Source organism: Brevundimonas pondensis (assembly GCF_017487345.1).
Lineage (GTDB): Bacteria > Pseudomonadota > Alphaproteobacteria > Caulobacterales > Caulobacteraceae > Brevundimonas > Brevundimonas pondensis.
The window spans coordinates 2,266,263-2,376,495 of sequence record NZ_CP062006.1 but is presented as its reverse complement, the minus strand read 5'-3'; the positions used below and the strand labels follow the sequence as shown (position 1 = coordinate 2,376,495).

The window sequence follows — 110,233 nt, the reverse complement described above, 5'->3', positions numbered from 1 at the left end:
ATTTGCCAGGCGGTGATGATGCCGTCGCGCCCGAACGGGGTCGAGAACCACGGCACCCCGGCATAGGGATAGGGGCCGGTCGGAAGATCAGTGGTCAAAAGGGCCACGTCCGTTCGCGACTGTCTCAGCCAGTCATTGACGCGGGGATTGCGCGCCGCCTGAACGCTGGCTCCCCGCCGCATCCGACGGCGCATGGCCAGACGCGCCTGAATGGAATTCCAGCGCCAGCGCGCCTGATCGGGGGCATCGCAGGCGTCCAGACCGCATTCGATATAGAGATCGAGCTTCTTGCCCTTGGGCAGGCTGAACATGAACTCGGCCCGGTTGGCGCTGAGGCGGGCGGGCGGCTCGGAAAAGGCCAGGCAACTGGTCCGCAGCACCTGATCCAGCCCGGTGTAGCTGAAGCTGACGCGGCGGCCGTCCATGACGGGGGCGTGAATCTCACCGCGCGCCGCCCGCATCGTGCCGCGCACCTGAAAGATGTCGGCGAAGTCGGCGGCGAATTCGAACGACAGCGGCAGCAGGATGTCCTCGATGCCGTGGTTGACCATCCGCACCCGCTCGAACAGCCGCTTGTCCCAGAGAAAGCGCCGCCGCTCCAGATGCAGCACCCCCGCCGGGGCCGAGCGCCCGCCCATCGGCGGCAGGGGGCGGTTGGTCGAATGGCAGGTGAAGAAGACATTGTCCTCGGTCACGCCGGAACTGAGCCGCGAGGGCCGGCACCGTCCCACGGTCAGGACGAAGTGCGACAGCAGGCGCGTGTCCCGGTCGAACAGGCCGTCGGCCCCGCTTTTGACGTCGCCCCAGTGGTCCGCCACCAGAAAGGTGTCGGCGTCCTTCAGCGCCATCAGGGTCTCGAGGCCGTCCTGATCGCTGTTGTCGGCGGCGGTGGTCTGGACCGAATAGGCGTCGTCCATGGTCTGCCTCGCTTCTGACGAAGATCGCTCAGCCGCCCTTCAGGGAAATGGGTGAACCGGCGAAGGGTTCAGCCTATGGCCGCGAAGCTGCGATCCTCGCCGGCGATGCGGACCATGGGTCGCGCTCCGTCCAGCACATGGGCGGCATAGGGGCGCCGGGCCAGCAGGTCGCCGTAGACGTCGAGATAGCGCCGGGCCATGGCCGTGGCCGAGAACCTCAGGTCGAACCGCGCCCGGATCGCCTCGCGGTCCAGCGCCTGCGCTTGCCCGGCGACGGCGACGGCCTGATCCATCGTCTCGACCAGAAAGCCAGTGGCCCCATCCTCGATGATCTCGGGCGTCGAGCCGCAACGGAAGGCGACGACCGGCGTGCCGCAGGCCATGGCCTCGATCATCACCAGGCCGAAGGGCTCCGGCCAGTCGATAGGGAAGAGCAGGGCTTCGGCCCCGCCGAGAAAGGCCGACTTCTGCGCGTCGCCGATCTCGCCGACGAACTCGATCAGGGGATTGCCCTCGACCAGGGGCCTGATGGCCGTCTCCCAATAGGCCTTGTCCGCCGCATCAACCTTGGCCGCCATCTTCAGCGGCTTGCCCAGACGCGTGGCGATCTCGATGGCCCGGTCGGGGCGCTTCTCGGGCGAGATGCGGCCGAGGAAGGCCAGATAACCCTCCGACTTCGGCGAGAAACGATAAAGGTCGCCGGGCATCCCGTGATGCACTGTCGCCTTCCAGTTGGCCTGGGGCAGGGGGCGGCGCTGATCATCGGAGATGGAGACCAGGCCGAACTCTGACCACTGAGCATAGACCTCGGGCAGGTCCTTCAGGTCCAGCCGCCCGTGCAGGGTCGTCACCGTCTTGTCCGCCAGATCGCGGAAGAACGGGAAGTGCACCATGTCGGTATGGAAATGGATGACGTCGAAGTCGTCGGCGCGGTCCAGCACCTGGGCCAGCATGGTCATGTGGGCGGCCAGGTCGGACTTCAGCGGCTCCGGGTCCAGCCGGATGGCCTGATCCCGCACCGGGATCAGCCGCGCCCGCGTCTCGGCCTCGGCGCTGGCGAACAGGGTGACCTCGTGGCCCAGTTCGACCAGGGCGTCGGTCAGGTGGGCGACGACCCGCTCGGTGCCGCCATAAAGGCGCGGCGGCACCGCCTCATAGAGGGGCGTGACCTGGGCGATCTTCATCATCCGACTCCCGCGCCCCCGCAGACGCACTGGAATCGTCAACACGGGTCGGTGACCGGGGTTCCAGCTTGGCTGGAACGATAGTCGCAAGCCTTACAGTGGCTTGTGGCTACTGCATCCCGGCGCGGATCTCGGCGCGCAGGGCGTCGATGGGGCGCAGGCCCGTGTCGGTCTTGAAGCGCCAATAGGTCCAGCCGTTGCAGGCCGGGGCGTTTTCCAGCAGGGCGCCGAGCTTGTGGATCGAGCCGGTCATGGAGCCGGACACCAGCGAGCCGTCGGCGCGCACGCGGGCCTCATGGTCGCCCTTGGGGCAGTAGAGCTTGTCGCCGGGCGCCAGCAGGCCGGCCTCGACCAGGGCCCCGAACGGCACCTTGGGTTCGGCCTTCTTGGAGCCGGTGACGACCAGGTCCTCGGGCGCGGCGGGAATGACCGCCTTGATGCGCTTCTCGGCCAGTTTGGCGTAGGTCTCGTCGCGTTCGATGCCGATGAAATGGCGGCCCAGGCGCTTGGCCGCGGCGCCGGTGGTGCCGGTGCCGAAGAAGGGGTCCAGGATGACGTCGCCGACGCGGCTGGCCGACAGCAGCACGCGGTGCAGCAGGGCCTCGGGCTTCTGGGTCGGATGGGCCTTGTCGCCGTTGTCGTCCTTCAGGCGCTCGTTGCCCGTGCACAGGGCGAGCGTCCAGTCCGAGCGCATCTGGGTGTCTTCGTTGAAGGCCTTCAGCGCGTCGTAGTTGAAGGTGTAGCGCTTCTGCTCGCGCGATTTGGCGGCCCAGATCAGGGTCTCGTGCGCATTGGTGAAGCGCGTGCCCTTGAAGTTCGGCATGGGGTTGGACTTGCGCCAGATGATGTCGTTCAGCACCCAGAAACCCAGGTCCTGCATCGCCGAGCCCAGGCGGAAGATGTTGTGATAGCTGCCGATGACCCAGAGCGAGCCCTCGTCCTTCAGCACCCGGCGGCACTCGGTCAGCCAGGCGCGCGTGAAGGCGTCATAGGCGGCGAAGCTGTCGAACTTGTCCCAGTCGTCATCGACCGCGTCGACTTTGGAATTGTCGGGACGCAGCAGGTCGCCGCCCAGCTGCAGATTATAGGGCGGGTCGGCGAAGACCATGTCCACTGACTTGTCCGGCAGGCCCTTCAGCACCTCGATGCAGTCGCCACGCAGGATGACGTCGGTCTTCAACTCGGACATGGAAAAGCGGCCCCGGACAGATGAGACGCTTATGGTGAATCCTTACGGTTAAGGCGGAGTAACCAAACTTAAGATCCCGACAGATCGAGAGAATCCTTTGGCTGGCAAAGATGGTGCAAATCGCATCCCGTCTGAGCTATGACGCGCATATGATCGCACGCCTTCGCCCCGTTCCGTTCGCCCTCGGGCCTGTCCACTTCGTCGGTATCGGCGGCATCGGCATGAGCGGCATCGCCGAGATCATGCTGAAGATCGGTTATCAGGTGTCCGGCTCGGACGCCAAGTCCAGCGCCAACACCGAGCGGCTCGAGAAGCTGGGCGCCCGCATCTACATCGGCCACGACGCCGCCCATGTGACCGAGGGCGTCTCGGCGGTGGTCTATTCCACGGCGGTCAAGGCGACGAACCCGGAGCTGGTCGTGGCGCGCGAACGCCGCATTCCTCTGGTGCGTCGCGCCGAGATGCTGGCCGAGCTGATGCGTCTGCAATTCTCGGTCGGCGTCGGCGGCACCCACGGCAAGACGACGACGACCTCCATGGTCGCGGCCCTGCTGGACGCCGGTTCGCTGGACCCGACGGTGGTCAACGGCGGCATCATCAACGCCTACGGCACCAACGCCAAGGTGGGCGAGGGCGACTGGATCGTGGTCGAGGCCGACGAGAGCGACGGCTCCTTCCTGCGCCTGAAATGCACGGTTGCGGTCATCACCAATATCGACCCGGAACACCTGGACCACTACGGCGACTTCGACGCGGTCAAGAAGGCCTTCTGCGACTTCATCGAGGACATTCCCTTCTACGGCTTCGGCGTGGTCTGTCTGGACCACCCGGAAGTGCAGAAGCTGGCGGCCCAGATCGATAACCGTCGTCTGGTCACCTATGGCCTGAACCCTCAGGCCATGGTCCGCGCCGAGAACGTGCAGATGTCGCCCGACGGCTCGCGTTTCGACGTGGTCATTCAGGGGCAGGGTCTGGCCGCCCTGGACGAGCCGACGCGGATCGAGGGCCTCTATCTGCCCATGGCCGGCTGGCACAATGTGTCGAACTCTCTGGCCGCCATCGCCGTGGCGCGTGAGCTGGGCGTGGACGACGACTCGATCCGCCAGGGTCTGGCCGGCTTCGGCGGGGTCAAGCGCCGCTTCACCACCACGGGCGTGGTCGGCGGCGTGCGCGTCATCGACGACTACGGCCATCACCCGGTCGAGATCGCCGCCGTGCTGAAGGCCGCCCGTCAGGTGGTCCAGTCCGCCGACAATCCCGGCCGTGTCATCGCCGTGGTCCAGCCGCACCGCTACACCCGCCTGCGCGACCTGATGCAGGACTTCTCGACCTGCTTCGCCGACGCTGACAGCGTTCTGGTCGCCGACGTCTATCCGGCGGGCGAGCAGCCGATCGAGGGCGTCGACAAGCACGCCCTGGCCGAGGGCATTCGCCGCTATGGCCACCGTAACGTCGCCGCCTTGGAAAACGCCGCCGTCCTGCCGCGCGTCATCAAGGATGAAGCCAAGCCCGGCGATCTGGTCGTCCTGCTGGGCGCCGGCGACATCACCAGCTGGGCCTACGCCTTGCCGGCGCAACTCGAAGCCCTGGGCAACTGAACCATCATGGTTCCGTATGCCTCTGAACTAGCCCGCCTCTATGCCGAGATCGATCGGCTAGCGGCTATCGGCGATGTTCGAGAGTTCTGCCCTCGGGTCGAAAACCATCTACGCGAAGATCGCTGCTGGATCGTTGAGAAGTCTGCTGGCTGGTTCGTCGAATATTACATGGAGCGGGGGCAGGCATCCGTCGTCGTTGAAGGTGACTACGATACGGTGCTGTTCGACGTCATGCGTTCGGCTGCCCAGAGCCGCGCGACCCAAATTGAGTTTCAGAAGAGAGTCGCAAACTCGGATTCACGCCGCCAGTGGTATGCCATTCAGCAAGATATCATGGCGCGCATGAAGCCTGAGTGGGCCGACAAGATCGTAGAACATCAGGCTGTGGTTCTGGCCCAGCATCCCTTTCGAGACGACGATGACCTGGACTGACAACCTCCCGACCGTGCGCGGCAAGCTGCTGCTGAACGAGCCGCTGGGGCCCTACACCTGGTTCCGCGTCGGCGGGGCGGCGGACGCCCTGTTCATTCCGGCGGATGCCGAGGATCTGGCCGATTTCCTCAAGGCCCTGCCGGAAACCGTGCCTGTCACCATCATCGGCGTCGGCTCCAACCTGATCGTCCGCGACGGCGGGGTCGAGGGCGTGGTCATCCGCCTGGCCGGACGCGCCTTCGCCGCCATCACGACCGAGGGTCAGACCATCACGGCGGGCGCGGGCGCGCTGGACTCCATGGTGGCCAAGGCGTCTGCGAAAGCGGGCATCGCCGGGCTGGAGTTCTACGCCGGCATCCCCGGCACCATCGGCGGCGCCCTGACCATGAACGCGGGCTGCTATGGCTCTGAGACCAAGGACGTTCTGGTCTCGGCCTGGGGCCTGACCCGTCAGGGCGAGCGGGTCGAGTTGGCCTTGGCCGACTTCGGCTACACCTACCGCCATTCCAACGCCCCGGCGGGCGTCATCTGGATGGAGGCGACCTATCGCGGCGTGGCCGATGCGCCCGAGGCCGTCGCCGCCCGCATCAACGAGATCACCAGCCGCCGCGAGACGACCCAGCCGATCCGCGAAAAGACCGGCGGCTCGACCTTCAAGAACCCCGAGGGTCATTCCTCATGGAAGCTGGTCGACGGGGCGGGCTGGCGCGGCAAGCTGCGCGCGGAAACCGGCGGCGGCGCCAAGTTCAGCGAACTGCACTCCAACTTCATGATCAACCCCGGCGAAGCCACCGCCGCCGACATCGAAGGCCTGGGCGAGGCGGTTCGCGCCGATGTGCTGAAGAAGACCGGCGTTCAGCTGGACTGGGAAATCAAGCGCATCGGCCGGAAGTAGCAGCCCTTCTCCCCTTGAGGGAGAAGGTGGCCCGTCAGGGCCGGATGAGGGGTGTCGGCGCGACATTTCCATCCAATCGACAACCCAGTTTCCGCGCACCCCTCATCCGTCTTGCTCCGCAAGCCACCTTCTCCCTCAAGGGGAGAAGGAAGGCGCTTAAATTCCGTCTCCGACCCGCTATCGTTTCCAACCGGTTAACCGTATTCAGTCCATAGGGGCGGGCTAGTAGTCGGATCGTCCCATGCGCGCGCCCCTGAACACCCTTCACGTCGCTGTCCTGATGGGCGGCCTGTCGTCGGAACGCGAGGTTTCGCTGTCGTCCGGTCGCGGCTGCGCCGACGCCCTGGAGGGGCAGGTCGCCAAGGTCACGCGCGTCGACGCCGGTCGCGATCTGGCCCAGGTGCTGACCGCCCTGAAACCCGACGTCGTCTTCAATGCCCTGCACGGCGAATGGGGCGAGGACGGCTGCGTCCAGGGCATCCTTGAGACCCTGCGCATTCCCTACACCCACTCCGGCGTCCTGGCCTCGGCCCTGGCCATGGACAAGGACAAGTCCAAGGCCGTGCTGCGCGCGGCGGGCGTCGTCGTCCCCGGCGGCGGCCTGTTCGACCGCAAGGCGGTGGCGGCGGACCACGTCATTGCGCCCCCCTATGTCATCAAGCCCAACGCCGAGGGCTCCTCGGTCGGCGTCTATGTCATCCAGCCGGGCGACGCGCCCTGCGCCATCGTCGGCGACGACAGCTGGACCTATGGCGATCTGGTCATGGTCGAGCCCTTCATCGCGGGCAAGGAACTGGCCGTCACGGTGCTGGGCGAGGCCGACGGCCCGCGCGCCCTGACCGTCACCGACATCACCCCGACCAAGGGCTTCTACGACTACGAGGCCAAATACGCGCCGGGCGGCTCCAAGCACGTCCTGCCCGCCGAGTTGCCGGCCCATGTCTTTGACAAGGCTTTACGTCAGTCAGAGCTGGCCCACACGGCCATGGGCTGCCGCGGCGTGTCGCGGGCCGATTTTCGTTATGACGATGTTAACGACGTTCTCGTTCTTCTGGAGGTCAACACCCAGCCCGGCATGACGCCGACCTCGCTCAGTCCCGAGCAGGCCGCCTATGTCGGGATGGCGTATCGTGATCTGGTTCGGTGGATGGTGGAGGACGCCTCATGCCCGCGGTAGTGCGCGGCGGTCGGCGACAGGGCGCGACGAAGGGCAGGGGGCAGGGCTCCCGCAACGCTCCGGCCACGCCGGGCAAGGTCGCCGCCATCGGTCGGCTGGACCTGTCGCCGCGCGCCGTTCTGATCTCCATCGTGGCGGGCGTCGTGGTGCTGGGCGGGGTCCTGGCCACCGGCGCTCGGGCCGAGCGCATCTCCAACTCGGTCTCCAACAAGTTCGACAGCGTGACCTCGGGCATGGGCCTGAAGGTCAAGCAGGTTCACGTTACGGGCGCCTCGCCCGAGGCCAAGGCGGCGATCCAGCAGGCCGTTGGCGTCAGCGCCGACCAGCCCATCGTCAGTCTGGACCTGAACGCCGTGCGCGACCGAGTGCAGGCCGTGGGCTGGGTCAAGGAGGCGCGCGTGGTGCGCCTGCTGCCCGACACCCTGATCGTGGACGTCAAGGAACACGACCGCCTGGCCGTCTGGCAGACCGCCGGCCACGCCTATGTCATCGACAGCGGCGGCAAGGTCATTCCTGGCGCCGACGCGGGCCGCTATCCCAAGCTGCCGCTGGTCGTCGGCAAGGGCGCCGATCAGACTGCGTCCGAAATCCTGCCGCTTCTGGCCCAGCGCCCCCGCCTGATGGCCCGCATCGAGGCTCTGGTTCGGGTGGACGAACGCCGCTGGGACCTGCGCCTCAAGGACGGCAGCCTGATCCAGCTGCCCGCCGTTGATCAGGACAGCGCCCTGATCCGCCTTGATGCGCTGGACCAGCGCGAACGCCTTCTCGATCTGGGCTTCGCCCGGGTCGATCTCCGCACGCCCGAGGAGGTCGCCGTCCGGCCCTCCGAAGGCGCTGTCTGACACGACTATTCAGGATACGACCATCATGGCCGGACGCAGCCGAGACACGAACACGGACCAAGCCAAGGGCGCCCCGCGCGCTCCGGCCGTGGCCGCGCTCGACCTGGGCCAGTCCAAGGTCGCCTGCTTCATCATGAAGCCTGAGGGCGTGCGTCACGCCGACCGCACCATCCGCGTCGCGGGGGCCAGCCACGTCCAGTCGCGCGGCGTGCGCGGCGGGGCGATCGTCAACATGGACGAAGCCGCCCAGGCCATCGGCCACGCCGTTGAGCGCGCCGAGCGCGCGGCGGGCTCGCCCGTCTCCGGCGTCATCGTCACCACGGCCATCGGCCAGATGGCCAGCCACCGCGTTCAGGCCCGCGTTTCGCTCGGCGCCCATCCGATCAGCGACGGCGACCTGGCCCGCGCCATCGGCATGGCCCTGGCCCAGATCCGTCTGCCCAATCGCCGCCCGATCCACGTCCTGCCCATCGCCTGGTCGGTGGACGGGGCGCGCGGCGTCCACGATCCGCGCTCGATGCGCGGCGGCTCGCTCGGCCTCGACCTGCTGGTCGTCTCCATGTCCGAAGGCTCGTTCGGCGCGCTCAGCCACTGTCTCGAACTGGCTCATCTGGACCTTCAAGGCGTCGCGGCCGCCCCCGTCGTCTCCTCGCTCGCCGCGCTGGAAGAGGACGAGATGGAGCTGGGCAGCGTCTGCATCGACATGGGCGGCGGCTCGACCTCGGCGGCCGTTTGGGGCGGGCGCAGTCTGCTGCACATCGAATCGCTGAACGTCGGCGGCGATCACGTCACCGCCGACATCGCGCGCGGCCTGTCGACCTCCAAGGTCGGCGCTGAACGCCTGAAGACCCTGCACGGCTCGGCCATGGCTTCGGCCAACGAAGACCGCGAGATGCTGGAAGCCCCGCCGCGCGGCGAGGACCCATCCGCCGGTCCCGTTATCGTCCCGCGCGCCATGCTCAAGACGGTCATCGCCCCGCGCGTCGAGGAGACGCTGGAGCTGCTGCGCGACCGGCTCAAGCACGCCGGCGTCGGCATGGACCCGGGCGCGGGCATCGTCCTGACCGGCGGCGCCAGCCAGCTGAACGGCGTGCGTGAACTGGCGGTGCGCGTGTTCGACCGCCCGGTCCGCCTGGGCAAGCCGCAACGCGCCCCTCACTTGGCCGACGCCGCCTCCGGCCCGGCCTTCTGCTCGGCCTCGGGCGTCCTGCTGCGCGCCGCATACGGCCCGCGTGAGGCCGTCTCCGCCCGCAAGCTGATGTCGCGTCAGATCACCGCCGCCGACGCCCCCAAGGTGCACCGCGGCGGCATGGTGGCCCGCGCTGCGGGCTGGTTGCGCGACAACCTGTAAGGCGTTTGTCGCAGCCGCCTGGGCGGGCCTGATGCGGCTGCATCTTGTTGCTCGCGCATGCGTGCGCGCCGTACGGCGAACAACAACATTACCGACGTTACATAAATGCATCATTTGGGGCGGAATGGCGCCGCAATCGCCACGAGTGTGGCGGAAATGGGTTTTCCGTAACGGCGGCTTTCGATAACGGTGACGTAGCAATGACACTATAGCCGTCCCGCGTCGGGATCGGCACGGGGGCAAAATATGTTGAAGCGGCGTCATCTTTTCGGCACCACGATTCTGACTGGTCTGCTTGTTGCGGCGTCCGCACAGGCCCAGGCGCAATCGTCGAACGACACTCGGCCTCAGTCGAATGAAGCCACGACCCAGGTGGAAGAGGTTGTCGTCACCGGTTCGCGCATCAAGCGTCCGCAGTACGAAGGTGTCATTCCTGGCGTCCAGGTCAGCTCGCAAGACATTTCGGAGCGCCTGTTCACCAACGCCGGTGACATCCTCAACGATATTCCCCTGGTCGGCGGCGGCGCCAGCCTGTCGGGCACCAACGGCGGCCAGACGGCTTCGCTGGGCGTGACCTATATCGACCTGCTGAACCTGGGTACGGCGCGTACCCTGACGCTGGTCAACGGGCGTCGCTTCGTCTCGAACAACTCGGCCACGATTTTCGTCGCCGGCAACGAAACGGGCTCGCAGGTTGACGCCTCGTCGATCCCGGTGGCCCTGATCGACCGTGTCGACATCCTCACCGTCGGCGGCGCCGCCGCCTACGGCGCTGACGCCGTTTCGGGCGTCGTGAACTATGTCCTCAAGGATGACTACGAAGGCGCCGAGATCACCATCACCGGCGGTCAAACCTTCGAGTACGAAGACGCTGGCCGCGTCGCTGTCAACGGCGTGTGGGGCAAGAACTTCCTCGACGGTCGCCTGAACGTGGCGATTTCGGGCGAATACTCGAAGATCGACGCCCTGCTGGGTTCGGAGCGCGACTTCCGCTCGGACAACCCGGGTCTCATCTCGAACTGGATGAACGGCGGCGTTCGCAACTCGGCCTTCGTGCCGGGCGGTACGGGTGCAGCGGCCACGGCCTTCCTGCCGACCACGGCTGACGGCATCACCCCGTCGCTGTTCCGTCGCAATCTGCGGACCAACAGCACCTGGTTCGGTGGCGCCATCTTCAACCCGGTCCTGTCGAACGGTGCGGCTGAAAACCCCGCCATCGCCAATCTGGCGACGGGCAGCTCGCTCCCGGTCGGCCCGGCCTTCTTCCAGCCGGGCAACGTGTTCCGTAATCCCGGTTACGCACAAATTTCGCCCTTCCAGTACAGCTTCATCAACGGCGGCACGCTGCAGATGGTGCCGGGCGTTCCCTTCGGCGCCTGTATCGCGAGCGCGTCCGACGTCTGCGCCTTTGCGCCCGCCAGCATGACGGCCGCCCAGACGACCGCCGCCCGCACGCGCTTCAACCTGCCGGCCTCCTATACGGCGGCCCAGGTTCTGGCCGTGGTTCAAGCCAATCGTCCGACCGCCCGTGAGTACTTCGCGGCAAACCCGACGATCGACATCAACAACTTCCTCGGCACCTTCCTGCCGGGTCTGCCGGATGTCGCAAACACTGACAGCTATTCGGCTGTCCTGGCGCGCAAAGCCGTGCCGATCCGCTTCGACTCGAACGGCAATATCGTCCGTTGGGACTTCGCGGGCGCTCTGGCCGGTGATCCGAGCCAGCCGGGCACCTTCGCGACTTCGGTCAACGGCGAGGGGCAAAACCGTCAGGACACCGCCGTTCTGCGCATCCAGCAAGAGCGTAGCGTCGGCAATGTTCTGGCCAACTACCAGATCACCGACAACATCCGCTTCTTCACGGAAAACCTGTACTCCGACGCCACCGTCATCAACCCCATCTCGACGGGCGGCCTGTTCAACGGCGTGACCTCCAGCTCGCCGGAGAACGCGGGTATTCTGGTGAACGTCAACCATCCCTTCCTGACGGACGCCAACCGGGCTTCGCTGGCTCAGGCCGGGATCACCGGCAACTTCATCCTGTCTCGTAACAACGAGGACATCGTCAACGACCTGTCGCAACGTTCGACGATGGAGACGTTCCGGACGGTGAACGGCTTCGACGGCACGTTCGACCTGTTCGGTCGCAGCTTCGGCTGGGAACTGTCGCACACCTACGGCAAGGCCGAGACCCACGTCGAGTTCAGCGCGATCAACGACGTCGCCTTCGCGCTGGCCATTGACGCCGTCAACGACAACGGCGTTCTGAAGTGCCGTGTTCAACGTGACGGCCTGGCCAACTACCTGGCCAGCTTCGGTGGTGCGAACAACAAGGCCATTCCGGGCGCGATCCCGCAGCCGATCAGCCAGATTGGCGCCGACGGCGTGCGCGAGCAGGTGATCTTCACCCCGACCGTGACGCAGGACATGGCCAACGCCTGTCAGCCGCTGAACATCTTCGGTGAAGGCCGTGCTTCGCAGGCGGCTCGCGACTTCGTCAGCGTCCGCAACTTCTTCAACAACGAATCCACGCAGAACTTCACCCAGGCGGTGCTGACGGGTGACATCATCACCCTGCCGGCCGGCCCGCTGCAGTTCGCCCTGACCGGTGAACTGCGCAAGGAAGAGCTGTCCTATACGGTTGACGAGATCACCCGCCAGGGTCGTACCCGTTCGGCGCCTTCGGCGACGACCAATGCTGAGGTCGAAACCCGCGAAGGCGGCATCGAGCTGCGCATCCCCGTCTTCGGCGGCGATTACCAACTGCCGTTCGTGAAGTCGCTCGAGTTCAACCCGTCGGTTCGTTACACGCGTCAGAAGGGTTCGGCCGAGAAGTACCGCAACCTCTCGGGCGTTCTGACGGCCCCGACCTACAGCGGTGAAACCGAAGAGGTTTATACCCTGGCTGCGACCTGGGAAGTGAACGATCAGCTGCTGTTCCGCGGCAACATCTCGAAGTCGGTTCGCAATCCGTCGATCGTGGAGCTGTTCCTCGGCAACCAGGCCTTCTTCACCTCGTCGGCCGATCCCTGCTCGCCGGTCAACATCGCTGGCGGTCCCGCCGGCGGCGTGCGTCGCAGCAACTGCCGCGCCGAAGTCCTGCGTGTCGCCGCCGCCAACAGCGGCGTGCTGCTGCAAGCCAACGGCACTGCGGTTCAAGTCACCAACGCGGCTGAAGCAGACGCCTTCCTGGCGCTGTATCAACCCTCGGGCGCGTCGTTCACCGGCGTGATCTCGGGTCGCCAGACGCTGCAGCCGGAGAAGGGCGACTCGTTCACCTTCGGCTTCGTGGCTCGCCCGAAAGTGATCCCGAACCTGATCGTGGCTGCCGACTACCTGGAGATCACGGTCACCGACGCCCTGGGCCCGCTGCTGGCGCAAAGCGCAGCTGTCTACTGCTACGATAGCTCGGCTTACCCGGACAACACGCCGGACATCGGCGTCAACAGCTGCGCCGGCATCCAGCGCGACGGCGCCTTCAACTTCACCAACGGCTTCGAGCTGCCCTTCTTCAACCTGGGTGGAACGCGCGTGAAGGCGATCAACGCTAACATGAGCTACTCGATGGACCTGGCCGACGTGTTCACGGCGGACGCCGATCTGGGCACGCTGGGCTTCCGTGCGAACGCCTACTATCTGCTTGAGTACTCGTCGTCGGGCATCGGTGACTTCTCGGACTCCATCGCGTCTGAAAACTCGCTGGGCAACCCGACCTGGAAGACGCAGTTCAACGTCCTGTACAACCTGGGTCGCTTCAATGCGCGCTGGAGCACCTCGTTCCAGGACGCTTCGATCGTCCGCGGCACGGGCAGCCTGCAAGCGACCTTCGAGCAGACCCCGGTCGTCCGCTACGATGGCTACATGACGCACAGCCTGTCGCTGGGCTATGACGTGACCGATAAGGCTTCGGCCCGTATCGTGATCGACAACGTCACGGACGAGGACACCTTGGGCTACAACGGCCTGCAGAATGGCGTCTATATCGACAACATCGGTCGTCGCTGGACTGCATCGCTGAGCTATCGCTTCTAAGCGGGTCAGCACTGCTCGTTCTTCGAGCATGAGATCGGGGCCGGACGGAAACGTCCGGCCCCTTTTTCATTTCCGGTGGTCTGCTTCAAGAAAACCGCAGCTTGGCCGTGGGTTATGGCTCCCAAACCGACCGACTCAGATTATCGCAGTAACACTCCGTTAACGCAGAAGGGGTTTTCCTTAACGCGCTCATAACCAATGCGATTCGGCGGGGATTTCGTATTGGGGTTAACGGGCAGGGTCGGAAGGTCGGAACAAGAACATGTCTCTCTCGCTGGTGAAGCCGCAACATACGGAACTGAAGCCTCGCATCGTCGTCTTCGGCGTCGGCGGCGCGGGCGGAAACGCCGTCAACAACATGATCGACGCCGGACTTGAAGGGGTCGAGTTCGTCGTCGCCAACACCGACGCTCAGCACCTGAGCTTCGCCAAGACGGATCGTCGTATCCAGTTGGGCGAGACGATCACCCAGGGTCTAGGCGCCGGCGCTCACCCCGAAGTCGGCATGAACGCCGCCGAAGAGAGCGCTGACGAGATCCACGCGCACCTGGACGGCGCGCACATGGTCTTCATCACCTGCGGCATGGGCGGCGGCACCGGCACCGGCGCGGCCCCCGTCATCGCCAAGTGCGCGCGCGATCGCGGCATCCTGACCGTCGGCGTCGTGACCAAGCCCTTCACCTTCGAAGGTCGTCACCGCATGCGTCTGGCGGACTCGGGCGTCGCCGAGCTGCAGCGCTATGTCGACACCCTGATCGTCATTCCGAACCAGAACCTGTTCCGGGTCGCCAACGAGCGCACGACCTTCGCCGACGCCTTCGGCATGGCCGACCAGGTGCTGCACTCGGGCGTCCGTTCGATCACCGACCTGATGATCCTGCCGGGCCTGATCAACCTCGACTTCGCCGACGTCCGCGCCGTCATGTCCGAAATGGGCAAGGCGATGATGGGCACGGGTGAGGCCACGGGCGACGACCGCGCCCTGCTGGCCGCCCAGAACGCCATCGCCAACCCCCTGCTGGACGAAACCAGCCTCAAGGGCGCCAAGGCCGTGCTGGTCAACATCACCGGCGGTCTGGACATGACCCTGCTGGAAGTGGACGAGGCCGCCAACGCCATCGCCGCCGAAGTGGACGGCGACGCCAACATCATCTTCGGCGCCGCCTTCGACCCGGCCCTGGACGGCAAGATCCGCGTCTCGGTTGTGGCCACCGGCATGGACGAGGCCGTCATCCAGAAGATCGAGCCTCAGGGTTCGGCCTTCTCGGACCGTCGCCCGGCCACGGCAGCCGCTGCGCCGCGTCAGCCCGAGGTCCGCATCGAGCCGGTCCGCGAGCCGGTCCGCGCGCCTGAGCCGGCTCCGGTCTATGAGGCCCCGGCCGCTCGCGCTGCGCCCGAGCCGCGCCCGGAACCCGTCATCCACGACGCGCCCCGTAACCTGGAGCCGATCGTCGATCCCTGGGTCGAGGAATACGAATCCGGCGCCGTCCGCGCTCAACCGGCCGCCGCTTCAGCCGAGCAGGGCGATCTCTACTTCGACCGCGGCCAGCAGCAACCGCAAGCCCGTCCGGCCCCGCGCCGCGAAGAGGCTCCGGTCGCTGAAGAGGAATACTACGACGACCGTGATCATCGTCGCAGCGGTTGGAGCCTGTTCGGCAAGAAGCGCCAGCAGCCGCAACAACAGCAGCAGCCGTCCTATGCGCCGCCGCCGTCGTCGAACCGCACGACCCAGCAGCTGCGCCAGTCCCAGTCGGCTCAACCGACCCAGGACTTCCAGGCCGGCCACGCAGAAGACGACGACCTGGAAATCCCTTCCTTTCTTCGCCGCCTCGCGAACTGATCGGAAGAGACCCTGATCAATGCGCCCCGGAGCCTGGCTCCGGGGCGTTTTTCGTTGTCATGGCTGTCGCCAGACCGAAACAATCCGAAACCCATCTTTCATTTCGGGCTTGAGCCGTCGTGGTTAAACGACAGGTGAGGCGAACTCCGCGCGACTGTGCGGACGCGCAAAAGAGAGTTTTCAGCTTGTCGGTCCGCAACGACCATCACGAACAGACCATCGTCGCCCCGGCCATCTGCGCCGGCGTCGGCGTTCATACCGGCCAGCGCGTCAAGCTGGTCGTGCGTCCGGCTGCGCCCGGCGCGGGCATCGTCTTCGTGCGCACCGACATCACCGACCGCGATAACCGCATCCCCGTCTCGGGCGAGGCTGTCGTCGACGCCCGGCTGAACACCATGATCGAGAACGCGGCGGGCGTGCGCCTGTCGACCATCGAGCACCTTATGGCCGCCCTGTGCGCCCTGGGCGTGTCCAACGCCGTGGTCGAGGTCGATGGCCCCGAACTGCCAATTCTGGACGGTTCGGCCCTGCAGTTCGTGCAGCTGCTGGATCGCGCCGGTTTCCGCCGCCAGGAAGCCCCGGTCCGTTACATCGAGATCCTCAAGCCGATCCGGGTGGAGGAGGGCGACAAGTCCGCCGTCCTGCTGCCCTGCGACCGCTATGAGATGCGCTTCGAGATCGACTTCCCGACGCCGGTTATCGGCAATCAGGTGGTGGACTTCGTCGTGGACGAGGCGACCTTCCGCTCGGACATCATGGCTGCCCGCACCTTCGGCTTCGCCCATGAGGTCGAGGCCCTGCGTCAGGCTGGTCTGGCGCGCGGCGGTTCGCTGGAAAACGCCGTGGTCATCGACGGCGACGAGATCCTGAACCCCGGCGGCCTGCGCATGGAACGCGAGTTCGTGCGCCACAAGGCCCTGGACGCCATCGGCGACCTCTACGTCCTCGGCGCGCCCCTGCTGGGCCGCTACGAAGGCGTCAAGGCGGGTCACGCCCTGAACAACAAGCTGGTCCGCGCCCTGCTGGCCCAGCCCGACGCCTGGCGCGAAACCACCCGCGTCCCCGACATGGCGATGGCGGGCTAGTTCAGCCCAGGCTGATCGTCGAGATCAGCCGCCCGAAATCCGGTTCTCCCGCCAGAAAGGCCCGACGGTTCGAGTAGAACCGCGCGGCGTCCGCACGCGTGTCGTCGCCGGTCCAGGCGGCGTCGCCTACGCCGGCCTGTTCCAGTCGCCACAGGACGAAGCCGGGCAGGTCGAACAGGCGTTTGTCCTCGGCCGCGCCGGGGGCGAAGAAGCGCTCGCTGCCAGGGTCGTGGTGGGCGAAGCGCTCCTGATAGTCGGCGCCGACTTCATAGCTGGCCTGCGCGATGCAGGGGCCGACCACGGCGACCATGCGTTCGGGCCGAGCCCCCATGGCCTCCATGGCCGCCACCGTCGAGTGGATGATGCCGCCCAGCGCGCCCTTCCAGCCCGCATGGGCCGCGCCCACCACCCCCGCTTCGGCGTCGGCGAACAGGACCGGCGCGCAGTCGGCGGTCAGGATGGAGGCAATGGGCCCGCGCATCGCGCTGACCACGGCGTCGCCCTCGGGCCGCTCGCCCGCCCAGCCCGCCTCGGCCACGCGGGCCACGGCGGAATGGATCTGATAGCAGCCGCACAGGTCGTCCAGCCCGCCGCCCATCCATTCGGCGACGCGGCGACGGTTCTCGACCACCCGCGCCGGGTCATCCTTCGACCCCACGCCGGCATTCAGCCCGGCGTAGATGCCCTCCGACACGCCGCCCTCGCGGGTAAAGAAGCCGTGGCGCACCCCGGCCTTGTCGAGCAGGGGGTGGGTGATGGGGTTCAGGCTCATGCGGTCTCCAGCGAGCTACGGGCGGCGGCGACAGCGGCTTCGACGGCCTTGCGGGCCTGGGGGCTGTTCTTCCAGCAGGTCGAACCAACACTGACGGCGGCCCCGGCGCAGACGACGGCGGGATCGGCCTGGGCCAGCCGCTCAAAGGCGCCCAGACCCTGTTCCTCTAGACGCTCGACCACCTTGGGGCCGACGCCCTTGACGGCCAGAAGCACGGCCCGTTCCCGGTCGGAAAAACGCATCGTCACACTCCCTGCGGAAACCTTCCGCAGTCCTCAGAAGCCCGGCAGGGCCAGCGAGCGGGGCGAGAAGACCGCCGCCGCCTTGAACAGTTCGCCCATCTGGTCTGGCGCGGTCAGGCGGTCCAACTGGCGTTGGATGACTGGCGCGGCGTCCGGACGGGCCTGCATCAACCGTTGAGCGCGGGCTTCGATCCCCAGGGCCTTGAGGAAGGCGCCCTGACCGACGCAGCCGGTCACATCGGCGCCGCTGCGGACGGCGGCCTCCAGCACCAGCGGAAAGTCGGCCCATTGCGTCAGGTCAGCCTCGCCCGGCGTCGTCAGCGGATCGACCTTCTGGTGCCGTCGCAGGCCCTGCAGGGTGTCGCCCGCACCGGGTTTGGCGCGGCCATAGTCGATCAGCAGGGCGGCGCCCGAAGCCGCCTTGACCAGGGTGGCCAGATCGCGGGCGAAGGCGGCTTGCTGTTCCGAAATCTCGACCACCTGGCCGGGTTCCACCTCATACTCGGGGCGGTCGAAACCGCCAGAGATGGCCACCAGGCCGAAGGTCAGTTCGTTGTCGTCGGTCACGCCGACGCGGCGCTCGGCCCAACCGCCTTCGGTCTTCATGAACTGGCGCGCGGGCATACAGTCCAGCACCTCGTTGCCGATCAGGATGACCGGGGCGTCAGTTTCGATCTGGTGCAGGGCGCTGAGCCAGCGCGGGTGGACGTCGGCGTCGGCCAGCCGCCGCGCCTGCTCGGCCCGCAGAGGCGCGCTGGGCTCGATCAGGATCAGGTCGACGGCTTCAAGGAAGCCGGGAACCAGCCGTGCGGCCCTCAGGGCGTCCGAAATCAGGGTCCCGTCGCCCGGCCCGACCTCGACCAGCCGCACCCGCTCGGGCGCGCCCAGACGGCTCCAGACCTCGACGGCCCACAGGCCGATCAGCTCACCGAACATCTGGCTGACCAGGGGCGCGGTGATGAAGTCGCCGCCTTCGCCGAGCGCCGGACGGGTCGAGTAATAGCCGTCCCTGGGGTCGTGCAGACAGCGCGTGACATAGTCCGCCACCGTCATCGGCCCTGTCAGCACGATCTCGCGGACCAGCCGGTCCTTGAGGGTCTCTGTCATGACCGTCTTACGCCTCCGCGACGACCGGTTTCTTCAGCGCCCGCCAGATCAGCCAGGCGCCGACCAGCATCATCGGGATCGACAGGATCATGCCCATGGTCAGGCCCAGCGGCAGGTTCTCCAGCCCGGCGTCGGGTTGACGCACGTTCTCCAGCGCGGCGCGGCAGACCCCGTAGCCCAGCAAGAACAGGCCGGTGACGAAGCCCGGACGTTTCAGCATCCGCCACTTCCAGATCGCCAGCGACAGGATGACGAACAGCAGCAGCCCTTCCAGACCCGCTTCATACAGCTGGCTGGGGTGGCGCGGCTCGTTGCCGGCGGGGCAGAAGCCATACATCTGTTCTATGCGGGCGTTGCAGAAGCGGATGGCCCACGGAACCGTCGTCTCGCGGCCCCACAGCTCGCCGTTGATGAAGTTGGCGATGCGGCCGAAGAACAGACCCAGCGGCGCGACTGGGGCGATCAGGTCGCCCAGGCTCAGCGGATTGATCTTTTGGCGGTTGGCGTAGATGGCGATGGCGATGACCACGCCCAGGAAGCCGCCGTGGAAGCTCATGCCGCCGGTCCATAGCTGCAGCAGTTCCAGCCGTTCGCCCCAGCTGTCGCCGGTGAACACCTGGGCGAACATGGCGGGCTTGTAGAAGAGGGCGTAGCCGAAGCGGCCGCCCAGGATGACGCCGAGCGTGATCCACAGCACCAGGTCGTCCAGTTGCGGTCCGGTGACGGGCGGCTTGCCCGGCGACCACAGTCGCTCCGTCTTGGCCAGACGCGAGGCGTACCACCAGCCCAGCACGATCCCGGCGACATAGGCCAGGGCGTACCAGCGGATGGGCAGGGGGCCGAGATGGATCAGAACAGGGTCGAATTCGGGGAAGGGCACAGGGCCTCCGTCAGCGCCGTTTGGAACCCGAAATCATCTAGCAAGCGAGACTGCATTCGTCGCGCGCTTTTCCAGCGAAGCAGTTTATAGCGGTTCGGACGGCAAGGTTTCGTTCACCAAATTTACGACGCCATTAACCATATACTGGTGCGGCAAAGACGCGAGATTTGATCATGCAGACGCGCAATCCCCTTCTGGACGAGTTCGCCAAGCTGACCACCGGCGCCATGGGCTTGGCTCAGGCCGCTGGCGACGAGGCCAAGGCCGCATGGCGCGCCCAGACCGACCGTTTCGTCGCCGAGATGGACCTGGTCCGCCGCGACGAGTTCGACGTGCTGAAGGACGAGATCGCCGCCCTGCGCGCCGAGATCGCAGAGCTTAAGGCTCAGAAATCGCCTGCGAAAAAGGCAAATGTCGGAACGTCCACAGCTGCGAAGCCTGACGCTGACACCGCCGGTTGAGCCGAATCTGCGAACACGTTTACCGTTCGTTTGCAGGTCGTGAGTCGCGACCCCTCGAGTGAAGATTGTGAACCCCTGATGGATGCAGCCCGGCCCGAAGAGGTCGACGTTCCCTACGACCCTCTGGATGTCGTGGAGCACGTTCTCAACGCGGAGAACCTGCCGTTCGACCGCACGGACGACGGCGACCTGGCCTTCGCCCTGGCGGGCGACTGGAAGGACTATGAGCTGTGGTTCGCCTGGCGGCCCGAGGGCGACTGCCTTCAGCTGTGCTGCGCGCTGGACCTGCGGGTCATGAAGACGCGCCGCGCCGCCGCTTATGAACTGGTGTCGATGATCAACCAGCGCACCTGGTTGGGTCACTTCGAGATCTGGCCGGACGAGGGCGAGATCGTCTTCCGCCATTCGCTGGCCCTGCCGCACAGCGAGCGTCCGACCCTGGCCCAGGCGGCCTCCATGATCGACGCCGCCATCGAGGCCGCCGACCGCTATTATCCCGCCTTCGACTTCATGGTGCGCGGCTCCAAGAAGGCGCAGGAAGCCATCGACGCCTGCCTGTTCGAAACCGTGGGCACCGCCTGATGACCAAAGGCGGGAAGATGGGGCCTGTCGTCCTGCAAGGCGTGGGACGGCTGGGCTCGGCCATCCTGGAAGGCTGGCTGAAGACCGGCGCGGTCGATCCCGTCGACCTCATCATCCTGACCCCGTCCGAAAAGCCCGCCGCCGAGGCGGCGCGGGCCCTGGGCGCCCGGATCAATCCGCCGCTCGAGGCTCTGGCCGACACGCGCGCCTTCGTCATCGGGGTCAAGCCGGCCAAGTGGTTCGAGGCCTCTCGCTCGCTCCTGCCGCATCTGGCCCCCGACGCCGTGATCGTCTCGGTCATGGCCGGGGTGAGGGGCGAGACGATTTCCAAGGGCTTCAACGGGCGCTCTGTTGTCCGCATCATGCCGACGACCGGGGTGGCCCAGGCCCAGGGCGTGGCGACCATCTGGGCCGCCGCCGCCGCCGCTCGCGCCGTGGGCGAGGCTCTGTTCGCTCCCATCGCCGAGACCGTCCATCTGGACGACGAAGCCGCCATGCACGCCGCGACCGCCGTGTCCGGCTGCGGGCCTGCCTATTATTTCGCCTTCACCCGCGCCCTGGCCCAGGCCGGGATCGAGGAGGGCCTGTCGCCCGAGGCCGCCGTGCGTCTGGCGCGCGCTACCCTGCGCTCCGCCGCGGCGGGCGTTGAGGGGGCCGAGGCTCTGGACGCCCTGATTGACCGCGTGGCCTCGCCCGGGGGCGTGACCCAAGCCGGTCTTCTGGCCCTGAACGCAGACGGCGCCCTCGACCAAGCGGTCGAGAGCGCCGTTCAGGCGGCCGTGGCCAAGTCCACCGAACTCAGCGGCTGACGTAGCGTCCCGCAGCCAGGTTGCGCGCTAGGCGGTCATAGGTCGTGCGGGCGTCTTGCCAGGTGGAATAGCCGCGAACGTCAGCGAGGCTGGGGGAATAATAGTCATACTTGACCGGGTGCACCTCGCCGGAGGCGGTCGTGATCATGCCCTCGATCGCGGCGCCGCCGATCGAGATGCTGCGCATTGGGTCCAGACCCGGCTTGTCGAGCGTCTGCTGCATGGTCGGGCGGTTGGGCTTCAGGTCAGTGATCGTCAACTCGATACGAGCCCCTTCCAGGGCGTGACGATCAGTCAGGACGCGTGTGACCGTGGCGGTCAGGTCTTCGACCTGTTGCCGGACGTCGCGCTGGCCGAGTTCTTCGGCAGTCTTGGCGAAGTCGGGGCTGACGGTGACGATAACGGCGGAGGGTTGGGCGGCAGCGGCGCCGGCGATGGCCAGCGTGGCGGCGAGCGGTGCGAGAAATGCGAAACGACGCATCATGCGGACTCCTGATCCAGGCCCCCCTGGAACGGGATCAAGATGGCGATGATTTTACAGTCACGCCAGAGGGCCGCGACGATTTATCCGGGCAGACGGATCGAGGCCTTAAGGCCGCCCAGATCGCTGCGGCTCAGCGTGATGTCGCCGCCGTGGCCGCGGGCTACGTCGCGGGCGATGGCCAGGCCCAGACCGACGCCCTTGCTGTTCTGGTTGCGCGAGGCGTCCAGCCGGGAAAAGGGCCGGAAGGCCTCCTCGTGCATGTCGTCGGGAATGCCAGGGCCGTCGTCCTCGACGGCGATCTCGAGCCCACCCGAGGGCAGGGGGCGAGCCGAGAGCCGCACGTGCTCGCCGTGAACGGCGGCGTTGCCGGCCAGGTTGTTCAGGGCGCGACGGAAGGCGAGGGGGCGCAACATGGCGTCGAGGTCATCGGGCGTTTCGACCGTGACCTCGGCTCCGGCGCGGCGAGCGTCTTCGGCGGCGCGACGCAGCATTTCGGGGACCGAGACGGCCTGCATGGCCTCGCCTGCCTCGCCGCGGGCAAAGGCCAGGTATTCGTCGATCATGTGCTCCATCTCGTCCAGATCACCCTTCATCGCCTCGGCCCGTTTGAACGGCGGCGCCAGGGCCAGCTCGAGCCGCAGGCGGGTCAGGGGCGTTCGCAGGTCATGGCTGACCGAGGCCAGCAGAGCCGTGCGCTGGTCGATATGACGCTGGATGCGCCCGCGCATGTCGAGGAAGGCGGTGGCGGCGGCTCGCACCTCGCGCGCGCCATGAGGCTTGAAGCGGGGCACGCTCTCGCCCCGACCGAAGGCCTCGGCGGCGTCAGCCAGGCGCTCGATGGCGCGTACCTGATTGCGGATGAACAGCACCGCCACGCCCAGCAGCAGGACCGTCGCGATCGTCAGCCACAGGACGAAGATATGGGCCTGGGTGGCCACCGCCCGTTCACGCGGGGCGATGACGCGCAGCACGCCGCCCGGCTCCTGGACGCGGATGTCGACATAGGCGGGGTAGCGGGTGGTGTCGTACCAGAAGGGTTGATCCAGCCGCGAGGCCAGGGCCCTTTCCAGCGTGCGATCGACAACGCCGAGCGCGCCGCGCCGACGTTCCCTGGGTAGGACCGCGCCTTCCTGGAAGGCGATGGACAGTTGCATCGACCGTTCAGCCCTGTCGGCGATGACGGTCAGGTTCTGCGGCGTCGGCTGGTCCCGGTAGCTTTCCGCGGCCCAGGCCACATCCCCCGCCAACCCCTCGGACAGACGCGCGGTCACGGCTTGCCAGTGGGCGTCGAAGAAGGCCCAGGTTACGGCCCCCTGCATGATCAGCACGGGCAGGACGATGATCAGCAGGGAGCGGCCCCACAACGAGGTCGGCAGGCGGCGCTTGATCATGCGCGCCCAGACGTTGAGAGGCGGCAGCCGCATGTCGGCTCAGTCCGGCGCCAGCATGTAGCCGATTCCGCGCACGGTCTGCAGATAGCGCGGGTTCTTGGGGTCTGACTCCAGCTTGCGGCGCAGGCGCGTCACCTGCACGTCCACCGCGCGGCCGGTGATGTCGGCCGTATCCGGCGACAGGTTCATCCGCTCGACCGGCGAGTGGGCGTGAATGGCCAGGGTTTTCAGCAGCTGCGCCTCGGCTTCGGTCAGGCGCTGCAGCGCTCCGTCCCGAGTCAGCTCCAGCCGCTCCATGTCGAACACGGCCGCTCCCATATGGATTTCGCGCGGCGTCAGCGGCTTGCCGCCGGTACGCCGCAGGATGGCTTCGATTCGCAGCGCCAGTTCGCGCGGATCGAACGGCTTGGACATATAGTCGTCGGCGCCGCGCGACAGCCCCTCGATCCGGTCGTCAGGATCGCCCTTGGCCGTAAGCAGCAGGACCGGGGTTTTCGACAGCGCTGCCTGGCTGCGGATCCAGCTGGTCAGGTCGAAGCCGCTTTCACCCGGCATCATGACGTCCAGGACGATCAGGTCGAACTCGATCAGTTCGACCAGGCGCCGCGCCGCGCCGGCGTGGGCGGCGCCGGTGACGCGATAGCCTTCGCGCGCCAGGAACTCTTTGAGCAGTTCGCGGATTCTGTCGTCGTCGTCGACGATCAGCAGGTGGCGACCCGTGCCGGGGGCTGCGATGGGGCCGGAGCGGCCGTTCGAACGCGTATCAGTCATGTCTTAGGCGATCCTGCCGAACGCAAAGGCGTTGACGGCGGCGGGAGAGAAGAGTGTAACCGGACCACATCCCGAGGAGACGTTATTCAATGGCCTTCGTTCCTTTCGACGATCGTGACGGCTGGATCTGGTTTGACGGCGCGTTCGTGCCTTGGAGGGACGCGAAAACGCACGTTCTGACCCATGGCCTTCACTACGGCTCGTCGGTGTTCGAGGGTGAGCGTATGTACGGCGGCGAAATCTTCAAGCTGACGGCGCACAGCCAACGGCTGAAGCGCTCGGCCGAGCTGCTGGACTTCGACATTCCCTACAGCGTGGCCGAGATCGACGCCGCCTGCAAGGAAACCTGTGAAAAGAACGGCATGACGGACTGCTACATTCGTCCGGTGGCCTATCTGGGCGCCGAGCAGCTGAGCGTCTCGTCGCTGAACAGCAAGGTCCACCTGGCCATCGCCGCCTGGGAGTGGCCCAGCTATTTCGACCCCGAGGTCAAGAAGAAGGGCATCCGTCTGGAGTGGGCCAAGTGGCGCCGCCCCGACCCGGCCACGGCCCCGTCGACGGCCAAGGCCGGCGGCCTCTACATGATCTGCACCATGTCCAAGACGGCGGCCGAGAAACGCGGCTACGCCGACGCCATGATGCTGGACTGGCGCGGCTACATCGCCGAGGCCACCGGCGCCAACGTTTTCTTCGTCCAGAACGGCGCCCTGCACACCCCGCGCGTCGATCACATCCTGGACGGGATCACCCGCCAGACCGTGATCGAGATGGCCCAGGCCAAGGGGATCGAGGTGGTGATCCGCGACATTCTGCCGGAAGAGCTTGCGGACTTCTCGGAATGCTTCCTCACCGGTTCGGCCGCAGAGGTCACGCCGGTCAGCGAGATCGGCGACTACCGCTTCACGCCGGGCGAACTGTCGCTGACCCTGATGGACGACTACGGCAAGCTGGTCCGGGGCCAGCTCTGACCCACCTCCCCATGCAATGGGGAGGAAAGGAAAGTGCGATCAGGCGGAGGGTTCGCCCTCCGCCTTTTTCTTGCGCGCCGCGCGTTTCTGACGCCACCGCCACCCCAGCCACGTCAGAGGCGCGATCACCAGCAACAAGGGCAGGGCCCCGGCCAGCAACATGATCAGCGCCCCCAGCGTCGACATGAAGAGATAGGCGGCCTGGCCCAGGGCGTCGGTCACCGGCCGCAGGGCGCTGTCGGGCGCCAGTTGCCCCGCCGTGCTGTAAGTCACGTCCAGCTTCGAGGTCTGCACCCGCGTCCGCATGACGGCCAGGGCCGAGCGCGTCGCGTCCAACTCGCCCTGAACGCGCGCCAGTTCGCGCTCGACCTGCAGGAGCTGTTCCAGCGTGCCGCTGCGGGTGGTCAGAAGCTGCTGAAGCCGGTCTCGCAGGGTCTCCATCGCCCGCATCCGCGCCTCGGTGTCGACCAGTTGGCGGGTCAGGTCCTCGCTCTCGACGGCCTGCTGAGCCACGCGCCCGCCTGAGTCTCTGGCTTCGCCGTCCAGCGCCGCGCGGAAGCGGGCGACATAGGCGGACGTGGCCCGCATCTCGAGGCTGGCCTGGACGGAATCACGGCCGACGCGGTTGGAGTTCGAGCCGATCACCTGACAGGCCGAGGGACCAGCGGCGATGCAGGCCTGTTCGTGTCGCCCCATGACGGTCGGCACCGCGTCTGCCGGAAGCTCCAGCCCGAAACGATAGGCGTAGGCGATACTGGGCGCGACGATCGGCGCGACGGCGCTGCTTGACGCAGTCGCCGCGGCGCTAGCGGGCGGCGCCGGTTCCATCAAGGCCATGTCCACCGACTCGTCGGCTTGCTGGCGCGACGCGTCCTGACACCCCGCGAGCAGGGCGCACGTCGCCGCCGCCCAGATCAGTTCCCTGCGCATCCGATCTCTCCCCGTTGATGACGTAACGGTGATTGGCGTCTTGCATAACGGCGAAGTTTAGGCTGCGGCGAGGCTTTGGCGCGGCAGGACGCCGCATGCGCTCTTGACCAGAAGGCGCGCGGTAGCGTTCAAGCAGGTTTTAAAGGCGGCCCTCGGCCGTCGGTCGGTCGCGGAGCCGCCTTTTCCCATGTTCAGCCTTCTGAACCTGCAAAGCCTGTTCGGGCTGGTCGTCATCATCGCCGTCTGCTGGGCGATGTCCGAAAACCGCAAGCTCTTCCCGTGGCGTCTGGCCATCGGGGCGGTGCTGGTGCAGGCGGCGCTGGTGCTGGCGACCTTCGCTATTCCCGGCTCGCAGGTGGTGCTGGACGGCGTCAACAACGCTGTGAAGGGGCTGGAGCTGGCCACCGAAGAAGGGACCAAGTTCGTCTTCGGCTATCTGGCGGGCGGGGACCAACCCTATGCCGTCGCCAATGAGGGCGCCCTGTTCACCTTCGCCTTCAAGGTTCTGCCGCTGATCCTGGTCATCTCGGCCCTGTCGGCCCTGTTGTGGCACTGGAAGATCCTGAAGTGGATCACGCTGGGCTTCGGCTTCCTGTTCCAGCGCACCATGGGTCTGGGCGGCGCCTCGGCCCTGGCGGTGGCGGCCAACGTCTTCCTGGGCATGATCGAGAGCCCCATCGTCATCCGCGCCTATCTGGACAAGCTGACCCGCTCGGAAGTTTTCCTGATGATGGTGGTCGGCCTGGCCACCGTCGCGGGTTCGACCATGGTGGCCTACGCCACCATCCTGGCGCCGGTCCTGACCAATGCGGCGGGCCATGTCCTGGTCGCCTCCATTGTCTCGGCCCCGGCGGGTGTTCTTCTGGCCCGCGTCATCATCCCTGAAAAGCCGGGCGAGGGCGGGGCGGTAGCCGACTACAACTCGGCGCTGAAGTACGACAGCGCCGTGGACGCCATCGTCAAGGGTACGTCCGACGGCCTGATGGTGGTGCTGAACATCTCGGCCGTGCTGATCGTCTTCGTGGCCCTGGTGGCCCTGGCCAATGTCATGCTGGGCGCCTTCTGGATCGGCGGTGAACCGCTGAGCGTCGAGCGCATCCTGGGCGTGCTCTTCTCGCCGGTCGCCTGGCTGATCGGGGTGGAATGGGCCGACGCACAGACGGCCGGCTGGCTGCTGGGGGTCAAGCTGACGCTGACCGAGTTCGTCGCCTTCATCAAACTGGGCGCCGTGCCGGACGGCGAGATGACCGAGCGCACGCGGATGCTGATGACCTATGCCCTGTGTGGCTTCGCCAATATCGGCTCGGTCGGCATCACCGTCACCGGCCTGTCTGTGCTGATGCCGGAACGGCGCGAGGAAGTGCTGGGTCTGGTGTGGAAGGCGCTGCTGGCCGGCTTCCTGGCCACGCTGATGACCGCCTGCATTGTCGGGGCCATGCCGGCTTCGGTGTTCGGGCAATAGGGTTTGTCTGCAGGGTTCTGACCGCCATCGGAGGGCTGTGCCATGAAGCTGTATGAAAGCCGCCGCGCCCCCAATCCGCGCCGCGTTCGGTGGGTCATGGCGGAAAAGGGCGTCACCGACGTCGAAGGGGTTGAGATCGACCTGCTGGCGGGGGAGCACCGCACCGCAGCCTATCGCGCCAAGTTCGGCGTGCCGCATGTTCCGGCCTTGGAGTTGGCCGATGGAACCTGCATCTCTGAATCCATCGCCATCTGCCGCTATCTGGAGGCCCTGTATCCCGAGCCGAACCTGTTCGGCCGCGATCCGAAGGAACAGGCGCTGATCGAGATGTGGACGCGTCGGTGCGAAATGTACCTGGCCAATCCCATGATGCTGAACGTTCGCTTCAGCCATCCGGCCCTGGCCGCTCTGGAAGCCCCTCAGCCCCAGGTGGCGGAATACAGCCGCCTCGGCGCCGAGAAGTTCATGCACACCCTGGATCGCCAGCTGGCCGAGCATGAGTTCATCGCCGCCGACCGCTTCACCATCGCCGACATCGTCGCGGCGGTCGGTCTGGACTTCGCCCGACTGGTCAAATACCGGCCTCCCGAGGAACTGACCCATCTGGCCCGTTGGCTGGAGAGCTGCCGCGCGCGTCCAGCGGCTCAGGCGGGGGTCTAAGGCGTCTTTTCGGGCGGTGTCCGTCATGCCAAGCTGTGCGGTATGAACAGAGCTGTCACGATCACCCTCGTCCTCGGTCTTGCCGTATCGGCCGCCGCCTGCACGGAAAGCCGGCGCGCGCGCAATGACGCGACCTTCAGCGATCGCCCCGCCGAGATCACCTGCTGGAGCTATGGCGTTGAAATCTTCAAGGGTCGCTCGACCGGCAAGGTCGAGTACAGCGACGGCGGCCGGGTCGCCTTCGTGGACGCCGCGAACAATCGCTACACCACGGTCGATGGCGATTGCCGCGTGGTCTATTCGCCCGCGAAGTAGGGGTCAGTCGCGCGGCGTGAACTTTCTGATCACGCCCGAGAAGGTCATCAGCAGCCGTTCGCCGGTGGTGATCTGGCCGCGCACGAAGATCAGGCTCTTGCCGGCCTTGGTGACCTGGCCGGTCGCCTCGATCAGTTCGCCGACATAGGCGCCGTCGATGAAGGTGGAATCCAGCTGCACCGTCACGCCGGACGCCCCCTCCATCTCCTGATAGGCGATCTGGAACATGGCGATGTCGGCGAAGGTCATCAGGCAGCCGCCGTGCATCCGGCCGCCTGCGTTCATGTGCTTCTGTTCGGCGCGGAAGGCGCAGCGCATATGGCCGTCGGGGTCCAGCTTGCCGTAGAAGGGGCCGACCACCACGTCGAAGGTGTCGTGCAGATCGTAGGTCTGCCAGCCGGCGAACTCGCCTTCTGTTATGGTGATTTTCGCGACCATGCCGATTACGCCTTCTTTCCGATCTTGCGCTGCAGCATATAGACCCGATGAACGATCCAATCGAAGCGGCCATTTTTGAAAAACTGGCCAAGGCCGATCCCAAGAACGTCGGCGGCAAGAGCATCGAACCTTCGGACGTGGCCAAGGCGCTGCAGCCCGAGCAGTGGCAGCGCATGCTGCCCAAGGTGCGCGCCACGGCGCTCGGCCTGATGCGTCAGGGCAAGCTGACCATCACCAAGAAGGGCAAGGCGGTCGATCCGAACGCCTTCAAGGGCGTGATCCGTCTACGCCTGCCGACCGAGGCCGAGACGGCCGCGGCCCTGGCGGCCTTGCCGCCCGTCGAAAAATCGGATGACGACTTCGACTGAAGCGGACAACGGCCTGGCTGACGTCCTGGCCGAGATCCGCGCCTGCCGGGCGTGTCTGGGGCAGTTGCCCCACACGCCGCGCCCGGTGGTCATGGTCGCGCCCGAAACCCGGCTGCTGATCTGCGGTCAGGCGCCAGGGCGGCGGGTGCATGAGAGCGGCCTGCCCTTCACCGATCCGTCCGGCGATCGTCTGCGCGACTGGCTGGGCGTGGATCAGGCGACCTTCTATGGCGACCCGCGCCTCGGCGTCGCCGCCCAGGCCTTCTGTTTTCCCGGCACGGACCCAAAAGGCGGCGACTATCCCCCGCCGCGTCGTTGCGCCGAGCTGTGGCGGCCTCGTCTGCTCGCCGAACTGCCGAATGTCGAGCTGACCCTGCTGGTCGGCGGCTACGCCCAGGCCTGGGCTCTAGGCGACCGGGCCAAGGCCAGCATGACAGAGACGGTGCGCGCCTGGCGTGATTACGCCCCCGCCGTCATACCCCTGCCGCACCCGTCGTGGCGCAACACGGCCTGGCTGAAGAAAAACCCGTGGTTCGAGGTCGAGGTTCTGCCCTACCTTCGCCAGAGGACAGCGGAGATTCTGGCGTGAGCATTTGGCGGAGCGGACTGACGGCAGGCCTTCTGGCTCTCTCCCTCGCCCTGTCCGCCTGCGCCACGCCGCATCTGCAAGGCGCGCAGACTCCGCCCAACGGCTTCCATGGCTCGCGTATCGAGGCCGGGACGCTGGGACGCGGCGCCTTTGTGGTTCAGGACGGGGCGCGGCTGCCTTATCTGCGCTGGAGCCCCGAGGGGCAGGAGCCGTGGGCGGTCATCGTCGCCCTGCACGGGTTCAACGATCACTACGCCTCCTTCCGGCTGGCCGGGCCGTGGTGGGCGACGCGCGGCATCGAGACCTGGGCCTATGACCAACGCGGTTTCGGCCTGTCGCCCCATCGCGGCGAGTTCGCACAGGAAAGCCTGACCAGCGCCGACCTGCGCACCATCGTCGCGCTGGTGCGCGCCGAGCGCCCCAACGCCTTGATCGTGGTGGCGGGTGAAAGCATGGGCGGCTCCTCGACCATCGCCGCCTTCGGAGGCGAGACCCCGCCCGACGCCGATCGGGTCGTCCTGCTGGCGCCCGGCGTCTGGGGCTGGTCGAGCCAGAGTCCGTTCAATCGGGCGGGTCTTTGGGCCGCCGCGCGCTTGATGGGGGACAGGGCGGTTGAGCCGCCAGCCTTCGCCGTCCGCAACATTCGCGCCTCGGACAATACGCTGGAGCTCATCCGCAACGGCCGCGATCCGCAGAGCATCATCTCCACCCGGTTCGATTCCATGCATGGCCTGGTCGACCTGATGGAGGCGGCGTCGATGCGTCTGGGCGCGGTCGAGAAGCCGACCCTGCTGCTGTACGGCGGTCATGACCAGATCGTGCGCAAGGGGCCGATGCGGCTGGCGCTGGAGCGTGCGGGCGAACGGTCCAACCTGCGTACGGCCTATTATCCGAATGGCTGGCACATCCTGAATCGCGACCTGCAGGGCGAAGTTATCTATCGCGACGTCGAGGCTTGGCTGCGCGACGCCGCCGCGCCCCTGCCGTCCAGGGCCCAACCGGTGCTGCCCATCCTGGAAGCCGACCCCAAGGCACGCTGACCCTTTTCCTGACGCGAAACCGTCATGCTTGCCGTTTAGGCGGGCGCGGCGTATCTCCTCGCGCAATAAAAAATACCCCAGGAAAGGCCTGTCATGGGCAAGACGCTGTTTGATTCCCCCTCTTTCGCGAACCATGAAGGCGTCCACGCCTTCCACGACGAGAAAACCGGCCTGAAGGCCATCGTCGCGGTTCACTCCACCGCGCGCGGCCCCGCCGTCGGCGGCACGCGCATGTGGAATTACGCCACCGCCGCCGAGGCCCTGGAAGACGTCCTGCGCCTGTCCAAGGGCATGAGCTACAAGAACGCCGTAGCCGACCTCGAAATGGGCGGCGGCAAGTCGGTCATCATCGGCGACAGTCGCACCCAGAAGTCGCCGGAGCTGTTCCGCGCCTTCGGTCGCGCCCTGAACGGCCTGGGCGGCCACTACTACGCCGCTGAAGACGTCGGCACCTCGGTCGAGGACATCGCCGAAGCCCGCAAGGTCACCGAATACGTTCTTGGCTTGAAAGACGGCCCGGAAGCCTCGGGCGACCCCAGCCCCGTCACCGCCGAGGGCGTGTTCCGCTCGAACCTGGTGGTGGCTCGCCGTCTGTTCAATCAGAACGACATGACCGGCCTGACCGTGGCCCTGCAGGGCGTGGGCCATGTCGGCGCCTATCTGGCCGAGATGCTGCACAAGGCCGGCGCCAAGCTGATCATCACCGACGTCAACCAGGCCAACCTGGAAGCCGTGGCCGCCAAGACCGGCGCCGAGATCGTGGCTCCGGACGCCATCTATGACGTCGCCGCCGACATCTACGCCCCGTGCGCCCTGGGCGCGACGCTGAACTTGCAGACCCTGGACCGCCTCAAGGTCAAGGCCGTCTGCGGCGCCGCCAACAACCAGCTGGCCACCGCCGACATCGGCGACGAGCTGTTCCGCCGCGGCGTGCTGTACGCCCCTGACTACGTCGTCAACGGCGGCGGCATCATCAACGTCGCCTCGGAAATGAACGCTCGCCAGTCGGGCGGCGCCTATGACGCCTCGTGGGTCGAAGGCAAGCTGTCGCGCCTGATGGAGACCTTCGAGGAAATCCTCGAGCGCTCGGTCGTCGAGAACAAGCCGACCCACCTGATCGCCGACGCCATCGCCGAAGCCCGCATCAAGGCGGCGGCGGACCAGAAGGCCGAGCTGCTGAAGGCGGCCTAAGCGCTCAAGCAGCCGGAAGGCTTTAGAGCGCAAGAATGCGTCCTTCTCCCATTGAGGGAGAAGGTGGGCGCCGAAGGCGCTCGGATGAGGGGTGTGAGCGCTGCCGTTTCCGGCAGAGCCGCACCCCTTTTTCGTGCCTGCTGCGCGCTGGGCGGTCGCTGATCGCGCCGACACCCCTCATCCGTCAGGCTCCGCCTGCCACCTTCTCCCTCAAGGGGAGAAGGGATCGGATTCCCTCAATCTTTAACGCATCTTAACGCGGCGTTTACCATCCACGCGGCACTTTCTGCCTAGCGGGGCAGTTCGCCCCGTCAGTGGATGGGCGGGGACGCGTGGGCGGCTTCACGGCGGCGTTGCAGAAGTTCGGTATCGGCCGTCTGGCCGCGGTGCTTGGCGTGGCCGCCGGCGTGGCCGCGGTGCTGGTCGCCGTCATGCTGCGTGTGGGCCAGGCGCCCGACGCTCTGCTCTATTCCAACCTTGACCTGCGCGAGGCCTCCGAGATCAGCGCCGCCCTGGATCAGGCGGGCATCAAGTACAGCTCCAAGGGCGACGGCTCGACCATCTTCGTCAGCCGCGACGAAGTCGGCACGGCGCGCCTGATGCTGGCGGGCAAGGGTCTCGTGACCTCGGGCAGCGTCGGCTACGAGATCTTCGACAACCAGTCGGTGCTGGGTCAGACCGAGTTCCAGCAGAACCTGAACGAGCAACGCGCCCTGCAGGGCGAGCTGTCGCGCACCATCATGTCGATGCGCGGCATCACCTCGGCCCGCGTCCACATCACCATGCCGCGCCGCGAAATGTTCCAGGCCGCCGCCACCGACCCGACCGCCGCCGTGGTCGTGGGCGTGGGCGGACGCGACCTCAGCGCCGATCAGGTCCGCGCCATCCGCAACGTCGTCGCTTCGTCCGTGCCGAACCTGAAGCCGGACAAGGTCACGGTGACGGACCAGTCGAATCGCACCCTGGCGGCGGGCTCGGAAGACACCGGCTTCACCTCGGCCAATGCCGAGGCGGCCAAGGCCACGACCGAGTCCCAGCTGCAGACCCGCATCAAGGACATCGTCGAGGGCGTCGTCGGCGCCGGCGCGGCCCGCGTTCAGGTGACGGCCGACATCGACCACAGCCGTTCGACCACCCAGGAACAGAAGTTCGATCCCGACGGCCAGGTCGTGCGTTCGACCTCGACCAACGGCTCGCAGTCGCAGGACACGACGGGCCAGGCCGACGGCGGCGTCACCGCCACAAACAACATTCCCGGCGGTCAGGCCCCCAACACCACGCCGATCGGCTCGACCAACTCGGAAAACACCGAGACGACCAACTACGAGATCTCGAACACCACCACGACGACGGTCAAGGAGCCGGGTGAGGTCAAGAAGCTGTCGGTCTCGGTCGCCGTGGACGGCAAGTACACCCCCGCCGCCGACGGCAAGGGTGCGCCGACCTACGCCCCGCGCACGGCCGAGGAAGTCCAGCAGATCAAGACCCTGGTGGCTGCCGCCGTCGGCATCGACGAGACGCGCGGCGACAAGATCGAGGTGGTCAACGTCCGCTTCAACCGCGAGCCCTCGGCGGCGCCGGGCGCGGACGAAGGCTCGTCGATGTTCAACTTCGACAAGAACGACATCATGCGCGGGATCGAGCTGCTGGTGCTGGTCATCACCGGATTCCTGCTGATCTTCTTCGTGGTCCGCCCCTTGCTGAAGGCCGCGACGGGCGGGGCGGCGACGCCCGCCCTGGTCGGCGCCAACGGCCTGCCGGTGACGCCGTTGGACACCCAGCTGGTCGGCGGAACCCTGCCGGGCCAGCCTCAGATGCTAGCCGGTCCCAGCGACATGGATCAACGGCTCGACATCGCCCGCATCGAGGGTCAGGTGAAAGCCTCCTCGATCAAGAAGGTCGCCGACTTCGTGGACACTCACCCTGAGGAATCGACCGCGATCCTCAGGTCGTGGGTGCATGAGAGCTAATGACCCGTCTCGTGAGCAAGAAAGCCGCAGTCGATGATGCCCGCAAACTGTCGGGGCCTGAAAAGGCCGCGGTGGTCCTGCTCTCCCTGGGGGAAGAGCACACGGTCCTCTGGCAGCAGCTGGATGACGAGGAGATCAAGGAGGTCTCCCAGGCCATGGCCGGTCTCGGCACGGTCACCGCCCATGTCGTTGAGGAAGTGCTGGTGGAGTTTGTCTCCGGCATCGGCGGTTCGGGTTCGCTGATGGGCAGCTATGAGCAGACCCAGCGTCTGCTCGCTTCCTTCATGCCCGGCGATCGCGTTGACGCCCTGATGGAGGAGATCCGCGGTCCCGCAGGGCGGACCATGTGGGACAAGCTCGGCAACGTGAACGAGGCTGTGCTCGCCAACTATCTGAAGAACGAATATCCGCAGACGGTCGCGGTGGTTCTCTCCAAGATCAAGCCGGATCACGCCTCGCGCGTGCTCACGGCCCTGCCCGAGGACTTCGCTCTGGAATGTGTGCAGCGCATGCTGCGCATGGAGCCGGTACAGCGCGACATTCTCGACAAGATCGAACAGACCCTGCGCACCGAGTTCATGTCCAACCTGGCCCGCACCTCCAAGCGCGACAGCCATGAACTGATGGCCGACATCTTCAACAGCTTTGATCGCCAGACCGAGGCACGCTTCATCGGCGCCCTGGAGGAACGCAGCCGCGATTCCGCCGAGCGAATCCGCGCCTTGATGTTTGTCTTCGAGGACCTGTCGCGCCTTGATCCGGGTGGCGTTCAGACCTTGCTGCGCGCGGTCGAGAAGGATCAGCTTGGTCTGGCGTTGAAGGGCGCTTCGGACGCCCTGCGTGAGATGTTCTTCTCCAACATGTCCGAGCGAGCCTCGAAGATCATGCGTGAAGACATGGATTCGATGGGCCCCGTTCGTCTGAAGGACGTCGACAGCGCCCAGATGACCATGGTCCAGGTGGCCAAGGACTTGGCGGCGCGTGGTGAAATCATGCTGGCCGGCCAGGGCGGCGATGACGAGTTGATCTACTGACATGACCGCAAACGCTCGCCCCTTCATTTTCGACACCGAGTTCGACGCCAATGGCGCGGTCGTGCGTCCGTCCGCCTGGCAGCCGACCAAGCGCTCCTTTGCGCCTGCCGAGGTCGACGCCCTGGTCGCCCAGGCTCGTCTGGAGGCCCGTCAGCAAGCTCTGGCCGAGGTGGAAGCCCTGCGGGCCGACGCCCTGTCGACCCTGGCGCAGCATGCGGCCCATGCGGCAGGCGCCCTCAGCAGCATCGCCGAGGCGCATCGGCGCCAATCCGCCGAACTGTCGGTCGCCGCCGCGCGCGTCCTGGCCTCGGCCGCCTTCGACCGTTTCCCGCGCCGCCCGCTGGAAGCCGCCATCGAACAACTGGGGCAGGAGATCGACGCCTCGCCCCGTCTTCTGGTCCGCGCCGCAGGACTGGACGAGGCGACCCGCGTCCATATCGAAGCCCTGTGCGCCGACGCCGGCTTCAGCGGCCTGATCGCCTTCCGTGAGGATATCGGCGCCCCCGCAGCCGCCTTCGCCCTGGAATGGGCCGACGGCCGCGCCGAGTTCGATCCCGAGGGCGTCGCCGCCCGCGTCTCCGCTGCGCTGGAGGCTGCGCTCGCGGCCGAGGCCGGCCATGCTGAATCCATCGACAGGAGCGCCTTCTGATGGCCACCGACGATCTCGCCCTTGAAGAGTTCGGCGACTCCACCGCCCTGAACCTCGCCGATGATGGCGGCGACAAGTCCGCCGCCGATCTGGCGACCGTCTTCGACGTGCCGGTCAATATCTCGGCCGTCCTGGGCAAGGCCCATATGTCGGTCGCCCAACTGCTGAAGCTGAACCGCGGCAGCGTGCTGGAGCTGGATCGCAAGGTCGGCGAGGCCATCGATATCTTCGTCAACAACCGTCTGGTCGCCCGTGGGGAGGTCGTCGTCGTCGAGGATCGCCTGGGCGTGACCATGACGGAAATCATCAAGACCGAGGACAAGGGCGCCTGAACGGCGACCGTGTTTTCGCAGTAGAGATCTAGAGGAGAAGACCCATGCGGCTTCTGGTGGTTGGCAGGCTCAGCGGACAGCTGGCGACGGCGGTGAAGATGGCCATGGCGCACGGCGCCAAGGTCCAGCACGTCGAGCGCGCCGATCAGGCGACCGAGCAACTGCGTCGCGGGCAGGGGGCCGACCTGATGATGGTCGACTACCGCATCGACATCGCCGCACTGATCGCCGCCAACGACGCCGAACGCATCCACGTCCCGGTCGTGGCCTGCGGCGTCGACGCCGACGCCCGTGAAGCCGCCGACGCCATCCGCGCCGGGGCCAAGGAGTTCATCCCCCTGCCGCCCGAGGCGGACCTGATCGCCGCCGTCCTGTCGGCCGTGGCCGATGACGAGCGGCCGATGATCTCGGCCGATCCGGCCATGAAGGCCGTCATCAGCCTGGCCGATCAGGTGGCGCGCTCGGAAGCCTCGATCCTGATCACTGGCGAAAGCGGCGTCGGCAAGGAGGTGATGGCCCGTCACCTGCACACGGGTTCGAAGCGCGCGGACAAGCCCTTCATCAGCGTCAACTGCGCCGCCATTCCCGACAATCTGCTGGAATCCGAGCTGTTCGGCCACGAGAAGGGGGCCTTCACCGGCGCCGTGGCTCGCCGCATCGGCAAGTTCGAGGAGGCCGACGGCGGCACGCTTCTGCTGGACGAAATCTCGGAGATGGACGCCCGCCTGCAGGCCAAGCTGCTGCGCGCCATTCAGGAACGCGTCATCGACCGCGTAGGCGGCTCCAAGCCCGTGCCGGTCAATATCCGTATCATCGCCACCTCCAACCGCGACCTGGCCAAGGCCGTGGCCGAGGGGACCTTCCGCGAAGACCTGCTCTACCGCCTGAACGTGGTGAACCTGCGCCTGCCGTCTCTGCGCGAACGTCCGGGCGACATCGCCGTCCTGTGCGACCACTTCATCCGCAAGTACGCCGCCGCCAACGGCGTGCCGCCGCGCCCGATCTCGGTCGAGGCCCGCCGCGCCCTGGTCGGCCACCGCTGGCCCGGCAACGTGCGCGAGCTGGAAAACGCCATGCACCGCGCCGTCCTGTTGGCGACCGGGGCCGAGATTGACGTTGACGCCATCCGCCTGCCGGATGGTCGCCCCCTGCTGGAAGGCGGCGCGGCGGCCCCGTCGCCCATCGCCTCGACCTATGACGCCGGCGTCGCCGGTCATGCGGCCCAGATGGCCGACGCCATGACCCGCAGCTTCGTCGGTCAGACCGTGGCCGAGATGGAAAAGACCCTGATCCTCGACACCCTGAACCACTGCCTGGGCAACCGCACCCATGCGGCCACCATCCTGGGCATTTCGATCCGCACCCTGCGCAACAAGTTGAACGAATACGCCGACGAGGGCACGCCCATCCCGGCGCCCCAGTCGGGTGTCGCGGCCGCCTACGGCGCGGCGGGTTAGGGCCATGCGCGCCGACCGCCGGACTGTTCTTCTGGGCGTCGGCGCCCTGACGCTGGCCGCCTGCTCGCGAGAAGTCGCGGCGGTGGAGGCGGACGTCGATGCGCCCGTCGAAACGCTGGAGCTCGACCTGTCGGATCTGGAAGCTCGTCATGGCGGTCGTCTGGGCCTGGCCATTGCTTCCGAGGGGCAGAACGCCGCCTGGCGCGGCGACGAGCGTTTCGTCTATTGCTCGACCTTCAAGATGTATCTGGCCGCCGCCACCCTGCTGCGCGTCCAGGCGGGGCAGGAGCGGCTGGACCGCGCCGTCCCGGTGATCGCAGCCGACATGATCAACCACGCCCCGGTGACGGAAAAGGCGGTCGGCTCGACCCTGACCATCGAGCAGTTGGTGAAGGCCACGGTCGAGGTCAGCGACAACCCCGCCGCCAATATCCTGATCCGCGAGATGGGCGGACTGGACGCCTTGCGCGCCTTCTATCGCGGCATCGGCGACGACAGCACCCGTGTCGACCGTCTCGAGCCCGAGATGAACCGCTTGGACGGCGACAAGGACACCATCACCCCGATCCAGTCGGTGCAGAATATCAGCCGTCTGCTGGTCGCACCCGACACCCCGCTGAACGCGGCGTCCAAGGCTCTGCTGATGCGCTGGATGAGCGAGACGCCGACCGGGCAGGGGCGGATCAAGGCGGGGGTTCCGGCTGGCTGGACCGTGGCGCACAAGACGGGCACGGGCGGTTATGGCCCGACCAACGACATCGGCCTGATCCAAAGACCTGGCGGTGGCGCGCCTATCGTCATCGCTGTCTATTTCCACGCCACGCGGGATTCGTCCGACGAACAGCGCGAAGCCATCATCGCCGACGCGACCCGTTTGGCGTTGAAAGCCTTCGAGCATGGCTGAGACCGCGCGAATCCTGTCATCAGGCGGGATGATCTTCGTCCGCCGCCATGGTTGATGCGCCTGTCCTGATGAAGGACGGCTATGCGCGCCCCACCGGGCGCGACGCGCTCGGCTGGCTGCTGCGCGGCGATGTGGGGCTGGCGGTCGGCGTGATCGCGGTCATCATGCTGCTGATCCTGCCGATCCCGAAGATGCTTCTGGATCTGCTGCTGGCGATCTCGCTGGTGTCCAGCGTGCTGATCCTGATGACGGCCGTGATGATGAAGCGGCCGCTGGACTTCGCCATCTTCCCCACGGTGCTGCTGGTTTCGACCCTGTATCGACTGGGCCTGAACCTGGCCTCGACGCGCCTGATCCTGACCCATGGTCAGGAAGGCCATGACAGCGCCGGTCAGGTCATCAACGCCTTCGGCGAACTGATGATGGGCGGCAACTTCATCATCGGGGTGATCATCTTCGCCATCATCCTGGTGGTGAACTTCGTCGTCATCACCAAGGGCTCGACCCGTATCGCCGAGGTCTCGGCCCGCTTCACCCTGGACTCCATGCCGGGCAAGCAGATGGCCATTGACGCCGACCTGTCGTCGGGCCTGATCACCGAGGACCAGGCCAAGCTGCGTCGCAAGGAGCTGGAGCAGGAATCCACCTTCTTCGGGGCCATGGACGGCGCCTCCAAGTTCGTGCGCGGTGACGCCGTGGCGGGCCTGATCATCACCTTCATCAACGCCATCGGCGGCCTTCTGATCGGGGTGACGCAGCACGGCATGCCGGTGGGAGAGGCGGCCAATACCTATGTCCAGCTGACTGTCGGTGACGGTCTGGTGACCCAGATCCCGGCCATCATCGTCTCGGTCGCCGCCGGCTTCCTGGTGTCGAAGGCGGGCGTTGAAGGCTCGGCGGACAAGGCCCTGGTCAATCAGTTGGCGACCAACCCCGTCAGCCTGGGCGTCGTCTCCGGCGCGGCGGGCCTGATCGGCCTGATCCCCGGCATGCCGCTGATCCCCTTCGCCGCCCTGGCCCTGGGCGCGGGCTTCATGGCCTGGAAATTGGGTCGTGATCGGTTGAAGCCCGCCGTGGTCGAGACTGTGGACCTGGCCAAACCGAAGGAGGATGTCGAGGAGCCGATCTCGACCGCCCTGACCATCGACGAGGTCAAGATCGAGCTGGGCTACGCCCTGTTGTCGCTCATCAATGATCTGGAGGGCCGCCGCCTGACCGATCAGATCCGCGCACTGCGCCGGTCGCTGGCCCAGGAATACGGCTTCGTCATGCCGTCGGTCCGTATCCTCGACAACATGCGCCTGCCCAATCAGGGCTACGCCATCCGCATCAAGGAGATGGAGGCCGGGGCCGGCGAGGTGCGCCTGTCGTCGCTGATGGCCATGGACCCGGCCGGCCGTCAGGTCGAACTGCCCGGCGAACACACGCGCGAGCCCGCCTTCGGCCTGCCCGCCACCTGGATCGATGAATCCCTGCGCGAAGAGGCCACCTTCCGCGGCTATACCCTGGTCGATCCTTCGACGGTGCTGACCACGCACCTGACCGAGATTCTCAAGGAGAACATGGCCGAGCTGCTGTCCTACGCCGAGGTGCAGAAGCTGCTCAACGAACTGAACGGCGAAGAGAAGAAGCTGGTCGAGGAGCTGATTCCAACCGTCGTCACCGTCACCACTCTGCAACGGGTGCTGCAGAGTCTGCTGCGCGAAAAGGTCTCGATCCGCGACCTGCCCGCCATCCTCGAAGGCCTGGCCGAGGCGGCGCCGCACACCACCAGCGTCACCACCCTGGTCGAGCACGTCCGCACGCGTCTGGCGCGTCAGCTGTGCTGGGCCAATCGCGGCGACGACGGGGCCCTGCCGATCGTCACCCTGTCGCCGGACTGGGAGCAGGCCTTCGCCGAGAGCCTGATCGGCCCCGGCGAGGACAAGCAGCTGGCCATGGCGCCCAGCCGCCTTCAGGACTTTATCCGCAACGTCCGCGACGTCTTCGAGCGCGCCGCCATGGCGGGCGAGAACCCGGTCCTGCTGACGGGGCCGCAGGTCCGCCCCTACGTCCGTTCGATCATCGAACGCTTCCGCGGCCAGACCGTGGTGATGAGCCAGAACGAGGTCCATCCCAAGGCCCGCCTGCGGACCGTCGGCACAGTCTGACCGCTCTCGAGGTTAACGGCTGGACTCAAGGGGTTCGGTCGATAAGTTGGGGGTCATGAAACGAATTCGGCCGGCCTTGCGGACCTTTGGCGCCTTTTTGCGCACGCCGACCCTCAGTCGTTCGATCATCGCCCTGCTGGCCCTGGCCATCCTGCTGTTGCTGGCGGTGAACGCCGCCACCTTCGTGATGATCCAGCGGACGACGGCCTATAACGACACGGTCGATCACAGCCAGCAGGTCCGTCTGGCCGCTAAGGACGTCTTGAACCTGGTTGTAGACGCCGAGACGGGGCAGCGGGGCTTCATGCTGACCGCGAGACCGGAGTATCTCAAGGTCCATGATCGCGCCGTCGCGGCCCTGCCGGGCGTGATGGCGCGCCTGGAGGGTCTGATAGGCGAAGACCCTGAACTGGCTCCCCGGCTCGATCTGGTTCAGGCGCTGTATCATGAGCGGATGCAGTTGATGGTCGACACGATTGAGCTCACCCGCACGGGGCGGATTGGCGAGGCCGTGTCGCTGATCCGGGGCGGGCGGGGCAAGACGCTGATGGACGCCATGCGTGTCGAACTGACGGCGATCGATGCGATCGAGGCCCGCCGCCTGGTCGAGCGCACGCGTCAGTCAGAGCGGGCTTCGGCGGTCACCGTCTCCGTCAACGCCCTGGCGGGAGTACTGATTCTGATTCTGGCCGGTATCAGCGTATGGCTGGTGCGACGCAACGTCGATGAAATTCAGGCCGCACACTTCGAGCTGGATCGGTTGAACGCGGGCCTGGAAGATCAGGTGCGGGATCGCACCGCAGAACTGACCCGCGCCAATGAGGAGATTCAGCGCTTCGCCTATATCGTCAGCCATGACCTGCGATCGCCGCTGGTCAACGTCATGGGCTACACGTCCGAACTGGAACAGGTCGGCAAGGTCTTCGATCATCAGCTGGCCCGGCTTGAAAAGTCTCACCCTGAGGCCATTGAGCCCGAGGCCATCCGCGCCGTGCGCGAGGACGTACCCGAGGCGGTCGGCTTCATCCGCGCCTCGACGGCCAAGATGGATCGCTTGATCAATGCTATTCTGAAGCTGTCACGTGAGGGGCGGCGGGCTTTGACGCCGGAGAGCCTGCCGATGACCGCCCTGGTTCAGGCCATCGCCGACAGCGTCCATCACCAGGTCGCAGAGACCGGCGGCGAGATCCTGGTGCGCGACCTGCCTGTGCTGGAGAGCGACCGGCTGTCGATCGAACAGATATTCGGCAACCTGTTGGACAATGCGGTCAAGTATCAGGAGCCGGGGCGTCCCGTCCGCATCGTGGTCGAGGGCGAGGTCCGGGACGATCAGCATGTCCACTACCGCATCATCGACAACGGCCGCGGCGTCTCTGAACGCGATCACGAGCGGATATTCGAGCTGTTTCGTCGCGCCGGAAAGCAGGATCAGCCCGGCGAAGGCCTCGGCCTGGCCTTCGTCCGCAACAGCGTCCGCCGCCTGGGCGGGGCGATCACCCTAGAGTCCTCCCTGGGACAAGGCTCGACATTCCATCTGAAATTCCCCACACGCTTGATGGTGCTGGGGACCGCAGGAGACAATCTATGAGCCACTCCGTGAAGATCGTCATGGTCGAGGACGACCATGGCCACGCCAAGCTCATCGAAAAGAACATCCGCCGCGCCAACATCGCCAACGACATCGTCCACTTCGACGAGGGCGGCGCCGCCCTGGACTATCTGTTCAGTGAAGAGGTGCGCGCCCAGGGGCCGCTGCTGATCCTGCTGGACCTCAACCTGCCAGACATGTCGGGCACCGACATCCTGGAGAAGGTGAAGTCGGACGAACGTCTGCGTCGCGCCCCGGTGGTGATCCTGACCACGACCGACGACAAGGTCGAGATCCAGCGTTGTTATGATCTGGGCTGCAACGTCTACATCACCAAACCGGTGGACTATGAAGCCTTCGCCGGCGCCATCCAGCAACTGGGCCTCTTCCTGTCCGTCATGCAAGCGCCCGAAATCTGACCCGCATGGATCAGATGGGGGCTGTCATTCGCCTGCTGTATATTGACGACGATCCGGGGTTGTCTCGTCTCGTCCAGAAGGAGCTGGCGCGTCATGGCTATCAGGTGACGTGCGCGCCTGATGCGGATTCCGGATACCAGGCCCTGCAGGCCGATCAGTTCGACGTCTGCGCTCTGGATCACTACATGCCAGGCCGCGAGGGACTGGACGTTCTGCCGGACATTCTGGAGCTGCCCAGCCCTCCGCCGGTGGTCTATGTCACCGGCGCCCAGGACGGGCGCATCGCCGTGGCCGCCTTGCGCGCCGGCGCCGCTGACTATGTCATCAAGGACGTGTCCGAGGATTTCACCGCCCTTCTGCGTTCGGCGGTCGAGGACGCCCTGCTGCGTCGTCGTCTGCAACGCGAAAACGAGGAGGCCCAGGAGGAGGTTCGGCTGGCCCGTGATCGCGCGGAGGCCATGTTGCGCGAGGTCAATCATCGCGTCGGCAACTCCCTGCAACTGGTGTCCAGTTTCATCGCTCTGCAGCTGCGCCAGTTGAGCGACGAAGGCGCTCGCTCGGCCCTGCGGGAGGCTCAGGTGCGGATCGAGGCCGTGGCCCATGTTCACCGTCGTCTCTACACTTCCTCGGACCTGGCCAAGGTCGCAATGGATGAATACCTGGCGGGACTGATTGAGGAATTGGCCCAGTCGGTCGGGCCGGACGGTGACGCGCCGCGTCTGATCCTGACCGCCGAGCCCATGCGGGTGACCACGGATCAGGCGGTGTCCCTGGGGGTCATCGTCACGGAGCTGGTCACCAATGCGGTCAAGTACGCCTATGCGCCGGGCGAGGGCGGCGAGATCCGCGTAAGGCTTGAAAAGGCAGACAAGGAACGTGCCATTCTGGTGGTCGAGGATGATGGTCCCGGTCTGGGCGAAGGGGCGCCGAAAGGCACGGGGCTGGGCGCCAAGATTGTTTCGGCCATGGCCGGGGGCTTGCGCTCGGCGGTAGAATTCGACGCTGACCACGCCGGCGTTCGCGCGCGGCTGGTCTTCGACCTCTAGCCCCTTTCGCATCGTCAGCGACGCGCGTTAGTCTGGCGTGATGAAGCTGCAGTTTGGAACGGCCCGACCTGGCCTCGACTATATTCACCGGCCCGCCGCCTTTGGCCTGGCCGAAAAAGACGGCAAACTGGCCTGTGTCCGCGTGGACCGGGGCGAAGGCAGCTATTTCGACCTGCCCGGCGGCGCTGTCGACGGCGAGGAGAGCGAACAGCAGGCGCTCATTCGCGAGTTTGGCGAGGAGACGGGGTTGATCGTCGAACCCGAGGATCGCCTGACCGAAGCGGCTCAGTATTTCCGCAAGACGGACGGTTCGCCGGTCAACAACGTGGGCGGGTTCTGGACTGCGCGCATCACTGGCTTCGACGCTTCGACCCAGTGTGAAGCCGACCATGAACTGGTCTGGCTGGAGCCGCTGGAGGCTGTTTCGCGCCTGCGCCACGAAGCTCATGCCTGGGCCGTGGCCAGGTGGCTGCGTGTGCGAACTTCGGGAACCTGACCGGTCGGGAATGGTTGTTTCTGTCGAAGCGTCGTCAGTCCGGCGGCGTCAGTACAGAGGGTTTCCCATGCCTGATCATGACCGTGTCGAAGGCGCCGCCAGGAACATCGGCGGCAAGATCAAGGAAGCCGCCGGCAAGCTGACCGGCGACGAAAAGCTGAAGGCCGAAGGCCGCGCCGATCAGGTCGCTGGCAAGGTCCAGAACGCCGTCGGCGGCCTGAAAGACACCCTGCGCAGCGGTCGCCACTAGACTGCTGTTCGCGCCGATCAGGCCGTCGTTCCCGAAAGGAGCGGCGGCCTTTTCACGTGCGTTTTAGCCGCGGACCGTGAAGGGGCGGATTTGTTGGAGATAGCGCAGCAGACATCCGGTGCGTTTGGTCATGGCGCCAGGCTAGGTCAAAATGCAAAGTCTGCAACGGGGCGATAGCCCTCTACCGCGTCAGCGCCCGCATGGCCTTGTCCAGCCCGTCCAGCGTCAGGGGGAACATCCGCTGGTCCATGACCTCGCGGATCATGCCGACCGACTGGGTGTAGCTCCAGTAGCGCTCGGTCACTGGGTTCAGCCAGACCGACTTGTCCCACTGCTGGCGGGCGCGTTTCAGCCAGACGGCGCCGGCCTCCTCGTTCCAGTGCTCGACCGAGCCGCCGGGCATACTCACTTCATACGGAGGCATGGTGGCGTCGCCGACGAAGATGGCGCGCCAGTCGCCGGGGTATTTGTTCAGCACGTCCCAGGTCGGAATCTTCTCGGTGTGACGACGCCGATTGTCCTTCCACACCCCTTCGTAGAGGCAGTTGTGGAAGTAGAAGAACTCCAGGTTCTTGAACTCGGTCTTCGCCGCCGAGAACAGCTCCTCGCACAGCCGGATATGGCCATCCATCGAGCCGCCGATGTCGAGGAACAGCAGGACCTTGATGGTGTTGCGCCGCTCGGGCCGCATATGGATGTCCAGCCAGCCCTGACGCGCCGTGCCGTCGATGGTGCCGTCCAGATCCAGTTCCTCGGCCGCGCCCTCGCGGGCAAAGCGGCGCAGACGGCGCAGGGCGACCTTGATGTTGCGGGTGCCCAGCTCGACCGTGTCGTCCAGGTTCCTGTATTCGCGCTTTTCCCAGACTTTGACCGCCCGGCCATGCTTGCCCGGCCCGCCGATGCGCACGCCCTCGGGGTTGTAGCCGCCGTGACCAAAGGGGCTGGTCCCGCCGGTGCCGATCCAGCGGCTGCCGCCCTCGTGCCGGCCCTGCTGCTCCTCCAGACGCTGTTTCAGCGTCTCCATCAGCTTGTCGAAGCCGCCGAGCGCCTCGATCTGGGCCTTCTCCTCGTCCGTCAGGAACTTCTCGGTCAGCAGCCGCAGCCAGTCCTCGGGAATGTCGGTGCTCAGGTCTTCGCCCGCACCGACCGTCTCCAGCCCCTTGAACACCTTGCCGAACACCTGATCGAACCGGTCATAGTGCTTCTCGTCCTTGACCAGCACCGCCCGCGACAGGTGATAGAAGGCCTCGACGTCGCGCCCGGCCACATCCTTGTCCATGGCCTCCATCAGATGGAGCCATTCCTTCAGCGAAACCGGAACACGGGCTTCGCGCAGGGCGGTGAAGAAGGGCAGGAGCATGGGATCAGAGTGGGCCGGGATCAGCCGCGCCGCAAGATGAACTCGTGGTCGTTCCAGGCGCCGACCGGATAGTCGTATTCGCCCGCCTTCTCGAAGCCGTAGGCGGCGTAGAGTTTCTGGGCTTTTTCGTTGCCGCTCCAGACGCCGACCCACAGGGGGCCGTCGGTGTTGGCCTCCATCCATTCGAGGGCCAGCTTCAGCAGCTTGGTGCCCAGGCCGAGGCCTTGGGCGTCGCGGCCGATGTAGAGGCGGCGCAGTTCGGCGTGGCCGGGCCGCGCGTCCGGATGGGGCAGGGTGTTGGGGCCGGTGTTGGCGAAGCCCAGGATCTCGCCGTCGCGGTCGGCCACCCACCAGGCGGCGCCAGGCTCGGCCAGCTTGGTCTGGATGGTCTCGACGCTGAAGCTCCTGTCGAGGAAGGCGGCCAGGTCGTCGGCGGGGTAGGGGATGCCGAAACCGGTGACAAAGGTGTCCACAAAGGTCTGTCGCCCAAGAACGGCCAGGGCGGCGGCGTCGTCGGGTCGGGCGGGGCGGATCATGGGCTCAGTCATGGCTTCGGCCATAGCGCCGTGGGAGGCGACGGTCGAGGCCGTAGAGGCTGCTCGCGAGCCTGTCATCGCTTGGTGGTTGCAGGGGCGCGCGGCGGGAGCTACCACCATCTTCCAAGGGGCGGACGAAACGCCTGCCCCGTCAACCGCAATCGGGGGGATTGAGGGACGCCAAAGCCTTGATTTCACAGGCCGCTCCCCGTGCTATGACGTCTCCCGCTCTCATGACTCACACCGAATCCGCCGCATCGACGTCTTCTGAGGCGCCCCGCGCCGCCCAGGCGGCGCCGGCCTTCGGCGCCATCATCCTGGCCCGTCACGGCGAACCGGCCCTGTCGCGCAAATGTCTGATCACCTCGGACGATTATCGCGACTGGTGGGGACGCTACGAGGTCGGCGGGCTGCGCGCCGGTCAGACGCCGCCCCAGGCCTTGCTGAGCGCCGCTGAGGGCGCGGGGGCCATCTACGCCTCCACCCGTCCGCGCGCCCAGGAAACGGCCCGCGCCGTGGCCCGCGATCGCGAGGTCCTGGTCGACGCCCTGTTCATCGAGGCGCCTCTGCCGCCGCCGCATTTCCCGTCGTGGATCAAGCTGTCGCCGCGCTACTGGGGCGTGATTTCGCGCTTCTGGTGGCACGTCTTCAACCACCACGAGGGCCAGGAAACCCGCGCCGAGGCCGAGGTCCGCGCCGACCAGGCCGCCCGCGTCCTGATCGCCCGCGCCTCGGAAGGTCATGACGTCCTGGTCCTGGCTCACGGTTACTTCAACCATATGGTCGGTCAGAAGCTGAAGGCCCACGGCTGGCGTCTGGCCCACAACCAGGGCTTCAAATACTGGTCCCAGCGTCGCTACGAGAAGCGCTGAACCTGAAAGGGTGGCGGGTGCGGCCCTTTCGTCGTTGATGCGTCGCGCGGGCGTCTCTAGGTTGCCCGCATCATGACCGACGCCTCCGCTTCCCCCGCCGTTTCCGCCGATCTCAGCTTCGAGGACGCCCTGTCGCGTCTGGAGGGCATCGTCTCGCGCCTGGAGTCCGGCCAGGCTCCGCTGGAAGAGTCCATCGCCCTGTACGAAGAAGGCGCGCGCCTGAAGGCCCACTGCGAGGCCCGTCTGAAAGCCGCCCAACTGCGGGTCGAGAAGATCGTCGTCGGCGCCGACGGCCAGGCCAAGGGCGTCGAACCCGCCGAGTTCGGCTGATGTCGGACACCGACCTGGCGCCATCCATCGGCTTCGACGACTTTCTGAAGGTCGATGTCCGCGTCGGCCAGATCATCAAGGCCGAACCCTTCCCCGAGGCGCGCAAGCCCGCCTACAAGCTGACCATCGACTTCGGCCCGGTCGTCGGCGTCAAGAAGTCCTCGGCCCAGATTACGCATCACTACACCCTCGACGACCTGCAGGATCGCAAGGTCGCTGCGGTGGTCAACTTCCCGCCGCGCCAGATAGGGCCGGTGAAGTCCGAGGTCCTGACCCTGGGTTTCCCCGATGCCGACGGCCACGTCGTCCTGGTCGGCGTCGACCGCGACCTGCCGCTGGGCGGGAGACTGTTTTGACCATGCTCGCCGCCAACTCCCCGGAACAGGCCGTCATCGACCGCGTGGCCGAGATCGCCGATCTGGTCACCGTCGCGCTTGATGAGCTTCTGCCGCGCGCGGACGGCCCGGAATCGCGCCTGACCGAGGCCATGCGTTACGCCGCGCTCGGCCCCGGCAAGCGCCTGCGCCCCTTCTTCGCCATCGAGGCGGGCCGGATGCTGGAGGTCGAGGAGTGCGCCGTCCTGCGCGCCGCCTGCGCCCTGGAATGCGTCCACGCCTATTCACTGGTGCATGACGACCTGCCGGCGATGGACGACGACGACGTGCGGCGCGGCCGTCCGACCCTGCACATCGCCTATGACGAGGCGACCGCCATTCTGGCCGGCGACGCGCTGCAGACCGCCGCCTTCGACATCATTCTGGACGAGGACACCCACGACGACGCGGCCGTGCGCTGCGAGCTGGCGCGGCGTCTGTCCTTTGCGTCCGGCGCGCGCGGCATGGCGGGCGGACAGATGATCGACCTGCTGGGCGTCCGCGACGATCTGGGCGGGGTGGCCAGGATGCAGCGCCTGAAGACCGGCGCCCTGTTCGCCTACGCCTTCGAGATCCCGCTGATCATCTCGCGCGCCGACGACGCCGCTTGGCACGCCCTGACCAGCTTCGCCCACGACGTGGGTCTGGCCTATCAGATCATCGATGATGTTCTGGATGCGGAAGGCTCGGCCGAAGAGATGGGTAAGGCCGCCGGCGGCAAGGACGCCGCGCTCGGCAAGACCAATTTCGTCACCCTGCTGGGCGTCGAGGCGGCGCGACAGAGGGTCGCGCATCTGGCCGATCAGGCCCGCTCGCACCTTGACCTGTTCGGTCATGAGGCCGAAATCCTCAAGGCCAGCGTGGACTTTGTGCTTAAACGCCGGTCCTGATAGGAAACGCGCCCGCCTCCCGCGGGTTAGAATATGACGTCCTGCGTCAAAGGCCTCCGACACCCATGCCCCACACCCCGCTTCTCGACACCGTCAAGTTTCCCGCTGACACGAGGGGCTTGGACGTTCCCCAGCTGAAGCAGCTGGCGGACGAGGTGCGGGCCGAGACCATCGATGCGGTCTCCGTCACCGGCGGGCACCTGGGTTCGGCGCTGGGCGTGGTCGAGCTGACCGTGGCCCTGCATCATGTGTTCGAGACGCCGAAGGACATCCTGATCTGGGACGTCGGCCATCAGTGCTATCCGCACAAGATCCTGACCGGGCGTCGCGACCGCATCCGCACCCTGCGTCAGGGCGGCGGCCTGTCGGGCTTCACCAAGCGCTCGGAGAGCGAATACGACCCCTTCGGCGCGGCCCACGCCTCGACCTCGATTTCGGCGGCGCTCGGTTTCGCCGCCGCCCGCGACGCCAAGGGCGAGAAGAACCGCGTCGTGGCCGTGATTGGCGACGGCTCCATGTCGGCGGGTATGGCCTATGAGGCGATGAACAACGCCGCCGAGGCCACCAATGGCCAGCTGATGGTGGTGCTGAACGACAACGACATGTCGATCGCCCCGCCGGTCGGCGGCATGAGCGCCTATCTGGCCAAACAGGTCTCGGGCGGCGCCTATCAGAACATCCGCAAGGTCGGAAAGAAGTTCGTCGACCACATGCCGCGACCCTTCCGCGACGCGGCGCGCAAGGCCGAGGAATACGCGCGCGGCATGATCGTGGGCGGCACCTTCTTCGAGGAGCTGGGCTTCTACTACATCGGGCCGATCGACGGTCACGACATGGAGAACCTGGTTCCCATCCTGAAGAACGCCGCCGCCATCACCGACCGTCCGGTGCTGGTCCACGTCGTGACCCAGAAGGGCAAGGGCTATGCTCCTGCCGAGAACAGCGCCGACAAGTATCACGGCGTGGTCAAGTTCGACGTGGTCTCGGGCAAGCAGAGCAAGTCGGTCTCCAACGCCCCCAGCTACACCAAGGTCTTTGGGACCGAGCTGATCAAGCACGCCCAGATCGATCCCACGGTGGTGGCCATCACCGCCGCCATGCCCTCGGGCACCGGGCTGGACCTGTTCGGTCAAGCCTTCCCGGACCGCACCTTCGACGTTGGCATCGCCGAGCAGCACGCCGTGACCTTCGCCGCCGGTCTGGCCGCGGACGGGATCAAGCCGGTCTGCGCCATCTATTCGACCTTCCTTCAGCGCGGCTATGACCAGGTCGTCCACGACGTGGCCATTCAATCCCTGCCGGTGCGCTTCGCCATGGACCGCGCGGGTCTGGTCGGCGCCGACGGCGCCACCCACGCTGGCAGCTTCGACATCGGCTTCATGGGAGCGCTGCCCGGCATGGTGCTGATGGCGGCCGCAGACGAGGCGGAACTGGCCGCCATGATTTCGACCTCGCTGGCCATCGACGACCGCCCCAGCGCCTTCCGCTATCCGCGCGGCGACGGCGTCGGCGTGGAAATCCCCGAACTGGCCGCCCCGCTGGAGATCGGCAAGGGCCGCATCGTCCGCGAAGGCACATCCGTCGCCATCCTGTCGCTGGGCACTCGCTTGCAGGAATCGCTGAAAGCCGCCGATATGCTGGCCGCGCGCGGCGTCTCGGCCACCGTCGCCGACGCTCGCTTCGCCAAGCCGCTGGACGCCGATCTGATCCTGCGTCTGGCGCGCGAGCACGAATGCCTGATCACGGTGGAAGAGGGCGCCATGGGCGGCTTCGGCGCCTTCGTCCTGCAACTGCTGGCCGAGAAGGGCGCGCTGGACGGCGGCCTCAAGATCCGCACCCTGACCCTGCCCGACGTCTTCCAGGATCAGGACAAGCCCGAGATCATGTACGCCCAGGCCGGCCTCGACGCTGACCACATCGCCGCGACGGCTCTGACGGCCCTCGGCGTCGATGCGAGCCGGGCCGCGCGGGCCTAAAGGCGACGCCCGGTGGCGCATAGCCGCCGGAAATCGACGATTTCTTCACGTGCGGACCGCCCAACCTCAGTCATACTGGGGCGGTCTTTCATGCGTGGAGCGGAATGATGACCAGTCTGACGAGGATGGAAATCGGTCGCGTGGGCCGTTTCTGGCGGGTCGGCCTCTGGGGGCTGATCGTCGTGCTTCTGCTGACGCCGCTGGTTGCGATGCAGTTCACCCGAGAAGTGGCCTGGGACGGTGCTGATTTCGCCTTTGCGGGTCTTCTTCTGGTCGGGGCGGGACTTCTGTTCGAACTGGCCGCCAGAGTGACGCGGAGCGTGATGTGGCGGATGGCTATCGGGGCGGTTCTACTGCTTGGCGTTCTGGTCATCTGGGCTGACGCGGCGGTTGGCGTTTTCTAGGTCAGCCGCCTGATGATCAGCCAAAGAAAAGGCCCGCTCCGGTTTCCCGGGCGGGCCTAGATCTTGTCAGCCGAGGCTGAAGCCGGTCAGCGCGGCGAGCGCGGCTTCGGAGCCGGCAGCAGGCCTTCGCGCTGGGCGCGCTTGCGAGCCAGCTTGCGGGCGCGACGGACGGCTTCGGCCTTTTGACGGGCGCGCTTTTCCGACGGCTTTTCGAAGTGCACGTGGCGCTTCATTTCACGGAAGCTGCCTTCGCGTTGCATCTTCTTCTTCAGGGCCTTGAGCGCCTGATCGACGTTGTTGTCGCGGACGAAAATCTGAACCAGGGTTATCTCTCCTTTGGCCGCCCGCCGCGTCCTTTCGAAGGGAGACGGGCAGACAAAATAAAAACCTCTCCCGAAAGACAGGGCTTTCGGATGAAGGCGCGCTGATACACGACGCGACGGGGCCTGTCCAGATCGTCACAGCCAATCGTGATGGCTCGAAATGCCAGCAGGAGCGGACTATTCTGGGGATATGACCCAGACCGCCGACGCCGCTCCCAAGACCGCCGCCCAGGAGGATTGGGCCTCCCGCATGGAGCAGGCCGTGCTGGACGCCGCCATAGAACGCGCACCCGGGCTGGGCTGGAACAGCCGACTGGCGCGCGCCGCCTGCGAGGCGAACGGGCTGTCGCTGGGGGACGAGGAACTTCTGCTGCCGAACGGGGCGCGCGACCTGGCGGTCCTGCTGTCGCGCCGTCACGATTCGCGGGCGCTTCAGGCGCTGGAAGCCGCGCCTGCCGCCACGATGAAGATTCGCGAGCGAATCGCCGCCGCCGTCTCGGCCCGGATGGAGGCGGGGGCTCAGGACATCGAGGCGGCGAAGCGCTGCGCCGGTTTCCTGACCCTGCCGACCAATGTGGATCTGGGCTTCAAGCTGGCGTGGGAGAGCGCCGACCACCTGTGGCGATGGGCGGGCGACACGGCGACAGACCAGAACCACTATTCCAAGCGTGCCATCCTGGGCGGCATCCTGATCCCCGCCCTGACCATGCGCTGGTTCGAAGGCCGAGAGGCCGCCGAGGCCTTCGTCGCCCGCCGCATCGAGAACGTCATGGCCTTCGAGAAGTGGAAGGCGGGCAAGGACTTCGACGCGCCGATCAAGGCCGTCACGGACGCCCTGGGGCGGTTGAGGTATGGGGCGAAGGAAGCGCCAACGACGTGACCTACCTCCGTCATTCCGGGCGCTCGTAGAGCGAACCCGGAATCTAGACGGCGAGGGCAGGCAGGAAGCGAGGGCTTTTTGAACAACACGTCTGGGTTCGGGGTTCCGACCTGGCGGTGGGCCCCGGAATGACGGAGGGCCTGTGTCAGGCGGCGCCCAGTACCCGGTTCACGTGCGCCATTTTCCGTCCGGCGCGGGCCTCGTGCTTGCCGTAGAGGTGCAGGCGGGCGTTCGGCTCGGCGGCCAGGGCGCGCCACTGGTCGATCTCGTCACCCAGCAGATTGGTCATCTCGATGCGGGCGTGGGCCTCGGTCGGGCCCAGCGGCCAGCCGACAATGGCGCGGACGTGCTGTTCGAACTGGTCGCAGACGCAGCCGTCCTGGGTCCAGTGGCCGGTGTTGTGGACGCGCGGGGCGACTTCGTTCACCAGCAGAACGCCGTCTCCCATGTCGAACAGCTCGATGCCCATGACCCCGACATAGTCGAGGCCGTCGAGCACCGCCGCGGCGATTTCCACGGCGCGAGCCTGGGTTTTCGCATCGACGGCGGCCGGGGCCAGATTGGTCTTCAGGACGCCATTGGCGTGGATGTTCTCGCCCAGGGGATAGACGGCGACGACGCCATCGTGGCCTCGGGCGGCGATCACCGACAGTTCGCGGTTGAACACGGCGGCCGCTTCCAGAACGGCGGGGCGGCGGCCGATGGCGTCGAAGGCGGCCTCGGCGTCGGCGGCGTCGCGGATCCAGACCTGGCCCTTGCCGTCGTAACCCTCGCGGCGGGTCTTCAGCACGGCGGGCAGGCCAAGCTTGTCGATGGCCTTGGTGAGGTCATCCAAGGTCGCGACGGCGGCGAAATCGGCGGTCACGGCCCCGACGGCGTTCAGATAGGTCTTCTCGTCCACCCGGTCCTGAGCCACGGCCAGGGCGGTCGGTCCCGGCGCGACCAGGGCGCCGGCCTCAGCCAGGGTCTCGACCGACGAGGCGGGCACGTTCTCGAACTCGAAGGTGACGACGTCGCACAGGCGACCCAGGGCCTGAAGTGCGTCGGGATCGTTGTAAGGGGCGGTGATCTGGGCGCGCGAGACGCGGGCGGCCGGGCAGTCGGGCTGCGGGTCGAGGATCACCACGTCGAAGCCGAGGCGCGAGGCGGCCTGGCTCAGCATCCGGCCCAACTGGCCCCCGCCGAGAATGCCGAGGGTCGATCCGGGGCTCAGGGGCAGTTGGGGCAAGTCAGTCCTCGACGGTTTCGGCGACGGAAGCGGTCTGGGCGGCGCGGAAGGCGCTCAGACGCTCGGCAAGGGCGGGGTCCGACAGGGCCAGGATCTGCGCCGCCAGGATGCCGGCGTTGGCGGCGCCCGCCTCGCCGATGGCCAGGGTGGCGACCGGCACGCCGCCGGGCATCTGGACGATGGAGAGCAGGCTGTCCATGCCCTTCAGGGCCTTGGACTGGACCGGCACGCCCAGGACGGGCAGGTCGGTCATCGAGGCGGCCATGCCGGGCAGGTGGGCCGCGCCACCGGCGCCGGCGATGATGACCTTGTGGCCTGCCGCCTTTGCATTGGTGGCGAAGTCATAGAGGCGCTGGGGCGTGCGGTGGGCGCTGACGACCTTGGCTTCCCAGGCGACGCCCAGCTGATCCAGGCGTTCAGCGGCCAGCTTCATCGTCGGCCAGTCGGATCGGCTGCCCATGATGATGGCGACGGGTGGCGTCGAGGCGGTCATGCGAAGGCTCCCCACACGGAAAGCGGCCCGTTACAGCACGCGCGTTGCGCCCGCAACCAAGGTCGTTAGAATCATCGGCGTCGCGAGGGCCTGAGTCGCCTGCGATTCGCGATCCCGGAGCCTGACTTGACCGACGTGGCCGAACCGACTGCAGAGATCGATCTGCACGCCGAGATCGAACGGCTGCGCGCCCAGGTCGCGGTTCTGACCGCGCGCGCCGAGACGGCCGAGGCCCTGGCGGACCACGACGTCCTGACGCCCGCGCTGAACCGGCGCGGCTTCATGAGCGTACTGAGCCGCAGCATGGCCTATTGCCGCCGTCATGAGGTCGAGGCGGCGCTGCTCTATCTGGACATGGACGGGTTCAAGGGTGTCAATGACGGCCTGGGGCACGCTGCGGGCGACGCCGCCCTGATGGCCGTCGCGGACCTGCTGCTGGCCAATGTGCGCGAGTCCGATGCGGTCGGGCGCCTGGGCGGCGACGAATTCGCGCTTCTGCTGATGAATGCGGGGGCGGACGAGGGGCGCGAAAAGGCCAGGCGCCTGTCGGAGGCTCTGGAAACCGAGGGCTTCGTCTGGGAGGGCGCGACCGTGGCCTTGGGCGGATCGTTCGGCGTCCGCGCCTATGCCGGGCAGACTGACCCCGAGGTCTGGCTGTCCGAAGCCGACGCCGCCATGTGGCTGAGGAAGAAGGCGCGTTGACGCCAGGTTGGCCTTAGCTGACCCATCCATGCGTCGGGCACGTGATGTCATGGACCAGTGCTCCGGCGTCAATGAGCAGGTTCAAGCTCGTGGCCATGGCCAGCGCGGCGATGGATAGGGCCAGTATCGTCAACTGAACGGAAATACGGGGCGAAGCTGAGGGGGCTTTCATCATTTCTGTTCCGTTGGCCCGATCAGATCAGGCGATGATGTCAGGCAGGATGCGGTCCTCGACCTTCACGATCTCGTCGCGCAGGGCCAGTTTCTTGCGCTTCAGGCGGGCGATGCGCAGCTGATCGGGGATGGGCATGTGGCCCAGGGCCTCGATCGAGGCGTCGAGGTCGGCGTGCTCCTGCAGGAGCGCTTTCAGCGTATCGCGAAGCTGCTTGTCCTCATCGGACAGGAAAGGTTGGTCGTCGTTCATGGCTCGCCCCGAAAGCCCCCTCTTATAGCCCACCGACCGTCAGGCGGGAAGGCGATCCGCCAGCGTCGTCAGCGCCGGACGCGGCACCACGCGGGCCCACAGCTTCGCGGTCTCGGCCAGGCCGTCGATGGCGCGGCGGGCGGCGCCTGACGGGGGCGGGGCCAGATCTTGCAGCTCCAGCATCAGGCGGCGCTCGGCGTCCAGCTCCAACGCCTTGACCTGCTGGCGCAAGGCTTCGCGGTGGTCATTATCGACGTCGGGTATGGGCGCCTTCAGTGTGCGCCGCACGGCGCGCAGGGGGGCGACGACGACGGTGTCGTAGGCGCGGGCGGCGTCGCAGGCGGCTTCGATAGTCTCCTCGTCCGGGCGGCGACCGGTGACGGCGACCCAGGCGGCCCACAGGAGCAGGGGCGCGTTCTGCTCGTTGTGGTCCTGCAGACTCAGGCAGGCTTCGGCCACGCCCGGCGCCTCATAGGCGGCGACGGCCCAGGTCCAGAGATCGCTCATGTATTGAGGCCTTCCCAGCGGCGCACCGCCGACCAGTCGAGGCCGAACAGGTCCAGGGCCCGACCGACCGACTGATCCACCATTTCGGCGACACTGGCGGGTCTGGCGTAGAAGGCGGGCAGGGGCGGGGCGATGGTCGCGCCCATTTCGGCCAGGGCGGTCATGGTGCGCAGGTGGCCCAGGTGCAGCGGGGTCTCGCGCACCATCAAGACCAGGGGGCGGCGCTCTTTCAGCACCACGTCGGCGGCGCGGGTCAGCAGGGTCGAGGTCACGCCGGTGGCGATCTCGCTCATGGTCCGCACCGAGCAGGGCGCGACGATCATGCCCATGGTGCGGAACGAGCCCGAGGCGATGGCCGCGCCGACATCGGCCAGTTTGTAGGTGACGGACGCCTTCGACATCAGATCGTCGGGGCTCAGATCCGTCTCCTGCGACAAAGTGAGCAGGGCGGCTTTTGTCACCACCAGATGGCTCTCGACGCCGAGTTCGCGCAGGGCGTCCAGCACCCGCGCGCCATGTATGACGCCGGAAGCGCCAGAGATTCCAACGACCAACCGCGGGGGCTTCGGGTTCCGTATGGTCGAGTTCACATCTTCGGCCATTTTGACTTCCACAGTCTCCGTGTTCGGAGCGACTCGGGGTCACCGCAATGTGATTCCACAGGCCGTCGTTCCGGGCGCTCAGTGTAGTGGTCCCTAAGACATGGAGGCGCAAGCCATGACGATCGAGGCTCGTATTCGCGAACTGGGAAATCGGCACAGGACGCTGGATGAGACCATCCAGCAGGAGACCCGCCGGCCCACCGCGGACCCGACACACCTCAGGGAACTCAAGCAGAGAAAGCTCAGGCTGAAGGAAGAAATCACTAGTCTGGAGGCCAGGGCTCACTAGGCCCGCCCCCGAAAACAAAACGGCCCCGAAGATTGCTCTTCGGGGCCGTTTCCATGTTCAGGTCGGAACGATCAGTCGTCGTTGCGGCCGAAGACCGATTCCGCGGTCGGCTCGGCGCCGGGGCGCACGCGCTCTTCGGGGACGAACTCGGGCTCTTCGGGCTCGGCTTCAATGGCTTGCAGCACGCCGCCGCCGTTCTTGGCGTCGTCCTTGGCCTTCTTGTCGGCGGCCTTCTTGACGATTTCGTCCAGCTGCAGCTGGCCGACCAGACCGAGGGTCACCGGGTCGACCGGCTTGATATTGGCCGAGTTCCAGTGGGTGCGGTTGCGCACGGTCTCGATGGTGGACTTGGTCGTGCCCAGCAGCTTGGCGATCTGGGCGTCGGTCACTTCCGGGTGGTTGCGCACGAACCAGGCGATGGCGTCCGGGCGGTCCTGACGACGCGACACCGGCGTGTATTTCGGGCCAGTCTTGGACGGCTTCAGCAGTTCGGCGTGGCGGCTGACCACGGCCTTCATGCGGTAGTCGGGATTGGCTTGCGCCTTTTCCAGTTCTTCGCGCGTCAGCTGGCCGCCGGTGACCGGGTCCACGCCGCGGATGTCGCGGGCCACGTCGCCGTCGGCGATGCCGCGCACTTCCAGCGGGTGAAGGCCACAGAAGGCGGCGATCTGCTCGAAGGAAAGCGAGGTGTTGTCCACCAGCCAGACCGCGGTGGCCTTGGGCATCAGGATGTCGGTCATGGGGCGTGCGTCCCGGCGTTTGCGGCCCGAAAACGGGCGTTTGAATCGGCGGCGCCCGACCTTTCGGCCGGGCGCGAGAACATCTGTATAGGCGATTTCCCGCCAAATGAAAACGTCGTCTGACCTTGCCGTACAGCCAAGGTTCATCGTCAATGTTGAACTGTGTGGCTTAGGGCGCGTTGTGCGCCGTGGGATCAGCGGAGGAGACCGTCCCATGAGAAGGTTCTTGATTGCAGCCGCGAGTGTGGTCGCCGCGACTGGCGGCCTGTCCACCGTTTACGTCACGTCCGCCGAGGCTCAGGCCCAGATGCGCGGCGCGCCGCGCGGCAGCTACGCCCAGAGCTGTTCGGGCTCCTATGTGAACCAGGGTCGACTGTACGCAGATTGCCGGGATCGACGCGGGCAGGTGCGTGAAACCTCCATCGAGCTGGCGCGCTGCTCCAGCAGCGAAATCGGCAACGACAATGGTCTTCTGGTCTGCGGCAATCACCGCGGCGACTATGAGGACAGCGGTCGTCCCGGCGGTGGCTGGGGTGGAGGAAACGGCGGCGGTTGGGGCGGTGGTAATGGCGGTGGCGGCGGCTGGGGCCAGGGCGGGATCACCGTCTATCGCGACTCCGACTACCGGGGGCAGTCGATGACCTTCAGGCAGGAAGTTCGCGATCTGCGAAACAGCGGTATGAACGACGCTATCAGCTCGGTTCGCCTGGGACGTGGCAGCTGGGAAGTGTGCGAGCACGCCAACTTCCGAGGCAACTGTCAGGTGATCGACGGCGATCTGCGTGATTTCAGGCAGATCGGTCTCAATGATCGGGTGTCTTCGTTGCGCCCCGCACGTCGCGGCGGCAACTGGTAGGTCGATGAAACGGGAGGCTGCGGCCTCCCGTTTTTCTTTGCGCGATCTTAGAGTGTCAGGACGATGTTGCCGATGTGCTCGCCGGCTTCCAGCCGCTGATGGGCGGCGGCGGCCTGTTCCAGCGGGAAGATCGCCTCGACCTTGGCTCGAACCTGGCCCGATGCGACCCAGGGCCAGACGGTCTGCTCGACGGCGGCGGCCAGGCGCGCCTTTTCATCGGCGGGGCGGCTACGCAGGGTCGAGCCGGTCAGGATCACGCGCTTCAGCATGACCCGCATCAGGTCGATCTGGGCCAGGGCGCCGGTCAGGGTGGCGATGACCACCCAGCGCCCGCCGGGTTTCAGTGCATTCAGGTTCAGCTCGGCATAGGCCGCACCCACCATGTCCAGCACCACATCGGCGCCGCCTTCGGCCTTGACGGCCTCCAGCAGGTCGCCGGTTGTGGCGTCCAGGCTGATGTCGGCGCCCAGGGCGCGAGCGGCCTCAGCCTTGGCGGCGCCGCGCGAGGTGGCGATGACGCGGGCGCCCGCCGCCTTGGCCATCTGGATGGCCATGACGCCGATGCCGCTGGTGGCGCCGTGGATCAGCAGGGTCTCGCCCGCCTTCAGACCCCCGCCCTCGAAAACGTTGGCGAAGACGGTGAAGGCGGTCTCGGGCAGGGCGGCTGCCTGTATGAAATCAAGATTTTCGGGGATGGGCAGGGCGTGCCGGGCGTCCACCACGGCGTATTCCGCATAGCCGCCGCCGCCCAGCAGGGCGCAGACCCGATCGCCGACCGCCCACCGGGTCACGCCGTCGCCTATGGCGTCGATCTCGCCCGCGATTTCCAGGCCGAGCAAGTCCGATGCGTCGGGCGGAGGCGGATAGCGGCCCTCGCGTTGAACAATATCGGGACGATTGACGCCGGCGGCCTGGACGTGAATGCGGACCTGGCCCGGTCCCGGCGTCGGTTCAGGACGCTCGGCTGGCGTCAGCGCTTCGGCGGGACCGTGGCCGCCCATGATTTCGATGACCCGCATGAAGCCTCCACCGCTTGCAATCTCTGTCATTGGGGCGTTTTCATAGGCGTTCGTGCGGTCGCTGACCACGGAGGCGATGATGTCGTTCGAGGATCTTGAGCCCCGGCCCCAGGCCGGAGAGGCGCTGAAGGCGCTGGGACGCGAGGATCTGGATCTCTACGCCGTGGACGACCTGCACGAGCGGATCGCTGTCCTGGAAGCCGAGATCGCGCGATCCAAAGCCGCCATTGACGGCAAGTCGTCCAAGCGCAGCGCGGCCGACGCCCTGTTCAATTTCCGCTGAACAGCCCCTCCCGTCTTTTCGTAATCCGTGGCATGACGATTGCAGTTCCGGTCCGTGCGGAGTCGTTCTGATCCGCGAGTTTGACGGACGCGCGTGACCATTCATGGGTAGAACCGAGTTGACCGCCATCGACGCTGACATGGTCGGATTGCGTTCGCGCAGCGCGGAAGTGCTGGATTTCGCACGTTCCGAGTTGTTCGACCGCACCTTCAGGGAAGGCATGGAACTGGTCGAGGAGACTGCGGCCTATCTGGACGGCGATGGGCGTCAGGATTCGCGTCTGCTGTCGCGCGCGGCGGCCCTGGCCTATGCGGGCGAAAGCATGAAGCTGACGACGCGGCTGATGCAGATCGCGTCCTGGCTGCTGGTCCAGCGCGCCGTGCGCGAGGACGACATGAGCGCCGACGCCGCCTGTGAGCCGCGCTATCGCCTGGGTGACCGAAAGGTCGAGAGCGAGCCCAGCCATCGTGAACTGCCCATCGCCCTGATCGAATATGCTGTCCGGGCCGAGAAGCTCTATGATCGGGTTTTGCACCTGGACCGCCGCATGTATCTGGACGGACCGGAAGATCAGCCCGTCAATCCGGTGCAGAGCCAGCTGGATCGACTGCAGGCGGCCTTCGGGAGCTGAGTTTCAGCCCAGGCGAAAGCGAATCTCAAAGCGGACGCGACCCGGCACGGCGATGCCGTTCTCTTCGCGCGGCGCGGCGCTCGCCTTTTGGGCGGCCCTCAGGGCTTCCTGGGCGAAAGCATAGTCCGGCCTGGTGTCCGCAACGATCTGGCAATCCGAAAAACGGCCGTCAGCCGTCAGAAGGCAATCCAGCCGGACATCGGCCGCCTCGACGCCGTCCATGAGCGCCTTGGCTGGAAATTCAGGAACCGGCCTTGAACGCCACATCGGCGCAGGGGCCTGCACAGGCTCCTGCGTGACCAATGCGGCGGCGAGAATCATGGCCAGCATCGCGCCCGCCTACGGTCCGACGTCGTTGGCGTCGCTGGGGCCGTCGGCGATGACGCGGGGCAGGTTGACGGCGATGCCCAGGGCTTGAGCCAGCTTGGCGTCGCGCTGATAGACGTCCTCGCGGAAGGCGACCCGGCCCTGACCATCGACGAAGGCCGTCCAGTAGAGCAGGCGCACGGCGATCTCGCGGCCCGTGGTGACACGCGTGGTCTGGCGGTTGTCCTGGGCCGTATCGAACTGGGCCAGCTTGGCCGGATCGGGCTGCAGCAGCAGGCGGGCGAACTCGACCGCGTTCTGGACCCGGACGCAGCCGTGGCTGCGCTGGCGCACCGACAGGTTGAAGGCGCCCTTGGACGGGGTGTCGTGCAGGAAGATGGCGTAGCTGTCGCGCAGCTCGAACTTCACGTAGCCCAGGGACGACTGGGGTCCGGCGCGCTGCACCACCCAGCCGTCGGCGTTGACGTACATGTCATGGGCGGCCAGGTAGCCGGGACCCTTGGGCAGGATTTCGCGGCGGGCGATGCCCATGGGCACGGTCCACGGCGGGTTGGCCACGACCGAGGCGAAGGGTTTTTCCAGGCTGGGGGTCTGGTTCTCGACAGAGCCTACCACGACGCGGTTGGAGTGAACCGGCTTGCCGTCCTTCCAGTAGACCATGATGGCGGCGGCGGTGTTGACCTCGATCCGTTCGGGATTCAGGTCGCGCTTCAGCCAGCGACGGCGCTCCAGATTCAGGGCGATCTGGCGGGCGCGGTCCTCGGCCGTGGCGCCGAGCGAGCGCTGGGTGCCGGGGCCGATGCGGCCGTCCGAACCCAGGCCGTGGCGGGTCTGGAAGCTGCGAACCGCCTGTTGCAGTTCCGAGCCATAGGCCAGATTGCCCTTCAGGCGCTCGCCTGCCGAGGCGCTCAGGTCGCCTTCGGCCACCAGGCGCGCGACCAGGGCCGGGATGCGGTTGTCGCTGGTCCCCGGCTCGATGGTGCCGCCCTGACGGAAGGCGGGCCAGCCGCCGGCACGCGTGATGCGGCGATAGCGGGCGTAGCCGGCCGACAGGTTGGTGTAGCCGATGTCGGTGGGGGCCAGGTTGTCGAACCACTGGCTCAGCTGGTTGGCGCTGACCGCCTGGGTCAGGCCGCGCGGGATGTCCACGCTGTTCTTCTGCATCTCCCAGAGATCCTCGACCGTTTCGGGACGGACGCGGCCCTCGGCCAGGACGCGGGCGTAGGTCACGGCGGCGGCGGTGGTGCGGATCTCGGCCGAGCCGGGATCGGCGGCCAGGCCGACGAAGTCGAAGAAATCCCCGGCGGGCAAGGCGTGGCGCTCTGCACCGGCGGCGACCTCCTGAAGCACGCGCAGGCGGTCGGCGGTCCAGATCGGCTTGCCGCCGGTCAGCTGGTAGACGGCGCGGACGTCGGCCTGAACGGCCTCGGGCAGGCGGCCCGCCTGGGCGTCGAAGCCGGCGATAAAGACCTGGGGATCGACCGGTCGGGTCTGCGCCAGTGCGGACGAGGCCGCGCCAAGGGTCAGGGTCGTCGTTGCGACGCCAAAGCCCAATTCCCGTCGGTTCATTCTAAAGCTCTTCAAGTCCGGTCCGGCGCCAGACCCGTCGCCTGCGCCCCGAAGGATCGAACGCCCTCATGTTATCGACGTTCCGGGCAAACAAAAAGCGCCGGCCCATCGGACCGGCGCTTCTGTGGCGACTATGTCGCAGCCTGTAGGGCTTACTTCTTGATGAAGCCGCCGAACTTGTTGTTGAAGCGCGACACGCGGCCGCCGCGGTCCAGCATTTGGGCGTTGCCGCCGGTCCAGGCGGGGTGGGTCGACGGATCGATGTCGAGGGCCAGCGAGGCGCCTTCCTTGCCGTAGGTCGAACGGGTCTGGAAGGTGCTGCCATCCGGCTTCACAACCGTGATGAAGTGGTAGTCGGGGTGCGTGTCCGCTTTCATAGATCTGATCCGTCTCTGCGCTTCGACGATGCCGACCGTCAGTGCGCGTAAATAGAGAAACCCGCCGAGGCTAAACGGCGGGAATGAGCGGCGGCGTTTACACCGGGGGGCGTTCCGGGGCAAGAGCGCGGGCATGACCCAAGTTTCCTCGCCTTCCGTCCCGCAAGACGCCGCAGCCCGGGGGCGCCCCGGCGCCGGGGCCCTGCTGGCCGAGCAGATGGAAGAGGCGGGCGGCAAGCGCGCCAAGACCCGTAACATCAGGCCCCTGGCCCAGTTGCTGCCCTTCATGATGCGGCATCGGCTGGACGCGGCGATCGCAGGCCTGTGGCTGATCGGTTCGACCGTGGCCTCGCTGGCGCTGACGGCGACGGCGCGTGGAGCCATCGACAACGGTTTCGAGAACGGCGGCCGGGACATCAACACCTGGTTCCTGATTCTGGGCGGCAACGCCCTGATTCTGGGGCTGGCGACGGCCTTCCGCTATTTCTACGTGACCAAGACGGGCGAGCGGGTCATCGCCGACCTGCGCACGGCGCTGTTCAAGCGCATCCTGACGCTGGACCCGGTCTTCTTCGCCCATATGCGAACGGGCGAGGTGCTGTCGCGCCTGACGACGGACATCCAGCTGGTGGACACCCTGCTGACCACCTCGGTCAGCTATGCCCTGCGAAACTTCTTCACCCTGATCGGCGGGGTCATCCTGCTCTTCTTCGTCAGCCCCAAGCTGACCGGCTTCGTCCTGCTGATCGTGCCGGTGCTGATCGTGCCGCTGTTCATCTTCGGCCGTCAGGTGCGCAAGCTGACGGTCAGGTCGCAGGACACCTTCGCCAATGCTGTCGGTTTCGCCGGCGAGAGCGTGGACGCCATCGAGACGGTCCAGGCCTTTGGCCGCGAAAAGAGCGCCATCGGCCGTTTCGGCGCGGCGGTGGAGGAGGCCTTCGGCGTCTCTCTGACCCGCATGCGGGCGCGGGCGGTGATGACGGCCATGATCATCACCGTCATGTTCGGCGGCGTCACCCTGGTGCTGTGGCTGGGGGCGCAGGACGTGATCGCCGGGACCATGTCGCCGGGCGCCCTGCTGCAGTTCGTTCTGCTGTCGGTCTTCGCCGCCGGGGCCGTCGGCGCGCTGGGCGAAAGCTGGGGCGATGTGCAGAAGGCCGCCGGGGCTATGGAGAGGATCGACGAGCTGATGCGCGCCGTGCCGGCTATCGCGCCGCCCGCCAACCCCGTGGCCCTGCCGCAGCCGCCGTTGGGCGAGGTGTCGATGTCGGCGGTGGACTTCGCCTATCCGGGCCGTCCCGATCTGCCGGCGCTGAAGGGTTTCAGCCTGACCGTGCGTCCGGGCGAAACCGTGGCTCTTGTCGGGCCGTCGGGCGCGGGCAAGTCGACGGTCTTCCGCCTGCTGCTGCGCTTCTATGATCCGCAGTCGGGTCTGGTCTCGGTGGACGGGGTGGACGTGCGTTCGGCCGATCCGGTCGAGGTGCGCGATCGTTTCGCCTGGGTGTCGCAGGAGGCGCCCCTGTTTTCGGGCTCGGCGCTGGAGAACATCCGCTTCGGCCGCGAGGCGGCAAGCCTGGCCGAGGCGCGCATGGTCGCCGACGAAGCTCAGGCGCTTGGCTTCATCGAAGCCCTGCCGCAAGGCTTCGACACGCCTCTGGGCGAACGCGGCAAGAGCCTGTCGGGCGGTCAACGCCAGCGTCTGGCCATCGCGCGGGCCCTGGTCCGCGAAGCCCCGATCCTGCTGCTGGACGAGGCTACCAGCGCGCTTGACGCCGAGAACGAGCGTCTGGTGCAGGCGGCTCTGGATCAGGCCATGGAGGCGCGCACCACTCTGGTCATCGCCCACCGTCTGGCCACCGTGCTGCGGGCTGACCGCATCGTCGTCATGGACGGCGGCAAGGTGGTCGAGGAGGGCACGCACGCCGAGCTGACGGCGCGCGGCGGACTCTATGCGCGTCTGGCCAAGCTGCAGTTCCAGGAGGCGTGAGGTCTAGCGCGCCGCGACCGCCGCGCCTGGAAAGTCGCTGAACACGGCGTCGATGCCGAGGGCGTAGAAGGCCTTCAGATAGTCGTCGAGGTCGCCATGGTCGGCGGGGGCGTCGCCCCGGCGGCGCTCCATTGGCAGGAAGACGTTTTCGGCGCGGAAGGTCCAGACCACGACCTTCAGCCCCGCCGCGTGAGCGTCCTCGACCAGCGCGGTAGGGGGCAGGCTGCGGGCCATGTCGTCGCGCGGCAGGATCAGCCCGGTCTCGACCCCGATGGCGTCGGCGTAGGCGGCGATGGCGCCAAGGCCCTCAGGCGTGCTCATCGCGGCGTAGGTCAGGTCGGGACGGTCGGCGGGGCCGCCCGAGACGCTCATCAGTTGCAGCAGGGGCGCGTCGATGCGGCCCCTTAGTCGTTGCAGCGGCCCGATCTCGAAACACTGGATCAGGATGGGGGCGTCGGCGCCGGTCAGGCCGTGACGCTCCAGCGCGGCGACGAAGGCGTCCTCCATCGGCAGGCCGATACCGGCGAAATAGGAGGGGTGCTTCAACTCCGGCGCAACTCCGATGATGCGGCCGGAGCGGACGCTTTCCTCGCGGGCGAGGGCGACGACCTCGTCGAAGGTCAGGATGGGCTCCCGGTTGTCCCAGTCGGTGTTGCCAGGCCGCAGCAAAGGCAGGCGCTCGCGGGCGCGCAGGGTCTTCAGTTCGGCCAGGGTGAAGTCTTCGGTGAACCAGCCGACGACCTCGACGCCGTCGATGGCCTTGGTCGTCCTGCGGTCCGCGAATTCGAGCCGATCCGCCACGTCGGTCGTGCCGCCGATCTCGTTCTCATGGCGGACCACGAAATGACCGTCACGGGTCATGACCAGGTCAGGCTCGATGAAGTCCGCGCCCTGTTCCACCGCCAGTTGATAGGCCGATGCCGTATGCTCGGGCCGTTCGCCGGACGCCCCGCGGTGGGCGATGACCTTGGCGACGACGGGGGAAAGAGGCGCAGACATGGCCGGGGTTCCGCTGAGGAGGAGGGCGCGGTCAGGATGAGACGGATCATGACGCGAGGGTAGGGGGCGCGCACGACGCGGCTGTGAAGAGCGTAGAAAAAAGGCGGCGGGGCCTTCGCCGCGCCGCCCTGATTTCGGGGAGTGAAGCGGATCAGGCCGCTTGCAGCACCTTGCGCAGTTGCGGCTGTAGTTCCGGGTTGGCGGCGACGATCTGCTTGCCGTTCTTGGGGTCGCCGTCGATGTCGATGGTGGTGACCAGGCCGCCGGCCTCCGTGACCAGCAGGATACCCGCCGCCACGTCCCACGGCTGCAGGTTGCGCTCGTAGTAGGCGTCGAAGCGGCCTGCGGCGACCCAGGCGAAGTCCAGCGAGGCGGCACCCAGACGGCGGATGCCGGCGACGCGTTGGCCCACGGCGTGGATGTCCTTGATGGCTTGGCCGTGGCCCGTCTTGCCGATGAAGGGCAGGCCGGTGGCGATCAGGCTTTCCGACATGTCCTTGCGACCAGCGATGCGGATGCGCTGGTCGTTCAGATAGCAGCCCTTGCCCTTCTCGGCCCAGAACATCTCGTTCATGACCGGATTGTAGGTGACGGCGGCCACGATCTCGGACGAACCGTCGGGGTGGCGACGCTCCAGGCCCACCGTGATGGCGAAGTGGGGCATGGCGTGCATGAAGTTGGTGGTGCCGTCGATCGGGTCGACGATCCAGGTGTGCGACTTGTCGGTGCCTTCGACCATGCCGCGCTCCTCGCCGAGGAAGCCGTAGCCGGGGCGGGCCTTGAGCAGCAGCTCGAACAGGGTCTGTTCCGCCTTGACGTCGGCGGCGGTGACGAAGTCGCCGGGGCCTTTACGCGATACCTGGAGGTGCGAGACCTCGCCGAAGTCGCGAAGCATGGGGCGGGCGGTCTTGCGGACGGCGTCCATCATGACCTGGAGCAGGGCGGAAGCGAGGGCCATAGGCGGTTCTCCTGATCCGTCGATCCTCACAAGGCCGCAGCCCGGATGGACGGAGAAGCAAAAGGGGCGCGGACCATCCGCGCCCCTGTAGGCTGTTATAGCGCCCGACCTTGGCCGGGGAAGACGGCGTTTGTTAGTCCGCGCGGCGGACGTATTCACCCGAGGTGGTGTCGACGATGATGCGCTCGCCGGCCGACATATAGGGCGGGATCATGATGCGCACGCCGTTCGAGGCGATGGCGGGCTTGTAGGACGACGAAGCCGTCTGGCCCTTCACGGTCGGCTCGGTCTCGGCGACTTCCAGCGTGACCTGTTCCGGCAGTTCCAGACCGATCGGGCGGTCTTCGTGCATCTCGATGACGACCTTCATGCCCTCTTGCAGGTAGGGGATGCGTTCGTCGCCGACCCAGCCCTTTTGCAGTTCGATCTGCTCGTAGGTGGCGTCGTCCATGAAGACCAGGCTGTCGCCGTTGTCGAACAGGTAGGAGAAGTCCTTCTGTTCCAGGGTGACGCGCTCGACCTTGTCTTCCGAGCGGAAGCGTTCGTTCAGCTTGTTGCCGGTCTCGAGGTTCTTGGCCTCGACGTTGGCGAAGGCGCCGCCCTTGCCGGGCTTGACGTGGCTGGCCTTGGTGACGACCCACAGGCCGCCGTTGTGCTGCAGGACCATGCCGGGTTTGATGGTGTTGCCGTTGATTTTCATTGAAACCGCTGGGATCGAAGGGCTGGGGGCGGCCCGGCCGCTTCACAGGCGGGCGCGCGAAATCGCGGCGAGCCGTAGAGGAAGCGCGTAAAAAGGGCAATGGGGACGCTGATCGGCGATTGATCAGCCGTGCCTTTTAGTCCGCGTCGTCCCCACCGGGCGGTTCCAGATCGGCAGGGTCCAGATCATAGTCCAGCAGGTCGCCGGGGCGGCAGCCCAGGGCGGCGCACAGTCGGGCCAGGGTGCGAAAGCGAATGCCCTTCACCTTGCCCGATCGGAACAGGGACAGCTGGGTTTCGCTGAGCCCGACCTGGGCGGCCAGGTCTCTGGCCTTGATGCCTTTGGCGACGATCAGGGCGTCGAGGGTCACGCGAACCGCCATCAGATCATCTCGTCCAGTTCGGCCTGGACGGCCCCCGCCTGATCCACGACCCGACCCAGCAGGAACAGAGCGCCGCCGATCATGCCCAGGGTCATGCCTGCGACGTCAAAGTGCAGATAGCCGCCTTCAGTATGGCCGATCACCCGTAGCAGATTGGTGACGATGAAGACGCTGATCACCCCGCCGAAGCCGAGGGCCAGCCCGACCCGGCGCAGGGTCGAGGCGAGGGTGGCTTGGATCAGCCGCCCGCGCGCCAGTTGCCCCATGCCGCGCCCGATCGACCAGACGCCGAACAGGTAGCAGAGGGCGGGCGTTTGCCAGATCAGCGAAGCGGCGACCTCGCGTTCAAAGTTCGGCGTCGAGGCGCGCGTCCAATGCACGAACGGGGCGATCAGGTTGGCGACGACCAGCAGCCCGCCGACGCTGGCCACCATGAAGATCGCCAGCCAGCGGTACTGGCCGCACAGACGGCGGAAGCGGTTGAGATCGCGTGTCATGGGGTCCTGCAGGCTGAGTGATCTTTAATCTTGACTTAAAGTCTGACGCTTCGCAACTTTATCTAAGAGTTAAATGGAGGCGGCGATGGTCGATATGGTGCAGACGCAGGGGCTGACGCGGCGCTTCGGCGCGCGGACGGCGGTGGACGGGGTGTCGATGACCGTGCCGGATCAGGCGGTCTATGGCTTTCTGGGGCGCAACGGCGCGGGCAAGACGACGACGCTGAAGATGCTGTTGGGCCTGATCCGCCCGAGCGCCGGGACCGCGCGGATCGGCGGCGTCGATGTGGCGCGCGACCGGATCGCGGCGGCGCGCAAGATCGGCGCCCTGCTGGAGGCGCACGGCTTCTACGGCAATCTGACCGGGCGCGAGAACCTGGACGTCAGCCGTCGCCTGCTGGGCCTGCCGGTCAGTGAGATCGACCGGGTCCTGGGCGTGGTGGAGATGCGGGCCGACGGCGGGCGCCGCGTCGGCGGCTATTCCCTGGGGATGCGGCAGAGGCTGGGTCTGGCGCGGGCCATGCTGGGCGCGCCGTCGGTCCTGGTGCTGGACGAGCCCACCAATGGGTTGGACCCGGACGGCATCGCCGAGATGCGGCGTTTCCTGCGCGACCCGCCGGACCGGACCGGGGCGACGGTCCTCTTGTCCAGCCACCTGCTGAGCGAGATCGAGCAGATCGCCACTCATGTCGGGGTGATCCATCAGGGGCGGCTGGTGCTGGAAGGCGAGCTGGCGGCGCTGAAGGCGGCCGAGGCGCCGGTGCTTCATCTCAGGGTCGACGACCCCGAGCGGGCGGCGACGGTGCTGCGGCGATGGGACCTGAGCCTGTCCAAGGACGAGGTCGGGGGCGAGGGCGGGCTGGCGGCGCGGCTGTCGCCCGGCCAGACGCACGACCAGGTCGCTGCCGAGATCAATCGGGCCCTGGTGGAGCAGGGGATCGGCGTCTTCGCCATCGGCGCGCGCGAACGCTCGCTGGAGGGCCTGTATCGCCAGGTCACGGAAAACGCCCATCCCCTGTCGGAGGCCGCGTGATGCTGTCCGTTCTGTCTGTTCTGTCCGTCGAGGTTCGCAAGCTGAACCGATCGCTGGCCCTGCTGCTGGCCGTGGCCGCGCCCAGTCTGATCGCCGTCTTCACCTTCTTCATGATGCTGCGGACCAAGGAGGCCGGGTCCTGGGGCATGGTGATGGGCTCGGCCACGGGCATCTGGGCCTTCTTCATGATGCCGATGAGCGTGACGGCCCTGACCGCCCTGGTCGCGCACATGGAGCATGGGCCGAGGTCCTGGGACCACCTGCGCGCCCTGCCGATCCCGCGCTGGAGCCTGTATGGCGCCAAGGCGGTCTGCGTGATCGGCCTGGTGGTGTTGATGAGCGTGGGGGTTCTGGGGCTGACGGCGGCCTCGGCGTCGCTGGCCGCCGCGATCAAGCCCGCCGCCGCACCGACGGGGGCGTTTGAACTGGCCGACTACGCCAGGGTCCTGGGCTTGATGGTCGTGGCGGGGGTGTTGATGATCGCCATCCAGTTCTGGGTCGCCATGCGGTTCGCCAGCTTCGTGCCGGCCCTGATCGTGGGCATAGGCGGGACCTTCTTCGCCGTGGTGGCGACCTCGGCCAGGCAGGGCGTCTTCATGCCCTGGCAGATGCCGGTCAACATCCTGGCCGGCGAGGCGTGGCGATTCCAGACGGCCTTGGCGCTGGGCGGCGGGCTGGGCCTGATCGTCCTGATTTTGGCCGTGGCGCATCTGGCGCGGCGAGAGGTGCTGTAGCCAAGGAAAAGGGGCGGCCGATCGCTCGGTCGCCCCTCATGTCTGTCAGGCCCTTGGCGAAGGATCAGCCGCCGGTGGCGGCGCCGTCGGTCTTGATCTCGCTCATGGCGGACTGGAGGTAGTTCTGGGCGCCCAGCAGCTCGATCAGCTTGTGCTGGTTTTCCAGGAAGTCGACGTGTTCCTCGGTGTCGGCCAGGATCTTCATCAGCAGGTCGCGGCTGACGTAGTCGCGGGCTTCCTCGCACTGGGTGACGGCGTCGCGGGTCGTGGCGCGGCTGTCGATCTCCAGCTTCAGGTCGGCGCCCAGGCATTCGATCGGATCTTCGCCGACCTTGAGCTTGTGCAGGTCCTGCAGGTTGGGCAGGCCGTCGAGGAAGAGGATGCGCTTGATCAGCATGTCGGCGTGTTTCATCTCGCCGATGGATTCTTCGTAGATGACGTTGCCGAGGTGGCTGAGACCCCAGCTCTCGAACATACGAGCGTGCAGGAAATACTGGTTCACCGCCGTCAGTTCGTTGGTCAGCACCGCGTTGAGGGTGCGGATGATCGCCGGATCGCCCTTCATGGTCGTCGTCCTCTTGATGCGGCGGCGCTGGACGACGTCGTCATGACGTCGCGGCTCTGAACACCGCCCGTGAGGCGATTCATAGCACGGCTTTGAGGCCGTGGATTACTTGCGAGTTTTTATCACTGCATTGATAATGCGAGTGAAATCGACTTTCAGTTAGGCGCCTTACTCGGCCGCGAGGGCGAAGGCGGCCTGGGTGTCCTGAATCATCTGGCGCATTTCGCAGACGCACTTGGCGCACTGGGCAGAGCATTGATTGGACGCGAAAATCTCACGCGGGCGGGTGGCGCCCGCCTCGATGGCCTGGGCGACGTCACGCTGGCGAAGGCCGTTACAGTTGCAGACGTACAAGGCGAAAGGCCCGAAGCAGTTACTGAGAATGGCTCGCTATAGCATTTATTAAGGCGAGTGCAAATCGTTCGCATGGGGTTGCGACATTGACGCCCGGCGCGGGGACGGGCAGGGCGGGGACATGGCCCGTCAAACTGCGCTTCCGCCCCGTCCGCCCTGCCAGCTGTATCTGATCACGCCGCCGGCGATTGATGATCTGGAGGCCTTCGCCGGCCTGCTGGAACAGGCCCTGTCGGCGGGGCCGGTCGCGGCCCTGCAGATCCGGCTCAAGGAGGCCTCGGACGATCAGATCAGGGCCGTCGTGGCGCGGCTGGCGCCCATCGCCCAGGCGCACGGCGTGGCGGTGATCCTGAACGACCGGCCTGATCTGGCCAAGGCGACCGGCTGCGACGGGGTTCACGTCGGCCAGGACGATGCGCCGGTGGCCGAGGCGCGGCGCATCATGGGGCCGGACGCCATGATCGGCGCCACCTGTCACGACAGCCGTCACCTGGCCATGGAGGCGGCCGAGGCCGGCGCCGACTACGTCGCCTTCGGCGCCTTCTTCCCCACCGACACCAAGGCGACCACGCACCGACCCGAATTGATCGAACTGAGCATCTGGCAGGAGACGATGGAGACGCCCTGTGTCGCCATCGGCGGCGTCACGGTCGAGAACGCGGCCCAGCTCGCCGCGGCGGGGGCGGATTTCGTGGCCGTCAGCGCGGGCGTGTGGAAGCACCCTGAAGGGCCGGCGGCGGCGGTTCGGGCTTTTAACGCCGTTCTCACGACGGCCTTCTGACTTCAGAGGATGTTTAGGAAGCTCAGCTACATTGGGGTGTTAGTCGCGTAGCTGGACCTCGTCATGACTATGAGCCGTGCGCTCGAAAGACCTGAACCCATTCTCGACATCGCCTCCGCGGATGGCCTGGGGGCGGGCATGACTGCGCCCAATGCGGCCTTCTTCCGACAGCCCTTCGCACCGATCCTGACGGCGGTGGGCGTGACTATTCTTGTCGTAATGGCGATCAGCTTCGCCCGGACCAACGGTCTGGTCGCCGCCCTGTGGGGCGCGGGCGGTCTGGCCATGGCGGTGTGGCTGCGCGGTGGTCGCGGTCTGACATATGATCTGGGATTTGGCGTCCTGGTGATGACGGGCGTGCTGGCGGGCGAGTTCCTGGTCGGCAATGGGCCCGTGTTGTCCGGCCTGTTCATGGTGTTGAACCTGCTGGAGATTATTCTGGCGGTTGTTCTGACGCGGCGCTTTGTGCCTGGCCTGAGCGTCAATTCGGTTGAAGGGTTGGCGCGCTTCCTGGCCGTTTGCGTGGTTGCGCCCCTGCCGTCTGCGGTCATCAGCGCGATCGCGCTGCAGGTCATGGTCGGTTCAGACATGCTGGACGGGTTGCGGATCTGGTGGTGTGGTCACGCTCTGGGCTTCGCCGTGATTGGTTCCTTCGGTCTGTCGCTGCAGCGCCGGCACATGATGATCTTGCGTCAGCCCGCGCGCATGGTCGAGGGCCTGGGGCTGTTGGGGCTGATCGGCGGCGCTTGCTACGCCATCTTCTCGCACATGAGCCTGCCCTACGGCTTCCTGCTCATGCCGTTGTTGCTGATGATGGCCGTGCGTTTCCGGGTGGCGGGCATAGCGGCGGCCCTGGTTCTGGTGACCATCATGGCCATTGGCGGAACCATGGCGGGGCACGGCCCCTATCATTCGTTCGGCGCCGAAAACCGGGCCCTTCTGGCTCAGCTTCTTGTGCTCCTCGGCTATATGCCGATCCTCATGGTCGCCGCCCTGCTGGAGGAGCGTGATCGGCTGGCGGAGCGCGCCCGGGCGGGACGTGAGCGGGCCGAGCGGGCTTCGGCGGCCAAGTCGCGACTGCTGGCCAATGTGGCCCATGAGATCAAGAGCCCCGTCGGCGGCGTCATCGGCATTGGCGAGCTCTGGGCCGGCGGGCAGTTGGGCGCGACCACCACCGAGCAGGTCGAGATGGCGCAGATGCTGGTCAAGACAGCGCGCCAGGTCGAAGCCCTTGCCCATGACCTGCTGGACGTGGCCCGCGCTGAATCGGGGGCGGTCAAGGTCGAGTTGCGCCCCACTGACGTGGCGGGTCTGCTGGAGGACGTGCGCCGCGCCCTGGTCCTGAAGCCGGAGGCCAAGTCCCTGTCGGTCGAGGTCGCGCTGGAAGGCGACGCCTTGATCGTCCAGGCCGATTCTCAACGCCTGGCCCAGGTGATCGGCAATCTGGCGGGCAATGCTGTGAAGTACGGAGCCTCGGGCGGTCGGGTGCTGCTGCGCGGATCATGGGCCCATGATCGCGTGAGGATCGAGGTCGTCGACTTCGGTCCGGGTCTGTCGGAAGAAAAGCAGGCTCAGTTGTTCGAGCCCTTCAACCGGCTGGGTCTGGAGCGCTCGGCAATCGAGGGGCACGGCATCGGGCTGGCGCTGGCCAAGCGTTTGACCGAACTGCAGGGCGGCGACATCGGCGTGATATCGGCGCCGGGGCAGGGGGCGACCTTCTGGGTGGAGCTGCCGGCGGCTTGACCGCCATGCGGGCCGGGGGGCAAGGTTTCGGAATGAAAATCGTTCTGTTTGCTTTTGTCCTGCTCGGCGCCGCGCCTGCCGCGGCCCAGACACAGTCGCCCGGCGCCGCCGATCTGACGCGGGCTCTGAACAGCGGCCCGCCCGTTGCAGCTCGTCCCGCAGCGACCCCTTCCGCGCAGAGCCGGGACACGTCACCTGCGCCTGCGCCAGCGCCCGTGCCGCCGGCCGCTCCAGGACCCTCGTCGACCGCCTCGACGTCGCCATCTGCGGCTCCGGGCGCATCGCGCGTTTCAACCTCGCCTCAAGCCGCTCCGGTTTCGGCGCCTGTTGCGGTCCCGACGCCGAGCGCACCCGCACCGAGTCCTGCCGCGCTCAGCCCCGCGGCCATTGCAGCTCTGCCATTCCGTATCGACCTGCCGAGCGGTTTCCAACTGACGGAGAGCCGGGGCGGGCCTGACGCCAAGGTTTGGTCGGTTCGCAAGGCCGGCAAGACCTTCGTCATGATCTATGCCGGACCCGCGTCCCAGTTCCCCATTTATGACGGCGAGCAGGTGACGGCCGCCGGGCGTGTCTCGGTTGTCGTGCCGGACGGGGCGAGGCGTATCGCCATGGAACATCTGTTCCAGCGGTCTTCGGCCCCCGCCGAAATCCATGTCTGGCTGATGAGTCAGGACGGCGCTGACCGTGACGCCGCCGAGCGCATCGCCCAGTCGGTCGACCCTAAATAGGCCGCAGACCTATTCGGACCAGACGGCCAGGTCGTTGCCCGACGGATCGCGGAAGTGGAAGCGGCGACCGCCGGGGAAGGCGAAGATCGGGTGGGTGATCTCCCCGCCCGCCGCCTGAACCTTGGCCAGCATGGCCTCCAGGTCGTGGGCGTAGAGGACGGGCAGGGGCTTGGGCGTCATGGCCTCGGTGGTGAAACCGCCGTCCAGACCCTCGCTGAACGCCGCATAGTCGGGGCCGTAGTCCTGGAAGGCCCAGCCGAAGGCGGCCGCGTAAAAGGCCTTGTGCGCCGCCATGTCGGTGGCGGGCAGTTCGAGATAGTCCAGCTTGCCGTCTTCGCGCATGGCGACTCTCCAGAAAATGGAGGCGGACGCTTGCACGACCCGCGACTCTGCGCAAACCTGCGATTGGTTCGCAAATGCAGGAGTCGCCCCATGATCATCCTGAGCGCTGGATGCGCCTCGCTGGCTGCGCTCATGCGCGATGCGGAGACGCCGAATACGACACGGGCACCGGTCGAGATCGACCGACGCCCGCGCCTGATTTCAATGCACAGGTCTGATCAGCGCGCTGTCTGGGTCTCGCCCGCGCGCCAGACGCGATAGCGCACCTCGACGTCCGACGGGGCGTAGACCACGACCGGCAGGCGCGAGTTGTAGCGGATCAGCGGCTGCTCCTGCGTCGTGACGAAGGCCTGACGCTCCGAGCCGGGCGGGCAGCCCATCAGGGTGCTGGCGGCATTCCCCAGCGCCGGCAGGACGTAATAGTCATAGCCCCAGCCCTCCGCCGTGCGGGTCTCCAGACGACCGCCGAAGAACTGGCGGTTGCAGTCCACCGTCTGGGTCTTGCCGAGGATCAGCTCGACCTTCAGGGCGCTTTCGTCGGTCTGCGCGGGCAGGGTGATGACGTGGCGCGTCTGGCCCGCCGTTGCGGCCGGGAAGGCCTTGAGGGCGTCGGCGGCGTCGGTCTGGGCCGAGGGCGTGCTGTCGGTCATCGGGCTTTCCGCCTGAGCGGTGGCGCAGGCGCAAAGCGTCAGGGCGGCGACGCCGGCGAAGAGGGAGGGGAGGATTTTCAAGGCGTAGTCTCCACGGCCAAGGTTAGCGTGACCGTGGAGAACGCGATGGGATCAGACCAGTTCCACGGCCATGGCCACGGCTTCGCCGCCGCCGATGCACAGCGAGGCCACGCCCTTCTTGCCGCCGCGCGCCTGAAGCGCCGCCAGCAGGGTGGAAAGGATGCGCGCGCCCGAGGCGCCGATGGGGTGGCCGAGAGCCGTGGCGCCGCCGTTGACGTTCAGCTTGGCTCGGTCGATGCCCAGTTCCTGTTGGGCGATCATGGCGACGACGGCGAAGGCCTCGTTGACCTCCCACAGATCCACGTCCTCGACCGACCAGCCTGCTTTTTTCAGGGCCTTCTGCATGGCGGGAACCGGCGCGGTGGTGAACAGGGCCGGTTCATGGGCGTGGGCGGCGTGGGCGACGACGCGGGCGACGATGGGCAGACCAAGCGCCTTGGCCGTGCTTTCGCGGGTCATGACCAGGGCCGCGGCTCCGTCCGAGATCGAGGAGGCGTTGGCGGCGGTGATGGCGCCGTCCTTGGTGAAGGCCGGGCGCAGGGTAGGGATCTTGGCGGCGTCGGCCTTGCCCGGCTGCTCGTCCTCGCTGACCGTGACGGGGCCCTTACGCGTCGCGACCTCGACCGGGACGATCTCGGCCTTGAAGGCGCCCGAGGCAATGGCGGCCTGGGCGCGGGTCAGGCTCTCGATGGCGTATTCGTCCATCGCCTCGCGGGTGAACTGATACTGGGCGGCAGAGTCCTCGGCGAAGACGCCCATGGCCTTGCCGGGGGAATAGGCGTCTTCCAGACCGTCCATCATCATGCTGTCGACGATGATGTCGTGGCCGATGCGGGCGCCGCCGCGGTGCTTGTTCATCAGATAGGGGGCGCCGGTCATGGACTCCATGCCGCCGGCGACGATGACCTCGGCCGTGCCGGCCAGCAGGGCGTCGTGGGCCATCATGGCGGCTTGCAGGCCCGAGCCGCACATCTTGTTCACCGTGGTCGCCTCGACGTGCTTGCCCAGGCCCGCGCCGATGGCGGCCTGACGCGCCGGGGCCTGGCCCAGACCGGCGGGCAGGACGCAGCCCATGAAGATCTGCTCCACCTTTTCAGGGGCGACGCCGGCGCGCTCGACGGCGGCCTTGACCGCGGCGGCGCCCAGATCGGTGGCCTTCACCGGCGACAGGGCCCCCTGGAAGCCGCCCATGGGCGTGCGGGCGAAGGAGACGATGACGACGGGATCGGTTGCGGCGGTCATGGGGGCGTTTCCAGTATGAATCGTTTGCCGGGGGATTAGGGGAGGCGGAGGGCTGCTGGCAAGGTCACAGCAGCTTGCGACGCTGGCGCGCCAGGGCCAGGGGCCGCCCGTCGGCGCCCCATGCGGTCGCCTCATCCACCGACCAGCCCAGGCCGTGGTCCAGCAGCCGGTACTCGAAAAAGGCCCAGCCGTCGGGCGCGGTTTCCGGCGTCGGATCGGCCAGGAAGTCGTACCGCAGATCGACGCTCGTCATCATGGGCGGCGCCTTGAAGGCGGTCCAGGCGGGCGGATAGAGGGCGTCCAGCAGATAGGCCATCCGCAACTCGTCCAGCGGCGCGCCATCCCGGGTCCGCATCCACACGCGCTCGACAACGGGCTTGCCCTCGTTGCCGCCCAGAATGTTTGGGCCGCCGTTGAAGCGATAGTCGACGTGCTGCGAAAAGCGGGGGGCCATGGGGCCGCTGAGACCCGGCGCGTCCAGGTCCAGCGCGGGCGGCGGGGTCAGAAGCGGGCTGAGCGGTTCGGCGGTGTCGCCGTCGGCGCCATAGGTGGCGCTGGCGTGGTGGGTCAGGCGCGCGCCTTGCCCCCCTTCGACCACGGCATAGGCGACGTTGCGGCCGCCGCGCAGCAGGCGGGGGCGGAAATGGATCGGCTGGCCGTATTTGGCGGCGGCCAGATACTGGACGCTGAGGCTGCGCAAGGGCGCCTTGATCTCCAGCCCCTGACGCATGGCTCCGGCGCACAGGGCCGCCAGCAGGCCGCCGAAGGGGAAGCCCGCCTCGGGCGGTGCGGCGATGGGGCCATTGGAGAACTCGCCGGACAGGTGGGCCGCGAGCCCCTCGTCCGAAGGCGTCAGGGTCAGTGCGTCATGCAGCAGATCAGCTTCGGTCATCGGTCCACGCAACAGGCGAAAGAGGCGGGCGGAGACTGAAGCGTCGCCGCCCGCAAGTCGAGGAACGCAAGGACAGCAACAGGGGAGCCGCTAGTTCGTTGCCAAAAGAGACTGACAAACTGCGTCCCGATTGGCAACCCACTTGTCAAAAGCCTGACGCGGGGTCACTTTCATTCCCATGGGACGCACCGCCGACTATAGCCGCCAGAGCTGCTCGATCGCCGCCACGCTGGAGGTGATCGGCGACCCGTGGACCCTGCTGGTCATCCGCGACGCCTTCAACGGTGTCCGCCGCTTTGAACAATGGCAAGACCGGCTGGGCGTGGCCCGTAACGTCCTGGCGGCGCGACTGAAATCCCTGGTGCAGCACGGCGTCCTGGAGCCGCAGCTCTATTCCGAGCGCCCGCCGCGCAAGGAATATGTCCTGACCGCCAAGGGCAAGGACCTGTACGGCGTCCTCGTCACCCTGCACGCTTGGGGCGAGAAGCACGTCTATGGCGATGCTGACAGCGGCATCTCCATGGTTCACAAGACCTGCGGCCACGATCTCAAGCCTCGCATCGCCTGCGGCCACTGCAACGAGATCGTCAAACCCCGCGACATCGCCCTGACCTGGGCCGAAAACCGCCCGACGGTGGGCGACGTGCTGCCGAAGGACGAGGCGGCCTAGGGCTGTCGGAAGTCATCGCGCGCCTTGCCTGGGCCGTAGCGTAGCTGAAGGCCGGTCGCGGTCGTTCACTTCCCCGAAGAACACGGCAGCGAATTTGACACGCTCATTTATGAAATATATTGCGCAATATATTGTATAAATAGGAGCAGCGATGTTTTCTCGGACCTTCATCTCAATGCTGGCGGTCGCTGTCCTGGCGTCGGGATCGGTTTCCGCCCAAGCTCCGGATCAGCGGACTCTGGACCAACAGGCGCAGCGAGAGGTCGTCTCTGGCCTGGAGACGGCGTTGAAACGAAACTACGTCTTCCCCGATCGCATTCCCGCCATATCGGCGGAGTTGGGCCGGCAGGTCCGATCCGAACCGGTCGACGCCGACCAGTTCGCGGATCACCTTTCGCGAGGCATGATGAAGGCGAGCCGGGATCTGCATTTCTCGGTGGCCTTCGACCCTGAAGAGGTCGCCGCCAACCGTCAGGCCAAGGTCAGCGGAAACGCCACGACCCAGGCGCGGCGCGATGTCGAACGCGCGGCCAACTTCGGTTTCCGCGACGCGCGACGGCTGGAGGGGGATCTGGCCTACATCCGTTTCGACTTCTTCGCCGACCCCCAGTACGCCCAGGACACGGCGACGGGAGCCATGCGGTTCGCTGAAGGCGCCAAGGGGATCATCTTCGACCTTCGCTACAACAACGGCGGCGTGCTGGAGATGGCGCAGTTGCTGATGAGCTACCTGTATCCGGCTGGCAAGGAGCAGGAATTCTTCGACTACAACTACACCGAGGACGGCAAGAGGGTGGAGCGGGGGCAATGGAATCTGGCCGCCGTGCCGGGCCAGCGTTCAGGCGATGTGCCCGTCGTGATCCTGACCGGATCGACATCCTTCTCCGCCGCCGAATGGATGGCCTTTTCGCTGCAGCGGCTCGGCCGGGCGACCGTGATCGGCGAACAGACCGCCGGCGGCGCGCATCCGGTCACTCGCGTGCCGGTCGATGATCGGTTCATGCTGCAGGTGCCGATCGGCCAGATTCGGGACCCGATCAAGGGAGAGGATTTCGAGGGCGTCGGCGTGACGCCTGATCTGGCCGTGCCGGCCTCCGGCGCCCTGCTGGCGGCGCAGAAGTTCCTGCTGCAGAGCCGGGCGAACGCAGGCGACACGGACGCCACATGGGCTCTGGTCCCGGTGGAGTTCGCTATCTCTGGCTGGATTCCGACCGCCGCAGACCTGGATGAAGCGGCCGGCGCCTATGAAGGGCGGACCCTGGTCCGCACCCCGACCGGCTTGGCCTATCACTGGCGCGATCGCTTCGTTCTGGCGCTTGATCCGATCGGGAAGGATCTGTTTGCAGTTCAGGGATCGGATGACTACCGGTTCCGGCTGGTGCGTGCGGGCGGCGTCGTCACGGGGCTTGAGCGCGTTGAGAAGTCTGGTGAAACGAGCGTCTATCGTCGTCTGGATTGAGGAGTTGTCGGGCGTATGATCGAGTTGAACCGCACCTTCCTGGGCCGTCTCAGCGAGCAGTTGAGCGAGCTGATCGAGCAACAGTCCGCCGAGGTGTTCAAGCGCGCGGGATTGATCATTCCGGTCAAGTCGTCGTCCCTGATGGCGGCCGTTGCGAGGCTGGGTCCGGCCTCGGTCGCCGACCTGGGGCGGGCGCTGGACCGTTCGCACCAATTGATCCAGCAGAAGATCCCCAAGCTGGTGACGCTGGGACTGGTCACCCGCCAGCCTGATCCCGAGGATCAGCGGGTGAATCTGATCGCGATCACCGAGCGAGGGTGCGAGCAACTGGCCCTGCTCGACAGTCTGGATGGTGAATTCGAGCGCGCCTACGCCGAGATGGAGCGGGACGCCGGTCCTGTGTTCGACGGGATCAAACGGGCCATCCAGTCTCTTCAGACGCGCCCTTTGCTCGAACGCATGGATATCTGAGTGAGCGCCCTGTCAGATGCGCGTCTGGCGGTTGATCCGGGTGTTGAAGGACGTGATCTCGTCGGGACGTGGTGACGCACCCCGCAGCCATTCAGTTTCCGTCAACCCTCCGCCGTTAACCTTTGGGCCATGTTTCTGTCCCTGACGTCCAGGATCGCCGCCGTTGGCGCCCTGGTGGTGATCGCTTTGCTGGCCCTGGTGGCTTCCCTGGTCGACGCCTCGCGGCAAAGTCGCGAGAGCTTCCGCTGGGTGACGCATTCCGCCCAGGTGATCGAGGCCATGGAAGAGACCATGGCCGGACTGCGGGACGCGGAATCCGGTCAGCGTGGCTATGTTCTGACGCAGAACCCGGGCTACGCCCAGTCCTTTGACCGGCGGGTAGCGGACTCGCTGCAGTCCTTCTCGGAACTGGTGGAGCTGACCAGGGACAACCCGGCCCAGAAAGCGCGCGTCCAGTCCTTCGGCAGTTTGCTGTCGGAAAGGGTCGAGTTGATGCGTCAACCGCTGGAGTTGGCGCGTCAGGGCCGGTTCGACGAGGCCGAGGCGGCCATTGTCGGCGGACGCGGGCTGGATTCGATGGGCCAGGTCCTTCTAGCGTCGCAGGAGTTCCTGGGCGAGGAGCGCCGGCTGCAGATGGACCGGATCGAGGCGGCTGAGCGCCGTCTGGAGTGGGGCAAGCGGTTGGCCCTGATCGGCGGGCCGTTGATCGCTCTGTTCTCGCTTTCGGTCTCCGTCATGGTCATTCGCGGCATCCGGCGACCGGTGCGGGTCATCACCCGCGCCATGACCAGTCTGGGCTCGGGCGATCTGGATCAGCGCATCACCGACCGCATGGGCTCGCGCGAGTTCAATCGCCTGGCCCAGGGTTACAACCAGATGGCGGATCGCCTGGCGACGGCCTCCGACGACCAGAGGCGCAGCGAGCGCGAGCTGAAGCAGGTTCACCACGAGCTTCTGTCCAGCAGCCAGGTTCTGCGTCAGCGGGGCGAGGTGATCGAGCTTCTGGGCGGGATGGCTCACCGGATGCAGGCGGCCCGCACCGAGGCCGAACTGGCCCAGGTCATCCACGCCTTTGTGCCGCGCGTCCTGCCAGGGCTGCCGGGGGTGCTCTATGCCTACAACAACTCGCGCAACCTGCTGGTCCCGATCTCGACCTGGGGCGACCATGAGGGCGACGGCGACGCCTTTGGGCCGGACCAATGCTGGGCTCTGCGACGCGGCCAGAGCCATTTCGTCAGCGAGCCGGGGACCGACATCGTCTGCGACCACGTCGGGGACAAGGACCATGCCTATCACTGCGAGCCGCTGCTGGCCTCGGGCGAGGTCATCGGCGTCCTGCATCTGGACGGGGTGCTGGACGTTGAAAGCGGCTTCCGCATCAAGGTTCTGGTCGAGAACATCGCCTCGGCCATGGTCAACCAGCAGCTGCAGCGCGACCTGAAGGAACAGACGATCCGCGATCCGCTGACCGGTCTGTTCAACCGCCGCTACATGGAAGAGGCCCTGGCGCTGGAGGTGGCGCGGTCGGCCCGGTCAGGCAGCCCCCTGTGCGTGGTCATGTGCGACGTGGACCACTTCAAGCGCTTCAACGACGAGTTCGGCCACGACGCTGGCGATCTGGTGCTGCAGGCCGTGGCCGCTGAACTGGGGCATCGCTTCCGCGACGGCGACATTGTCTGCCGCTACGGCGGCGAGGAGTTCACCATCATCGCCCCCGGCACGACGCCCGAAGCCCTGCTGCAACGGATCGAGACCGTGCGTCAGGCCATCGCCGGCATATCCCTGCGACACCGCAATCAGGCCCTGGGCAGCACCAGCATGTCCTTCGGCGTCGCCAGCTGGCGGCCGGGTATGGACCGCGAGGGCCGCGCCGCCCTGCAGGCGGCCGACGCGGCCCTCTATCGCGCCAAGAAGGAGGGCCGCAACCGCGCCGTCCTCCATGTCGAGGAAGCAGCCTAGGCCCTAGTCGGCCTTGCGGACGTAGCGGTTGAGGAAGGCCAGATAGGCTTCCTGGGCGGTGATGCGGTTGGCGCGGCGCTGGAAGCCGTGGCCCTCGTCTGGGAAGACCACGTACTCGACCGGCACATTGTTGGCGCGGACCTTGTCCACCAGTTCGTCGCTCTCGACCTGAAGCACGCGCGGGTCGTTGGCGCCTTGCACCACCAGAAGCGGGCGGCGGATCCTGTCGGCGTGGAACAGGGGCGAGATGGCGCGGTGGCGTTCGGCGTCCACCGCCGGGTCGCCCATCTCGTCGTACAGGGCCACGCGCTGCGCGCCCCACCAGGCGGGGATGGATTGCAGGGTCCGCACCCAGTTGGTCACGCCGAAGATGTCGATGCCCGCCTCGAACTTCTCGGGGTGGAAGGCCAGGGCCGCGGCGGTGATGTAGCCGCCGTAGGAGCCGCCCATGACGGCGACCTGATCGTCGGCCACCCAGTCCTGGGCGCGCAGCCAGTCGCCGCCGGCGACGATGTCGCGCAGGTCGGCCTCGCCGTGTTTCTTGTCGTCCATGTGGAAGAAGGTCTTGCCGTAACCGGACGAGCCTCGGTTGTTGGCCCCCAGGACCGCATAGCCGTGATTGACCAGGTGCTGGACCATGGCGGAATAGCCGCGCCGCGTCTGACCGCCCGGGCCACCGTGGACCAGGACGACCGCCGGGGCCGGGTTGACGGCCGAGGCGCCCTTGGGCCGGTAGAGGACGGCTGGGACCATCACCCCGCCTTCGCCCGGGTAGCGGACGATGGTGGCCTCGACTAGATCGCTTTCCTTGATGGCGGGGTTCAGGGCCGAGGTCAGGCGGCGCGCCTGTCCGGTCGACAGATCGGCGACGAAGACGTCAGCGGGCGAGGTGTCGGACACGACGGTGAAGGCGGCCAGGTCCGCGCCGGGATCGAAGCGGACGCCGGTGATGTCGCCCTGCGGCAGGCCCGTCAGGCGGACAGGGGCGCGGGTCTGCGCATCCTCGATGGTCAGCTCGGTCGAGGCGTCGGCGTTGACCGCCGTGACGCGATATCGGCCGTTGGGCGAGAAGGCGACGTACATGACGTCCCAGTCGGCCTGGGTCGTGCGGTTGTGCGCCTTGTTGGCGATGTCATAGGCGTAGGCCTGGCTGAACTCGCCGTCCTGGTTGCTGGTGTAGATCAGGGTCGCGTTGAAGGGGCCGAAGCCGCTGACGTCATAGGCGACGTCGCCGGCGTGCTCGGTGATCAGGTGGGGCGCGCCGTCCGCCGATAGGTCGGCCAGATAGATGTCTGAGTTGGCGCTGGTGTGCGACTTGGTCAGGGCGACCAGCCGACCGTTTCCAGAGACGGCGGCGACGTCCATGCCGGGGTTCTGGAACACCAGCTTCCGCTCATAGGTGACGGCGTCATAGGCGTAGAGGTCGAAGACCTCGGCGTCGCGCTCGTTGCTGATGAGCCAGAACGTCTGACCGTCGTCGCTGAAGCCGACGAAGCCGGCCTTCAGCTTGTCGCCCGGCGTCAGGTCGCGCAGCGTCCCGTCGGTTTCGCGCACATAGATGTGGGTCAGTTCATTGCCGCCCTGATCCGCGGCCACCAGAACGCGGCGTCCATCGGGGAAGTAGCTCTGGGCGAAGGTGGCGTTGGCGGTCGAGGCGGTCAGCGGCACGGGATCGCCGCCCGCGACCGGCAGGGCGTAGGCGTTGAACACACCCGTCTTGTCCGACGAGATCAGGATGTGGCTGCGACCTTCGGAAAAGGCCAGACCGTCCGGGTTGGCCATCGAGAAGCTGGTCGTCTCGAAGAACTGAGCGGCGGTGTAGGGCGCGACGGCGGCGGACGCGGCCAGCGCGGGCGCGGCCGGTTCGGTCGCTGCGAGGGCAGGGTCGGCGGCGGCGAGCGCCAGGACGGAAACCATGCAGGCGAAGGAGCGCATTCTGAGCCTCGTGGGGTGCGTGATGACCTTTGGAGGCTTCACCATGCGCATATGGATGCGCTCTGTCGAAATCTTAATGAGCGTCGTTCTGTCACGCCGGGCCTGGAACGACGAAAGCCGGCCGCGCTTGCGCACGACCGGCTCCCGTCATCCCTTGACGCACACCACCTGACGCAGGGTGTGCACGACCTCGATCAGGTCGGCCTGGGCGGCGATGACGGCGTCGATGTCCTTGTAGGCCATCGGCGTTTCATCGATCACCTCGGCGTCCTTGCGGCACTCGACGCCTTGGGTGGCGCGGACGTGGTCTTCTACCGTGAAGCGGCGCTTGGCCTCGGTCCGGCTCATGGCTCGCCCGGCGCCGTGCGAGCAGGTGCAGAAGCTGTCCGCATTGCCCTTGCCGCGCACGATGAAGGATTTCGCCCCCATCGATCCGGGGATAATGCCCAGCTCGCCGTCCTTGGCCGACACCGCGCCCTTGCGGGTCAGGTAGACGTCCTGGCCGAAGTGCTTCTCCTTCGAGACGTAGTTGTGGTGGCAGTTCACCGCCTCCTGCGTCGTCGTCAGATCGGGCCAGATGGCCTTCAGAACGCCCAGCACCTGCTCCATCATCACCTCACGGTTGGCGCGCGCGTACTTCTGCGCCCACGACACCGCCCGGACATAGTCGATGAAGCCCTCCGTCCCCTCCGGGAAGTAGGCCAGGTCCTGGTCCGGCAGGTTCAGATGCCAGCGACGGGCTTCGTACTTGGCCCGCTCGATGAAGTAGGTCCCGAAGCGGTTGCCGACCCCGCGCGAACCCGAGTGCAGCATGACCCAGACGTCGCCCGCCTCGTCGAGGCACAGCTCGATGAAGTGGTTGCCGGTGCCGAGCGTGCCCAGGTGGCCGAAGCCGCGCGGGTGGCCCGCCTTGGGGTGCCTGTCCACCACGGCGTCGTAGCCGGGCTTGAGTTCGGCCCAACGAGTCGCCGCCGAGGCCGGCGGTTCAACCGCCCAGGCGCCCTTGTCATTGCGTCCGCCGTTGTCGGTGCGGCCGTGCGGAACGGCGGCCTCGATGGCGGAGCGGATGCCCGACAGGTCGTCCGGCAGGTGCTCTGCGCGGATCGAGGTCCGCACCGCCATCATACCGCAGCCGATGTCCACGCCCACGGCGGCGGGGATGATGGCCTTCAGCGTCGGGATCACCGAGCCCACCGTCGCGCCCATGCCCCAGTGCACGTCGGGCATGACCGCGACGTGCTTATGGATGAAGGGCAACGAGGCCACGTTCTTCAACTGCTTCAGCGCCGCATCCTCGATGGGCACGCCCCGGGTCCAGGCCTTGATCGGCACGCCCGGGCTTTCGATTACGTCATAGCCACGCATGGCCGACGTCTCCTCTCCTGTCTGTGATCCTCCTGGACCGGACGGAGGGTTTCGCTTGCACAGACAAGAAACCCCTCCGGCCGGTGGCGGGAGGGGTTGCTGGAAAACCGAAGTCGAAAGACCGCCGGCTCTTCTACATCCCTCCCACGCACGCGCCTTTGCCTTCGACCGGCAGGCGGTCGACGGTCATGGGCCGTTGCGAAGGGTGAATATTGAAGAACATGGGTTTCTCGATTTCGGAGCGGGGCTTCTACACGCGGCCGCGGCGTCCGCCAATCCCGAAAATCAGACAGCGACCGCCGTTGTGCTGCTGATGAAGCCGCCGCCGAGGACGCGGTCGGGATCGGCCGGGTCGTAGAGGGCGCAGGCCTGGCCGGGGGCGACGCCTTCTTCGCCTTCATCGAAGACGACGGAGATGATGTTGTCGTCATCGAGGGATAGACGGGCGGGGGAGGGCTGGCGGGTCGAGCGGACGCGGGCCAGGACGGGGGCGCCGTCGCGGGCGGCTTCCTCGATCGTGGCCTGGTCGCCGAGCCAGTTGGTTTCTTCCAGCGCCAGGCTGGCGGTCAGCAGGGCTTCGCGCGGGCCGACGATGACGCGGCGGTTGTCGGGGTCCAGCTTGGTGACGAACAGGGGCTCGCCCACGGCGACGTTCAGGCCCCGGCGCTGGCCGATGGTGTAGTCGGTGATGCCGCCGTGCGTGCCCAGAACCCGGCCGTCCATGTGGACGATCTCGCCGGCCTCTCGGCCTTGCGGACGCAGGCGGTCGATCAGGGTGCGGTAGTCGCCGGAGGGGACAAAGCAGATATCCTGGCTGTCCGGCTTGGCGGCGATGCGCAGGCCCAGGGCTGCGGCCACACCGCGCACCTGGGGCTTTTCCAGATCGGCCAGGGGGAAACGCAGATAGTCGAGCTGATCCTGGGTCGTGGCGAACAGGAAGTAGGACTGGTCGCGCGAGTGGTCGATCGCCTTACGCATCTGCGAGCGATTGCCGACGGCGGCGCGGCGGACGTAGTGGCCGGTGGCCATGGCCTCGGCGCCCAGGTCGCGGGCGACGTCCAGCAGGTCGCGGAACTTGACCGTCTGATTGCAGCGGATGCAGGGGACCGGGGTCTGGCCCTTGAGATAGGAATCCGCGAACTGGTCGATCACGGCGTCCTTGAAGCGGCTTTCGTAGTCGAGGACGTAGTGGGGAATGCCGATGAGCTCGGCGGCCAGGCGGGCGTCGTGGATGTCTTGCCCCGCGCAGCAGGCGCCCTTTTTCTTGAGCGCCGCGCCGTGGTCGTAGAGCTGGAGCGTGACGCCGACCACATCATAGCCCGCCTTGGCCAGCAGGGCGGCGACGACGGTGGAATCCACCCCGCCCGACATGGCTGCGACCACGCGCGAACCGACCGGCAGGCCGACGGCCTGTCGCGCGCTCTCGATCGCGGCGTCCATGTCGGCGGCGCCGGACATGGGGGCGATGGTCGGAACGGGGCAAATGTCGTCAGCCAGGGTCATCGCCGCCATATAGAGGTCCCTGAGTTCGATTTCGAGGCATGGGCCGGAAATCCGTGGGCGGTGCGGAACGCAGGAACGACAAAGGCCGCCTCCGTCACCGGAAGCGGCCTTTATCCTTGGGCCTGTCGCGCTGCGCGCTACTTGAGGCCCATCAATCCCGGTAGCTCTGGATGCGCGTGGTGCGCAGGCCTTGCATGCCCCATTTGTCGATCGCCTGTTGCCAGGCGATGAATTCCTCTGCCGTCAGGCGATACTTCGCCAGGGCGTCCTCCAGGCTGATCAGACCGCCGCGAACGGCGGCGACCACCTCGGCCTTGCGGCGGATCACCCAGCGGTTGGTATCCGCCGGCGGCAGATCCCGCAGGGTCAGCGGCGTGCCCGTCGGGCCGACCACATATTGTTCGCCTCTACTATTAAGGCGTCGCTCTTGCAGCATGGGCTTAAGCCTCTTTCACCACCACCATCGACGCGTACCCTAGGACGCCCCCCGCTAAGGGGCGTTTAAGCGTCGTGGTGAAGGAATGGCTAAGACGCATCCTCCGTCCCCGGCGCATGGACGGCGCCGGAAACGAAGGATTCATCGAGTCTAACGGAGGCTTACTCATCGATTCCGGTTGGTCGATCAGCGCTTGATGTTGATCAGCTCCGCCAGCATCTCGTCGGCGGTGGTGATGATCTTGGATGAGGCCGAGTAGGCGCGCTGGGTGGTGATCAGGCCTGTGAACTCGGTCGACAGGTCGACGGTCGAGGCCTCCAGTTGCTGCGAGCCGAGCAGGCCGGCTCCGCCCGTGCCGGGGGCCTTCAGGTTGAAGGTGCCGGAGTTCTGGCTGACCCGGAAGGCGTTGCCAGACACCTCGGTCAGGCTGTCGGCGCTGGGGAAGGTGGCCAGGGCGACCTGGGCGATCTTGCGCATCACGCCGTTGTCGAAGATGGCGGTGACGAAGCCGGTCTCGTCAATCTTGACCTCGCTCAGGTTTCCGAAGGCGGTGCCGTTCGTATAGGTGGCCTGGACGATCGACGTGCTGTCGTACTGGGTCAGGCCGCCGGCGGAGGCGTTCAGATCGAAGGCGATGGTCTGAGCCGCGATGCCCAGCGAAGGGTCCCAGGTGCCGTCCAACGTTCCTGGCGTCGTGCCGTCCGATGCGCCCAGAGTGATGCTGGCGGCGGTGGGGTCGTCAAACAGGCCGGTGCCGGCTGCCCATCCCTGCATCTTCGCCACGTCGAGGCGGCCGTCCTGGGTGAAGGCGATGCGCCCTGACCTCAGCAGGCCGTCCGTATTGGTCACGGTCCCCGCGGGCGCGCGAATTTCCGCATACCATTCGTTGGCGGTTGCGCTCTTCAGGAAGGAAACCGTCACGTTCCGCTGACCGCCCTTGGAGTCGGACACGGGAATGGTGATCTCGAAGTCCGGCTTCACCCCGACACCCGTATCGGGGTCCCATTGCGCCATCGAGTTGGTCGTGGCGTTGTAGGCCAGCGGTCCGGGAGGAACCAGGGCGGCGTCCTTGGCGGCGTCAGAGACGGTCTGACTGGACTTGAGGTTGGCGTTCAGACCGACTCGGGTGGTCGGCTCCGCCGCGCCGCCGACCGAGCCGACATTGATGGTGCGCAGGCGGCTCATGTCCGAAGGATCGCTGTTGACGACCCCGTCCGCATCGACCGGCCAACCCTGCAGGTAGAGACCGGATGTATTCTTGAGGTAGCCCAGATCATCGATCTTGAAGGCGCCGGCGCGGGTGAACAGACGCGCATCCGACAAGGTCAGGTTCTCGGACTTTTCGGTGACGACGAAGAAGCCCTGACCCGAAATGGCCAGATCGGTGCCCGAGGTCGTACGCTGCAATTGACCGGCCTGGCTGATGAAGTGCCGCGCGGCCGCCTGGACGCCGCCGGCCGAGTAGCCGACGCCTTGCGTCTGTGAGTTCACGACGGTGGAGAATTCGGTCGAGGCGCGTTTGTAGCCGACCGTGTTCACGTTCGCGATGTTCTGGGAAATCGTCGACAGGGCCGCGGCGTTCGCGGTCAGGCCGGACACGCCGGCCAGCATGGCGCCATTGATGCTCATGACTGGGCTTCCTTACGAGAGAATGACGAAAGAATGAGAGAGGGGACGCGTGTCATCAGGCGTTCCCTGCGGGGGTTTCGGGCGGCGTGGTCGCCGCCTTTTGTTCTTCCAGCGCGATCAGGCTGGTGACGGGCATGATGGAGTTGCCGATGGTGACGAAGGCCTTGCCGTCGTACATTTCGACGCCGGTGACACGGCCGCGGATGATGACCTGGCTGTCCACATCCTTGCCGGCGCCATCCTTGGCGATGACCTTCATGGTGTAGACGCCGCCGTCGTCGACCTGACCGCCGCCGGTGGTTTTGCCGTCCCACTTGAAGTCATGCATGCCGTTGGTCTTGGCGGGGGCGTCGCCGCTCCAGACCACCTTGCCGCTGGCGTCCAGAACCTGGATCGTGGCCGAGGCGGCGTTGCCCCCCAATTCGTAGCTCCAGTTGGCCTCGCCGTCTTCATAGCGGGTTGTGGACCAGACCGCCGTGGCTTCCTTGCCGATGTACTGAGCTGCGCCGGTGAGACCGTCGCCCTGTTGGGCCTGCAACAGGCTGTTGAGCAGGGTATTGGTCAGCAATTGCTGCTCGACGCCGGCCATCTGGGTCAGCTGGGCCGTGAACTGGTTGGAATCGACCGGCGACAACGGGTCCTGGTTTTTCAACTGGGCGGTCAGAAGCGACAGGAAGGTCTCGAAATTCGAGGCCAGCATGGTCGAGCCGGTGTTGATCTTGCCAGCGGCTGCATTGGAAGAGACGGCGTCAACCATCGTCAGACTTTCAGATCGACGCGATCAGGCGTCAGTGAGAGTGAGGTCCAGGCTCCAGGCGGCGGAGCGGCGAGGTCGGCCTCGACGGCCAGGCGTGCGGCGCCGGCGAAGGCGCGACGGTCAGGGGCGCGGTCGAAACCGCCGCCGCCGCCAAAGCCGGACGATGGATTGCGTTCGGCGAACTCCAGCGAGTCTTGCGACAGCTGGAAGCCCGCCTCTTGAAGTTGACGGCGCAGTTCATCGGCGCGAGCGCGCAGATCGGTCGCGGCGGCCGGATTGTCGAAGGCCAGACGCGCGGTCAGGCGGCCGTCGGAATCAATGTCCATGCTGACGTCGACGTTGCCTAGACCCTCGGGCGTCAACACCATGTCGAAGCGGGTTGAGCGGCCGTCCAGCTTCCTGATGATCTGGGCGGCGATCTGGGCCGTGGTCTCGATCGTGGCGCGAGACAGCATCGACAGACCTAGGTCGCGGTTCGCGGCCGGAGCACCGGTCTGGCTTTCCAGAGGCGGCGGGGCGGGCGCCGCCGCGTCACCATCAGTCGGCACGGAAACTTCGCCGGGAGCAGCGGGAACGGCGGCCGGTTCGTCGCCGCGCGCGGGGGACGAGGCGAGACCCGTCGTCAAGGCGGGGCTGCTCGATGTCGTGGCTTCCGGCGTGCTGCTGACGTTGGAGGTCTGGGCGTCGTTCCCCGCGGTCACCGCTGCGTTGGACGGGCGATCCTCGCCGCGACCTTGTGGATCACGCAAGCGGAGGGGGGGCTGCGGCGCCGTCGGAACAGGGAGAGTGGAAGCTGATGCGTTCGTGGTCGTCTGAGGCGCGGCGGCTGGAGATGACTCCGACGCCTCCACCGACACGGTGTCGGTCGCATCCGTCGCCGCTGCATCGATGTTCGGTATCACGGCGGCCGTCGCTCGGCCGGCCGCAAGGGCGGCGGCTAGCCCTGTTGACGAAACGGGCGGGGGCGTCTGCGTCGTCTGGACAGGGGCGGCTGAAGTCCGGGTGTCTGTAGACGCTGCCGGTTGTTCCTGGTTCGACGCCGGGCGTTCGGGCGTGTCGGCCTGAAGTCCCGTCTGCGAGGGCGCGATGGGTTTTTCTGAACCGGAGGCGAGAACCGGAGACGGCGCCTCAACATCGACCGTCGGGGCCGCGGTGTCCGGGGACGGTGCGGCGAGGAGGTCCTGGGAAACCTTGGCGGCCAAGGCTTCATCCGACGCCGGCGCATCTGATTCCATCTGGGGGATCATGGGCGCAAGCACGGGTATCGGCGGCCAGGCCGGTGCTACAGCGTCAGCAAGTGAAGCCTCCGTGTCGGAGACGTCGGCGTCCAGCGACATCGGCGAAGACGCCTCAATCGGGGCGGATGGGATTGCTGTTGAGTCCGCCGCTTCAGAAAGGTCGGCCACCAGGCTCGCGAACAGGGCGCCGTCGGTCGTCGTGTCTTCAGACATGCCGGCGCCCGCCGCTGTCGAGGCGGCGGGGAGGATGACGGACATGACGCTTTGTGCGGACATGGGCGCAGGGCGGCTTTCAAGGGATCGGCGCCTGCTGCGCCCGGGCTATTCGACAGGCTCTTCGCAAGCCTTGGGCCAGATGTGTCGCTCCTTGTTATACTATTGAAATAGAAGAATTTTCTATCGTTCTGTCGGCGCATCCAGTTGCGGCCAGGTCGGCCCTTCTTGCCGCGCCGCTACGCTTTTTGCCGGGTGAGCCCGGCGCCGCCCGGCGTGGCCCGCGATTTGCCACTTGAGGAACGAACGCACAGAGGCTGAAAGTCTATGTTTATGAAAATCAATGGGTTGGCCAGAAGGCTGAACCGGAAAGCCGGGCAAGATTTGCGCGCAGGCCAGCAAGGCTTGCCGGGCGTGACCGTGCCGGTGGTCCCGTGCGGGGGGGGCTGCTGATGTCGCTCAGCTCGATCATGAACAACGCCACGTCGGGTATGAGTGCGGCCCAGACGCAGTTGCGGGTCATCTCGGACAACGTCTCGAACATCAACACGCCCGGCTATATCCGCAAGATCGCCGACCAGAAGTCCTATGCCAACCAGGGCGTCGGGGCGGGCGTCGAGATCGCGCGCATCCGTCTGGCCACCGACCGTTTCCTGCAGGCTGCCAGCCTGAACGCCGGCGCGGAGGCCGGCCGTCAGAACGTTCGCTATGAACTGTATGACCGTATCCAGTCGTTGTTCGGTGATCCGGGCGCGGACAGTGGCTTCTTCTCGCAGATCGACAGCATCTTCTCCGCCTTCGCCGCCTCGGCCGAGAACGCCACATCTGGGCCTCTGCGCCAGGACGCCATCTACAAGACCCAGGCCCTGTTCGATGAGTCCGCACGCATCGCCAAACAGATCCAGGCGGTGCGAGAGGACGCCGATGGCCGCATCCAGAGCGCGGTCGAACGCGCCAATAGTCTGCTGGAGCAGATCGAGAAGCTGAACGTCGAGATCGCCAAGGCCAAGGTGGTCGATGCCGACGCCACCGGAGCGGAGACGGCGCAACAGACCCTTGTCAATGAGCTGTCCGGGCTGATTGACGTGCGTATCACCACCCGCTCGGTCGGCGGGATCGAGATCCGCACCGGCGCCGGCATCCTGTTGGCGGGGCAGGGGGCGGCCAGGCTGGATTACAACCGTGCCGGCGCGGTGTCGTCCGAGACGAATTTCAATGAGATCTGGGTCACAGAACCCAATGGCCAGAAGAAAGCCCTGTCTGAAGGTCTGAGCTCCGGCGAGATCAAGGGCTTGATGGAGCTGCGGGACATCGAGGCCCCCGCTGCGGCCGACCGTCTGGCCGAGTTGATGACCCGGCTGGCGGACGAATTGAACCGGGCGCACAACGCCTCGTCGTCGGTTCCGGCGCCGACGGTTCTGAACGGCCGCAATGTCGGGCAGTCACTGGAAACGGCGCTGGCCGGCTTCACAGGCAAGACGACGGTGACGATCGTCAACGACCAGGGCGTGATCCAGAACCGGGCCGAGATCGATTTCTCGGGCGGGGCGATCACCATCAACGGCGTGGCGACCACGCCAGCGAACTTCCTGTCCGCGCTGAACGGCCAACTGGGCGGCGCGACGGCCAGCTTTGCAGGCGGGGTGCTGAGCATTAACGCTGGCGGAGCCAATGGCGTGGCCATCGCCGACGACGCCACGACGCCGAGCAACAAGGCCGGACGTGGCTTCTCGCATTACTTCGGCCTGAACGACCTGGTTTCGACTGACCGCCCTGCGCTCTATGACACTGGTCTGACGCCGGCTTCTCTGCATGGCTTTCCGACTGGCGACGCCCTGACCTTCCGGTTCACGGACGGCGCGGGTACCAAGATCCGCGATATACCCATCACCGTTCCCTCCGGCGCCGGTACGGTGGCCGAGCTGTTGACGGCGTTGAATGATCCGGTGACCGGAGCCGGTCGTCAGGGGACGTTCAGCATGAACGCGTCGGGCGAACTGATTTTCACCGGGCGCGGCGATCCGCCGCCGACCCTTTCGGTGCTGGAGGACCGTACAACCCAGGTTCCGTCCGGTGTTTCCATGAGCGAGCTGTTTGGCCTGGGGGGTGTGCGTGCCTCCCGCGCGGACGGCTTCACGGTGCGCAGCGACATCGCCAAGGATCCGGCGAAGCTGGCCCTGGCGCAATTGAACCTGGGGGCGGCCGCCGGTACGACCGCGCTGAGCAAGAACGACGGGCGCGGCGCCCGTCTTCTGGCGGGCGCAGATCAGACCGCGGCGGCCTTCTCCGCCGCCGGCGGCGCGGCCAGCGGCAATATGTCGGTGTCGCGTTACGCTTCAGAGCTGGCCGGGGAGATCGGCGGCAAGGCCACCATCGCCAAGAACCGGGCGACCAGCGCCCAGACCCTGTTCACCGAGGCGACCGGCAGGCGCAATTCGGTCGAAGGGGTCAACATGGACGAGGAACTGGTGCTGATGACGACATATCAGCAAGCCTTTAACGCTTCGGCGCGCCTTATCCAGGCGGCGTCGGAAATGTACGACACGCTGATCGGAATGGTGCGATGAACCGCGTAGCGACATTCGGAAATTACCAGTCGGCCTTGATGCATCTGATGGCGGCGCAGTCGCGCGGCGAGGAAGCGCAGAACAAGGTCAACACCAAGAAGAACGCCACAGACTTGGTCGGCTTTGGGCGCGGATCCGAGACGATCAGTGCGATGAAGTCCAGCCAGACGCGAATCCAGGGCTTCATCGACACTGCAAAGACGGTGGCCGATCGTCTGACGACCCAGGATCTGGCCATGGACCGGGTGGCCGACGCCGCCACAGCCGCCCGTCTGGCCATCGCCAACGCCATTGCCGCAGGGCGCCTGGACGGCCTGATGTCAGAGCTGGAATCTCAGTTCCAGATCGCCCAGGACGGGCTGAATGTGAAGCACCAGGGCAAGTATCTGTTTTCGGGGGGCTCGGTCGACCAGCGCTCGGTGGAGGTCGCCGACCTTTCCGCCCTGACGGCCCTGCCTGCGACGGCCGACGCCTTCAAGAACGATCAGCTCAAGCAGACGTCGTGGCTGGATGAGACCGTGACCATGGAGACCGGATTCCTGGCCAGCGATATCGGCCAGGGCCTGTTCGATGTTTTCCGCGACGTTCAGGCCTTTCATCAGGCCACGCCGTTGACCGGTCAGCTGACTGACGCTCAGCGCGCCTTCCTGACAGCCCAGATGAATCGCTTCGAAGCGGCGGCCAAGGGGATCGTCGAGATCCAGGCGCAGAACGGCGCCAAGCAGAATCGCGTTGAAACCCTGATTGAATCGCAGGAAACGCGAAAAATCTCGATCGACACCATCCTGTCAGGCAAGACTGACGCCAACATGGCGCAGGCGGTGACCGAGCTGGAAATGGCGCAGATCGCGCTTCAGGCTTCGGCCCAGGTGGTCAGTCAGCTGCGTCAGGTGTCGTTGCTCGATTATCTGCGCTGACGATTTCGGCGCGGCGCTACGCTGAACGAAACCTCGCGACCGACGTTGATAAAGCTGCGCCGTAGGCAGGGAGGGCGAGTTTGTCGGTCAGACCAGTGGGAAGTCATCGGACGTTGACAGCTGCGGCGCGGCTGGGTCTAAGCCTTGCCATGGGCCTTCTTTCGCCAGTGTCGAAGACTGATCAATGAGCCGGGCGGCACAGTATCAAATTCAGGACGGGGAAGAGCAGGCGGCGATCCTGCGACTGTCGGGCGACTGGTCTACGACCGGCATCGGCCGGCAGGGCGACCGTCTGGAGAAGGATCTGGCTGGCCGCGCCGTTGTCGCGCTGGACCTGACCGAGCTTGGGCGTTTTGATACGGCGGGCGCCCTCGCGCTGGCCCAGGCGACGGGTCAGGCCATCCCGGAGACGGCCTGGAGCGAGCGCCCCGAAGCGGGCCGCATCTACGCCATGGTCGAGAAGCTGGACCGTGAATCCTGTACGCCGCCGCGTCGCTCGCATCCGGTGACGCGCACGTTCGCCAAGATCGGCCTGGGGGTTTATGACTTCCTGGCGGAGGCCATGCTCTCCTTGGCCTTCCTGGGGCGCTTGATCGTTGCTGTGGGCTTGGCGCTCAGGCAGCCCGGCGCTATCCGCTGGCCAGCCTGGTTCAGCCAGGCCGAGCGGGCGGGATTGGACGCCATCCCCATCATCGCCGTGACCAACTTCTTTATCGGCGCCGTCATCGCCTTCCTGGGCGCCAACCTGCTGACCCAGTTCGGAGCAGGCGTTTTCACGGTTCAGCTGGTCGCTGTGTCGGTGCTTCGCGAATTCGCCGTGGTCATCACCTCGGTCCTGCTGGCAGGACGATCGGCGTCTTCGTTCGCTGCGGAGATCGGCTCGATGCGGATGAATCAGGAGGTCGACGCCATGCAGGTCATGGGCGTGGACCCCTTCCAGGCCCTGGTGATTCCGCGTCTGGCGGCCATGCTCATCATGCTGCCTCTGCTGACCTTCGTCGGCATGGTGGCGGGGCTGTTCGGCGGCGCTTTGGTGACCTGGAGCGAGCTGGCCTATGGCCCGGCCTTCTTCATCCAGCGCATCACCGAGGACCCGATGATGGACACCCATCTGATGGTCGGCCTGGTCAAGGCGCCGGTCTTCGCCGTGGTGGTGGCTGCTATCGGCTGTCGTCAGGGCATGTCGGTGGCCGGGGATGTAGAGAGCCTGGGACGCCGGGTGACGGCGGCCGTGGTGCAGGCCATCTTCGCCATCATTTTCCTCGACGCCGTCTTCGCCATGATCTTCCTGGAGCTGAACCTGTGACGCCGCGTCAGGAAACGTCGAAGCGCGACAATGTCATCGAGGTGCGCGGCCTGTTGAGCCAGTTCGGGGATCGGGTCATTCATCAGGACCTCGACCTGGACGTGCGGCGTGGCGAGGTGCTCGGCGTCGTCGGCGGCTCCGGGACCGGCAAGACGGTGTTGCTCAACTCGATCATCGGCCTGAAGCAACCCGAGGGCGGCACGGTCAAACTGTTCGGCTATGACCGCGACGCGATGACCAAGGCCGAGGCCGCCGAGGTCGAGCGGCGCACCGGCGTCCTGTTCCAACAGGGGGCGCTGTTCTCTTCGCTGACGGTGCTGGACAATGTGGCCTCGCCCCTGGTCGAACACACCAATCTGCCGCGCAATACCATTCGCGAACTGGCCGAGATGAAGATCGCCATGGTCGGTTTGAAGCCTGAGGCCCTCTACCTGAAGCCGGCGGAACTGTCGGGCGGGATGCGCAAGCGGGTTGGTCTGGCTCGCGCCCTGGCGCTGGACCCGGAACTGATCTTCCTGGACGAGCCGACGGCGGGGCTGGACCCGATCGGGGCGGCGGCCTTCGATCAGTTGATCCGCGATCTGTCGGACGATCTGGATCTGACGGTCTTCATGATCACCCACGACCTCGACAGCCTTTACGCCATCTGTGACGAGGTGGCGGTCCTGGCCGACAAACACGTCGTTGAAAAAGCCACGGTTCAGGAACTGGAGCGTTCCGATCATCCGTGGATCAAGGAATACTTCCTGGGGCCGCGCGGACGCGCCGCTCACCAGAGCGCCGCCTGAGGAGAGCGGGACGAGATGGAAAGAGACGCCCACTACGCCGCCGTCGGCATCGCCACAGTCGCCCTTTTGCTGGCGCTGGCCGTGTTCACGATCTGGTTGGCCCGCCTGCAGTTCAACAACGACTACGATGTCTATGACATCGTCTTCTACGGTCCTGTGCGCGGCCTGTCCGAGGGCGGCGAGGTGCACTTCAACGGCATCCGCGTCGGCGAGGTCACGGCCCTGAACCTGGACCCCAAGAAGGGGGATCAGGTCATCGCCCGCGTGCGTCTGAACGGCACCACCCCGGTGCGCGTCACCTCGCGCGCGCAGCTGGAGCCTCAGGGTATCACCGGTCTGAACTACATCCAGATCACGGCCGGCGAGCCGAGCAGCCCCCTGTTGAAGACCCAGTACCCCGACAACGTCGTGCCGGTGATCCAGAGCCAGCCCAGCCCCATCGCCGAGCTGCTCAGCGGATCGGGCACGGTGCTGGCCCAGACCGTTGACGCCCTGAACCGGATCAACCGGGTCATGTCGGACGACAACATCCGCAGTTTCTCGTCCAGCGTGAAGAACGTCGAGGCCCTGACGGCCGAGCTGGAGGCCCGCAAGGGCATGTTCCAGCAGCTTGAGGAGACGATCACCAAGGCCAACGCGGCAGTCGGCGAGTATCAGGCCCTGGGCGTCAGCGCGCGGCAGATGATCGACGGCGACGGCAAGCAGGCCATCGCCAACATCAACGCCGCCACGCGCGAGGCCCAGGCCGCCATCGCGTCGATCAACCGCTCGGCCACGGGCCTGGAAGGCCCTCTGGGCGACTTCGGAACGCAGACGGTGCCGCAGTTGAATGACACCATCCGCCAACTGGATCAGGCGACGCGCTCGTTGCAGTCGTTGGTCGACAATGTGCGAGAAAGCCCGCGCGATTTCATCGCCAAGGCGCCGTCCAAGGAAATCGAGGTGCAGCCGTGATCCGTTCTTCTCTTCTGATCGCTGCAGCGTCGGTCGCATTGTCCGGGGGCTTGGCCGGTTGCGCCCTGCTGGCCTCGCCTGATCCAGTTCAGCTCTATCGCTTTGGCGGGGCTTCGGCCTATGCCGGAACGGGCGCGACCTCGGCCTGCCCGGACGTCCATGTCTCCATGCGGCGGGTGGACTTCCCCGAGGCCGCGCGCGGCGACCGCATCCTGGCGGTGACCGGGGCCGAGGCGGCCTACATCAAGGGCGCGCGCTGGGTGTCGCCGGCTGAGACCCTGTTCGAGGAGGCCCTGCGCAACGCTTTCGCCGATGGCGGGACCTGCACGGTTCTGAGCGGCGGTCCGTTGACGCGCGACGGGCTTCTGCTGAGCGTGGACGTGCGGCGTTTCGAGGCGGCCTACGCCGCGCCGGGCGCCGTGCCGGACGCCAACATCGTGGTGCTGCTGCGCCTGATCCGACCGGGTGACCGCACCATTGTGGCCGAGGACCGCATCTCGGTCAGCGAGAGCGCCGGCGAGAACCGCCAGTCGGCCATTGTCGCCGCTTTCGATCGCGCCACCGCCGAGGCCAGCCGCCAGATCGTCCTCTGGACGGACCAGCAGGGTTTCCGGGCGACGCGGGACTAGTTTCCCCCTCGGGCGACGCGGGACTAAAGAAAAACCCCGGCGGCCTCGCGGTCGCCGGGGTTTCGCTTTTCAGGCGGCCAAGTCGGCCGGGCGCGGTTCAGCCCAGATTGGCCGCCACCGTGTAGTTGGCCTCGGTCTTGGCCGCGACCTCGTCCAGGGTCACGCCGTCAGCCAGTTCAATCAGCTCCAGGCCCGAACCGTCCGGCTTGACGTCGAAGACGGCCAGGTCGGTGATGATGCGGCTGACCACGCCCGTGCCGGTCAGGGGCAGGCTGCATTCTTTCAGGACCTTGGACTGGCCGTGCTTGTTGGCGTGATCCATGACCACGACCACGCGCTTGACGCCCGCGACCAGGTCCATGGCGCCGCCCATGCCCTTCACCAGCTTGCCGGGGATCATCCAGTTGGCGATGTCGCCGTTCTGGGCCACTTCCATCGCGCCGAGGATCGACAGGTTGATGTGGCCGCCGCGGATCATGGCGAAGCTGTCGGCGCTGCTGAAATAGGCCGACTCGGGGATCTCGGTGATCGTCTGCTTGCCGGCGTTGATCAGGTCGGGGTCTTCTTCGCCCTCATAAGGGAAGGGGCCCATGCCCAGCATGCCGTTCTCCGACTGCAGGGTCACGACCATGCCCTCGGGGATGTAGTTGGCCACCAGGGTCGGGATGCCGATGCCCAGGTTCACGTAGAAGCCGTCCTGCAGCTCCTTGGCGGCGCGTTCGGCCAGTTGTTCGCGGGTACGGGCCATCAGACGGCTTCCTTCTGACGAACAGTGCGCTGTTCGATGCGCTTCTCGGACACGGTCTGGATCAGGCGGTCGACGTAGACGCCCGGAGTGTGGATGTGGTCAGGGTCCAGCGAGCCGACGGGGACGATTTCCTCGACCTCGACGACCGTGACCTTGCCGGCGGTGGCCATCATCGGGTTGAAGTTGCGGGCCGTCTTGCGGAACACCAGATTGCCGCGCTCATCGGCCTTCCAGGCCTTGATGATGGCCAGGTCGGCGACCAGGCCGGTCTCCATCACATAGTCGCGGCCGTCGAAGTTGCGCACTTCCTTGCCCTCGGCGACCAGGGTGCCGACGCCGGTGGCGGTGAAGAAGGCGGGGATGCCCGCGCCGCCCGCGCGGATGCGCTCGGCCAGGGTGCCCTGGGGGTTGAACTCCAGCTGCAGTTCACCGGCCAGATACTGACGCTCGAACTCCTTGTTCTCGCCGACGTAGGACGAGATCATCTTGGCGATCTGCTTGGTCTCCAGCAGCTGGCCCAGGCCGAAGCCGTCCACGCCTGCGTTGTTGGAGATGACGGTCAGTCCCTTGACGCCCGAGGCCTTCAGGCCCGCGATCAGGTTTTCGGGAATGCCGCACAGGCCGAAGCCGCCGGACATGACGGTCATCCCGTCAAAGGTCAGGCCCTCCAGCGCGGACGTGACATCAGCGTAGATCTTGCGCATCGCTCTCCCTTTTTCACCGTCTGATGAATATTGCGGTCTTACCCGTCCATAAAGCGGGCGAGGGCGGCGGGCAAGCGTCTGTAAGGCAGACAGCTCTTCCCGGCGGCGCTTTACAGTTGACCCTTGGGCAAGCCGCCCCCTAGACCAGAGCGCCGCGATAGTTTCCGGCAGCAAGAAACTCGGGGGAAACGTCCATGCGTCGTCAACTGTTGAAGCAGGCCCTGCCTGCTCTGGTCATCCTGGCCGCCGTGCCGGCCCTGGCCATGCCCGCCGCCGCTCAGGCGCCCGCTGCGCCGACCTATCAGCAGCCGCCGCAGCCAATCGCCCAGATCCTGGATTCCAAGCCCAATCCGACGGCCAGCCTCAGCCCGGATCGCAAGACCCTGTTGCTGCAAGATCGCTCCAGCCTGCCGAGCATCGCCGAACTGGCCGAGCCCATGCTGCGTCTGGCCGGGTATCGCATCAATCCGCAGAACAACGGCCCCGCCAACAGCCGGGTGACCTGGCTGACGGGGCTCAGTTTCCAGACCGTCGAGGGCGGCGCGGCCCGCCCTGTCGCAGGTCTGCCCGCCAATGCGCGCCTGACCAATGTCAGCTGGGCCCCGACCGGCAAGGCCGTGGCCTTCCTGCTGAACACGCCGAGTGGACTGGAGCTGTGGACCGCCGACGTCGCTTCGGCCCAGGCGCGGCGCCTGACGGGACCGAGCGTCAACGCCGCCGCCGGTTCGGGTTTCAGCTGGCTGCCTGACGCCTCGGGTCTGCTGGTTCAGGCCGTGCCGGCCGGTCGTCGCGCCGCCCCCGATGTGACGCGCCCGCCCTCGGGCCCGACCGTGGCCGAGACCGGCGGCCGAGCGGCCCCGGTGCGCACCTATCAGGACCTGCTGTCCGACGCGGGCGACGAGGCCCTGTTCGATCACTACTTCACCAGCCAGCTGACCATCGTGCCGCTGAACGGTCGCGCGCGAACCCTGGGTCAGCCTGGCGTCTTCCTCGGCGCCTCGGTGTCGCCGGACGGCCGCTTCATCCTGCAGACGCGCGCCAAGAAGCCCTATTCCTATGTCGTGCCCGCCAGCCTGTTCCCGGCTGACGTGGTCATCACCGATCTGAACGGGCGCGAGGTTCACCGCGTGGCTGATCTGCCGCTGCGCGACAATGTTCCGACGCCGTTTGACGCCGTGGCCCCCGGCCCGCGTTCGGCCCAGTGGCGCGCCGACGCCGACGCCACCCTGGTCTGGGTCGAGGCCCAGGACGGCGGCGATCCGCGCAACGCCGCAGAGGTGCGCGACCGTGTCTTCATGCTGCCGGCGCCCTTCAATGATCGCCCGCGCCCCCTGATCGATCTGAAGGAGCGTTATGCTGGCGTGCAGTGGGGTCGCGACGACGTGGCCATCGTCAACAGCCGCTGGTTCAACACCCGCCACGAGACCCGCACCCTGGTCGATCCGTCGAACCCCGGCGCTGGCCGCATTCTGGTCGATCGCAATTATCAGGATCGTTACAACGACCCGGGCGCGGTGGTGGTCGAGCCGAACGCACGCGGCCGTTCGACCATCCGCTTCACCGCCGACGGCTCCAGGGTCTTCGTCGAGGGCGACGGCGCAACGCGTCAGGGCGAGTATCCCTTCCTCGACACTCTGGATCTGAAGACCGGCGAGACGGAACGCGTCTGGCGCTCGGCCCAGGGCGAATATGAAACCGTCGTCGGCATCCTGGACGACGCGGGCCGCAAGCTGGTCACCTATCGTGAAAGCCGCACCGATCCGGCCAACCTGCGTCTGCGCGATCTGGACGGCGGCGTGACGCAGTTGACCCAGTTCCCCGATCCAGCGCCGCAACTGGCGGACGTGAAGCGCGAGCTGATCACCTATACCCGCGAAGACGGGGTCCAGCTGTCGGGCACCCTCTATCTTCCCGCCGGTTACGACAAGGACCGCGATGGGCCGCTGCCGCTGGTGATGTGGGCCTATCCGGCGGAGTTCACCGACGCCGCCGTGGCCGGTCAGGTGGTCGATACCGAGAACCGCTTTGTGCGTCCGACGGGCATCAGCCATCTGTTCCTGCTGACCCAGGGCTATGCGGTTCTGGACAACCCCTCCATGCCCATCGTCGGCAAGGACGGGGCCGAGCCGAACGACACTTACATCGAGCAGCTGTCGGCCAGCGCCAAGGCGGCGGTCGATGCGGTGGTGGCTCTGGGCGTCGCCGACCGCGACCGGATCGCCGTGGGCGGTCACTCTTACGGCGCCTTCATGACCGCCAACCTGCTGGCCCACACCGACCTGTTCAAGACGGGGATCGCGCGGTCGGGCGCCTATAACCGCACCCTGACGCCGTTCGGCTTCCAGGCCGAGCAGCGTTCGTATTGGGAGGCGACCGAGACCTATACGGAGATGTCGCCCTTCACCTACGCCAACAAGGTCAATGAGCCGATCCTGCTGATCCACGGCGGGGCCGACGACAACTCCGGCACCTTCCCGGTGCAGTCCGAGCGCTTCTATGCGGCGCTGAAGGGCAATGGCGCGACGGTGCGCTACGTCGTCCTGCCGCTGGAAGCTCACGGTTACCGCGCGCGGGAATCGGTCGGCCACACCCAGTGGGAAATGGTCACCTGGCTGAACCGCTATCTGAAGCCGACGACGGCGGCGGCGCAGTAACCTAGACCCTTCTCCCCTTGAGGGAGAAGGTGCCCCGGTAGGGGCGGATGAGGGGTGTCGGCTCGACGCTGGATTAGGAGTCGCCAGCCCAGTTTCCTCGCACCCTTCATCCGTCTTGCTTCGCAATCCACCTTTTCCCTTAAGGGGAGAAGGAAGGGGTTACCTGTCCCATTCTGGCACATCGCCGTACAGGCCGGTCAGAAAGTCGATGAAGGCCCGCACCCGGGTTTCAGCCCGCGCCCGTCCGGCGGTCAGGGCGAAGACGGCGACGTCGGACGCCCCGGCATATTGCGGCAAGACCCGCAGCAACCGCCCGTCGCGCAGTTCATCCCCCACGTCCCAGGTCGAGCGCAGGGCGATCCCGGCGCCAGCCAGCACCAGTTCGCGCGCCACCTCGGACGAATTGGTCCGCACCCGGCTGCGGGCGCGGAAGGCGACGGGGCCGTCGGGGCCTTCCAGCCGCCAGGCGGACTGGTTTTCGGCCGCCAGTTGGGCGTGGTGGCGCAGGTCGTCCAGCGTCTGCGGCGCTTGGTGTTCAGCCAGATAGGAAGGTGCGGCGCACAGGACGCGGCGGTTCGGGGCGAGGCGGTGCATGGCGGGGTCAGTGGCTTCATAGCTGCCGATGCGCACGGCCACGTCCACATCCTCGGCCATCAGATCGACGAAGGCGTCGCTGAGGTTCAGTTCCAGCGTTAGTCGCGGATGGGCGTCGAGGAAGGGCGTCAGTAGCGGGGCCAGCCGTCGCCGCCCGAACGAGGTCGGAGCCGAGACCCGCAGCAGGCCGCGCGCCTGGGTGGTGCGGCGCGACACCAGGGCCTCCAGATCCTCGACCCCGTCCAGCAGCTGCATCGCCCGGTCATAGACCAGCCGCCCGGCCTCGGTCGGGGCCAGTCGCCGCGAGGTGCGCTCGATCAGTCGCACGCCCAGCCGGTCCTCCAGTCGCGCCAGCCGCCGCGAGGCCACGGCGGGCGACAGGTCCAGCCGTCGGGCGGCGGCGGACAGGCTGCCTTCCTCCAGCGCCCGGACGAAGATCTCATACTCGGCCAGCATGGCGCGGTCTCATCGTTGCGATTTATGCAAAGATAGCCGTCGATCTTCGCCGTGGCTAGGCGGCGGGCTGACCGCTAGGGTTCGGGCTCAAGGAGAAGCCGCCATGACCACCACCTATGTCCGCCACGGAAGCCTGAGCGTCGCCGCCGAACTGGACGCCTTCGTGCGCGACGAGGCGGCGCCCGGCACGGGCGTGACGCCCGACGCCTTCTGGGCCGGGCTGGAAGGGCTGCTGGCGGATTATGCGCCCAAGAACCGCGCCCTGTTGGCGCGCCGCGGCGAACTGCAGACCCAACTGGACGACTGGCACCGCGCCCATCCGGGGCAACCGGACCCCGACGCCTATCAGGCCTTCCTGCGGGAGATCGGCTACATAGAGCCCGAGCGGGCCGACATCCGCGCCGAGACCGCCAATGTCGATCCCGAGATCGCGACCATGGCCGGGCCGCAGCTGGTCGTGCCCCTGACCAACGCCCGCTATCTGCTGAACGCCGCCAACGCCCGGTGGGGCAGCCTGTACGACGCCCTCTACGGCACGGACGCCCTGGGCGAGGCGCCCAAGCGCGGCGGCTATGACCCCGAGCGCGGGGCGAAGGTCATCGTGCGCGCCCGCGCCCTGCTGGATCAGGCGGCGCCTTTGGCCGAGGGCGGTCATGCCGAGGCGGTGGAGTATCGCATTGAAGGCGGGCGACTGGTCGTCGCCCTGTCCGGCGGGCGGACCACGGGCCTAGCCGATCCGGCGGTCTTTGTCGGCCATGCGGGCGAGGCGGCGACGCCGTCGGGCGTGCTGCTGCGCCACAACGGCCTGCATCTGGAGATCGTCATCGACCGCGGCCATTCGATCGGGCGCACCGATCCGGCGGGCGTCGCTGACGTAGTGGTCGAGGCGGCCCTGTCGGTCATCGCTGACGCCGAGGACAGCGTTGCGGCGGTGGACGCCGAGGACAAGCGGCTGGTCTACGCCAACTGGCTGGGCCTGATGCGCGGCGACCTGTCGGCGGGCTTCGTCAAGGACGGCCAGACGATGCAGCGGCGCATGAACGGCGACCGTATCTATACGGCGGCGGACGGTTCGGCCCTGACGCTGAAGGGCCGCAGTCTGCTGATGGTCCGAAACGTCGGCCTGCATCTGACGACGGACGCGGTGCTGGACGGGGAGGGGCGCGAGGTTCCCGAGAGCCTGATCGACATCGCCATGACCGGCTTGATCGGCCTGCACGACCTGAAGCGCCCGGCGGATCAGCGCAACAGCCCGGCGGGCTCCATCTACGTGGTGCGGCCCAAGATGCATGGCTCCGAAGAAGTCGCCTTCGCCGACGCCGTGTTCGGTGCGGTCGAGAAGATGGTCGGCCTGCCGCCGCTGACGCTGAAGATGGGCATCATGGATGAGGAGCGTCGCACCAGCGTCAACCTGGCCAACTGCATCGCGGCGACGAAGGGGCGGGTGGCCTTCATCAACACCGGCTTCCTGGATCGCACCGGCGACGAGATCCATTCGGTGATGGAGGGCGGGCCGGTGGTCCGCAAGGAAGCCATCCGCAATACCGGCTGGATCAAGGCCTATGAGGACCGCAACGTCGACATCGGCCTGAAGGCCGGTCTGTCGGGCCGCGCCCAGATCGGCAAGGGCATGTGGGCCGCGCCCGACCGCATGGGCGAGATGCTGGCGACCAAGGCGGGCCATCCGCGCGCCGGGGCCTCGACCGCCTGGACGCCGTCTCCCACGGCGGCAACGCTGCACGCCCTGCATTATCACGAGGTCGACGTCTGGAGCCGTCAGGCCGAGATCGCGCAACGTCCGGCTACGGGCCTGACCTCGTTGCTGACCCCGCCGTTTGCGACCGAGGCGCCGTCGGCCGACGAGATCCGGCAGGAGCTGGATAACAACGCCCAGGGCATCCTCGGCTACGTCGTGCGCTGGATCGATCAGGGCGTCGGCTGCTCCAAGGTGCCGGACATCCACGACGTCGGCCTGATGGAGGACCGGGCCACCCTGCGGATCTCCAGCCAGCACCTGGCCAACTGGCTGCGCCACGGCGTGGTGACGGAAGGCGAGGTGAGGGCGGCGCTGGAACGGATGGCTGTGGTGGTGGACCGCCAGAACGCGGGTGACGCTGCCTATCGCCCGCTGGCCCCGGCTTTCGACGGCCCGGCCTGGAGCGCGGCCTGCGACCTGGTGTTCAAGGGGCGCGAGCAGCCCAGCGGTTATACCGAGCACCTGCTGACCGCCTGGCGGCGCCGCGCCAAGGCGCGATAAGGCCTGGACGCATACCGTCGCTGTCCCAAAATGAAGCGAAAGCTTGTCAAAGCTTGCCGATGACCGTAGAACGTCGGTCGTTAACGTTTCATTAACCCTTGCGGCTAGGGGCTGACGCCGTACCTGTAGCGAGGGTGTGCCAAAATGGGATGGCACATCTCTTGGAACGCTGACCAACGAACCCCCTCCTGGTGGCGGGGGCGCCGCAAGAGGGCGGCTGTGGGAGGCGAATGGTGGGCTGGTTTCTGACCACTTCCAAAGCGGAGTGCGCGAAGCGCGTCCGAGACACCGTGCGGACTTGCGCGGTTGTCGGTGTCGTCATGGCGGCGATGGCGTCTGGCGTGGCGCGCGCGGACTCGATCGAAAGCACCTCGGGCTTTGATGTGGCCGTGACCGGCCGCATCGTGGCTGATTGCCGTCTATCCGGCGGCGGCACGATCGATCTCGGCGAACTGACGGGCAATGAGGTCATTTCGGCTGACTTCGGCCTGCGTTGCAACGTGCCCTTCGATCTCAGCTTTGAATCGGCGCACGGTGGTCTGGCGCATGTCACCAAGCCGCGCGGCGAAGGACCTTTCGCCGGCACCCTGGCCTATACCCTGAATGTCGCGGTGCCGACCCTGGCGCCGCAGGACGGCATGATGAGCGCGGCCTATTCCAGCTCCGACCTGACCGCTCGCAAAACCCTGACCAGCGGCGAAGCCATCGCCGCCGGCGGCGGTCGTCTGCAGATCCGAACCCAGAGACCGCAAGGCGCGGGTCTTCTGGCCGGCGAATACGTCGAAACCCTGAACGTCACGCTTCAACCTAGAGTTTAGGTTGTTAAGTTGATCGATCAGTAGTCGGTCTTTTTGTCAGACTTTGTAAGTTCATTTGTATCTGAGTATTTTCCCCTGGTGGGCGAATATATTGAATTTACAATAAAACATTGTTTTTTTAGTTGACGTAACTTTTTACATTTCGTTAGTATCTCGACCAGATCGAGGAGGTTTCTCAATCTCGGTCGACAGAATTGTCAAAACCTCGCTTGGAGAACTTGTTATGAAAATCGCTACCCTGCTGGCCGGCGTCGCCGCCGTCGCCCTGACCGCCTCGGCCGCTTCGGCCGACACCATCAACCGCGGCCAGTTCGGCGGTAACGGCCCCCTGGCCGTGAACGTCCAAGGCGGCACCTTCCTCGGCGACATCGCCGCCGGCCTGAACCGTATCAACGCTCAGTCGGCCGGTTCGCCGATCTCGGCCTGGCACGCCTTCGGCGGTTCGCAAGGCGACAACGGCACGGCCGCGAACAACGACGGCGCGACCTTCACCCTGAAGGGCGTGGTTTCGACGGACTGCGCCTACTACTCGGGCAGCAGCAACTCGCAGACGATCGACTTCGGCACCATCGGCATCTTCGCTTCGGACAACACCGGTCCGGCCGCCGCCTTCGACATGACGGCCCCGGCCAATGTCACGATCGACAGCAACCTGGCGGGCTGCAACACCTCGAACACCGTGACCCTGTCCAAGTCGGACATCCGCGGCCTGGTGAACAACAGCTCGGCTGGTTACGACACCAACGTCTTCCAGGCCAACCTGCCGTTCTCGGTCACCGCCAACTACACCGCTGGCGCCGTCGGCGTGGCGGGCGCGGCTTCGCCGACCTCGCTGGTCCTGACCGCCGCTTCCAACAGCGTCAGCGCCCAGCACGGCGCCTGGAAGTCGGCCATGGCCCTGAACGTCAACATCCCGGTCCCCTCCAAGTCGCTGCTCGCCGGCAGCTACCAGGGCGACCTGACCGTCAACATCGCCGCCTTCTAAGCGACTGACGCCTTGCGGAGGGGCTTCGGCCCCTCCGTCTTCGGCGCCGTCCGCAGAACCTCAGGAAAATTCAGATGAAAACTGTTTCGCTTCTCGCGGGCGTCGCCGCCCTCGCTCTGTCCGCCGTCTCCGCTCAGGCTGGTGAAGTCTATCACGCCACGGCCACGACCGGCGCTCTGCCTGGGCCCACGGTCAACATCCCTGGTCTGGGCATGGGTTTTCTGAACCCCAACTCGACCATCAATGAAACTTACGCCCAAGGCGGCGTGCCGACTGTCGGTCGCGACTACCTGCAGGGCATCAGCCCGCTGGTGATCAACGACTCCAACGCCAATGTCTCGATGATCGAGATCAAGGGTCTGTCGGCTGACAACAATGGCACGGCCTCGCTGTCGGACGGCGCGACCTTCACCCTGAAGGGCGCTGTGTCGACGGACTGCGCCTACTACTCGGGCAGCAGCAACTCGCAGACGATCGACTTCGGCACCATCGGCATCTTCGCTTCGGACAACACCGGTCCGGCCGCCGCCTTCGACATGACGGCCCCGGCCAATGTCACGATCGACAGCAACCTGGCGGGCTGCAACACCTCGAACACCGTGACCCTGTCCAAGTCGGACATCCGCGGCCTGGTGAACAACAGCTCGGCTGGTTACGACACCAACGTCTTCCAGGCCAACCTGCCGTTCTCGGTCACCGCCAACTACACCGCTGGCGCCGTCGGCGTGGCGGGCGCGGCTTCGCCGACCTCGCTGGTCCTGACCGCCGCTTCCAACAGCGTCAGCGCCCAGCACGGCGCCTGGAAGTCGGCCATGGCCCTGAACGTCAACATCCCGGTCCCCTCCAAGTCGCTGCTCGCCGGCAGCTACCAGGGCGACCTGACCGTCAACATCGCCGCCTTCTAAGCGACTGACGTCCAATAGGGATTGCGCGCGGGGCGGCTTGGGCCGGCCCGCGCGTTTTCCTTTCAGTGATCATTGGTCGTTAGGGTTTCAGGGGTTTCGCCCTTGGCGCGAAGTTTGCGTGAAACGGCCAGGTCGCCATGGGGGCGGCTGGAATCGGGACGTCGCCTCAGGCGACGGATATGGGGAAGAGTTCGGTGATGGTGCGACGGGGCATGCGTTTCCCGCGGATGACGCGGTTCTTCGGCGGCATGGCGGCGCTGGTCGCGGGCCTGCTGTTCATCACGGCGGCATGGGCCATGCGGGTTTCCCCCATGGTGTCCGAGCTGACGACGTCAGGCGCCGGTTCGGCTGCCCGGATCGAAGTCGGCAACGTCGGAACAGCCGCTCTGCCGTTCGAGACCCGCATCACGCGCATGGACATCGACGCCGACGGCAATATCGTTGAAACCCCCGCCGATGAGGACTTCCTGGTCTTCCCGCCGCAAGGCCTGGTTCCTGTCAGCGGCCGCCAGGTCGTACGCGTCCAGTGGATCGGCGATCCAACCATCGAAGTGTCGCGCGCCTACTATCTGTGGGTGAAGCAGCTGCCGGTCGCCACCGACCCCAACGTGCCGGAAGGCGGCGGCGCGGTGGCGGTGCAGGTGCTCTACACCATGAAGGCCCTGATCGTGGTCGCGCCTCCCGGCGCGGAACCCAAGGTCGAGGTCGTATCGGTCAAGCCCGCCATGGTGACGCCGCCCGCGCCCGAGATCGATCCCTCGCTGACGGGCGGACAGCCTGTCGCCCAGCCTCCGGCCGAGCCGGGCGTTGAAATCGTCGTCGCCAACAGCGGCAAACGCTACGCCCTGATGAGCGGCGCCACCTGGGTGATCGAGGGCACGGACAAGGCGGGCCAACCTTTCCGCCGCGAATACACCAGTGACGAAGTGTCCAAAACCGTCGGCGTCGGCTACCTGGCGCCCGGCGGCGGCCGTCGGACCTTCAAGGTGCCGACCGGCGTTGAACTGGATCCCGCCAAACCTGTGAGCCTGCGGTTCGCGCGATGAGGAAGCGGGGGGAAACCATCAGGGGAACGGCGTCCAGCATCGCTCTGGTCGCGGCCATGCTGGCCGGGGCTGGGGCCGCGCGCGCTGAGAACGAACAGAATCTGGCAGGCGGCACGCCGGTCGATGCAGCGCAGCAGCGCCCGAACATCAACCCGTATGATCGCGACATCGCCATGACGGTGCCGCTAAACTTCAACCGGCGCGTGCTGGGCGAGATGCCGGTGCTGCTGACGCGCGACGACCGCTTCATCGTCGAAAGCGCGGGCTTCAAGCGTCTGATCGATCCCTTGCTGACGCCGGAGGCCCAGGCTGAACTGGCGGCGCGCCTGGAGGGGGTGGAGTCCTTCGCACCCGAAGAGATCAACACGACGGGCATCCGTCTGGAATACGACCCGGACCAGTTGGCGGTTCTGGTGCTGCGGATCGATCCGACCAAGCGGTCCATCGAGTCCCTGTTCCAGGGTGGTCGCCCGGACGAGCCCGGTGTCGCGCCCGAGGATTTCTCGGCCTATCTGAACACCAACATGCTGGTGCAGCGCCGTAATTCAACGGGCGATGTGGCGACGCCGAGCGTCTATCTGAACGGCGCTGTCCGTTTCAAGCACCTGGTCTTCGAGACGGATATTCAGGGACGCGAGGACCTGTTCACCGGCGACTATGAAGTGGATCGCCGCTACGCCCGCTTTGTCTATGACGAGCCCGAGGCCTTCCGTCGCTGGTATCTGGGCGACATGGATCCCGAAACGCGCGGACGCCAGGGCTATATCCAGATGGGCGGCGTTGGCGTCGCGCGTCAGCGCCAGCGGTTCGAGAGTTTCCGCAACAACGTCCTGGCCGGCGGTCGCCAGTTGGTGTTGCAGGAGGCCTCGACGGTTCGCGTGTTGCGCAACGGGGTCTTCGTGCGCGAGTTCCGTCTGGACCCGGGTCAGTACGACCTGTCCAACCTGCCGCTGGAAACCGGGTCGAACGACGTCCAACTGGAAATCCAGAACGAGTCCGGTCGTACCGAAACCGTCGCCTACAGCGCCTATCTGGACGCCATCGACCTTGAACCAGGCGATTATGAGTACGGCGCCTATCTGGGCGTGACCAATACGGGTCTGTTCGGATCGCCCGAGTACAATGACGGCGAGCTGGCCTTCACCGGCTACTGGCGCAAGGCCTTCGAGAATCGACCGGCCCTGGGCATTGGCCTGCAGGCGTCGGAGCAGGTGCAGAACCTGACCGGTCAGAGCCAGATCATCCTGAAGAACGGCGCGCGCGCGCGTCTGGACGCCTCGGTCAGCAACAGCGATCGCGGCGGCGGCTACGCC

Annotated in this window: 114 protein-coding genes (2 of these 114 only partly in view); 68 read left to right on the top strand and 46 right to left on the bottom strand. The window is 66.6% G+C overall.

Annotated elements, in window-relative coordinates:
• The 3 genes from IFE19_RS11855 to IFE19_RS11845 form a co-directional block, all read right to left on the bottom strand.
• Positions 1-917: the 5' end (the start) of an amylo-alpha-1,6-glucosidase gene (locus tag IFE19_RS11855; protein ID WP_207822565.1), read on the bottom strand. Its footprint begins 1,231 nt before the window's first position; the window shows 917 of its 2,148 coding nt (coding positions 1-917); it begins with the start codon at positions 915-917; the stop codon falls past the left edge of the window.
• Between the two features lie 68 nt (positions 918-985).
• Positions 986-2,101 (bottom strand): glycosyltransferase family 4 protein, encoded by a 1,116-nt coding sequence (locus IFE19_RS11850; protein ID WP_207822563.1) that lies wholly within the window; start codon positions 2,099-2,101, stop codon positions 986-988.
• Positions 2,102-2,210: 109 nt separating this feature from the next.
• On the bottom strand, positions 2,211-3,290 hold the full coding sequence (locus IFE19_RS11845) for a site-specific DNA-methyltransferase (protein ID WP_207822561.1): 1,080 nt from the start codon (positions 3,288-3,290) through the stop codon (positions 2,211-2,213).
• A 149-nt stretch (positions 3,291-3,439) separates the two neighbouring features.
• Here IFE19_RS11845 and murC point away from each other — a divergent pair, with 149 nt between their 5' ends.
• From murC to lpxC, 9 genes are all read left to right on the top strand, one after another.
• Complete coding sequence (gene murC / locus IFE19_RS11840; protein ID WP_207822559.1) at positions 3,440-4,888, top strand: UDP-N-acetylmuramate--L-alanine ligase; 1,449 nt, start codon at positions 3,440-3,442, stop codon at positions 4,886-4,888.
• Positions 4,889-4,894: 6 nt separating this feature from the next.
• On the top strand, positions 4,895-5,320 hold the full coding sequence (locus IFE19_RS11835) for an Imm63 family immunity protein (protein ID WP_207822558.1): 426 nt from the start codon (positions 4,895-4,897) through the stop codon (positions 5,318-5,320).
• Positions 5,307-6,215 (top strand): UDP-N-acetylmuramate dehydrogenase, encoded by a 909-nt coding sequence (gene murB / locus IFE19_RS11830; protein WP_207822556.1) that lies wholly within the window; start codon positions 5,307-5,309, stop codon positions 6,213-6,215. Before IFE19_RS11835 ends, murB begins: the two co-directional genes overlap by 14 nt.
• 241 nt (positions 6,216-6,456) lie before the next feature.
• On the top strand, positions 6,457-7,392 hold the full coding sequence (locus IFE19_RS11825) for a D-alanine--D-alanine ligase (protein WP_207822554.1): 936 nt from the start codon (positions 6,457-6,459) through the stop codon (positions 7,390-7,392).
• The gene (locus IFE19_RS11820) at positions 7,380-8,234 is read left to right on the top strand and encodes a cell division protein FtsQ/DivIB (protein WP_207822552.1); all 855 of its coding nucleotides are present in this window, start codon (positions 7,380-7,382) and stop codon (positions 8,232-8,234) included. The genes IFE19_RS11825 and IFE19_RS11820 overlap by 13 nt, the downstream gene beginning before the upstream one ends.
• Positions 8,235-8,259: 25 nt before the next feature.
• On the top strand, positions 8,260-9,585 hold the full coding sequence (gene ftsA / locus IFE19_RS11815) for a cell division protein FtsA (protein WP_105563928.1): 1,326 nt from the start codon (positions 8,260-8,262) through the stop codon (positions 9,583-9,585).
• A 246-nt stretch (positions 9,586-9,831) separates the two neighbouring features.
• Entirely contained in the window at positions 9,832-13,617 is a 3,786-nt protein-coding gene (locus tag IFE19_RS11810; protein WP_207822550.1) for a TonB-dependent receptor domain-containing protein, read from the top strand.
• 262 nt (positions 13,618-13,879) lie between these two features.
• Complete coding sequence (ftsZ, locus tag IFE19_RS11805; protein ID WP_207822548.1) at positions 13,880-15,457, top strand: cell division protein FtsZ; 1,578 nt, start codon at positions 13,880-13,882, stop codon at positions 15,455-15,457.
• 185 nt (positions 15,458-15,642) lie between these two features.
• Positions 15,643-16,542, top strand: coding sequence for a UDP-3-O-acyl-N-acetylglucosamine deacetylase (gene lpxC / locus IFE19_RS11800; protein WP_207822546.1), 900 nt, complete (start codon positions 15,643-15,645; stop codon positions 16,540-16,542).
• Between the two features lies 1 nt (position 16,543).
• On the opposite strand, the gene IFE19_RS11795 is transcribed toward lpxC, so the two are convergent.
• Genes IFE19_RS11795 through lgt form a run of 4 tightly spaced genes read right to left on the bottom strand, consistent with a single transcriptional unit; the run spans position 16,544 to position 19,543 of the window.
• Positions 16,544-17,314 carry a polyphenol oxidase family protein gene (locus tag IFE19_RS11795; RefSeq protein WP_207822544.1) on the bottom strand — a complete coding sequence of 257 codons (771 nt, stop codon included), beginning with the start codon at positions 17,312-17,314 and terminating at the stop codon, positions 16,544-16,546.
• Positions 17,311-17,556, bottom strand: coding sequence for a helix-hairpin-helix domain-containing protein (locus IFE19_RS11790; protein ID WP_207822542.1), 246 nt, complete (start codon positions 17,554-17,556; stop codon positions 17,311-17,313). Before IFE19_RS11790 ends, IFE19_RS11795 begins: the two co-directional genes overlap by 4 nt.
• A gap of 33 nt (positions 17,557-17,589) precedes the next feature.
• Positions 17,590-18,663, bottom strand: coding sequence for a class I SAM-dependent methyltransferase (locus IFE19_RS11785; protein ID WP_207822541.1), 1,074 nt, complete (start codon positions 18,661-18,663; stop codon positions 17,590-17,592).
• Between the two features lie 7 nt (positions 18,664-18,670).
• Positions 18,671-19,543 carry a prolipoprotein diacylglyceryl transferase gene (lgt, locus tag IFE19_RS11780; RefSeq protein WP_207822539.1) on the bottom strand — a complete coding sequence of 291 codons (873 nt, stop codon included), beginning with the start codon at positions 19,541-19,543 and terminating at the stop codon, positions 18,671-18,673.
• 173 nt (positions 19,544-19,716) lie between these two features.
• Between lgt and IFE19_RS11775 the strand changes: the two genes are divergently transcribed.
• The 3 genes from IFE19_RS11775 (at position 19,717) to IFE19_RS11765 (ending at position 21,395) form a co-directional block, all read left to right on the top strand.
• On the top strand, positions 19,717-20,004 hold the full coding sequence (locus IFE19_RS11775) for an accessory factor UbiK family protein (protein ID WP_207822537.1): 288 nt from the start codon (positions 19,717-19,719) through the stop codon (positions 20,002-20,004).
• 78 nt (positions 20,005-20,082) lie between these two features.
• Positions 20,083-20,586, top strand: coding sequence for a type III secretion system chaperone family protein (locus tag IFE19_RS11770; RefSeq protein ID WP_207822535.1), 504 nt, complete (start codon positions 20,083-20,085; stop codon positions 20,584-20,586).
• Positions 20,586-21,395, top strand: a complete 810-nt coding sequence (locus IFE19_RS11765; RefSeq protein WP_225910260.1) for a pyrroline-5-carboxylate reductase family protein — start codon at positions 20,586-20,588, stop codon at positions 21,393-21,395. Before IFE19_RS11770 ends, IFE19_RS11765 begins: the two co-directional genes overlap by 1 nt.
• Here IFE19_RS11765 and IFE19_RS11760 read toward each other — a convergent pair.
• From IFE19_RS11760 to IFE19_RS11750, 3 genes are all read right to left on the bottom strand, one after another.
• Complete coding sequence (locus tag IFE19_RS11760) at positions 21,385-21,879, bottom strand: hypothetical protein (protein ID WP_225910259.1); 495 nt, start codon at positions 21,877-21,879, stop codon at positions 21,385-21,387. The genes IFE19_RS11765 and IFE19_RS11760 overlap by 11 nt on opposite strands.
• Positions 21,880-21,959: 80 nt before the next feature.
• Complete coding sequence (locus IFE19_RS11755) at positions 21,960-23,303, bottom strand: ATP-binding protein (RefSeq protein ID WP_207822533.1); 1,344 nt, start codon at positions 23,301-23,303, stop codon at positions 21,960-21,962.
• A gap of 6 nt (positions 23,304-23,309) precedes the next feature.
• Positions 23,310-24,041 (bottom strand): response regulator, encoded by a 732-nt coding sequence (locus IFE19_RS11750; RefSeq protein WP_207822531.1) that lies wholly within the window; start codon positions 24,039-24,041, stop codon positions 23,310-23,312.
• 89 nt (positions 24,042-24,130) lie between these two features.
• Here IFE19_RS11750 and IFE19_RS11745 point away from each other — a divergent pair, with 89 nt between their 5' ends.
• On the top strand, positions 24,131-25,009 hold the full coding sequence (locus IFE19_RS11745; protein WP_207822529.1) for a branched-chain amino acid aminotransferase: 879 nt from the start codon (positions 24,131-24,133) through the stop codon (positions 25,007-25,009).
• Between the two features lie 39 nt (positions 25,010-25,048).
• Here the strand turns inward: IFE19_RS11745 and IFE19_RS11740 are convergent, their stop codons facing one another.
• Positions 25,049-25,939 carry a DUF4349 domain-containing protein gene (locus IFE19_RS11740; protein WP_207822528.1) on the bottom strand — a complete coding sequence of 297 codons (891 nt, stop codon included), beginning with the start codon at positions 25,937-25,939 and terminating at the stop codon, positions 25,049-25,051.
• 187 nt (positions 25,940-26,126) lie between these two features.
• On the opposite strand from IFE19_RS11740, the gene IFE19_RS11735 reads away from it, so the two are divergent.
• The 3 genes from IFE19_RS11735 to IFE19_RS11725 are packed head-to-tail and all read left to right on the top strand — an operon-like array spanning position 26,127 to position 28,376.
• Positions 26,127-27,401 carry a NupC/NupG family nucleoside CNT transporter gene (locus IFE19_RS11735; RefSeq protein WP_207822526.1) on the top strand — a complete coding sequence of 425 codons (1,275 nt, stop codon included), beginning with the start codon at positions 26,127-26,129 and terminating at the stop codon, positions 27,399-27,401.
• A gap of 42 nt (positions 27,402-27,443) precedes the next feature.
• Entirely contained in the window at positions 27,444-28,061 is a 618-nt protein-coding gene (locus tag IFE19_RS11730) for a glutathione S-transferase family protein (protein ID WP_207822524.1), read from the top strand.
• 42 nt (positions 28,062-28,103) lie between these two features.
• Positions 28,104-28,376, top strand: coding sequence for a hypothetical protein (locus IFE19_RS11725; protein WP_207822522.1), 273 nt, complete (start codon positions 28,104-28,106; stop codon positions 28,374-28,376).
• Positions 28,377-28,379: 3 nt separating this feature from the next.
• On the opposite strand, the gene IFE19_RS11720 is transcribed toward IFE19_RS11725, so the two are convergent.
• Positions 28,380-28,814 (bottom strand): PaaI family thioesterase, encoded by a 435-nt coding sequence (locus IFE19_RS11720; protein WP_207822521.1) that lies wholly within the window; start codon positions 28,812-28,814, stop codon positions 28,380-28,382.
• Positions 28,815-28,861: 47 nt separating this feature from the next.
• Here IFE19_RS11720 and IFE19_RS11715 point away from each other — a divergent pair, with 47 nt between their 5' ends.
• From IFE19_RS11715 to IFE19_RS11640, 16 genes are all read left to right on the top strand, one after another.
• Entirely contained in the window at positions 28,862-29,182 is a 321-nt protein-coding gene (locus IFE19_RS11715; protein WP_207822519.1) for a DUF3253 domain-containing protein, read from the top strand.
• On the top strand, positions 29,166-29,771 hold the full coding sequence (locus tag IFE19_RS11710; RefSeq protein WP_207822517.1) for a uracil-DNA glycosylase family protein: 606 nt from the start codon (positions 29,166-29,168) through the stop codon (positions 29,769-29,771). Before IFE19_RS11715 ends, IFE19_RS11710 begins: the two co-directional genes overlap by 17 nt.
• Positions 29,768-30,811, top strand: coding sequence for an alpha/beta fold hydrolase (locus tag IFE19_RS11705; RefSeq protein ID WP_207822515.1), 1,044 nt, complete (start codon positions 29,768-29,770; stop codon positions 30,809-30,811). The genes IFE19_RS11710 and IFE19_RS11705 overlap by 4 nt, the downstream gene beginning before the upstream one ends.
• Before the next feature lie 93 nt (positions 30,812-30,904).
• Positions 30,905-32,002, top strand: a complete 1,098-nt coding sequence (locus IFE19_RS11700; protein ID WP_207822513.1) for a Glu/Leu/Phe/Val family dehydrogenase — start codon at positions 30,905-30,907, stop codon at positions 32,000-32,002.
• A 332-nt stretch (positions 32,003-32,334) separates the two neighbouring features.
• The gene (gene fliF, locus IFE19_RS11695) at positions 32,335-33,972 is read left to right on the top strand and encodes a flagellar basal-body MS-ring/collar protein FliF (RefSeq protein WP_207822511.1); all 1,638 of its coding nucleotides are present in this window, start codon (positions 32,335-32,337) and stop codon (positions 33,970-33,972) included.
• Between the two features lie 11 nt (positions 33,973-33,983).
• On the top strand, positions 33,984-35,006 hold the full coding sequence (fliG, locus tag IFE19_RS11690; RefSeq protein WP_207822509.1) for a flagellar motor switch protein FliG: 1,023 nt from the start codon (positions 33,984-33,986) through the stop codon (positions 35,004-35,006).
• A gap of 1 nt (position 35,007) precedes the next feature.
• Positions 35,008-35,655 (top strand): FliH/SctL family protein, encoded by a 648-nt coding sequence (locus IFE19_RS11685; RefSeq protein ID WP_207822507.1) that lies wholly within the window; start codon positions 35,008-35,010, stop codon positions 35,653-35,655.
• Positions 35,655-35,987: a flagellar motor switch protein FliN gene (fliN, locus tag IFE19_RS11680; RefSeq protein WP_207822504.1), complete on the top strand. Its 333-nt coding sequence runs from the start codon at positions 35,655-35,657 to the stop codon at positions 35,985-35,987. Before IFE19_RS11685 ends, fliN begins: the two co-directional genes overlap by 1 nt.
• Before the next feature lie 44 nt (positions 35,988-36,031).
• Positions 36,032-37,444, top strand: a complete 1,413-nt coding sequence (flbD, locus tag IFE19_RS11675; protein WP_207822502.1) for a sigma-54-dependent transcriptional regulator FlbD — start codon at positions 36,032-36,034, stop codon at positions 37,442-37,444.
• A gap of 4 nt (positions 37,445-37,448) precedes the next feature.
• Entirely contained in the window at positions 37,449-38,348 is a 900-nt protein-coding gene (gene bla, locus IFE19_RS11670; protein ID WP_207822500.1) for a class A beta-lactamase, read from the top strand.
• A gap of 68 nt (positions 38,349-38,416) precedes the next feature.
• Positions 38,417-40,498, top strand: a complete 2,082-nt coding sequence (gene flhA, locus IFE19_RS11665; protein WP_225910499.1) for a flagellar biosynthesis protein FlhA — start codon at positions 38,417-38,419, stop codon at positions 40,496-40,498.
• Between the two features lie 55 nt (positions 40,499-40,553).
• Positions 40,554-42,086, top strand: coding sequence for a sensor histidine kinase (locus IFE19_RS11660; RefSeq protein WP_207822496.1), 1,533 nt, complete (start codon positions 40,554-40,556; stop codon positions 42,084-42,086).
• Entirely contained in the window at positions 42,083-42,505 is a 423-nt protein-coding gene (locus tag IFE19_RS11655) for a response regulator (RefSeq protein ID WP_207822494.1), read from the top strand. Before IFE19_RS11660 ends, IFE19_RS11655 begins: the two co-directional genes overlap by 4 nt.
• A gap of 14 nt (positions 42,506-42,519) precedes the next feature.
• Positions 42,520-43,551 (top strand): histidine kinase dimerization/phosphoacceptor domain -containing protein, encoded by a 1,032-nt coding sequence (locus IFE19_RS11650; RefSeq protein ID WP_225910258.1) that lies wholly within the window; start codon positions 42,520-42,522, stop codon positions 43,549-43,551.
• Between the two features lie 40 nt (positions 43,552-43,591).
• Positions 43,592-44,047 (top strand): NUDIX domain-containing protein, encoded by a 456-nt coding sequence (locus IFE19_RS11645; RefSeq protein ID WP_207822489.1) that lies wholly within the window; start codon positions 43,592-43,594, stop codon positions 44,045-44,047.
• Between the two features lie 67 nt (positions 44,048-44,114).
• Positions 44,115-44,297: a CsbD family protein gene (locus tag IFE19_RS11640; RefSeq protein WP_207822487.1), complete on the top strand. Its 183-nt coding sequence runs from the start codon at positions 44,115-44,117 to the stop codon at positions 44,295-44,297.
• Between the two features lie 181 nt (positions 44,298-44,478).
• Here IFE19_RS11640 and IFE19_RS11635 read toward each other — a convergent pair whose 3' ends face one another.
• Together IFE19_RS11635 and IFE19_RS11630 are read right to left on the bottom strand one after the other, a co-directional pair.
• Complete coding sequence (locus tag IFE19_RS11635; RefSeq protein WP_207822485.1) at positions 44,479-45,657, bottom strand: vWA domain-containing protein; 1,179 nt, start codon at positions 45,655-45,657, stop codon at positions 44,479-44,481.
• 20 nt (positions 45,658-45,677) lie between these two features.
• Complete coding sequence (locus tag IFE19_RS11630; RefSeq protein WP_207822483.1) at positions 45,678-46,205, bottom strand: GNAT family N-acetyltransferase; 528 nt, start codon at positions 46,203-46,205, stop codon at positions 45,678-45,680.
• A gap of 221 nt (positions 46,206-46,426) precedes the next feature.
• Here IFE19_RS11630 and IFE19_RS11625 point away from each other — a divergent pair, with 221 nt between their 5' ends.
• The 6 genes from IFE19_RS11625 (at position 46,427) to IFE19_RS11600 (ending at position 51,039) form a co-directional block, all read left to right on the top strand.
• Positions 46,427-47,065 (top strand): histidine phosphatase family protein, encoded by a 639-nt coding sequence (locus IFE19_RS11625; RefSeq protein ID WP_207822481.1) that lies wholly within the window; start codon positions 46,427-46,429, stop codon positions 47,063-47,065.
• A gap of 72 nt (positions 47,066-47,137) precedes the next feature.
• Positions 47,138-47,395 carry an exodeoxyribonuclease VII small subunit gene (locus IFE19_RS11620; protein WP_105563889.1) on the top strand — a complete coding sequence of 86 codons (258 nt, stop codon included), beginning with the start codon at positions 47,138-47,140 and terminating at the stop codon, positions 47,393-47,395.
• Positions 47,395-47,751 (top strand): tRNA-binding protein, encoded by a 357-nt coding sequence (locus IFE19_RS11615; protein WP_207822480.1) that lies wholly within the window; start codon positions 47,395-47,397, stop codon positions 47,749-47,751. The genes IFE19_RS11620 and IFE19_RS11615 overlap by 1 nt, the downstream gene beginning before the upstream one ends.
• A 2-nt stretch (positions 47,752-47,753) precedes the next feature.
• Complete coding sequence (locus IFE19_RS11610; protein ID WP_207827598.1) at positions 47,754-48,659, top strand: polyprenyl synthetase family protein; 906 nt, start codon at positions 47,754-47,756, stop codon at positions 48,657-48,659.
• A 65-nt stretch (positions 48,660-48,724) separates the two neighbouring features.
• Complete coding sequence (dxs, locus tag IFE19_RS11605; RefSeq protein WP_207822478.1) at positions 48,725-50,635, top strand: 1-deoxy-D-xylulose-5-phosphate synthase; 1,911 nt, start codon at positions 48,725-48,727, stop codon at positions 50,633-50,635.
• A 107-nt stretch (positions 50,636-50,742) separates the two neighbouring features.
• A complete protein-coding gene (locus IFE19_RS11600) occupies positions 50,743-51,039 on the top strand; it encodes a hypothetical protein (RefSeq protein WP_207822476.1) in 297 nt (98 codons plus the stop codon).
• Between the two features lie 86 nt (positions 51,040-51,125).
• Here the strand turns inward: IFE19_RS11600 and rpsU are convergent, their stop codons facing one another.
• Positions 51,126-51,353, bottom strand: coding sequence for a 30S ribosomal protein S21 (gene rpsU, locus IFE19_RS11595; RefSeq protein WP_225910498.1), 228 nt, complete (start codon positions 51,351-51,353; stop codon positions 51,126-51,128).
• Here rpsU and IFE19_RS11590 point away from each other — a divergent pair.
• A complete protein-coding gene (locus IFE19_RS11590) occupies positions 51,261-51,467 on the top strand; it encodes a hypothetical protein (protein ID WP_207822474.1) in 207 nt (68 codons plus the stop codon). The two genes, rpsU and IFE19_RS11590, sit on opposite strands and share 93 nt — an antisense overlap.
• Positions 51,468-51,552: 85 nt before the next feature.
• On the top strand, positions 51,553-52,242 hold the full coding sequence (locus IFE19_RS11585; protein ID WP_207822472.1) for a COQ9 family protein: 690 nt from the start codon (positions 51,553-51,555) through the stop codon (positions 52,240-52,242).
• A 145-nt stretch (positions 52,243-52,387) separates the two neighbouring features.
• Here the strand turns inward: IFE19_RS11585 and IFE19_RS11580 are convergent, their stop codons facing one another.
• On the bottom strand, positions 52,388-53,470 hold the full coding sequence (locus IFE19_RS11580; RefSeq protein WP_207822470.1) for a 5-(carboxyamino)imidazole ribonucleotide synthase: 1,083 nt from the start codon (positions 53,468-53,470) through the stop codon (positions 52,388-52,390).
• A gap of 1 nt (position 53,471) precedes the next feature.
• The gene (gene purE / locus IFE19_RS11575) at positions 53,472-53,963 is read right to left on the bottom strand and encodes a 5-(carboxyamino)imidazole ribonucleotide mutase (RefSeq protein WP_207822468.1); all 492 of its coding nucleotides are present in this window, start codon (positions 53,961-53,963) and stop codon (positions 53,472-53,474) included.
• Between the two features lie 135 nt (positions 53,964-54,098).
• On the opposite strand from purE, the gene IFE19_RS11570 reads away from it, so the two are divergent.
• The gene (locus IFE19_RS11570; RefSeq protein WP_225910497.1) at positions 54,099-54,665 is read left to right on the top strand and encodes a GGDEF domain-containing protein; all 567 of its coding nucleotides are present in this window, start codon (positions 54,099-54,101) and stop codon (positions 54,663-54,665) included.
• A 199-nt stretch (positions 54,666-54,864) separates the two neighbouring features.
• Here the strand turns inward: IFE19_RS11570 and IFE19_RS11565 are convergent, their stop codons facing one another.
• From IFE19_RS11565 to IFE19_RS11555, 3 genes are read right to left on the bottom strand one after another with little or no spacing between them, the layout of a single operon-like run.
• Positions 54,865-55,089 (bottom strand): YdcH family protein, encoded by a 225-nt coding sequence (locus IFE19_RS11565; RefSeq protein WP_105562869.1) that lies wholly within the window; start codon positions 55,087-55,089, stop codon positions 54,865-54,867.
• 39 nt (positions 55,090-55,128) lie between these two features.
• The gene (locus IFE19_RS11560; protein ID WP_207822463.1) at positions 55,129-55,596 is read right to left on the bottom strand and encodes a TIGR02444 family protein; all 468 of its coding nucleotides are present in this window, start codon (positions 55,594-55,596) and stop codon (positions 55,129-55,131) included.
• Positions 55,593-56,198 (bottom strand): UbiX family flavin prenyltransferase, encoded by a 606-nt coding sequence (locus tag IFE19_RS11555; protein WP_207822461.1) that lies wholly within the window; start codon positions 56,196-56,198, stop codon positions 55,593-55,595. The genes IFE19_RS11560 and IFE19_RS11555 overlap by 4 nt, the downstream gene beginning before the upstream one ends.
• Before the next feature lie 115 nt (positions 56,199-56,313).
• Here IFE19_RS11555 and IFE19_RS11550 point away from each other — a divergent pair, with 115 nt between their 5' ends.
• On the top strand, positions 56,314-56,487 hold the full coding sequence (locus IFE19_RS11550) for a YdcH family protein (RefSeq protein WP_207822459.1): 174 nt from the start codon (positions 56,314-56,316) through the stop codon (positions 56,485-56,487).
• A 71-nt stretch (positions 56,488-56,558) separates the two neighbouring features.
• Here IFE19_RS11550 and IFE19_RS11545 read toward each other — a convergent pair whose 3' ends face one another.
• A complete protein-coding gene (locus tag IFE19_RS11545; RefSeq protein ID WP_207822457.1) occupies positions 56,559-57,227 on the bottom strand; it encodes a DUF1013 domain-containing protein in 669 nt (222 codons plus the stop codon).
• Positions 57,228-57,441: 214 nt separating this feature from the next.
• Here IFE19_RS11545 and IFE19_RS11540 point away from each other — a divergent pair, with 214 nt between their 5' ends.
• Positions 57,442-58,083, top strand: coding sequence for a beta/gamma crystallin-related protein (locus IFE19_RS11540; protein WP_207822455.1), 642 nt, complete (start codon positions 57,442-57,444; stop codon positions 58,081-58,083).
• Between the two features lie 47 nt (positions 58,084-58,130).
• Here the strand turns inward: IFE19_RS11540 and IFE19_RS11535 are convergent, their stop codons facing one another.
• Positions 58,131-59,102 (bottom strand): NAD(P)H-quinone oxidoreductase, encoded by a 972-nt coding sequence (locus tag IFE19_RS11535; protein ID WP_207822453.1) that lies wholly within the window; start codon positions 59,100-59,102, stop codon positions 58,131-58,133.
• 79 nt (positions 59,103-59,181) lie between these two features.
• On the opposite strand from IFE19_RS11535, the gene IFE19_RS11530 reads away from it, so the two are divergent.
• Together IFE19_RS11530 and rcdA are read left to right on the top strand one after the other, a co-directional pair.
• Positions 59,182-59,385 carry a DUF1192 domain-containing protein gene (locus IFE19_RS11530; protein WP_207822451.1) on the top strand — a complete coding sequence of 68 codons (204 nt, stop codon included), beginning with the start codon at positions 59,182-59,184 and terminating at the stop codon, positions 59,383-59,385.
• A 103-nt stretch (positions 59,386-59,488) separates the two neighbouring features.
• Positions 59,489-60,016 carry a protease adaptor protein RcdA gene (gene rcdA, locus IFE19_RS11525; RefSeq protein ID WP_404822128.1) on the top strand — a complete coding sequence of 176 codons (528 nt, stop codon included), beginning with the start codon at positions 59,489-59,491 and terminating at the stop codon, positions 60,014-60,016.
• 3 nt (positions 60,017-60,019) lie between these two features.
• On the opposite strand, the gene IFE19_RS11520 is transcribed toward rcdA, so the two are convergent.
• The 3 genes from IFE19_RS11520 to rpmE all read right to left on the bottom strand — a co-directional run bounded on the left by IFE19_RS11520 (position 60,020) and on the right by rpmE (position 62,289).
• Positions 60,020-60,346 (bottom strand): energy transducer TonB, encoded by a 327-nt coding sequence (locus tag IFE19_RS11520; protein WP_207822449.1) that lies wholly within the window; start codon positions 60,344-60,346, stop codon positions 60,020-60,022.
• A 9-nt stretch (positions 60,347-60,355) separates the two neighbouring features.
• Complete coding sequence (locus IFE19_RS11515; RefSeq protein WP_207822447.1) at positions 60,356-61,912, bottom strand: L,D-transpeptidase family protein; 1,557 nt, start codon at positions 61,910-61,912, stop codon at positions 60,356-60,358.
• Between the two features lie 152 nt (positions 61,913-62,064).
• Entirely contained in the window at positions 62,065-62,289 is a 225-nt protein-coding gene (rpmE, locus tag IFE19_RS11510; RefSeq protein WP_105562861.1) for a 50S ribosomal protein L31, read from the bottom strand.
• A 133-nt stretch (positions 62,290-62,422) separates the two neighbouring features.
• Here rpmE and IFE19_RS11505 point away from each other — a divergent pair, with 133 nt between their 5' ends.
• Positions 62,423-64,276 carry an ABC transporter transmembrane domain-containing protein gene (locus IFE19_RS11505; protein WP_207822445.1) on the top strand — a complete coding sequence of 618 codons (1,854 nt, stop codon included), beginning with the start codon at positions 62,423-62,425 and terminating at the stop codon, positions 64,274-64,276.
• A 3-nt stretch (positions 64,277-64,279) separates the two neighbouring features.
• On the opposite strand, the gene IFE19_RS11500 is transcribed toward IFE19_RS11505, so the two are convergent.
• The 5 genes from IFE19_RS11500 to IFE19_RS11480 all read right to left on the bottom strand — a co-directional run bounded on the left by IFE19_RS11500 (position 64,280) and on the right by IFE19_RS11480 (position 67,812).
• A complete protein-coding gene (locus IFE19_RS11500; protein WP_207822443.1) occupies positions 64,280-65,275 on the bottom strand; it encodes a glycerophosphodiester phosphodiesterase in 996 nt (331 codons plus the stop codon).
• A gap of 151 nt (positions 65,276-65,426) precedes the next feature.
• On the bottom strand, positions 65,427-66,233 hold the full coding sequence (locus tag IFE19_RS11495; protein WP_207822441.1) for an inositol monophosphatase family protein: 807 nt from the start codon (positions 66,231-66,233) through the stop codon (positions 65,427-65,429).
• A 133-nt stretch (positions 66,234-66,366) separates the two neighbouring features.
• Positions 66,367-66,933, bottom strand: coding sequence for an elongation factor P (gene efp / locus IFE19_RS11490; protein ID WP_207822439.1), 567 nt, complete (start codon positions 66,931-66,933; stop codon positions 66,367-66,369).
• A 136-nt stretch (positions 66,934-67,069) separates the two neighbouring features.
• Positions 67,070-67,315: a helix-turn-helix domain-containing protein gene (locus IFE19_RS11485; protein ID WP_207822437.1), complete on the bottom strand. Its 246-nt coding sequence runs from the start codon at positions 67,313-67,315 to the stop codon at positions 67,070-67,072.
• Positions 67,315-67,812, bottom strand: a complete 498-nt coding sequence (locus IFE19_RS11480; protein ID WP_207822435.1) for a DUF2975 domain-containing protein — start codon at positions 67,810-67,812, stop codon at positions 67,315-67,317. The genes IFE19_RS11485 and IFE19_RS11480 overlap by 1 nt, the downstream gene beginning before the upstream one ends.
• Positions 67,813-67,897: 85 nt before the next feature.
• Here IFE19_RS11480 and IFE19_RS11475 point away from each other — a divergent pair, with 85 nt between their 5' ends.
• Positions 67,898-68,845, top strand: a complete 948-nt coding sequence (locus IFE19_RS11475) for an ABC transporter ATP-binding protein (RefSeq protein WP_207822433.1) — start codon at positions 67,898-67,900, stop codon at positions 68,843-68,845.
• Positions 68,845-69,579 carry an ABC transporter permease gene (locus IFE19_RS11470; protein ID WP_207822431.1) on the top strand — a complete coding sequence of 245 codons (735 nt, stop codon included), beginning with the start codon at positions 68,845-68,847 and terminating at the stop codon, positions 69,577-69,579. Before IFE19_RS11475 ends, IFE19_RS11470 begins: the two co-directional genes overlap by 1 nt.
• Positions 69,580-69,643: 64 nt before the next feature.
• Here IFE19_RS11470 and bfr read toward each other — a convergent pair whose 3' ends face one another.
• Both bfr and IFE19_RS11460 read right to left on the bottom strand, forming a co-directional pair.
• Positions 69,644-70,144, bottom strand: coding sequence for a bacterioferritin (gene bfr / locus IFE19_RS11465; RefSeq protein WP_207822429.1), 501 nt, complete (start codon positions 70,142-70,144; stop codon positions 69,644-69,646).
• A 168-nt stretch (positions 70,145-70,312) separates the two neighbouring features.
• Positions 70,313-70,498 (bottom strand): (2Fe-2S)-binding protein, encoded by a 186-nt coding sequence (locus IFE19_RS11460; protein ID WP_207822427.1) that lies wholly within the window; start codon positions 70,496-70,498, stop codon positions 70,313-70,315.
• Positions 70,499-70,619: 121 nt separating this feature from the next.
• Here IFE19_RS11460 and thiE point away from each other — a divergent pair, with 121 nt between their 5' ends.
• The 3 genes from thiE (at position 70,620) to IFE19_RS11445 (ending at position 73,750) form a co-directional block, all read left to right on the top strand.
• Positions 70,620-71,279 carry a thiamine phosphate synthase gene (gene thiE / locus IFE19_RS11455; RefSeq protein WP_207822425.1) on the top strand — a complete coding sequence of 220 codons (660 nt, stop codon included), beginning with the start codon at positions 70,620-70,622 and terminating at the stop codon, positions 71,277-71,279.
• 63 nt (positions 71,280-71,342) lie between these two features.
• Positions 71,343-73,022, top strand: coding sequence for a sensor histidine kinase (locus IFE19_RS11450; RefSeq protein WP_207822423.1), 1,680 nt, complete (start codon positions 71,343-71,345; stop codon positions 73,020-73,022).
• Positions 73,023-73,522: 500 nt separating this feature from the next.
• Complete coding sequence (locus tag IFE19_RS11445) at positions 73,523-73,750, top strand: hypothetical protein (RefSeq protein WP_207822422.1); 228 nt, start codon at positions 73,523-73,525, stop codon at positions 73,748-73,750.
• A 9-nt stretch (positions 73,751-73,759) separates the two neighbouring features.
• On the opposite strand, the gene IFE19_RS11440 is transcribed toward IFE19_RS11445, so the two are convergent.
• From IFE19_RS11440 to IFE19_RS11425, 4 genes are all read right to left on the bottom strand, one after another.
• Positions 73,760-74,092 (bottom strand): VOC family protein, encoded by a 333-nt coding sequence (locus IFE19_RS11440; protein WP_207822420.1) that lies wholly within the window; start codon positions 74,090-74,092, stop codon positions 73,760-73,762.
• A gap of 218 nt (positions 74,093-74,310) precedes the next feature.
• A complete protein-coding gene (gene eco, locus IFE19_RS11435) occupies positions 74,311-74,823 on the bottom strand; it encodes a serine protease inhibitor ecotin (RefSeq protein ID WP_207822418.1) in 513 nt (170 codons plus the stop codon).
• A 51-nt stretch (positions 74,824-74,874) separates the two neighbouring features.
• Positions 74,875-76,065 carry a thiolase family protein gene (locus tag IFE19_RS11430; RefSeq protein ID WP_207822416.1) on the bottom strand — a complete coding sequence of 397 codons (1,191 nt, stop codon included), beginning with the start codon at positions 76,063-76,065 and terminating at the stop codon, positions 74,875-74,877.
• A 64-nt stretch (positions 76,066-76,129) separates the two neighbouring features.
• Positions 76,130-76,957, bottom strand: a complete 828-nt coding sequence (locus tag IFE19_RS11425) for an acyl-CoA thioesterase (protein WP_207822414.1) — start codon at positions 76,955-76,957, stop codon at positions 76,130-76,132.
• A 178-nt stretch (positions 76,958-77,135) separates the two neighbouring features.
• On the opposite strand from IFE19_RS11425, the gene IFE19_RS11420 reads away from it, so the two are divergent.
• The 4 genes from IFE19_RS11420 to IFE19_RS11405 all read left to right on the top strand — a co-directional run bounded on the left by IFE19_RS11420 (position 77,136) and on the right by IFE19_RS11405 (position 81,516).
• Entirely contained in the window at positions 77,136-77,627 is a 492-nt protein-coding gene (locus IFE19_RS11420; protein WP_207822412.1) for a winged helix-turn-helix transcriptional regulator, read from the top strand.
• Between the two features lie 151 nt (positions 77,628-77,778).
• Positions 77,779-79,086, top strand: a complete 1,308-nt coding sequence (locus tag IFE19_RS11415; RefSeq protein WP_225910257.1) for a S41 family peptidase — start codon at positions 77,779-77,781, stop codon at positions 79,084-79,086.
• A gap of 15 nt (positions 79,087-79,101) precedes the next feature.
• A complete protein-coding gene (locus tag IFE19_RS11410) occupies positions 79,102-79,557 on the top strand; it encodes a MarR family winged helix-turn-helix transcriptional regulator (protein WP_207822410.1) in 456 nt (151 codons plus the stop codon).
• A gap of 129 nt (positions 79,558-79,686) precedes the next feature.
• Positions 79,687-81,516: a diguanylate cyclase gene (locus IFE19_RS11405; RefSeq protein ID WP_207822408.1), complete on the top strand. Its 1,830-nt coding sequence runs from the start codon at positions 79,687-79,689 to the stop codon at positions 81,514-81,516.
• A 3-nt stretch (positions 81,517-81,519) separates the two neighbouring features.
• Here IFE19_RS11405 and IFE19_RS11400 read toward each other — a convergent pair whose 3' ends face one another.
• The 7 genes from IFE19_RS11400 to IFE19_RS17655 all read right to left on the bottom strand — a co-directional run bounded on the left by IFE19_RS11400 (position 81,520) and on the right by IFE19_RS17655 (position 89,890).
• Positions 81,520-83,451 carry a S9 family peptidase gene (locus IFE19_RS11400; protein WP_207822406.1) on the bottom strand — a complete coding sequence of 644 codons (1,932 nt, stop codon included), beginning with the start codon at positions 83,449-83,451 and terminating at the stop codon, positions 81,520-81,522.
• A gap of 147 nt (positions 83,452-83,598) precedes the next feature.
• Positions 83,599-84,816: an RtcB family protein gene (locus IFE19_RS11395; RefSeq protein ID WP_207822404.1), complete on the bottom strand. Its 1,218-nt coding sequence runs from the start codon at positions 84,814-84,816 to the stop codon at positions 83,599-83,601.
• 285 nt (positions 84,817-85,101) lie between these two features.
• Positions 85,102-86,328, bottom strand: a complete 1,227-nt coding sequence (mnmA, locus tag IFE19_RS11390) for a tRNA 2-thiouridine(34) synthase MnmA (protein WP_225910256.1) — start codon at positions 86,326-86,328, stop codon at positions 85,102-85,104.
• A gap of 142 nt (positions 86,329-86,470) precedes the next feature.
• Positions 86,471-86,755, bottom strand: coding sequence for a CtrA inhibitor SciP (gene sciP, locus IFE19_RS11385; RefSeq protein WP_207822402.1), 285 nt, complete (start codon positions 86,753-86,755; stop codon positions 86,471-86,473).
• A gap of 186 nt (positions 86,756-86,941) precedes the next feature.
• A complete protein-coding gene (gene flgE, locus IFE19_RS11380; protein ID WP_207822400.1) occupies positions 86,942-88,384 on the bottom strand; it encodes a flagellar hook protein FlgE in 1,443 nt (480 codons plus the stop codon).
• A gap of 55 nt (positions 88,385-88,439) precedes the next feature.
• Positions 88,440-89,141, bottom strand: coding sequence for a flagellar hook assembly protein FlgD (locus IFE19_RS11375; protein WP_207822398.1), 702 nt, complete (start codon positions 89,139-89,141; stop codon positions 88,440-88,442).
• Between the two features lie 2 nt (positions 89,142-89,143).
• Positions 89,144-89,890 carry a flagellar hook-length control protein FliK gene (locus IFE19_RS17655; RefSeq protein ID WP_225910255.1) on the bottom strand — a complete coding sequence of 249 codons (747 nt, stop codon included), beginning with the start codon at positions 89,888-89,890 and terminating at the stop codon, positions 89,144-89,146.
• A 1,154-nt stretch (positions 89,891-91,044) separates the two neighbouring features.
• Here IFE19_RS17655 and flgK point away from each other — a divergent pair.
• From flgK to IFE19_RS11340, 6 genes are all read left to right on the top strand, one after another.
• Positions 91,045-93,159, top strand: coding sequence for a flagellar hook-associated protein FlgK (gene flgK, locus IFE19_RS11365; protein ID WP_207822396.1), 2,115 nt, complete (start codon positions 91,045-91,047; stop codon positions 93,157-93,159).
• Complete coding sequence (locus IFE19_RS11360) at positions 93,156-94,076, top strand: flagellin (RefSeq protein WP_207822394.1); 921 nt, start codon at positions 93,156-93,158, stop codon at positions 94,074-94,076. The genes flgK and IFE19_RS11360 overlap by 4 nt, the downstream gene beginning before the upstream one ends.
• A 184-nt stretch (positions 94,077-94,260) precedes the next feature.
• The gene (locus IFE19_RS11355; protein WP_207822392.1) at positions 94,261-95,382 is read left to right on the top strand and encodes an ABC transporter permease; all 1,122 of its coding nucleotides are present in this window, start codon (positions 94,261-94,263) and stop codon (positions 95,380-95,382) included.
• On the top strand, positions 95,379-96,170 hold the full coding sequence (locus tag IFE19_RS11350; protein ID WP_207822390.1) for an ABC transporter ATP-binding protein: 792 nt from the start codon (positions 95,379-95,381) through the stop codon (positions 96,168-96,170). The genes IFE19_RS11355 and IFE19_RS11350 overlap by 4 nt, the downstream gene beginning before the upstream one ends.
• A 15-nt stretch (positions 96,171-96,185) precedes the next feature.
• On the top strand, positions 96,186-97,124 hold the full coding sequence (locus IFE19_RS11345) for an MlaD family protein (RefSeq protein WP_207822388.1): 939 nt from the start codon (positions 96,186-96,188) through the stop codon (positions 97,122-97,124).
• Positions 97,121-97,753: an ABC-type transport auxiliary lipoprotein family protein gene (locus IFE19_RS11340; RefSeq protein ID WP_207822387.1), complete on the top strand. Its 633-nt coding sequence runs from the start codon at positions 97,121-97,123 to the stop codon at positions 97,751-97,753. Before IFE19_RS11345 ends, IFE19_RS11340 begins: the two co-directional genes overlap by 4 nt.
• A 97-nt stretch (positions 97,754-97,850) precedes the next feature.
• Here the strand turns inward: IFE19_RS11340 and IFE19_RS11335 are convergent, their stop codons facing one another.
• Together IFE19_RS11335 and IFE19_RS11330 are read right to left on the bottom strand one after the other, a co-directional pair.
• Positions 97,851-98,501 carry a 3-oxoacid CoA-transferase subunit B gene (locus IFE19_RS11335; protein ID WP_207822385.1) on the bottom strand — a complete coding sequence of 217 codons (651 nt, stop codon included), beginning with the start codon at positions 98,499-98,501 and terminating at the stop codon, positions 97,851-97,853.
• On the bottom strand, positions 98,501-99,205 hold the full coding sequence (locus IFE19_RS11330) for a CoA transferase subunit A (RefSeq protein ID WP_207822383.1): 705 nt from the start codon (positions 99,203-99,205) through the stop codon (positions 98,501-98,503). Before IFE19_RS11330 ends, IFE19_RS11335 begins: the two co-directional genes overlap by 1 nt.
• A 194-nt stretch (positions 99,206-99,399) precedes the next feature.
• Here IFE19_RS11330 and IFE19_RS11325 point away from each other — a divergent pair, with 194 nt between their 5' ends.
• On the top strand, positions 99,400-101,859 hold the full coding sequence (locus tag IFE19_RS11325; RefSeq protein WP_207822381.1) for a S9 family peptidase: 2,460 nt from the start codon (positions 99,400-99,402) through the stop codon (positions 101,857-101,859).
• A gap of 159 nt (positions 101,860-102,018) precedes the next feature.
• Here the strand turns inward: IFE19_RS11325 and IFE19_RS11320 are convergent, their stop codons facing one another.
• On the bottom strand, positions 102,019-102,909 hold the full coding sequence (locus tag IFE19_RS11320) for a LysR family transcriptional regulator (protein ID WP_207822380.1): 891 nt from the start codon (positions 102,907-102,909) through the stop codon (positions 102,019-102,021).
• Positions 102,910-103,012: 103 nt separating this feature from the next.
• On the opposite strand from IFE19_RS11320, the gene IFE19_RS11315 reads away from it, so the two are divergent.
• The 6 genes from IFE19_RS11315 to IFE19_RS11290 form a co-directional block, all read left to right on the top strand.
• Entirely contained in the window at positions 103,013-105,166 is a 2,154-nt protein-coding gene (locus tag IFE19_RS11315; protein ID WP_207822378.1) for a malate synthase G, read from the top strand.
• A gap of 341 nt (positions 105,167-105,507) precedes the next feature.
• The gene (locus IFE19_RS11310; protein ID WP_207822376.1) at positions 105,508-105,984 is read left to right on the top strand and encodes a hypothetical protein; all 477 of its coding nucleotides are present in this window, start codon (positions 105,508-105,510) and stop codon (positions 105,982-105,984) included.
• Positions 105,985-106,207: 223 nt separating this feature from the next.
• The gene (locus IFE19_RS11305; protein WP_207822375.1) at positions 106,208-106,969 is read left to right on the top strand and encodes a hypothetical protein; all 762 of its coding nucleotides are present in this window, start codon (positions 106,208-106,210) and stop codon (positions 106,967-106,969) included.
• A gap of 74 nt (positions 106,970-107,043) precedes the next feature.
• Positions 107,044-107,874, top strand: a complete 831-nt coding sequence (locus IFE19_RS11300) for a hypothetical protein (protein WP_207822372.1) — start codon at positions 107,044-107,046, stop codon at positions 107,872-107,874.
• Between the two features lie 212 nt (positions 107,875-108,086).
• The gene (locus IFE19_RS11295; RefSeq protein WP_207822371.1) at positions 108,087-108,920 is read left to right on the top strand and encodes a fimbrial biogenesis chaperone; all 834 of its coding nucleotides are present in this window, start codon (positions 108,087-108,089) and stop codon (positions 108,918-108,920) included.
• Positions 108,917-110,233, top strand: partial view of a fimbria/pilus outer membrane usher protein gene (locus tag IFE19_RS11290; RefSeq protein WP_207822368.1) — the 5' portion only. Its footprint extends 1,218 nt past the window's final position; the window shows 1,317 of its 2,535 coding nt (coding positions 1-1,317); its start codon is at positions 108,917-108,919; its stop codon lies off the right edge, out of view. Before IFE19_RS11295 ends, IFE19_RS11290 begins: the two co-directional genes overlap by 4 nt.

Excerpts from the sequence above, each read along its gene's own strand:
- IFE19_RS11850 (WP_207822563.1), bottom strand. The coding sequence starts at position 2,101 with ATGAAGATCGCCCAGGTCACGCCCCTCTATGAGGCGGTGCCGCCGCGC.
- IFE19_RS11845 (WP_207822561.1), bottom strand. The coding sequence starts at position 3,290 with ATGTCCGAGTTGAAGACCGACGTCATCCTGCGTGGCGACTGCATCGAG.
- murC (WP_207822559.1), top strand. The coding sequence starts at position 3,440 with ATGATCGCACGCCTTCGCCCCGTTCCGTTCGCCCTCGGGCCTGTCCAC.
- IFE19_RS11835 (WP_207822558.1), top strand. The coding sequence starts at position 4,895 with ATGGTTCCGTATGCCTCTGAACTAGCCCGCCTCTATGCCGAGATCGAT.
- murB (WP_207822556.1), top strand. The coding sequence starts at position 5,307 with ATGACCTGGACTGACAACCTCCCGACCGTGCGCGGCAAGCTGCTGCTG.
- IFE19_RS11825 (WP_207822554.1), top strand. The coding sequence starts at position 6,457 with ATGCGCGCGCCCCTGAACACCCTTCACGTCGCTGTCCTGATGGGCGGC.
- IFE19_RS11820 (WP_207822552.1), top strand. The coding sequence starts at position 7,380 with ATGCCCGCGGTAGTGCGCGGCGGTCGGCGACAGGGCGCGACGAAGGGC.
- ftsA (WP_105563928.1), top strand. The coding sequence starts at position 8,260 with ATGGCCGGACGCAGCCGAGACACGAACACGGACCAAGCCAAGGGCGCC.
- IFE19_RS11810 (WP_207822550.1), top strand. The coding sequence starts at position 9,832 with ATGTTGAAGCGGCGTCATCTTTTCGGCACCACGATTCTGACTGGTCTG.
- ftsZ (WP_207822548.1), top strand. The coding sequence starts at position 13,880 with ATGTCTCTCTCGCTGGTGAAGCCGCAACATACGGAACTGAAGCCTCGC.
- IFE19_RS11795 (WP_207822544.1), bottom strand. The coding sequence starts at position 17,314 with ATGAGCCTGAACCCCATCACCCACCCCCTGCTCGACAAGGCCGGGGTG.
- IFE19_RS11790 (WP_207822542.1), bottom strand. The coding sequence starts at position 17,556 with ATGCGTTTTTCCGACCGGGAACGGGCCGTGCTTCTGGCCGTCAAGGGC.
- IFE19_RS11785 (WP_207822541.1), bottom strand. The coding sequence starts at position 18,663 with ATGACAGAGACCCTCAAGGACCGGCTGGTCCGCGAGATCGTGCTGACA.
- IFE19_RS11775 (WP_207822537.1), top strand. The coding sequence starts at position 19,717 with ATGCAGACGCGCAATCCCCTTCTGGACGAGTTCGCCAAGCTGACCACC.
- IFE19_RS11770 (WP_207822535.1), top strand. The coding sequence starts at position 20,083 with ATGGATGCAGCCCGGCCCGAAGAGGTCGACGTTCCCTACGACCCTCTG.
- IFE19_RS11765 (WP_225910260.1), top strand. The coding sequence starts at position 20,586 with ATGACCAAAGGCGGGAAGATGGGGCCTGTCGTCCTGCAAGGCGTGGGA.
- IFE19_RS11760 (WP_225910259.1), bottom strand. The coding sequence starts at position 21,879 with ATGATGCGTCGTTTCGCATTTCTCGCACCGCTCGCCGCCACGCTGGCC.
- IFE19_RS11755 (WP_207822533.1), bottom strand. The coding sequence starts at position 23,303 with ATGCGGCTGCCGCCTCTCAACGTCTGGGCGCGCATGATCAAGCGCCGC.
- IFE19_RS11750 (WP_207822531.1), bottom strand. The coding sequence starts at position 24,041 with ATGACTGATACGCGTTCGAACGGCCGCTCCGGCCCCATCGCAGCCCCC.
- IFE19_RS11745 (WP_207822529.1), top strand. The coding sequence starts at position 24,131 with ATGGCCTTCGTTCCTTTCGACGATCGTGACGGCTGGATCTGGTTTGAC.
- IFE19_RS11740 (WP_207822528.1), bottom strand. The coding sequence starts at position 25,939 with ATGCGCAGGGAACTGATCTGGGCGGCGGCGACGTGCGCCCTGCTCGCG.
- IFE19_RS11735 (WP_207822526.1), top strand. The coding sequence starts at position 26,127 with ATGTTCAGCCTTCTGAACCTGCAAAGCCTGTTCGGGCTGGTCGTCATC.
- IFE19_RS11730 (WP_207822524.1), top strand. The coding sequence starts at position 27,444 with ATGAAGCTGTATGAAAGCCGCCGCGCCCCCAATCCGCGCCGCGTTCGG.
- IFE19_RS11725 (WP_207822522.1), top strand. The coding sequence starts at position 28,104 with ATGAACAGAGCTGTCACGATCACCCTCGTCCTCGGTCTTGCCGTATCG.
- IFE19_RS11720 (WP_207822521.1), bottom strand. The coding sequence starts at position 28,814 with ATGGTCGCGAAAATCACCATAACAGAAGGCGAGTTCGCCGGCTGGCAG.
- IFE19_RS11715 (WP_207822519.1), top strand. The coding sequence starts at position 28,862 with ATGAACGATCCAATCGAAGCGGCCATTTTTGAAAAACTGGCCAAGGCC.
- IFE19_RS11710 (WP_207822517.1), top strand. The coding sequence starts at position 29,166 with ATGACGACTTCGACTGAAGCGGACAACGGCCTGGCTGACGTCCTGGCC.
- IFE19_RS11700 (WP_207822513.1), top strand. The coding sequence starts at position 30,905 with ATGGGCAAGACGCTGTTTGATTCCCCCTCTTTCGCGAACCATGAAGGC.
- IFE19_RS11685 (WP_207822507.1), top strand. The coding sequence starts at position 35,008 with ATGACCGCAAACGCTCGCCCCTTCATTTTCGACACCGAGTTCGACGCC.
- fliN (WP_207822504.1), top strand. The coding sequence starts at position 35,655 with ATGGCCACCGACGATCTCGCCCTTGAAGAGTTCGGCGACTCCACCGCC.
- flbD (WP_207822502.1), top strand. The coding sequence starts at position 36,032 with ATGCGGCTTCTGGTGGTTGGCAGGCTCAGCGGACAGCTGGCGACGGCG.
- bla (WP_207822500.1), top strand. The coding sequence starts at position 37,449 with ATGCGCGCCGACCGCCGGACTGTTCTTCTGGGCGTCGGCGCCCTGACG.
- flhA (WP_225910499.1), top strand. The coding sequence starts at position 38,417 with ATGAAGGACGGCTATGCGCGCCCCACCGGGCGCGACGCGCTCGGCTGG.
- IFE19_RS11660 (WP_207822496.1), top strand. The coding sequence starts at position 40,554 with ATGAAACGAATTCGGCCGGCCTTGCGGACCTTTGGCGCCTTTTTGCGC.
- IFE19_RS11655 (WP_207822494.1), top strand. The coding sequence starts at position 42,083 with ATGAGCCACTCCGTGAAGATCGTCATGGTCGAGGACGACCATGGCCAC.
- IFE19_RS11650 (WP_225910258.1), top strand. The coding sequence starts at position 42,520 with ATGGGGGCTGTCATTCGCCTGCTGTATATTGACGACGATCCGGGGTTG.
- IFE19_RS11645 (WP_207822489.1), top strand. The coding sequence starts at position 43,592 with ATGAAGCTGCAGTTTGGAACGGCCCGACCTGGCCTCGACTATATTCAC.
- IFE19_RS11640 (WP_207822487.1), top strand. The coding sequence starts at position 44,115 with ATGCCTGATCATGACCGTGTCGAAGGCGCCGCCAGGAACATCGGCGGC.
- IFE19_RS11635 (WP_207822485.1), bottom strand. The coding sequence starts at position 45,657 with ATGCTCCTGCCCTTCTTCACCGCCCTGCGCGAAGCCCGTGTTCCGGTT.
- IFE19_RS11630 (WP_207822483.1), bottom strand. The coding sequence starts at position 46,205 with ATGACTGAGCCCATGATCCGCCCCGCCCGACCCGACGACGCCGCCGCC.
- IFE19_RS11625 (WP_207822481.1), top strand. The coding sequence starts at position 46,427 with ATGACTCACACCGAATCCGCCGCATCGACGTCTTCTGAGGCGCCCCGC.
- IFE19_RS11620 (WP_105563889.1), top strand. The coding sequence starts at position 47,138 with ATGACCGACGCCTCCGCTTCCCCCGCCGTTTCCGCCGATCTCAGCTTC.
- IFE19_RS11615 (WP_207822480.1), top strand. The coding sequence starts at position 47,395 with ATGTCGGACACCGACCTGGCGCCATCCATCGGCTTCGACGACTTTCTG.
- IFE19_RS11610 (WP_207827598.1), top strand. The coding sequence starts at position 47,754 with ATGCTCGCCGCCAACTCCCCGGAACAGGCCGTCATCGACCGCGTGGCC.
- dxs (WP_207822478.1), top strand. The coding sequence starts at position 48,725 with ATGCCCCACACCCCGCTTCTCGACACCGTCAAGTTTCCCGCTGACACG.
- IFE19_RS11600 (WP_207822476.1), top strand. The coding sequence starts at position 50,743 with ATGACCAGTCTGACGAGGATGGAAATCGGTCGCGTGGGCCGTTTCTGG.
- IFE19_RS11585 (WP_207822472.1), top strand. The coding sequence starts at position 51,553 with ATGACCCAGACCGCCGACGCCGCTCCCAAGACCGCCGCCCAGGAGGAT.
- purE (WP_207822468.1), bottom strand. The coding sequence starts at position 53,963 with ATGACCGCCTCGACGCCACCCGTCGCCATCATCATGGGCAGCCGATCC.
- IFE19_RS11565 (WP_105562869.1), bottom strand. The coding sequence starts at position 55,089 with ATGAACGACGACCAACCTTTCCTGTCCGATGAGGACAAGCAGCTTCGC.
- IFE19_RS11560 (WP_207822463.1), bottom strand. The coding sequence starts at position 55,596 with ATGAGCGATCTCTGGACCTGGGCCGTCGCCGCCTATGAGGCGCCGGGC.
- IFE19_RS11555 (WP_207822461.1), bottom strand. The coding sequence starts at position 56,198 with ATGGCCGAAGATGTGAACTCGACCATACGGAACCCGAAGCCCCCGCGG.
- IFE19_RS11550 (WP_207822459.1), top strand. The coding sequence starts at position 56,314 with ATGACGATCGAGGCTCGTATTCGCGAACTGGGAAATCGGCACAGGACG.
- IFE19_RS11545 (WP_207822457.1), bottom strand. The coding sequence starts at position 57,227 with ATGACCGACATCCTGATGCCCAAGGCCACCGCGGTCTGGCTGGTGGAC.
- IFE19_RS11540 (WP_207822455.1), top strand. The coding sequence starts at position 57,442 with ATGAGAAGGTTCTTGATTGCAGCCGCGAGTGTGGTCGCCGCGACTGGC.
- IFE19_RS11535 (WP_207822453.1), bottom strand. The coding sequence starts at position 59,102 with ATGCGGGTCATCGAAATCATGGGCGGCCACGGTCCCGCCGAAGCGCTG.
- IFE19_RS11530 (WP_207822451.1), top strand. The coding sequence starts at position 59,182 with ATGTCGTTCGAGGATCTTGAGCCCCGGCCCCAGGCCGGAGAGGCGCTG.
- rcdA (WP_404822128.1), top strand. The coding sequence starts at position 59,489 with ATGGGTAGAACCGAGTTGACCGCCATCGACGCTGACATGGTCGGATTG.
- IFE19_RS11520 (WP_207822449.1), bottom strand. The coding sequence starts at position 60,346 with ATGCTGGCCATGATTCTCGCCGCCGCATTGGTCACGCAGGAGCCTGTG.
- IFE19_RS11515 (WP_207822447.1), bottom strand. The coding sequence starts at position 61,912 with ATGAACCGACGGGAATTGGGCTTTGGCGTCGCAACGACGACCCTGACC.
- rpmE (WP_105562861.1), bottom strand. The coding sequence starts at position 62,289 with ATGAAAGCGGACACGCACCCCGACTACCACTTCATCACGGTTGTGAAG.
- IFE19_RS11505 (WP_207822445.1), top strand. The coding sequence starts at position 62,423 with ATGACCCAAGTTTCCTCGCCTTCCGTCCCGCAAGACGCCGCAGCCCGG.
- IFE19_RS11500 (WP_207822443.1), bottom strand. The coding sequence starts at position 65,275 with ATGTCTGCGCCTCTTTCCCCCGTCGTCGCCAAGGTCATCGCCCACCGC.
- IFE19_RS11495 (WP_207822441.1), bottom strand. The coding sequence starts at position 66,233 with ATGGCCCTCGCTTCCGCCCTGCTCCAGGTCATGATGGACGCCGTCCGC.
- efp (WP_207822439.1), bottom strand. The coding sequence starts at position 66,933 with ATGAAAATCAACGGCAACACCATCAAACCCGGCATGGTCCTGCAGCAC.
- IFE19_RS11485 (WP_207822437.1), bottom strand. The coding sequence starts at position 67,315 with ATGGCGGTTCGCGTGACCCTCGACGCCCTGATCGTCGCCAAAGGCATC.
- IFE19_RS11480 (WP_207822435.1), bottom strand. The coding sequence starts at position 67,812 with ATGACACGCGATCTCAACCGCTTCCGCCGTCTGTGCGGCCAGTACCGC.
- IFE19_RS11475 (WP_207822433.1), top strand. The coding sequence starts at position 67,898 with ATGGTCGATATGGTGCAGACGCAGGGGCTGACGCGGCGCTTCGGCGCG.
- IFE19_RS11470 (WP_207822431.1), top strand. The coding sequence starts at position 68,845 with ATGCTGTCCGTTCTGTCTGTTCTGTCCGTCGAGGTTCGCAAGCTGAAC.
- bfr (WP_207822429.1), bottom strand. The coding sequence starts at position 70,144 with ATGAAGGGCGATCCGGCGATCATCCGCACCCTCAACGCGGTGCTGACC.
- thiE (WP_207822425.1), top strand. The coding sequence starts at position 70,620 with ATGGCCCGTCAAACTGCGCTTCCGCCCCGTCCGCCCTGCCAGCTGTAT.
- IFE19_RS11450 (WP_207822423.1), top strand. The coding sequence starts at position 71,343 with ATGACTATGAGCCGTGCGCTCGAAAGACCTGAACCCATTCTCGACATC.
- IFE19_RS11445 (WP_207822422.1), top strand. The coding sequence starts at position 73,523 with ATGATCTATGCCGGACCCGCGTCCCAGTTCCCCATTTATGACGGCGAG.
- IFE19_RS11440 (WP_207822420.1), bottom strand. The coding sequence starts at position 74,092 with ATGCGCGAAGACGGCAAGCTGGACTATCTCGAACTGCCCGCCACCGAC.
- IFE19_RS11430 (WP_207822416.1), bottom strand. The coding sequence starts at position 76,065 with ATGACCGCCGCAACCGATCCCGTCGTCATCGTCTCCTTCGCCCGCACG.
- IFE19_RS11425 (WP_207822414.1), bottom strand. The coding sequence starts at position 76,957 with ATGACCGAAGCTGATCTGCTGCATGACGCACTGACCCTGACGCCTTCG.
- IFE19_RS11420 (WP_207822412.1), top strand. The coding sequence starts at position 77,136 with ATGGGACGCACCGCCGACTATAGCCGCCAGAGCTGCTCGATCGCCGCC.
- IFE19_RS11415 (WP_225910257.1), top strand. The coding sequence starts at position 77,779 with ATGTTTTCTCGGACCTTCATCTCAATGCTGGCGGTCGCTGTCCTGGCG.
- IFE19_RS11410 (WP_207822410.1), top strand. The coding sequence starts at position 79,102 with ATGATCGAGTTGAACCGCACCTTCCTGGGCCGTCTCAGCGAGCAGTTG.
- IFE19_RS11405 (WP_207822408.1), top strand. The coding sequence starts at position 79,687 with ATGTTTCTGTCCCTGACGTCCAGGATCGCCGCCGTTGGCGCCCTGGTG.
- IFE19_RS11400 (WP_207822406.1), bottom strand. The coding sequence starts at position 83,451 with ATGCGCTCCTTCGCCTGCATGGTTTCCGTCCTGGCGCTCGCCGCCGCC.
- IFE19_RS11395 (WP_207822404.1), bottom strand. The coding sequence starts at position 84,816 with ATGCGTGGCTATGACGTAATCGAAAGCCCGGGCGTGCCGATCAAGGCC.
- mnmA (WP_225910256.1), bottom strand. The coding sequence starts at position 86,328 with ATGGCGGCGATGACCCTGGCTGACGACATTTGCCCCGTTCCGACCATC.
- sciP (WP_207822402.1), bottom strand. The coding sequence starts at position 86,755 with ATGCTGCAAGAGCGACGCCTTAATAGTAGAGGCGAACAATATGTGGTC.
- flgE (WP_207822400.1), bottom strand. The coding sequence starts at position 88,384 with ATGAGCATCAATGGCGCCATGCTGGCCGGCGTGTCCGGCCTGACCGCG.
- IFE19_RS11375 (WP_207822398.1), bottom strand. The coding sequence starts at position 89,141 with ATGGTTGACGCCGTCTCTTCCAATGCAGCCGCTGGCAAGATCAACACC.
- flgK (WP_207822396.1), top strand. The coding sequence starts at position 91,045 with ATGTCGCTCAGCTCGATCATGAACAACGCCACGTCGGGTATGAGTGCG.
- IFE19_RS11360 (WP_207822394.1), top strand. The coding sequence starts at position 93,156 with ATGAACCGCGTAGCGACATTCGGAAATTACCAGTCGGCCTTGATGCAT.
- IFE19_RS11355 (WP_207822392.1), top strand. The coding sequence starts at position 94,261 with ATGAGCCGGGCGGCACAGTATCAAATTCAGGACGGGGAAGAGCAGGCG.
- IFE19_RS11345 (WP_207822388.1), top strand. The coding sequence starts at position 96,186 with ATGGAAAGAGACGCCCACTACGCCGCCGTCGGCATCGCCACAGTCGCC.
- IFE19_RS11335 (WP_207822385.1), bottom strand. The coding sequence starts at position 98,501 with ATGGCCCGTACCCGCGAACAACTGGCCGAACGCGCCGCCAAGGAGCTG.
- IFE19_RS11330 (WP_207822383.1), bottom strand. The coding sequence starts at position 99,205 with ATGCGCAAGATCTACGCTGATGTCACGTCCGCGCTGGAGGGCCTGACC.
- IFE19_RS11325 (WP_207822381.1), top strand. The coding sequence starts at position 99,400 with ATGCGTCGTCAACTGTTGAAGCAGGCCCTGCCTGCTCTGGTCATCCTG.
- IFE19_RS11320 (WP_207822380.1), bottom strand. The coding sequence starts at position 102,909 with ATGCTGGCCGAGTATGAGATCTTCGTCCGGGCGCTGGAGGAAGGCAGC.
- IFE19_RS11315 (WP_207822378.1), top strand. The coding sequence starts at position 103,013 with ATGACCACCACCTATGTCCGCCACGGAAGCCTGAGCGTCGCCGCCGAA.
- IFE19_RS11305 (WP_207822375.1), top strand. The coding sequence starts at position 106,208 with ATGAAAATCGCTACCCTGCTGGCCGGCGTCGCCGCCGTCGCCCTGACC.
- IFE19_RS11300 (WP_207822372.1), top strand. The coding sequence starts at position 107,044 with ATGAAAACTGTTTCGCTTCTCGCGGGCGTCGCCGCCCTCGCTCTGTCC.
- IFE19_RS11295 (WP_207822371.1), top strand. The coding sequence starts at position 108,087 with ATGCGTTTCCCGCGGATGACGCGGTTCTTCGGCGGCATGGCGGCGCTG.